The sequence below is a fragment of the Labrys sp. (in: a-proteobacteria) genome, assembly GCF_047605565.1.
GTDB lineage: Bacteria > Pseudomonadota > Alphaproteobacteria > Rhizobiales > Labraceae > Labrys > Labrys neptuniae.
Genome location: NZ_JASGFM010000022.1, coordinates 1 through 111,485, shown reverse-complemented (window position 1 = coordinate 111,485; position 111,485 = coordinate 1). Strand labels below are relative to the sequence as shown.

90 protein-coding genes and 2 pseudogenes are annotated in these 111,485 nt (G+C 63.3%); 33 read left to right on the top strand and 59 right to left on the bottom strand.

All coding sequences use genetic code 11. The features are described 5' to 3' along the window. Nucleotides 1-1,260: 1,260 nt before the first annotated feature. The 4 genes from QM672_RS19610 to QM672_RS19595 form a co-directional block, all read right to left on the bottom strand. Nucleotides 1,261-2,751 (bottom strand): hypothetical protein, encoded by a 1,491-nt coding sequence (locus QM672_RS19610; protein ID WP_415084573.1) that lies wholly within the window; start codon nucleotides 2,749-2,751, stop codon nucleotides 1,261-1,263. A 9-nt stretch (nucleotides 2,752-2,760) separates the two neighbouring features. Then, entirely contained in the window at nucleotides 2,761-4,074 is a 1,314-nt protein-coding gene (locus tag QM672_RS19605; protein ID WP_415084571.1) for an HlyD family type I secretion periplasmic adaptor subunit, read from the bottom strand. Nucleotides 4,075-4,084: 10 nt separating this feature from the next. Beyond that, entirely contained in the window at nucleotides 4,085-5,797 is a 1,713-nt protein-coding gene (locus tag QM672_RS19600; protein WP_311944898.1) for a type I secretion system permease/ATPase, read from the bottom strand. Nucleotides 5,798-6,057: 260 nt separating this feature from the next. After that, nucleotides 6,058-6,315: a hypothetical protein gene (locus tag QM672_RS19595; protein ID WP_311944900.1), complete on the bottom strand. Its 258-nt coding sequence runs from the start codon at nucleotides 6,313-6,315 to the stop codon at nucleotides 6,058-6,060. A 764-nt stretch (nucleotides 6,316-7,079) separates the two neighbouring features. Between QM672_RS19595 and QM672_RS19590 the strand changes: the two genes are divergently transcribed. Further along, nucleotides 7,080-8,090 carry a helix-turn-helix transcriptional regulator gene (locus tag QM672_RS19590; protein WP_311944901.1) on the top strand — a complete coding sequence of 337 codons (1,011 nt, stop codon included), beginning with the start codon at nucleotides 7,080-7,082 and terminating at the stop codon, nucleotides 8,088-8,090. 246 nt (nucleotides 8,091-8,336) lie between these two features. Here QM672_RS19590 and QM672_RS19585 read toward each other — a convergent pair whose 3' ends face one another. Continuing rightward, a complete protein-coding gene (locus QM672_RS19585; protein WP_311944902.1) occupies nucleotides 8,337-8,528 on the bottom strand; it encodes a hypothetical protein in 192 nt (63 codons plus the stop codon). A gap of 433 nt (nucleotides 8,529-8,961) precedes the next feature. Between QM672_RS19585 and QM672_RS19580 the strand changes: the two genes are divergently transcribed. Then, a complete protein-coding gene (locus tag QM672_RS19580; protein ID WP_311944904.1) occupies nucleotides 8,962-9,243 on the top strand; it encodes a hypothetical protein in 282 nt (93 codons plus the stop codon). 332 nt (nucleotides 9,244-9,575) lie between these two features. On the opposite strand, the gene QM672_RS19575 is transcribed toward QM672_RS19580, so the two are convergent. Next, nucleotides 9,576-9,998 (bottom strand): hypothetical protein, encoded by a 423-nt coding sequence (locus tag QM672_RS19575; protein ID WP_311944905.1) that lies wholly within the window; start codon nucleotides 9,996-9,998, stop codon nucleotides 9,576-9,578. A 630-nt stretch (nucleotides 9,999-10,628) separates the two neighbouring features. Here QM672_RS19575 and QM672_RS19570 point away from each other — a divergent pair. Together QM672_RS19570 and QM672_RS19565 are read left to right on the top strand one after the other, a co-directional pair. Beyond that, nucleotides 10,629-12,293, top strand: coding sequence for an OFA family MFS transporter (locus tag QM672_RS19570; RefSeq protein WP_415084568.1), 1,665 nt, complete (start codon nucleotides 10,629-10,631; stop codon nucleotides 12,291-12,293). 108 nt (nucleotides 12,294-12,401) lie between these two features. Next, nucleotides 12,402-12,650 carry a hypothetical protein gene (locus tag QM672_RS19565; protein WP_415084567.1) on the top strand — a complete coding sequence of 83 codons (249 nt, stop codon included), beginning with the start codon at nucleotides 12,402-12,404 and terminating at the stop codon, nucleotides 12,648-12,650. Between the two features lie 30 nt (nucleotides 12,651-12,680). On the opposite strand, the gene QM672_RS19560 is transcribed toward QM672_RS19565, so the two are convergent. The 5 genes from QM672_RS19560 to QM672_RS19540 all read right to left on the bottom strand — a co-directional run bounded on the left by QM672_RS19560 (nucleotide 12,681) and on the right by QM672_RS19540 (nucleotide 17,633). Continuing rightward, nucleotides 12,681-13,487 (bottom strand): family 1 encapsulin nanocompartment shell protein, encoded by an 807-nt coding sequence (locus QM672_RS19560; RefSeq protein WP_415084565.1) that lies wholly within the window; start codon nucleotides 13,485-13,487, stop codon nucleotides 12,681-12,683. Next, a complete protein-coding gene (locus tag QM672_RS19555) occupies nucleotides 13,480-14,553 on the bottom strand; it encodes a Dyp-type peroxidase (protein WP_415084563.1) in 1,074 nt (357 codons plus the stop codon). The genes QM672_RS19560 and QM672_RS19555 overlap by 8 nt, the downstream gene beginning before the upstream one ends. Nucleotides 14,554-14,970: 417 nt before the next feature. Next, entirely contained in the window at nucleotides 14,971-15,387 is a 417-nt protein-coding gene (locus QM672_RS19550) for an organic hydroperoxide resistance protein (RefSeq protein ID WP_311943425.1), read from the bottom strand. A 189-nt stretch (nucleotides 15,388-15,576) separates the two neighbouring features. Then, nucleotides 15,577-16,896: a sensor histidine kinase gene (locus tag QM672_RS19545; protein ID WP_415084561.1), complete on the bottom strand. Its 1,320-nt coding sequence runs from the start codon at nucleotides 16,894-16,896 to the stop codon at nucleotides 15,577-15,579. Further along, entirely contained in the window at nucleotides 16,893-17,633 is a 741-nt protein-coding gene (locus tag QM672_RS19540; RefSeq protein WP_068287811.1) for a response regulator, read from the bottom strand. Before QM672_RS19540 ends, QM672_RS19545 begins: the two co-directional genes overlap by 4 nt. A 418-nt stretch (nucleotides 17,634-18,051) precedes the next feature. Here QM672_RS19540 and QM672_RS19535 point away from each other — a divergent pair, with 418 nt between their 5' ends. The 4 genes from QM672_RS19535 (at nucleotide 18,052) to QM672_RS19520 (ending at nucleotide 23,084) form a co-directional block, all read left to right on the top strand. After that, nucleotides 18,052-19,824 (top strand): cytochrome c biogenesis protein DipZ, encoded by a 1,773-nt coding sequence (locus QM672_RS19535; RefSeq protein WP_415084558.1) that lies wholly within the window; start codon nucleotides 18,052-18,054, stop codon nucleotides 19,822-19,824. 122 nt (nucleotides 19,825-19,946) lie between these two features. Then, nucleotides 19,947-20,513, top strand: a complete 567-nt coding sequence (locus QM672_RS19530; RefSeq protein WP_415084556.1) for a TetR/AcrR family transcriptional regulator — start codon at nucleotides 19,947-19,949, stop codon at nucleotides 20,511-20,513. Between the two features lie 51 nt (nucleotides 20,514-20,564). Continuing rightward, nucleotides 20,565-21,533: a quinone oxidoreductase family protein gene (locus tag QM672_RS19525; RefSeq protein ID WP_415084554.1), complete on the top strand. Its 969-nt coding sequence runs from the start codon at nucleotides 20,565-20,567 to the stop codon at nucleotides 21,531-21,533. 138 nt (nucleotides 21,534-21,671) lie between these two features. After that, nucleotides 21,672-23,084 carry an amidase gene (locus QM672_RS19520; RefSeq protein WP_415084552.1) on the top strand — a complete coding sequence of 471 codons (1,413 nt, stop codon included), beginning with the start codon at nucleotides 21,672-21,674 and terminating at the stop codon, nucleotides 23,082-23,084. 428 nt (nucleotides 23,085-23,512) lie between these two features. Here the strand turns inward: QM672_RS19520 and QM672_RS19515 are convergent, their stop codons facing one another. The 6 genes from QM672_RS19515 to QM672_RS19490 all read right to left on the bottom strand — a co-directional run bounded on the left by QM672_RS19515 (nucleotide 23,513) and on the right by QM672_RS19490 (nucleotide 29,833). Continuing rightward, on the bottom strand, nucleotides 23,513-24,289 hold the full coding sequence (locus QM672_RS19515) for an ABC transporter ATP-binding protein (protein WP_415084551.1): 777 nt from the start codon (nucleotides 24,287-24,289) through the stop codon (nucleotides 23,513-23,515). A gap of 1 nt (nucleotide 24,290) precedes the next feature. Beyond that, nucleotides 24,291-25,034: an ABC transporter ATP-binding protein gene (locus QM672_RS19510; RefSeq protein WP_415084549.1), complete on the bottom strand. Its 744-nt coding sequence runs from the start codon at nucleotides 25,032-25,034 to the stop codon at nucleotides 24,291-24,293. Further along, a complete protein-coding gene (locus QM672_RS19505) occupies nucleotides 25,024-25,989 on the bottom strand; it encodes a branched-chain amino acid ABC transporter permease (protein WP_415084547.1) in 966 nt (321 codons plus the stop codon). Before QM672_RS19505 ends, QM672_RS19510 begins: the two co-directional genes overlap by 11 nt. A gap of 12 nt (nucleotides 25,990-26,001) precedes the next feature. Further along, nucleotides 26,002-26,901: a branched-chain amino acid ABC transporter permease gene (locus QM672_RS19500; protein ID WP_149249899.1), complete on the bottom strand. Its 900-nt coding sequence runs from the start codon at nucleotides 26,899-26,901 to the stop codon at nucleotides 26,002-26,004. 69 nt (nucleotides 26,902-26,970) lie between these two features. Continuing rightward, nucleotides 26,971-28,185 carry an ABC transporter substrate-binding protein gene (locus QM672_RS19495; RefSeq protein ID WP_415084545.1) on the bottom strand — a complete coding sequence of 405 codons (1,215 nt, stop codon included), beginning with the start codon at nucleotides 28,183-28,185 and terminating at the stop codon, nucleotides 26,971-26,973. Nucleotides 28,186-28,528: 343 nt separating this feature from the next. Continuing rightward, complete coding sequence (locus QM672_RS19490; protein WP_415084579.1) at nucleotides 28,529-29,833, bottom strand: epoxide hydrolase family protein; 1,305 nt, start codon at nucleotides 29,831-29,833, stop codon at nucleotides 28,529-28,531. Between the two features lie 327 nt (nucleotides 29,834-30,160). Between QM672_RS19490 and QM672_RS19485 the strand changes: the two genes are divergently transcribed. The 4 genes from QM672_RS19485 to QM672_RS19470 are packed head-to-tail and all read left to right on the top strand — an operon-like array spanning nucleotide 30,161 to nucleotide 33,156. Beyond that, nucleotides 30,161-31,201 carry an alpha/beta fold hydrolase gene (locus tag QM672_RS19485; RefSeq protein ID WP_367624537.1) on the top strand — a complete coding sequence of 347 codons (1,041 nt, stop codon included), beginning with the start codon at nucleotides 30,161-30,163 and terminating at the stop codon, nucleotides 31,199-31,201. A gap of 21 nt (nucleotides 31,202-31,222) precedes the next feature. Next, on the top strand, nucleotides 31,223-31,750 hold the full coding sequence (locus QM672_RS19480; RefSeq protein WP_367624538.1) for a cytochrome P460 family protein: 528 nt from the start codon (nucleotides 31,223-31,225) through the stop codon (nucleotides 31,748-31,750). A 32-nt stretch (nucleotides 31,751-31,782) separates the two neighbouring features. Next, nucleotides 31,783-32,310 (top strand): isoprenylcysteine carboxyl methyltransferase family protein, encoded by a 528-nt coding sequence (locus QM672_RS19475; RefSeq protein WP_415084542.1) that lies wholly within the window; start codon nucleotides 31,783-31,785, stop codon nucleotides 32,308-32,310. 60 nt (nucleotides 32,311-32,370) lie between these two features. Next, nucleotides 32,371-33,156 carry an alpha/beta fold hydrolase gene (locus QM672_RS19470; protein ID WP_415084540.1) on the top strand — a complete coding sequence of 262 codons (786 nt, stop codon included), beginning with the start codon at nucleotides 32,371-32,373 and terminating at the stop codon, nucleotides 33,154-33,156. A 225-nt stretch (nucleotides 33,157-33,381) separates the two neighbouring features. Here QM672_RS19470 and QM672_RS19465 read toward each other — a convergent pair whose 3' ends face one another. Further along, nucleotides 33,382-34,143: an FkbM family methyltransferase gene (locus tag QM672_RS19465; protein ID WP_367624541.1), complete on the bottom strand. Its 762-nt coding sequence runs from the start codon at nucleotides 34,141-34,143 to the stop codon at nucleotides 33,382-33,384. A 370-nt stretch (nucleotides 34,144-34,513) separates the two neighbouring features. Between QM672_RS19465 and tsaA the strand changes: the two genes are divergently transcribed. After that, nucleotides 34,514-35,008 carry a tRNA (N6-threonylcarbamoyladenosine(37)-N6)-methyltransferase TrmO gene (tsaA, locus tag QM672_RS19460; RefSeq protein ID WP_311943453.1) on the top strand — a complete coding sequence of 165 codons (495 nt, stop codon included), beginning with the start codon at nucleotides 34,514-34,516 and terminating at the stop codon, nucleotides 35,006-35,008. 52 nt (nucleotides 35,009-35,060) lie between these two features. On the opposite strand, the gene QM672_RS19455 is transcribed toward tsaA, so the two are convergent. Both QM672_RS19455 and QM672_RS19450 read right to left on the bottom strand, forming a co-directional pair. After that, nucleotides 35,061-35,708: a pyridoxal 5'-phosphate synthase gene (locus QM672_RS19455; protein WP_415084537.1), complete on the bottom strand. Its 648-nt coding sequence runs from the start codon at nucleotides 35,706-35,708 to the stop codon at nucleotides 35,061-35,063. 6 nt (nucleotides 35,709-35,714) lie between these two features. Beyond that, nucleotides 35,715-36,491, bottom strand: coding sequence for a class I SAM-dependent methyltransferase (locus QM672_RS19450; RefSeq protein WP_311943457.1), 777 nt, complete (start codon nucleotides 36,489-36,491; stop codon nucleotides 35,715-35,717). Nucleotides 36,492-36,653: 162 nt separating this feature from the next. On the opposite strand from QM672_RS19450, the gene QM672_RS19445 reads away from it, so the two are divergent. After that, entirely contained in the window at nucleotides 36,654-37,556 is a 903-nt protein-coding gene (locus QM672_RS19445) for a LysR family transcriptional regulator (RefSeq protein ID WP_311943459.1), read from the top strand. Between the two features lie 67 nt (nucleotides 37,557-37,623). Here QM672_RS19445 and QM672_RS19440 read toward each other — a convergent pair whose 3' ends face one another. Together QM672_RS19440 and QM672_RS19435 are read right to left on the bottom strand one after the other, a co-directional pair. Continuing rightward, on the bottom strand, nucleotides 37,624-39,123 hold the full coding sequence (locus tag QM672_RS19440) for an aldehyde dehydrogenase family protein (protein WP_311943460.1): 1,500 nt from the start codon (nucleotides 39,121-39,123) through the stop codon (nucleotides 37,624-37,626). 363 nt (nucleotides 39,124-39,486) lie between these two features. Then, nucleotides 39,487-39,693 carry a TOBE domain-containing protein gene (locus QM672_RS19435; RefSeq protein WP_068284405.1) on the bottom strand — a complete coding sequence of 69 codons (207 nt, stop codon included), beginning with the start codon at nucleotides 39,691-39,693 and terminating at the stop codon, nucleotides 39,487-39,489. Between the two features lie 144 nt (nucleotides 39,694-39,837). On the opposite strand from QM672_RS19435, the gene QM672_RS19430 reads away from it, so the two are divergent. The 4 genes from QM672_RS19430 (at nucleotide 39,838) to QM672_RS19415 (ending at nucleotide 43,316) form a co-directional block, all read left to right on the top strand. Then, nucleotides 39,838-40,215 carry a winged helix-turn-helix domain-containing protein gene (locus tag QM672_RS19430; protein WP_311943621.1) on the top strand — a complete coding sequence of 126 codons (378 nt, stop codon included), beginning with the start codon at nucleotides 39,838-39,840 and terminating at the stop codon, nucleotides 40,213-40,215. A gap of 135 nt (nucleotides 40,216-40,350) precedes the next feature. Further along, the gene (locus QM672_RS19425; protein ID WP_415084534.1) at nucleotides 40,351-40,638 is read left to right on the top strand and encodes a hypothetical protein; all 288 of its coding nucleotides are present in this window, start codon (nucleotides 40,351-40,353) and stop codon (nucleotides 40,636-40,638) included. Between the two features lie 288 nt (nucleotides 40,639-40,926). Beyond that, complete coding sequence (locus QM672_RS19420; RefSeq protein ID WP_415084532.1) at nucleotides 40,927-42,033, top strand: ABC transporter substrate-binding protein; 1,107 nt, start codon at nucleotides 40,927-40,929, stop codon at nucleotides 42,031-42,033. A gap of 173 nt (nucleotides 42,034-42,206) precedes the next feature. Beyond that, nucleotides 42,207-43,316, top strand: coding sequence for a calcium:proton antiporter (locus QM672_RS19415; protein WP_311943467.1), 1,110 nt, complete (start codon nucleotides 42,207-42,209; stop codon nucleotides 43,314-43,316). Between the two features lie 25 nt (nucleotides 43,317-43,341). On the opposite strand, the gene QM672_RS19410 is transcribed toward QM672_RS19415, so the two are convergent. The 3 genes from QM672_RS19410 to QM672_RS19400 form a co-directional block, all read right to left on the bottom strand. Beyond that, nucleotides 43,342-43,782 (bottom strand): DUF6691 family protein, encoded by a 441-nt coding sequence (locus QM672_RS19410; RefSeq protein WP_415084530.1) that lies wholly within the window; start codon nucleotides 43,780-43,782, stop codon nucleotides 43,342-43,344. Beyond that, a complete protein-coding gene (locus QM672_RS19405) occupies nucleotides 43,779-44,219 on the bottom strand; it encodes a YeeE/YedE family protein (RefSeq protein ID WP_415084577.1) in 441 nt (146 codons plus the stop codon). The genes QM672_RS19410 and QM672_RS19405 overlap by 4 nt, the downstream gene beginning before the upstream one ends. Nucleotides 44,220-44,333: 114 nt before the next feature. Beyond that, on the bottom strand, nucleotides 44,334-45,191 hold the full coding sequence (locus QM672_RS19400) for a universal stress protein (RefSeq protein WP_415084528.1): 858 nt from the start codon (nucleotides 45,189-45,191) through the stop codon (nucleotides 44,334-44,336). Between the two features lie 317 nt (nucleotides 45,192-45,508). Between QM672_RS19400 and QM672_RS19395 the strand changes: the two genes are divergently transcribed. Then, entirely contained in the window at nucleotides 45,509-46,696 is a 1,188-nt protein-coding gene (locus QM672_RS19395) for an acetate/propionate family kinase (protein ID WP_415084526.1), read from the top strand. Between the two features lie 9 nt (nucleotides 46,697-46,705). Here the strand turns inward: QM672_RS19395 and QM672_RS19390 are convergent, their stop codons facing one another. Together QM672_RS19390 and QM672_RS19385 are read right to left on the bottom strand one after the other, a co-directional pair. Then, nucleotides 46,706-47,965, bottom strand: coding sequence for an MgtC/SapB family protein (locus tag QM672_RS19390; RefSeq protein ID WP_415084524.1), 1,260 nt, complete (start codon nucleotides 47,963-47,965; stop codon nucleotides 46,706-46,708). 36 nt (nucleotides 47,966-48,001) lie between these two features. Beyond that, nucleotides 48,002-49,609 carry an AAA family ATPase gene (locus QM672_RS19385; protein ID WP_415084522.1) on the bottom strand — a complete coding sequence of 536 codons (1,608 nt, stop codon included), beginning with the start codon at nucleotides 49,607-49,609 and terminating at the stop codon, nucleotides 48,002-48,004. A gap of 270 nt (nucleotides 49,610-49,879) precedes the next feature. On the opposite strand from QM672_RS19385, the gene fixL reads away from it, so the two are divergent. From fixL to QM672_RS19355, 6 genes are all read left to right on the top strand, one after another. Beyond that, entirely contained in the window at nucleotides 49,880-51,433 is a 1,554-nt protein-coding gene (gene fixL, locus QM672_RS19380; protein ID WP_415084520.1) for a sensor protein FixL, read from the top strand. Next, nucleotides 51,426-52,043 carry a response regulator FixJ gene (gene fixJ, locus QM672_RS19375; RefSeq protein ID WP_367624549.1) on the top strand — a complete coding sequence of 206 codons (618 nt, stop codon included), beginning with the start codon at nucleotides 51,426-51,428 and terminating at the stop codon, nucleotides 52,041-52,043. Before fixL ends, fixJ begins: the two co-directional genes overlap by 8 nt. A gap of 116 nt (nucleotides 52,044-52,159) precedes the next feature. Beyond that, entirely contained in the window at nucleotides 52,160-52,561 is a 402-nt protein-coding gene (locus QM672_RS19370) for a response regulator (protein ID WP_415084518.1), read from the top strand. 99 nt (nucleotides 52,562-52,660) lie between these two features. Next, the gene (locus QM672_RS19365; RefSeq protein WP_415084516.1) at nucleotides 52,661-53,356 is read left to right on the top strand and encodes a helix-turn-helix domain-containing protein; all 696 of its coding nucleotides are present in this window, start codon (nucleotides 52,661-52,663) and stop codon (nucleotides 53,354-53,356) included. A gap of 60 nt (nucleotides 53,357-53,416) precedes the next feature. Beyond that, nucleotides 53,417-55,783, top strand: a complete 2,367-nt coding sequence (locus QM672_RS19360) for a phosphoketolase (protein WP_415084514.1) — start codon at nucleotides 53,417-53,419, stop codon at nucleotides 55,781-55,783. A 131-nt stretch (nucleotides 55,784-55,914) separates the two neighbouring features. Continuing rightward, nucleotides 55,915-56,643, top strand: coding sequence for a CBS domain-containing protein (locus QM672_RS19355; protein WP_415084512.1), 729 nt, complete (start codon nucleotides 55,915-55,917; stop codon nucleotides 56,641-56,643). Between the two features lie 49 nt (nucleotides 56,644-56,692). Here the strand turns inward: QM672_RS19355 and QM672_RS19350 are convergent, their stop codons facing one another. After that, complete coding sequence (locus QM672_RS19350) at nucleotides 56,693-58,024, bottom strand: four-carbon acid sugar kinase family protein (RefSeq protein WP_415084510.1); 1,332 nt, start codon at nucleotides 58,022-58,024, stop codon at nucleotides 56,693-56,695. Nucleotides 58,025-58,043: 19 nt separating this feature from the next. After that, nucleotides 58,044-59,321, bottom strand: coding sequence for a 3-oxo-isoapionate-4-phosphate decarboxylase OiaX (oiaX, locus tag QM672_RS19345; protein ID WP_415084508.1), 1,278 nt, complete (start codon nucleotides 59,319-59,321; stop codon nucleotides 58,044-58,046). A gap of 196 nt (nucleotides 59,322-59,517) precedes the next feature. On the opposite strand from oiaX, the gene QM672_RS19340 reads away from it, so the two are divergent. Further along, a complete protein-coding gene (locus QM672_RS19340) occupies nucleotides 59,518-60,240 on the top strand; it encodes a transcriptional regulator NanR (RefSeq protein WP_311943496.1) in 723 nt (240 codons plus the stop codon). Nucleotides 60,241-60,476: 236 nt separating this feature from the next. Here QM672_RS19340 and QM672_RS19335 read toward each other — a convergent pair whose 3' ends face one another. The 14 genes and pseudogenes from QM672_RS19335 to QM672_RS19270 form a co-directional block, all read right to left on the bottom strand. After that, complete coding sequence (locus QM672_RS19335) at nucleotides 60,477-61,505, bottom strand: Gfo/Idh/MocA family protein (protein ID WP_415084506.1); 1,029 nt, start codon at nucleotides 61,503-61,505, stop codon at nucleotides 60,477-60,479. After that, nucleotides 61,505-62,569, bottom strand: coding sequence for an ABC transporter permease (locus tag QM672_RS19330; RefSeq protein ID WP_311943500.1), 1,065 nt, complete (start codon nucleotides 62,567-62,569; stop codon nucleotides 61,505-61,507). Before QM672_RS19330 ends, QM672_RS19335 begins: the two co-directional genes overlap by 1 nt. Continuing rightward, nucleotides 62,566-64,122 carry a sugar ABC transporter ATP-binding protein gene (locus QM672_RS19325; RefSeq protein ID WP_367624556.1) on the bottom strand — a complete coding sequence of 519 codons (1,557 nt, stop codon included), beginning with the start codon at nucleotides 64,120-64,122 and terminating at the stop codon, nucleotides 62,566-62,568. The genes QM672_RS19330 and QM672_RS19325 overlap by 4 nt, the downstream gene beginning before the upstream one ends. Before the next feature lie 20 nt (nucleotides 64,123-64,142). Next, nucleotides 64,143-64,802 (bottom strand): DUF2291 family protein, encoded by a 660-nt coding sequence (locus tag QM672_RS19320; protein WP_415084503.1) that lies wholly within the window; start codon nucleotides 64,800-64,802, stop codon nucleotides 64,143-64,145. Nucleotides 64,803-64,890: 88 nt separating this feature from the next. Further along, complete coding sequence (locus tag QM672_RS19315) at nucleotides 64,891-65,832, bottom strand: D-ribose ABC transporter substrate-binding protein (RefSeq protein WP_367624558.1); 942 nt, start codon at nucleotides 65,830-65,832, stop codon at nucleotides 64,891-64,893. 93 nt (nucleotides 65,833-65,925) lie between these two features. Next, nucleotides 65,926-67,275 carry an MFS transporter gene (locus QM672_RS19310; protein WP_415084501.1) on the bottom strand — a complete coding sequence of 450 codons (1,350 nt, stop codon included), beginning with the start codon at nucleotides 67,273-67,275 and terminating at the stop codon, nucleotides 65,926-65,928. Between the two features lie 144 nt (nucleotides 67,276-67,419). Continuing rightward, nucleotides 67,420-68,247, bottom strand: a complete 828-nt coding sequence (locus QM672_RS19305) for a phosphogluconate dehydrogenase C-terminal domain-containing protein (protein WP_415084499.1) — start codon at nucleotides 68,245-68,247, stop codon at nucleotides 67,420-67,422. Between the two features lie 451 nt (nucleotides 68,248-68,698). After that, nucleotides 68,699-69,601 (bottom strand): NAD-dependent epimerase/dehydratase family protein, encoded by a 903-nt coding sequence (locus QM672_RS19300; protein ID WP_415084497.1) that lies wholly within the window; start codon nucleotides 69,599-69,601, stop codon nucleotides 68,699-68,701. Nucleotides 69,602-69,623: 22 nt separating this feature from the next. Continuing rightward, entirely contained in the window at nucleotides 69,624-70,505 is an 882-nt protein-coding gene (locus QM672_RS19295; RefSeq protein WP_415084495.1) for a glycosyltransferase family 2 protein, read from the bottom strand. Between the two features lie 279 nt (nucleotides 70,506-70,784). After that, nucleotides 70,785-71,864, bottom strand: a complete 1,080-nt coding sequence (locus QM672_RS19290) for a YkvA family protein (RefSeq protein WP_415084493.1) — start codon at nucleotides 71,862-71,864, stop codon at nucleotides 70,785-70,787. 187 nt (nucleotides 71,865-72,051) lie between these two features. Beyond that, a pseudogene (locus tag QM672_RS19285) lies at nucleotides 72,052-72,354 on the bottom strand (transposase); the annotation flags it as partial. A 354-nt stretch (nucleotides 72,355-72,708) separates the two neighbouring features. Continuing rightward, on the bottom strand, nucleotides 72,709-73,581 hold the full coding sequence (locus QM672_RS19280) for a hypothetical protein (RefSeq protein WP_415084491.1): 873 nt from the start codon (nucleotides 73,579-73,581) through the stop codon (nucleotides 72,709-72,711). 101 nt (nucleotides 73,582-73,682) lie between these two features. Then, a complete protein-coding gene (locus QM672_RS19275; protein WP_415084489.1) occupies nucleotides 73,683-75,035 on the bottom strand; it encodes an ATP-binding protein in 1,353 nt (450 codons plus the stop codon). Next, complete coding sequence (locus QM672_RS19270) at nucleotides 75,035-75,796, bottom strand: response regulator (protein WP_415084487.1); 762 nt, start codon at nucleotides 75,794-75,796, stop codon at nucleotides 75,035-75,037. Before QM672_RS19270 ends, QM672_RS19275 begins: the two co-directional genes overlap by 1 nt. Nucleotides 75,797-76,101: 305 nt before the next feature. Between QM672_RS19270 and QM672_RS19265 the strand changes: the two genes are divergently transcribed. The 5 genes from QM672_RS19265 to QM672_RS19245 all read left to right on the top strand — a co-directional run bounded on the left by QM672_RS19265 (nucleotide 76,102) and on the right by QM672_RS19245 (nucleotide 85,687). Then, nucleotides 76,102-77,448 (top strand): efflux RND transporter periplasmic adaptor subunit, encoded by a 1,347-nt coding sequence (locus tag QM672_RS19265; protein WP_415084485.1) that lies wholly within the window; start codon nucleotides 76,102-76,104, stop codon nucleotides 77,446-77,448. A 2-nt stretch (nucleotides 77,449-77,450) separates the two neighbouring features. After that, entirely contained in the window at nucleotides 77,451-79,421 is a 1,971-nt protein-coding gene (locus QM672_RS19260) for a MacB family efflux pump subunit (RefSeq protein ID WP_415084483.1), read from the top strand. Nucleotides 79,422-79,753: 332 nt separating this feature from the next. After that, nucleotides 79,754-80,968 (top strand): efflux RND transporter periplasmic adaptor subunit, encoded by a 1,215-nt coding sequence (locus QM672_RS19255; RefSeq protein ID WP_415084481.1) that lies wholly within the window; start codon nucleotides 79,754-79,756, stop codon nucleotides 80,966-80,968. A gap of 12 nt (nucleotides 80,969-80,980) precedes the next feature. Continuing rightward, entirely contained in the window at nucleotides 80,981-84,127 is a 3,147-nt protein-coding gene (locus QM672_RS19250; RefSeq protein ID WP_415084479.1) for an efflux RND transporter permease subunit, read from the top strand. Between the two features lie 54 nt (nucleotides 84,128-84,181). Continuing rightward, a complete protein-coding gene (locus QM672_RS19245; protein WP_415084477.1) occupies nucleotides 84,182-85,687 on the top strand; it encodes an efflux transporter outer membrane subunit in 1,506 nt (501 codons plus the stop codon). 46 nt (nucleotides 85,688-85,733) lie between these two features. Here the strand turns inward: QM672_RS19245 and QM672_RS19240 are convergent, their stop codons facing one another. The 3 genes and pseudogenes from QM672_RS19240 to QM672_RS19230 all read right to left on the bottom strand — a co-directional run. After that, nucleotides 85,734-86,408 carry a redoxin domain-containing protein gene (locus tag QM672_RS19240; RefSeq protein ID WP_367624571.1) on the bottom strand — a complete coding sequence of 225 codons (675 nt, stop codon included), beginning with the start codon at nucleotides 86,406-86,408 and terminating at the stop codon, nucleotides 85,734-85,736. Between the two features lie 188 nt (nucleotides 86,409-86,596). Further along, on the bottom strand, nucleotides 86,597-89,680 hold the full coding sequence (locus QM672_RS19235) for an ATP-binding protein (protein WP_415084575.1): 3,084 nt from the start codon (nucleotides 89,678-89,680) through the stop codon (nucleotides 86,597-86,599). Between the two features lie 30 nt (nucleotides 89,681-89,710). After that, nucleotides 89,711-89,836: pseudogene (locus tag QM672_RS19230) on the bottom strand (double zinc ribbon domain-containing protein); the annotation flags it as partial. A 485-nt stretch (nucleotides 89,837-90,321) separates the two neighbouring features. Between QM672_RS19230 and QM672_RS19225 the strand changes: the two are divergent. Beyond that, the gene (locus QM672_RS19225; RefSeq protein ID WP_415084474.1) at nucleotides 90,322-93,558 is read left to right on the top strand and encodes a cyclic nucleotide-binding domain-containing protein; all 3,237 of its coding nucleotides are present in this window, start codon (nucleotides 90,322-90,324) and stop codon (nucleotides 93,556-93,558) included. 55 nt (nucleotides 93,559-93,613) lie between these two features. On the opposite strand, the gene QM672_RS19220 is transcribed toward QM672_RS19225, so the two are convergent. The 11 genes from QM672_RS19220 to QM672_RS19170 form a co-directional block, all read right to left on the bottom strand. Further along, a complete protein-coding gene (locus QM672_RS19220; RefSeq protein WP_311943537.1) occupies nucleotides 93,614-94,450 on the bottom strand; it encodes a peptidoglycan-binding protein in 837 nt (278 codons plus the stop codon). A 79-nt stretch (nucleotides 94,451-94,529) separates the two neighbouring features. After that, complete coding sequence (locus QM672_RS19215) at nucleotides 94,530-95,369, bottom strand: hypothetical protein (RefSeq protein ID WP_068284329.1); 840 nt, start codon at nucleotides 95,367-95,369, stop codon at nucleotides 94,530-94,532. Between the two features lie 216 nt (nucleotides 95,370-95,585). After that, a complete protein-coding gene (locus tag QM672_RS19210; RefSeq protein WP_311943541.1) occupies nucleotides 95,586-96,665 on the bottom strand; it encodes a hypothetical protein in 1,080 nt (359 codons plus the stop codon). Between the two features lie 96 nt (nucleotides 96,666-96,761). Then, nucleotides 96,762-99,395, bottom strand: coding sequence for a type VI secretion system ATPase TssH (gene tssH / locus QM672_RS19205; protein ID WP_415084471.1), 2,634 nt, complete (start codon nucleotides 99,393-99,395; stop codon nucleotides 96,762-96,764). Between the two features lie 2 nt (nucleotides 99,396-99,397). Beyond that, nucleotides 99,398-100,531 (bottom strand): type VI secretion system baseplate subunit TssG, encoded by a 1,134-nt coding sequence (gene tssG / locus QM672_RS19200; protein WP_415084469.1) that lies wholly within the window; start codon nucleotides 100,529-100,531, stop codon nucleotides 99,398-99,400. Then, the gene (gene tssF, locus QM672_RS19195) at nucleotides 100,528-102,492 is read right to left on the bottom strand and encodes a type VI secretion system baseplate subunit TssF (RefSeq protein ID WP_415084467.1); all 1,965 of its coding nucleotides are present in this window, start codon (nucleotides 102,490-102,492) and stop codon (nucleotides 100,528-100,530) included. The genes tssG and tssF overlap by 4 nt, the downstream gene beginning before the upstream one ends. A gap of 4 nt (nucleotides 102,493-102,496) precedes the next feature. Beyond that, entirely contained in the window at nucleotides 102,497-103,051 is a 555-nt protein-coding gene (locus tag QM672_RS19190; RefSeq protein ID WP_322432232.1) for a type VI secretion system baseplate subunit TssE, read from the bottom strand. A gap of 233 nt (nucleotides 103,052-103,284) precedes the next feature. Then, entirely contained in the window at nucleotides 103,285-103,773 is a 489-nt protein-coding gene (locus QM672_RS19185; RefSeq protein WP_311943552.1) for a type VI secretion system tube protein Hcp, read from the bottom strand. Nucleotides 103,774-103,893: 120 nt separating this feature from the next. Beyond that, a complete protein-coding gene (tssC, locus tag QM672_RS19180) occupies nucleotides 103,894-105,387 on the bottom strand; it encodes a type VI secretion system contractile sheath large subunit (protein ID WP_311943554.1) in 1,494 nt (497 codons plus the stop codon). 54 nt (nucleotides 105,388-105,441) lie between these two features. After that, nucleotides 105,442-105,960, bottom strand: a complete 519-nt coding sequence (tssB, locus tag QM672_RS19175; RefSeq protein WP_311943556.1) for a type VI secretion system contractile sheath small subunit — start codon at nucleotides 105,958-105,960, stop codon at nucleotides 105,442-105,444. Between the two features lie 745 nt (nucleotides 105,961-106,705). Then, complete coding sequence (locus QM672_RS19170; RefSeq protein WP_311943558.1) at nucleotides 106,706-107,392, bottom strand: response regulator transcription factor; 687 nt, start codon at nucleotides 107,390-107,392, stop codon at nucleotides 106,706-106,708. A 397-nt stretch (nucleotides 107,393-107,789) separates the two neighbouring features. On the opposite strand from QM672_RS19170, the gene QM672_RS19165 reads away from it, so the two are divergent. Further along, nucleotides 107,790-108,080 (top strand): PAAR domain-containing protein, encoded by a 291-nt coding sequence (locus QM672_RS19165; protein WP_311943561.1) that lies wholly within the window; start codon nucleotides 107,790-107,792, stop codon nucleotides 108,078-108,080. Nucleotides 108,081-108,368: 288 nt separating this feature from the next. Here the strand turns inward: QM672_RS19165 and QM672_RS19160 are convergent, their stop codons facing one another. Next, nucleotides 108,369-109,844, bottom strand: coding sequence for a PIN domain-containing protein (locus QM672_RS19160; RefSeq protein ID WP_415084463.1), 1,476 nt, complete (start codon nucleotides 109,842-109,844; stop codon nucleotides 108,369-108,371). Between the two features lie 461 nt (nucleotides 109,845-110,305). Further along, a complete protein-coding gene (locus QM672_RS19155; RefSeq protein ID WP_415084461.1) occupies nucleotides 110,306-111,391 on the bottom strand; it encodes a hypothetical protein in 1,086 nt (361 codons plus the stop codon). Between the last annotated feature and the right edge of the window lie 94 nt (nucleotides 111,392-111,485).

Sequence of the window (111,485 nt, the reverse complement as noted above, 5' to 3'; positions counted from 1 at the left end):
CACTGACCTTGCCGCCCACGGACGGCCCGCGACCGGTCGTTTTGCCACCGACTGATGCTTTGCCGCCAGCCGAGGCACCGGCACTGACCTTGCCGCCCACGGACGGCCCGCGACCGGTCGTTTTGCCACCGACTGAAGCTTTGCCGCCAGCCGAAGCACCGGCACTGACCTTGCCGCCCACGGACGGTCCGCGACCGGCCGCTTTGCCGCCGACCGACGCTTTGCCACCGACTGAAGCACCGGCACTGGCCTTGCCGCCGACGGATGGTCCGCTGCCGGTCGCTTTGCCACCGACTGATGCTTTGCCGCTAACCGAAGCGCCACCACTGGCCTTGCCGCCGACTGAAGCACCGGCGCTGGCCCTGCCGCCGACGGATGGTCCGGCGCCAGTCGCTTTGCCACCGACTGAAGCGCCACCGCCAACAGATAGCCCACCACCCGTTGAGCGGCCGCCCACCGAGGCTCCACCAAGCCCCCCACCCGAACCGCCCAGACCGCCGGATGAGCCACCGCCCACTCCGAGTCCGGCGGCACTGGCCTCGTCTCCATGAGAGACGAATGCCGACAGCAGTGCAATCGTTGCGGTGGACAGGAAGAAGTGAGAACGCCTGCTGATCCTAGACATGGTACGTACTCCTGCTAGTGCCTCTTGTTATCTTCCGCAGTACCAACGGTTGACGCTGTCCGCCGGCGGGGGTCTCGTAAAAGAAAGTCGACTAAATTCTGACCGGCTCGAGCAGATGAAGCCGGCATAGTTGAGCTTTGCCGCGTTCGTCGCTTCCTCAACGAAATTGCGCACACGATAACGCTCACGGCTCGCCACCTTGGCAAACCGAATGAACAGTTCACTTCAAAAAGCCTCTGTAGTTTATGTCGGAGCCGGATCGCTCTATTGCGATCTACGCAAGAACGCCGAGATTCTTAAGTCTTGGCGATTCCTATTCCATATAATCAATCATATGGATCTCCGATTTTGACGGATTTCCCTGCAACGTTACTCAACCTTGTCACATATGCAGGGCGACGTCATTGTCTATTCCCTAGAAGTATTGACTGAAACGGTTCTCTCATCTGCACCCATATCCAGGGCATGAAACATCGTTCGCACGAACCGAATTCGGCCCCGAAGCGCAGTTCATTGGCAATCGACGACGTCCGTCTGCAGTGCTCTGGCCGATGCACACATCGGCCATCAAGCCATCAGCAGACGTGCAACCGGGATGACCGTGTATCCGAAAGCATCATCCCACACCGCCGCAATCAAGCAGCGTGGTGGGTCGAAGCGTGGTGTGAATGATCCGTATCGGTATGCCCATCATCATCGATGAATGGCTGGCCGACAAAAGTGAGTATCGGAGTGAGAGCATGGGCGACCCCTTCCGTGATCTGTAGTGCCGCATGTGTCGCAGCGAACATATCAGTCGGCGTCTCCGCCGCCGCATGTGTCGTCGCTGCAGCAGTTTCCGTTGCCGAGACCGATTCCGTTGCGGGGGCCGGGGTGCTTTCATGCGCGGCCGTTGCTACGGGACTCGTGCTGTTATGGCTGCCATTGTTGGGCTGACTTGACGGATCGTCATGGCCGCCAGTCAGGCCGGAAAGGACCCCGCCACTACCAAGGAGGCCGCCGACGATGCCATCCTTACCAACCACGCCATCCAGGCCTTCTTTGCCGGCATCGGCCAGGCCATCAAGGTTATTGCTATCATGATGGCCGCCATTGTCGGTCGACTGGCTTGGCGTTTCGTCCTGGCTGCCGGTCAAGCCGGCAAGAACCCCGCCACTGCCGAGGATGCTGCCGACGAGGCCATCTTTGCCAACCACGCCATCCAGGCCATCTTTGCCGGTATCGGCCAAGGCATGGAGAATATTGCCGTCATCGCCGCCCACCAAACTGGTAACCTTGGTCACGACGGTATCCAGGCTATTGCCGGGATCGACCAGACCCTTGATGATGTTGCCGTCATCGCCGATCAAACTGCCGATGATGCCATCCGGGCCCAAAACCTCTTTCACCGTCTCGCCGATATCCAGCGAGACGGGTAGCACGCCGTTATCTCCAAGCAGGTCATGTACGACGTCAGTGACCGGCTCCAATACTTGTCCGACGGGAGCCAGAGCCTCCGCGAGTGGACCGGTGACGGCCAGGCTGACCGGCTCCAATATGTGTTCGACGGGAGTCAAAGCCTCAGCGAGCAGGCCAGTAACGGCCGATATCGGGTGCGTCACTGCAGCTAATCCGCCTTCTCCCGAACTGGAGTGGGATAGCGTTGCCGACAGGGCGTCATCCGCCAGTGCAGTCCCGATCAATGCGCCGGCTGCGTAACTTCCTGCACTTCCATGCGCAGCTGCAGCCGATGCGTGCGCGGATTCCGCCCCCCGCGGCAAACCATCGGGGGAGTTCTCTGAAGGGGGAGAGCTTGCCGCCTGCACATTGACCTCGCCGCCATTTGTGGCGGCCGGTCCATTATTCGCCTCGTTGTGAATTGGGTGATCAGCCGTTGCCGAGTGATCGACGCCGGCCTTGGCCTGTTCCGCAGCAGCGGTGGTATCCGACACACGACGATCGTCATGTGACAAACCGGATTTGGGGTCTGAATTGGCCGCGGCCTGCTCGGACTCGAGCAGCGCAATCCCCAATCCCACGGCGCCCGCCGCAAGCGCAAAATTCAGCGGATTGTCCGCGTTGCCGGTTTTCGCCTTGGTATCCGAACGGCGGCCTTTGAGATCGTTCAACTTCTCCAGGTATACCATGGCAGATCCTCACTTTTCTCGAAACGCGTGTCCCACTTCATCAAGAAGCGGTCCAAGCAGATACCCAATCAGGGTTCGCGACCCGTTCGTGACAACGACTTCGGCCGGCATTCCTGCTTGCAAGGAAACTGCCGACTTGCTGAGATCATCGGGATTGATCTTGGCGCGGATGGCAAAATAGCTACGCCCAGTCCGCGAATCCGTGATTTTGTCCGCAGAAACGCTGATTATTTCGCCCTGTAGCGGCGGGCGCTCATTTCTGGGCACACCCGTCAGCCAGATGCTGGCTGTCGCGCCTGTCTTGACGCCGTTGATGTCGGAAAGCGGCAACTGGGCCTCGACAATGAACGGATTGTCAGCGGGAACGACGTCCATCAGCTTTTGCCCAGCCTGAACCACCCCACCTTCCGTGAACACCGACAAATCGACGATCGAACCGCTGACGGGCGATTTGATCACCGTTCGGTTCACCACATCCTGCGCCGCCTTGAGTTTCGGCAATGCCTCCGCCAGCGAAGACTGGGTTGTCCGGATCTGATCGACGATCTCGTTGATGCGCTGGCGGTCCAATTTGGCAATGGCGAGTTCAGCCTCGCCGGTTTCCTGCATTGCCGTGGCAATATCGGCCGTGCGCGAGCCTATGTCGGCGAGCATACGGGCCGCCGACCGATCCAGTTCGAGAAGACGCGTCTTGGGCGCAAAGCCTGAGGCCGCCAACTTCTGGACACCTGCCGTCTCTTCCACGAGCGAGGCATTCTGCCTGGAAAGTCCTTCCTTCTGTGCGTTCAGTCCGGCGATCTTCTCGCGAAGCTGGGCCAGCCGGGATACGAGTATGCCCTTCTCGGCCTCATATTGATGTGCCCGCGAAAGCAAGACTGCGGACTCGTTTGCAATTGTCTCTTCCATCGCCCCCGACGAGCGGGCTTCTTTCCGAAACTTCTCCAGGCAACTGGTGTCTTCATTGTCACGTTCACAGAACAGGCGTGCCTGGCGGGCAACCAGGTTCACGACCTCGGCCTGAGCGATGTCGAGCTTTGCCTGGGACTCCGTTCCGTCGAGTTCGATCAGTGGTTGACCTCGTTCGACGCGCTGGCCTTCCGAGACCAGAAGCTTGGAGATGACGCCGCCATAGGGGTGTGCCACCGATTGCCTCTGCGCCTGCACCTGCAGGCTGCCCTCGGCGATCGCCGCGCTCGATAGCGGTGCCACATACCCCCACACGATGACCAGCAGCACGAAGGCCAGCAACGACACCGCACCCCAGACGGCCGGGCGCCACGGATTGCGATAGGTGATGCTGCCAGGAACGGAGATGGCGGTCATGGTCTGTCCCTCACCTCTGCAGAACGGGAGCCGCGAAACTCTGCGGCGGCCCGAGTTTTTCGATTTTGCCGGCATTCAGCACGAGTATGGTATCGACCACGCTGAGAATGGCGGGCTGGTGGGTGACCACGACGACCGCCGTGCCCTGCGCCTTTATGAGGAACAGCGCCTTGCTGAGCGCATGGACGCCTTCCACATCCAGATGCGCATTTGGCTCATCCAGAACCAGCAGCCGCGGCCCCCCCAGCAAGGCCCTGGCCAGGCCGATGCGCTGGCGCTGCCCGCCCGACAGCCCCAGCCCGCCCGGACCGAGCATCGTGTCGTATTGTTTGGGCAAGGCCAGCACCATCTCATGGATGCCCGCAAGCTTCGCCGCCTCCATGATCTGGTCGGTGGAAGTATCTTTAAACCGCGAAATGTTCTCCCGGACACTGCCGGCAAACAACCCGACATCCTGGGGCAGATATCCCGTAATGCGGCCAAATTCCGCCGGATCCCAGTGTGCGTAGTTCAGCCCTCCGAAAGAGATATCGCCTCCAGCCGGCTGAAGGGCTCCGATCAGCAGTTTGGCCAGCGTACTCTTTCCGGAAGCGCTTGCTCCGACAACCGCCAGCGCCTCGCCCTCGCCGATCTTGAAGGACACATCGTCGAGAACGGCCTTCGGCCGCCCCGAAACGCGATATGAGAGGTTCTTCACATCGAGAATCGTTTCGTTGGTCGGCACGATCGTCTTGAGCTCGCTTACCGGGATCTCGTTCAGAAGGTCCCTGATGCGCTGATAGCCGGTCCGGGCTGTCGCTGCCTGTTTCCAAGCGGAAACGGCCTGTTCGACCGGGATGATTGCGCGCCCCATGATGATGCTGGCCGCAAAAATCGTCGCGGGATTGATGGCATGATCGATCGCGAGCCAGGCGCCGGTGCCGAGTATCAGCGATTGAAGCAGCAATCTGGTGAACCGGATGCCGGCCGAGATCAGTGCGTTTCGATCGCTCGCAAAGGCTTGGCTGAAAAGCATTCCAGCCCGGCTGCCCTGCCAGTGGCGCTCGACCGCGGACTCCATCCCCATGGCGCGAATGACATCCGCATGCTGCATGATATTCTCGGTGAAGACGAATGATCGTCTGGCCGCGGCTTGAGCATCATCCATGGGCTTTCGAGTGACGGCCTCGTTCAGAAAGGCGAGTCCCAGCAACAACAATGCGCCAACCGTCGCGACGACGCCCAAAATGGGATGGATGAGATAGAGAAGGATGAGATAAATCGGGATCCAGGGGACATCGAAGGCAAAATGGATACCCGGACCGGTGACGAAGGTGCGGAACTCGTCCAATTCCCGCATCGGCAAGGCGCCAAGGGAATAGCCGTTCCTCGAAGACTTTTGCACGAGCGCGGAAAACACGCGGCTCGCCAGTTTTTCGTCCAGCAGGATCCCGCATCGTGTCAGCATCTGAGCGCGCATGGCGTCCAGGATAGCCATGACAAGCAGCGCGACGATCAAGATGATGGTGAGCATGACGAGCGTCGGGACGCTCTCGCTCCGCAAGACGCGGTTGTATACCTGCATCAAATAAAGAGGCGAGCTGAGATAGAGCAGATTGATCGTGCTCGAAAAGATGCCGACAGCAATGAAATACGGACGAAGTGACCTTACCGCTGCACCGATCTCAGTTTCAGCGCTTTTTTTTGTTGATCGAAACAACGAAGTCGCATCAGCCAAAGACATCACCAAGTCCCTTCATATCTTCCAACAACAACGCGATTGGGACGAAAAGAATTCAGATTTTCCTTGGTAGCGTATTGGTACAATAGAATGATATCTTGCCCGCAACGTTCGTCTTCCGAGTTTGAGGAAAGATCCCAATCAGCCGCTGCGAGGCATGAGGCTCCCCGCAGCGGCTGGTGCTTCTTTGAAGACGCTCAAGCACTTGAAGTCAGCAACGGCCCAACAGCGGCAGCGCCTCTTCAAGCGCACAAGGTGGCCAATCAGGCGACGTGCACGCCGTCGTGAGCCTGCAGCGAGTCCAGCACCAGTGCAGGCGTCAGCGCGATGCCGGTCCAGGCACTGCCGACGAGCATGGCTGCTCCCATGCCAAGATGACCGCCACCTTCCATAAAGTTAAGGTAGGCGTCATCAAAGGTGACCTCACCCGTGTGATTATAGTGATAGTCGTTTGTCTGGACGTTAGTATGGCCTGTAGTTGTCGTAGCGGTTTGGGTGCCGCCGAACAAGAAATCAAGCATCGGAAGTCTCCTCTGAGTTTACTTCAGGCGATATGAGCGTCGCATATACCCAAAAGGAGTCAACGCTCGATGCCTGATTTCGGACTTTGCGCAAACGATTCCAGACAATAGTCAAAGATGGGCGGTGGGCGCTGGCGACGAGGATGTCCGCGATGAAACCCGCTCGCGGCACTGTCGGCGGCGGCCGCTGCCTCCGTCACATGCCGCGGCCAGCGCGAATGCCTGAGGCGATGTCTGCCGGTTCCGCCCCCGTCCAGCGAGGCCATCGCTCCATGGCCGGCCTTGCTTGGGTCATGCCTGGCCTCGGGCGTTGTGCTGCACATCGCAAGCGCCCCGACGGGAAAGCCCCGGTCAATATGGCAACCACAGCGCCCACGATGGCAGCCGTGGATACGGATGGCACTGCCGATCGACAATAAAAACGGTACTAAAATACCATAATCCGGCCTGCAACATGGCCTTGGGCTACGAAAAGCGAACGTTCCGGCAGAAATCGCTGGCAGCCCAGCGCTGAAGCAGCTAACCTACCCCAACGGTAAAGTCGCGCTTACGCCGAGAACCCTTAGTGAAAATCTTACGACAATAAGTCTCACAAATGGGAAACCTTGGCCAATTTCATATCCATCTTAACCATGCGACCAAACGTCAGATAGAAACTTAATAAAAATCTTCTATGTGAGAGAGCGGAGTGGGAATTGGTTTGATCTGTCTGGAATGATCCTCCGGCAAGATTGGCCGGTTGGATTCAATGCAGTGAGGTTGCAATGACGACCCCTCAGGTTCACCCGCTCGCCCAAGAAATCTCTCGGCAGCAAAGCTTTTGTGCGATGTCATCGGCACAGAACCTTCTGATCGAGCACGAGGCTGATACCTCCTCGAACGAGTTCCCACTGGAGGAAACTCACAGTTTCGGCGACCTCGAATCCTGCCGCACTCTCCGGACGAGCGCCGGTCGAAATTGGGGCAACATATATATTTCCAAACAGATTGAAGATCCCAACGAGGGCACCTTCCGAGCGAGCCCGCACCTTCTGGTCAGCCTGACGAGATCCGGCTCCACGCGGCTGATTTGCAATGTCCAATCGCAGGAATACAAGGCCTATCTTCATCCTGGCCAGTTGAACATTCTGGCACCGAACCAACCGGTCCGGCTGAAGTGGGACAGACGTGTTCACACCACCCATCTTTATCTGAGAAACTCGCTGTTGAGCGAGATCGCGGGTGAGATGACGCAAAACCGCATGACGTCCATCGACGTCATCGGCAGGCTGGCTTTCATGGATCCCCTGCTCGAGGGATTGGTCACAGCCATCGATGACGCAATGGAGCTGGAACTGGAAGGAATCCAGCCTTACGTCGAACATCTCGCACGCGCGGCGGCCTGCCACGTGCTGCGCAAATATTCGAATCTGCGATCGCCACAACCTTCGGAAGACACCTCCGGAGAGCTTACCAAGAGTCAGATCGCACGCTTTCGCGAGATGGTCGAAAGCCGCATGAGCCAGAAGCTGACACTGACCGACCTGGCCGAGGGCAGCGGATTGTCGACCGGCCATTTCGCTCATCTGTTCAAGCAAGCCACCGGCACGACGCCTTACCAATATCTTCTGCATAGCCGAATCCAGCGTGCGCGCTATCTGCTGGCAAAGACAGCGATGCCCGTGGTGCGGGTCGCCGCAGAATGCGGATTTTCCGATCACGTGCACTTCACAAGGGTGTTCTCGAAGACAGTTGGTCAACCGCCGGCGACTTTCCGCAAACTTGCCATCGACTGAACAGAGGCGTGCGGCGAAATACGGTCGGCAGATCGATCGGCCGGCATGTAAAGATATCGGCCGGATCGTCCATACCCGCCCTCTAGCATCGTATCTGCCCCTATCCCGGTCGAAAGAGACCCGCGAGGGCAGATATCCGGAGCAGCCAGCCGCCGGTCGTGATAGATCATCGCGGCAACAGGTCACGCCGAGTTTTCTTCCAAGATTCAGTCGTCACAATGCAGCCCGGCCTCCAAGGCGCCGCAGCTAGCCCTCGCCGTTGACGTGGCTTCCTGTTGGCTTGGCTTTCAACGGCTCCGCCGTCTCGCTGAGCCTGATCTGCTCGCCCGCCTCGACCGGGCCGACGATGGAAGCGCCTTGCTCATCGGGATTGAGAAGGCCGTTGCTCCCCCACGCAACAGAAATGCCAATACTCGAACTCCGGATCGCACGATCCAACCGGTCGCCCTGTCGCTGGTCCTGCCGATACGTGCCCTCAGGCCTCGCAATGATGCGGCATCAAGCGCTCCCGCAACGTCGCAAACAATCTGTCGCCGACAACGATATTACCGCTTTTGAGTAGCGAAATCCCGTCCGGCACCGACTTATGGATAGGCGATAATCCACAATTTCAGGTGGCACTTGCCGGCTTTCCGCCGCAATCTAGGGCTTAGTAGAGGAGCGATTTGAAGTGATGTGTCGCCGCGCCCCAGCCGATCCGAAACTCGCGGCGCCGAAGAACGGTTCTCCAGGAAATGCTGCACGGCCCGACTTCGCCGTCAGGCCCAATTTCCCGGCGGGAGGTTCGAAATTTGCAGGCACTTTCTATTCCGTTTCCTTCTGTCTCGATTGAAGCAGACACCGAACTATTAGGAAGGAGGAAGGAACCAAGATGACGATTCGAGTTATTGCTGCGGCCGCCGGATATTATGTGATTTGGCCACAGCCAGGGAACATGCGGGGCTTTGGCCGTTCGCCTGTTGTTGCTTGGCAGATCACCCTCGACGACGAGGGTCTGGCCAGTTGGTCCGAGCCGGTGGCGGAAGGCGTTATTTGTTCGGAGCCTTATGCGATCTTGTGCCCCGACGGGACAGTGCAGGAATCGGACAGCGGCGTTTTTCACGACAAGATCGAGGATTGGGTGCGCACCCTGCCGCGAAAGATCACGGCATGACCGGAATGTCGATATCTCCGGTCGATTGGGATCGACCAATCTAACACGCCTGCCGTCGAACGGGACAAATCGACGTCCCGAATTTGTCGCAGTTTGGAAGCAAAGACCGGCTGCCCGTCTTGGTGTTGCGTGGGGGATCCTCCGATCCTGCTCCCGCAGAGCCAGGCAGTTGGACTGGAATTTTCCACCCATTGACATGCCTTTCCGACCTCGAGCCAGCGGATGCTGGAGTTTTCCGGGAGCAGGTCGCAGTGTCTCCGCCTCTGGCTTGCAATCGAGCCTTCGTCGGCGACGTCGGCACGGCACCAATTGGAGCTCGTATCGGCCCTGTTTCAAAATAAGCGATCAATTCCGACCACCCCGCCATCGCAGGCGCCATCCGGCTCGATCCCGAGGAATTCCGTTCCCGTCGCATTGCCGATGCCGTCACGGCCGGTCGCCAGCCGAAGGTCGAAAGGCGCAGCCGCCCTCGGCAGGTTCAAGATGGCCTTCCATCCTCCCGTCCGCAGACACTCTTCATAGTCTGTTTGGCAGGTCTTGCCGGTCACCGGGATCCTGAACCACTTGCCGTAGGAGCCGCCACGCTCGGCAAGTGCCGCATACTCATAGGCGACATCGGTGATGTTTATGACGCACAGCATCCAGGCCGAGCCCCCGGGTGGGGATTTCAACGGGTCATAGGAATGATCGATATCCGCATCCTGAATGACGAAATTGTCGAGGTTCGCTTTGCTTTGTAGCCGCTGCAATTTCATCGTCTTTCCTCCCGTTCGTTAGTATGCGAATTGCGCGCTCCGGCATTCTGTCACGATTGCCGAGCCCGGCCGCGCCGCGAGTCCGGGCGGAGCGGCTGACAAAGGCCGGCATTGTTGCCTTGCCAGTCGCAAAGCAACACGCATGCCAAAACAAAAACGGTGGGAGATCCGAGCTTTTGCCACGCGGGGTCTTCCAATTTCAGACAAATTGTCAGCCCTGGCGTGGACAAAACGTCCAAACACATCGCGATGACAGTGCTCGCTGCCGGCACACGACTCGCCCGCATCGAGCGCCCCACTGCGGCACTGGTCCGCGGCTTTCGGCGCTTTTAAGGCCTGGCGACTATAAGGCTTGGCGACACCCGTATTTGCACTAGGACCGCCATGGTTGGCGATCGCACGCGAACGCGGCCCGGCCGGACATTTTGTTCGCCGTCTCGGACAGATTGCCCGCAATCGCCGGCCTCCGGCCCCGTAATCCATTGATATTGCTCACCATGTTGGATGGCACGCGTCTTGCTGACGCCATGCCAACGGCTTTGAGCCGAGCACCAGCCCCGCCAAACGATGGGCCGGATCACATCGACAAACACAGCCGACGGGATGCTGAGAAGACAGGGCGGAATTATCATGACAACGGATGTGGACACACCGGATGACGTATTGTCTGCGCCACGGAAAGCCGGATTTCTCGATCGGCAAAGGATCGTCGCCAGGCCGGGCTTCAATCGCTGGATGGTGCCACCTGCGGCGTTGGCCATTCATCTGTGTATCGGTATGGCCTACGGCTTCAGCGTGTTCTGGCTGCCACTCTCGCAGGCCCTTGGTCCCGCCCCGTCGGCTCGATGTCCTGATCTGAGCCTCGTGGCCGCCTTGTTTACCACGAACTGCAACTGGCGCGTGTCGGATCTGGGCTGGATCTACACGCTGTTCTTCGTGCTGCTCGGCTGCTCGGCGGCCATTTGGGGCGGCTGGCTGGAAAGAGCCGGCCCGCGCAAGGCCGGGGTGGTATCCGCCCTGTGCTGGTGCGGCGGCATGCTGCTGGCCGCAGTCGGCGTCATCTTCCACCAATTGTGGCTGATGTGGCTCGGTGCGGGCGTCATTGGCGGCATCGGGCTGGGCCTTGGCTATATCTCGCCGGTCTCGACCCTCATCAAATGGTTCCCGGACCGGCGCGGCATGGCAACCGGCATGGCGATCATGGGTTTTGGCGGCGGCGCCATGATCGGCGCTCCGCTCGCCAATCTCCTGATGGGCGCCTTCAAGACAACGGACAGCATCGGCGTCTGGCAGACCTTCGTCGTCATGGCCACGATCTATTTTGCCTTCATGATGGCCGGCGCGCTAGGCTACCGGATTCCGCCGCCGGGATGGCGCCCCGAGGGTTGGTCCCCGGTATCTTCGGCCGGGCGCTCCATGATCACCACCCGCCACGTCCACCTGAGGAACGCCCACAAGACCAGGCAGTTCTGGCTGATCTGGCTGGTGCTGTGTCTCAACGTGTCGGCGGGCATCGGGGTGATCGGCATGGCCTCGCCCATGCTGCAGGAGATCTTCGGCGGCCGGCTGCTCGGTCTGCCGGACCTGAGCTTCGACAAGCTCTCCCCCGATCAGAAGGTCGCGATCGCGGCGATCGCGGCCGGATTTGCTGGACTGCTTTCTCTGTTCAACATCGGCGGTCGATTCTTCTGGGCATCGCTTTCGGACAAGATTGGCCGGAAGAACACCTATTACGTCTTTTTCCTGCTTGGCATCGCGCTTTATGCGGCGGCACCATCCGCGGCGCATTCCGGCAGCCAGCTCCTGTTCGTGGCGATCTTCTGCGTCATCGTCTCCATGTATGGCGGGGGATTTGCGGCCGTACCGGCCTATCTCGCCGACATTTTCGGGACGCAATTCGTCGGTGCCATCCATGGCCGGCTGCTGACGGCCTGGGCGACGGCCGGCATATTCGGGCCGGTGATCGTCAACTACATACGCGAATTCCAGCTGGCGGCCGGCGTGTCACGCGCGCAAGTCTATGATTTCACCATGTACATTCTCGCCGGGATGCTGGCGCTCGGCCTGATTGCCAATACATTGGTGCGACCATTGGCAGACAAGTGGTTCATGTCAGAAGCCGAGGTTGCAGCCCTTCAGGATGCGCCCGCCTCTGGCCAGAACGGCACGACCGGGTCCTTCGGGATCGGCAAGGGCGGCTTGGACGGCAAAGCCCTGCTCGCCTGGGCCGCTGTCGCCATCCCGATTTTCTGGGGTCTTTGGGTCACGCTCAAGAGCGTCATTGCGTTGTTCTGACGCCTGGCGGCATTCTCGGCCGCCGGGATGGCGGTGGAAGGGGGGCCCCGACCAGATCATCCGCGGCGGTCGAGCCGACGCGGGGCAACACCATAGGGGGAGCTTGGCATGGCGGAAGTCAAATGGCTGAAGGACAACGAATACCCCACGCAGCGGGGGGACTGGGTCCTGATCACCAGACAAGGCCCGGTCTGGTCGATCAACAGCGCCACATCCACCGGCGACAGCGTGCCCTCCGTCCCGATCGGGGCCTTCCATTTATTGAACGATCTGCTCGCCTGCACGATCAGATGGGCCGACCGAACAGGCATTGACTGGATCTATATCCGCCCGGGCGACGATTTTGCGCATTTTTGAGAGCCGCATGGCCCTCGGATGGAACCCGCCCTATTTCTTGGCGTGCAGGAGGGCGACGGCGGCTTCGGCCGTGAGCAGGCGGAAGGTCAGGCTTTCCTGGAAATAGAGCTGCACCGCCGTTGCCGAATGGCTGGCATAGCCGATGGAGATGTCCTGGCCCACGCAGAGTTCGAAATCCCCGCCCCGTGTCGTCAGCACCAGCCCGCCCTCGATCGCCGGGGCCCAGATCACCGGCCCGTCCACCAGGCGCTCGACATGGTGGAACACCGGATAGCCGTCATCGCTGCCCCCGGCCGCCGCCGTATAGGCATCGCCCCCCAGCACCAGCGCATAGGGGCCTTCCACACCCGCCAGCCGCAACTGGCTCACCGCCTGCGCCACCAAATCCGGATAGGCCTTCACCTGGGCCGGAAGCGTCAGCGCCGGGTTGCTGAGACCCGGGCGGAGGCCCCCGATCCCGGCCGCGGCAAAGCCGTCGAACACCGCCCGATCCTCGGCAAAGGCCAGCTTGCGCGCCGCCTCCTTCAGCGGCGACCAGTCCGAGTCGAGCGCCCCCCGCTCCACATCGTCGATCGCCGAGCGGGCGAGCTCGAAGCCCACGCGCAGCTCGACCAGCGCCTGCACCTCCCGCTGCACCGCCTCGATGCCCTCGCCAGGCCCGGCAAGCGGGCGCACATGCCCGGTTCCCACCGCCGAGGCCGCCAGGCCCTGCGGGCCCTCCAGGTCGACCACACGCCGCGCCGCCAGATGACGCTTGAGGGTGCGCGCCGCCTCTTCCTCGATCTGCCCCCACGCAGCCTCGGAGATCGGTGCCAGCTCCCGATGGAGATTATTCATGGTCTGCCTTCCTCTTGAGCGATCCAATGCCGAGCGAACCATCGCCGCCGGACGGGCGTAAGCCGGGACTTGCCGCCGCCTCGGGCTCCGGCGGGGCCGCCTCGCCCGCTGCCGGTGCGCCGGCAGCGGCCGTGACATCGTCCAGGAACGTCGCCGAGGGCACGAAGAACAGCGAACCCGTCACCGCCCGGCTGAAATCCAGCAGCCGGTCGTAATTGCCCGGCGGGCGCCCGACGAACATGTTCTCCAGCATCTGCTCGATCCGGCGGGGCGAACGCGCATAGCCGATGAAATAGGTGCCGAACTCGCCCTTGCCCGCATCCCCGAACGGCATGTTGTCGCGCAGGATCTCCACCGCCTCGCCATTCTCCTCGATCGAGGTCAGGACATTGTGGGCATAGGGCGCCTTGAGCGCATCCTCCTGCTCGATGTCCGACAGCTTGGCACGCCCGATGATCTTCTCCTGCATCTCCACCGGCAGCCGGTTCCAGCCCGCCAGGTCATGCAGGTATTTCTGCACGATCACATAGCTGCCGCCGGCAAAGGCCGCATCCTCCTCGCCGATCAGGGCGGCATCCACCGCCGCCTGCTCGACCGGGTTCTCGGTGCCGTCGACAAAGCCGATCAGGTCGCGGTCGTCGAAATATTTGAAGCCGTGCACCTCGTCCACATTGGCCGCCGCCTCCCCGATCCGCGCCATGATCTGCGCCGCCAGTTCGAAGCAAAGATCCATGCGCCGGGCGCGGATGTGAAACAGGATGTCCCCCGGCGTCGACACCGCATGATGCACACCATGGATCTCGCGGAAAGGGTGCAGCTCCTTCGGCCGGGGCGCCCCGAATAGACGGTCCCACATCTGAGAGCCCAGGCCCATCACGCAGGACAGCCGCCCCTCCAGGTCCCGGAACCCCACCGCCCGCAACAGACCCGACAGATCCGCGCACAACGCCCGGATCGTCCCCTCCGCCTCCGCGCCAGGCTGGACCGTCACCACCAGAAATATCGCACTGCCCGTCAGGGAGGCTACGACAGGCTGCGAAACGATAGAGGGCAAACTCGACTCCATACGGCGGCCATCGCGCGAGCAGGCGATCAAAGACTCAACGGTGACAACTCACCATATCCCGAGCCTTGTGCACAAGCATCCGGAGCGTTTTATGATTTGACGGATTGTGCGAAAGACGAGCACTCCGATCCTTGCCAAACTCGGTCTTGCAAGGACGCCAATGCGTGACCGAGCGGCCCCTCGCGTCACCTGCCGGTCATCGCGGCAGGCCGGGGGCCGGCACTCCTGAAAAGGCCAGCAACCCTGCAAGGGGCGATGGTTCGCTGGAGGCAGGCTCATAGACGCAGGAAGCTGCCAGGATCGCCAGGCCCAGAATGCAAATCGTGATCCGTTTCATTGGAAACCTCGTCGGGCGCGGCAACGCCGCGCCCTGTCGGTTGGAGATGGAAAAGGCGGGCGGGACGAAGAACTTTGCCCTCAGACGAGGGAAAGCTCGACATTGATGTTGCCGCGCGTCGCCTTCGAATAGGGGCAAGTCTGGTGGGCTTCCTCGACAATGGCCTGTGCAAGCTCATGATCGAGGCCCGGCAGGCTGACCTTCAGGCGCGCCTGCAGGAAATAAGCACCGTCGGTGGTGCCGAGATCGACTTCCGCATTCACGGCCGCATCCGTCGGGAGCTTCAGCTTGCGCTTGCCCGCGGCAAGACCCATGGCACCGATGAAGCAGGCCGACCAGCCCGCTGCAAACAACTGCTCGGGATTGGTGCCGGGCTGGCTGCTGCCGGGGGGCGACAGCTTGATGTCGAGCCGGGCATCGTCACTGCGCGCGGCCCCGTCACGACCGCCAGTGGTGTGGGTCCGGCCGGTATAGAGAACCTTGTCGATCTTGGTCATGATACACTCCTGTCCAGTGGGGTTGTCGATACCGCCCTCTGCGGCATCGGAAAGACCGGCGTGTTTTGGAAAGAGCGTTTGTCCGGCATGTTTCCGAAAAAGCCGGAAATGTAACAGATCGTAGCTTCGGACGAGATCGACATGCTGGCATACCGCAATGCCTGAAAGCCTTGGAAGACACCCAGGCCTTCACCGGATGACGACTTCCGCCGCCAGCCCTCCGCCATCGCGATTGTAGAGTCGGACGCCGCCGCCGAGGGTCCCTGCCAGCTGCTGGGCGATGGCAAGGCCAAGGCCGGTGCCGCCGGTCTCGCGATTGCGCGACTGTTCCAGCCGGAAGAAGGGCTGCATGGCCGCCTTCAGCATGTCTTCGGGGATGCCGGGGCCGCGATCCAGCACCGTGATGATGGTCTTGCCGTCGGCGCTACGCTCGACACCGACCTCGGCGGCACCGGCAAATTTCAACGCATTGTCGATGAAATTCGAGAGAATGCGCCGCAGCGCATGCGGCTTGGTGGAAGCGACGCCATCGACATAGCCGACGACGGTCACCGCCTTGCCGGTGTCCTGATAATCATAGGCGATGCTGTCGATGAAGGAGGCGAGATCGATACGGGCCGCCTTCTCGCCGCTGCTATGCGAGCTGCGCGCATAGGCAATGCCGTCCTGGACCAGACGCTCGATTTCGCGTAGGTCCCGCACCAGCTTGTCCTTCTCCGGTGAATCGTCGGCCATGTCGGCCCTGAGCCGCATGCGGGTGATCGGCGTTTGCAGGTCATGCGAGATCGCGGCGAGAATCTGGACGCGTTCCTCCAGATAATGGGCGATGCGTTCGCGCATCGCATTGAAGGCCCGGGCCGCATGGGCAACCTCGCTTGGTCCGGCCTCGCTGAGCGGAACGCTCTTCCTGGTGGGATCGAGGGCATCGGCGGCGGCCGCCAGGTCGCCGAGCGGGCGGATAGCCTGCCTGACGGCAAACCAGGTGCACAGCAGCAAAAGCGCCATCTGCAGGACCAGGACATAGGGCAGCCAGTCCGCGATCGGCATGACACCGCGCGGCGTGATCTCGATGGTCAGCGGGCTGCCATCGCTCAAGGCCAGATGGGCCTGCAGGCGGTTGCCCTCGCCCGGTATGGCTTCGATGCGCAGCGGGAAACGGGACCCGGCTGCGCTCTCCAGTTTCGCGGCAATCTCCTGGCCATGGCTGGAAGTATTGGGCACACCGGCCAGGCCAGGCCCCAGGGTGAGGTTGTAGTTGCCGCGGCTCAGCCAATCCAGCAACTCCGGCCTTTCGCTCGCCGGCGTCCGGTCGAGCACGGCGATCGAGGTCGCGACATCGTTTTCCAGCGTGCGCAGCATCAACGCCTTCGCCGACATATAGCGTTCGGCATAGAGGATGCCGAAGGACAGGCCATAGGCGATCGCCAGACCCGCCAGCAGGATCAGGAACAGTCGGGCGCGAAGGCTCTTGGGCCACCACAGCGGGCGGAACGCGCCATCGACCATCATGACCTGGGCTCCGAGATCTCGACGGGAACGGAGAGAACATAGCCCTCGCTGCGAACCGTCTTGATGTAGGTCGGCTCGCGCGCGTCATCGCCCAGCCGCTGGCGCAGGCGACTGACCAGAAGGTCGATGGAGCGGTCGAACAGGTCGGCATCGCGGCCCTGGGTGAGGTTCAGGAGTTGGTCACGGTTGAGGACACGCTGGGGGTGGTCGATGAAAACGCGCAGCAGCCGGTATTCGGCCCCGCTCAGCGCCACCTCGGTCCCCTGGCTGTCAAGGAGGTGGCGGCCGACGGTGTCGAGCCGCCATTCGCCGAAGGTCAGGAGCTGGCCGGCCTCGCTGATCTGCAGGTTGGGCGGCAGCATCCGGGTTCGCCGCAGGACGGCATTGATGCGCGCCAGGAGTTCGCGGGCGGCGAAGGGCTTGGGCAGATAGTCGTCGGCGCCCATTTCCAGACCGATGATGCGGTCCATCTCGTCGCTGCGGGCCGTCAGCATCAGGATCGGTGTCGCCTTGTGCTTTCCGGCCCGCAATTCGCGGCAGAGCACGAGGCCATCCTGACCCGGCATCATCACGTCGAGCACGATCAGGTCGACCGTATTGGCATCGAGGAAGCTGCGCATCTGGCGCCCGTCGGCTGCGACCGACGCACGCAGGCCGTTCTTCTTGAGATAGCTCGACACCAGATCGCGGATTTCGCTGTCGTCATCGACGATCAAGATGTGGTCGACATGTTCCATGCCCGAACTTTCCGTTTTTCGTGCGGTAAGATTACATCGCTGCACCATTACTTCTTCGTTGGCGAGAAAGCTCGCACGAAACGCAGAAATACCCTGCCCTGTCCTCTCCCTTTCGCAGCAGACAGAAGAGACATCGCGATGTATCCCCGATATGTCCCCTGCCCGGGGTGATTGCATACGCATGTAGGATCAGCAGCTGCGGATACGTTGCGATACAATCGGGACATCGAGGCGACCGTGACCGCGGCCTCCAAGGCCTTTGTGTCGTTGTGTGGCAAGGCAGGCCTCCTTCTACAATCGGGTACAAGAAGCTGCCGCCATCGACACATCCGAGATACCTCGTCCCTGCCAGATCGGGGCCTTCCTGCCGGCGCCCTACACGACTGGGCACGGCAATCCGATTGCACAGGAGACGATGATGGCCCTGCTTGTTATTGCCTATCTCGGGGGCGTTCTGACCATTCTCAGCCCCTGCATCCTCCCCATCCTTCCTTTCGTGTTTGCCCGGACCGGGCAACCCTTCCTGCGCGGGACGCTGCCCATGCTCACCGGCATGGCCTGCACCTTCGCGCTGGTGGCGACTTTGGCGACCGTCGGCGGGAGCTGGGCCATCCAGGCCAACGAGTTCGGGCGCCTCGCCGCCATCGTGCTTCTGATCATATTCGGCCTGAGCCTGCTCTCGCCACGCCTCGCCAGTGCGATCACCTTGCCGATCGTCGACTTCGGCAATCGCCTGCACAGCGCGTCCACGACCTCAGGCAGGTCAACGGCCGCCCGTTCGCTCGTTCTCGGCGTGGCAACGGGCCTGCTCTGGGCGCCCTGTGCCGGCCCGATCCTCGGCCTGGTGCTGACGGGCGCAGCGATTCAGGGGGCCAATGCCGAGACGACGCTGCTGCTGCTTGCCTATGCCGGCGGCGCCGCCACCTCGCTGGCCGGTGCCCTCCTGGTCGGCGGCAGGCTGCTTGCCGGCATGAAGCGTTCGCTCGGCATCAGCGCGCGCATTCGGCAGGGCCTGGGCATCGCGGTCCTGGCCGGCGTCGGCGTGATCGCCCTCGGCCTCGACACCGGCCTGCTGGCGCGCCTCTCCTATGCCGGGACCGTGAGCATCGAGCAGGCCATCCTCGACGGGCTGCATGTGGATCCGCGGACCGCCATGGCATCCGGTCTCGCCGGCAGCGGCATGCTGATCGCGAGCGCCAACGCGCAGACGCCCTTCCGCAGCACGCTTCCCATCGAGAGCAAGGCCCCGTCGCTCGACGGCGCCGTCGCCTGGCTGAACTCGCCGGCCCTCGACACGGAGCAATTGCGCGGCAAGGTGGTGCTCGTCGATTTCTGGACCTATTCCTGCATCAACTGCATCCGTACCACGCCCTATGTCCGCGCCTGGGCTGAGAGATACAAGGACCAGGGACTGGTGGTCGTTGGCGTGCATGCGCCCGAATTCGCCTTCGAGAAGAAGCTCGACAATGTCAGGCAGGCGGTCAAGGATTTCGGCATCGCCTATCCGGTGGCCGTCGACAACGACTATCGCATCTGGCGCGCCTTCGGGAACAGCTATTGGCCGGCCTTCTATCTGATCGATGCGCGTGGCCAGATCCGCTACCACCATTTCGGCGAGGGCAATTACCGCCAGACCGAGCAGGCGATCCAGGATCTGCTGCGCGAAGCCGGCAGCGACAAGCTGGCGAAAGAAGCGGTCGCACCCACGGCGAAGGGCGCCGAGGCCAGTCCCGATCTGAGCAATCTCGGTTCGCAGGAAACCTACCTCGGCTATGGCCGCGCCGACAATTTCGCCTCGGCGGAACGGGTGTCGCCCGACGCGGCCCGCGACTATTCCGTCGCTGATCCCGGGCTCAACCAATGGGGCTTGTCGGGCACTTGGACCGTCGGCGCCGAACGGGCGGTTCTCGACAAGGCAGGCGGCGGCATCACTTATCGCTTCAGCGCCCGTGACCTGCATCTCGTGCTCGGTCGCGGCGCTGCCGGCAAGCCCGTGCGCTTCCAGGTCAGCGTCGACGGCAAGGCTCCCGGTCCCGACCATGGGGCCGATATCGATGCGCAAGGAAACGGCCTGGTCGCCGAAACGCGGCTCTACCAGCTCGTGCGCCAGTCCGGCGGGGTGACGGCCCGGACTTTCGAGGTCCGCTTTCTCGACCCCGGCGTCGAAGCCTATGCCTTTACCTTCGGATGACGGCTTCTGGAGCACACAGTTCCATGTCTCGATATGGAATGGCTTCGATGCAACGGGCGAAAGCAGCGTGCCCTTTCAAAATTTTTCTTGAACATTCGTTCCCGAATATCTAGATGATCGACATGGCAAGATTACGGGAATTCGACACCGACGCCGCGCTCGATGCCGCGATCGGCGTGTTCAGGGAACATGGCTTCGAAGGCAGTTCGGCTCAGATGCTCGTCGATGCCATGGGGATCGGCCGGCAAAGCCTCTATGCCGCCTTCGGCGACAAATGGCAGCTCTATTGCGCCGCAGTGCGCCGCTATGGGCTGGGCGAATGCTCCGCCCATTTCGAGGCCCTGCGAAGCGGTGCGCGCGGCATGGACGGCATCAAGGCGATGCTGCGCCGGGTGGTCGACACGGCCAATCAGCCTTGCCTCAGCACCGGTTCGGTCTACGAATTCGGTGCGTCTCGTGCCGATCTCGCCGAGATCAATGCGTCATTGGCCAGAAGCCTGGGCGGTGTCCTCGCCGGCCGGGTCCGGGATGCGCAGCGCGAAGGCGACGTCGCCGCCAATCTCGATCCGGAAAGGACAGCCGAGTTTCTGGTCGCCAGCATCGCCGGCATCCGCATTGCCGGGCGCAGCGGCTCCGACCGCCGAATGCTAGCCAGCCTGGCCGACATGGCCTTGAGGGCCCTGCGCTAGGTCTTTTTTTTCATAATTCAGGAACGAACGTTTAATATTGGAGCCAAATCAATGAAAGCCATCGTAATGAATGGAATCGGCGGAAGCGACAGGTTGAGCTATGCCGAGCGCGCCGAACCGGCACCTGGCCCCGGCGAAGTCCTGGTCGAGATCGCCTTTGCCGGCGTCAACTTCATGGATATCGGCGTCAGGCAGGGCATGGCCTGGACCGAAATGCCCAATCCCAAGATATTGGGCGTGGAAGGTGCCGGCCGCGTCCTGGCACGAGGCGATGGCGTCGCGGACTTCGAGCCGGGCCAGCGCGTCGCCTGGGTCTATGCGCCGGGCAGCTATGCGGAACGGATCGCAATGCCGGCCACCACGCTGGTGCCCGTGCCCGACGCGATCGACGACCGGACTGCCGCTTCGATCATGATGCAGGGGCTCACGGCCAGTCACTTCGCCACCGATTTCTATCCGGTTCAGCCCGGCGACATCGCCTTCGTCCATGCGGCAGCCGGTGGCGTAGGGCTACTGCTGACGCAGATCATCAAGCTGCGGGGCGGCCAGGTCATCGGGCGGGTTTCGACGCCGGACAAGGTGGCCATGGCCAAGGCAGCCGGCGCCGACCATGTGATTGTCGACACCGAGGGGCGATTTGCCGAGGATGTCCTGCGCCTGACCGACGGGGAAGGCGTCCACGTCGTCTATGATGGTTCGGGCCCCACCACGTTCCAGGGCTCGCTCGACATCTTGCGCCGGTCCGGCACGTTCTGCTGGTATGGCCCGGTCCTTGGCGGCCCCGGCCCGCTCGATATCATGAGTCTGCCGCGGAGCATCAAGATCGGCTACGCAACCTTTTTCGATCACATCCACACGCCCGAACTGCTGCGCGGGCGCTCGGCCCAATTGTTCGACTGGCTGGCGGAGGGCATGCTCGAGGTTCGGATCGGCGGCGAATATCGATTGGCCGACGCGGCCAAGGCCCATGCAGACATGGAAAGCCGCAAGACCACCGGCAAGCTGCTGCTCGTTCCGTGACGGTCGGGGCCTCCCTTTCGCCGAAGCCCGGATCGGACCGGTCCTGACAGTGCTGGCCCGATGGGCATTCCCATCTTGGTCTTCCCTTGTCGGGGCCCGCCATGCTTTGCTTGGCCGAATCCGATGAGGGAGACCGGCGTGGGCGCAGACGATATTTCCGCATTCGCAACAGCCGCTGAGCTCGGCCGCCTGCTGGCGGAGGGGCGCGTGACCTCCGAAGCCATCACGGGCCGTGCCCTGGAGCGCATCGCCGCCCATGACGGCGCCCTTCATGCCTTTGTCGGCGTCTTTGCGGAGGAAGCGCTCCAGGCGGCCATCGCCTCCGACCGGCGCCGATGCCGCGGCGAGAGCCGGGGCTTTCTCGACGGCGTGCCCTATGCCGCCAAGGACCTGTTCCACGTCAAGGGCTGGCCGACAAGGGCCGGTTCCAGGGCGCTCGGTTCCGAGCCCCAGGCCGTGACGGCCAATGCCGTAACGCGCCTGACCGAAGCCGGCATGGTGCTCGTCGGCAAGGTCCAGACCGTCGAATTCGCTTTCGGCGGTTGGGGCACCAACCATATCACCGGCACGCCGCTCAATCCGCGGGACCCGGATGTGCCCCGGGCACCCGGCGGCTCCTCCAGCGGATCGGGCGTGGCGATTGCCGCCGGCCTGGTCCCGGCAGCGCTCGGCACCGACACAGGCGGCTCCATCCGCAATCCGGCCGCGATGTGCGGCATCGTCGGCCTGAAGACCACCGTCGGCCGGATCGGACGCGGGGGCCTGCTGACCCTCGCCACCTCCTTCGACAGCGTCGGCCCCCTCACGCGTTCGGTCGAGGATGCCGCCCTTCTCTTCGCCGCCATGGCCGGGCGGGATCCGCTCGATCCGGCGACATTCGGCGTGCCGCCGGTCGCGCTGTCGAGCGCGCCGGAGCATGACCTTGCCGGCCTCCGCCTCACCATCCCTGCCCCACGCGACCTTGCCGGGGTCGATCCCCACGTGCTCGAGCGGTTCCGCGCAGCGCTCGCCGACCTCGAGGCGCTCGGCGCAGACATCCGGGAAAAGGCGATGCCGCGCGCGCCGGAAGCCTATATGGCGCTGACCGGCGAATTGATGTCGGCCGAATCCTGGCACCATCTCGGCCGCTATGCCGGACCTGACGATAGCCCGGTGCATCCGGACGTACGGTCGCGCATCCTCAAGGGCCGGGAGATCGACGGTGCCCGCTACCAGGATCTCCTGGAGCAGCGGCGTGCCGCACAGATCGAGTTCGCCGCTTATCTGGAGGGCGCGGATGCGCTGCTGACGCCCACGGCTCCGATCCTGCCGCCGCCGCTCGCCGAGATCGACGAGACGAAGACGCCGCTCGGCACCTTCACGCGCTTCGTCAACCTGATGGACATGGCCGCGCTCAGCGTCCCCACCGGCCTCGTCGGGACCCGCCTGCCGACCGCTCTGCAGATCGCGGTACCACGCTTCGAGGAAGCCCTGGCCCTGCGCATCGGCCGCGCCCTGGAAATCCGCCGCGGCGGGCTGTTCGAGCCGCCGCCCGCCTATCAGGCGCCCTGAGCCATGCCGTCTGAGCGGAATGATTGACCGATCACCACGCGAGGCGGGGTGTTCGGACCTACCCCTTTCAAGGTGTTCCACACCATTGAGCTTTTGTGCCTGCCGTTGAAGTTGCGCTGCCCCTCACCTTACCTCTCCCCGCAAGAACGGGGCGAGGAGATCCCGGCGTCGCGTTTCATGCAGAAAACCTTCCGTCTCGCCCAACGGCAGGGCGAGATGAAAGCTCTGAGGACAGATCGCAACGCTTGCGCCCCCTCGCCCCGTTCTTGCGGGGAGAGGTAAGGTGAGGGGCAGCGCCAACCTTCGTAATCCCAATAGGTTTCGGACTGTGAGCAAACACCTTGAAAGAGGTGGTCTTCAGACCTGCTCCCCAAAACTGTCGCTCAGAGTAATGGCTTTCCTTGAGGCAGGCCTTTCATGACCCGGTCTTATTCCCCGCTCGCATAAAGCCAGCGCGCCACCAGTGCATCGGTGTCCGTGCCGAAATCGTCGCGTTCGCCTTCCGAGAAGACGGTGCCGTTCTTCACCACATAGACGTAGTCGGTGATGGCCAGTGCGGCGCGGATGTCCTGGTCGACCAGCAGCACCGCCTTCGACAGATCGCGCGCCAGGCCCTGCACGATGTCGTAGATGGTCTCGCTGGTCTGCGGGTCCACCCCCGCGGTCGGCTCGTCGATCAGGTAGACGGAGGGGTCGGCCATCAGGCTGCGGGCGATCTCGACCTGCCTCTGCTGGCCGCCGGAAAGCTGGCCTGCCGGCTGGCTGCGTTTCTCCCGGATGACGGGGAAGCGCTGATAGGCGCTATCGAGACGCTCGGCCAGCACCGGCTTCTTCGGCCTCGCATGCCACAGGCCGAGCTTGAGATTGGCCTCCACCGACAGATGGGCAAACAGGCTCGGCCGCTGCGGCAGATAGGCGACACCGAGGCCGAGCATCCGGAACGGCGGGCTGCCGGTAATGTCATCCGTGCCCAGCAGCACGCGGCCGGCACTGGGGCGCAGGAATCCGAACAGGGATTTCAGGAGGGTCGACTTGCCGGTACCGTTCGGCCCGACCACGCAGGAGATGCGGCCGGGCCAGGCCTTCACGGACAAGCCGCGCAGAATGTCGATGTCGCCGGTATAGCCGGCGACGAGATCTTCGCAGGCCAGCAAGCCGGGCCGGTCGCTCCAGCGGGGCTCGGCGGGGGCCGGAGCCGGACTCATCTCAAGGCCCTCCCATGCGCGTGCCGGTATAGGCGCGCACCACGTCGGCATTGCGGAGCACGTCCGACACGGCGCCATCGGCGATCTTGCGGCCCCGCGCCATCACCAGCACGCGGGTGACGACCGAGCGCACCGCATCGAGATTGTGGTCGACCAGCACGATGGTGTGGCCATCCCGGTTCAGGCTGCGGATATGCCCGACGATCTCGTCGAGCAGGCGCGGATGCACGCCGGCAAAGGGTTCGTCGAGCAGGAGCAGGCGCGGCCGCAGCATCAGCGCACGGCCGAGTTCCAGCAGCTTCTGCTGGCCGCCGGAGAGCGCGCGCGCATAATGATCGGCAAGGTGCTCGAGCCTGAGGAAGGCGAGCACGCCGCGGGCCCGCTCCTCGGCCGTTGGGCGGCGTTCCGAGGCGTCCGACAGCGCGGGAACGATCAGGTTCTCCATCACCGTCATGCGCCGGAACAACCGCGGCACCTGGAAGGTGCGCGCGATGCCGCGGCGGGCATAAAGATGGGCCGGCTGGCCCGCCATGTCGGCGCCCTCGACCTCAATGCTGCCGCCATCGGGCTTCGACGCCCCCGTGACCATGTTGATGGTGGTGGTCTTGCCCGAACCATTGGGGCCGATCAGGCCGAGGATCTCGCCGCGCTGCAGGGTGAAGGACAGGTCCTCGACGGCATGAATGCCGCCGAAATGCTTGGCGAGACCGTTGACGGAAAAGAAGGCTGCGCTCTCACTCGGCATGGCGTTTCCCGGCTGGTTGGCCTGCTTGCCTGGTCCGGCGCGCACGGCTCCAGCGTTCGATCAGCGGAAAAAGGCCGTTCTGGGCAAAGCGCTGAACCAGGATCAGCACCAAGCCCATCAGGACGAAGCGCCATTCGCCATAAGCCCTGAGGAATTCCGACAGCACGAAGACCACGACGGCACCGATGACCGCGCCGGGCAGGCTCTCGATGCCGCCGATCACCGCCATGGCGATCACCAGTCCCATCTCGGGCAGGATGGCGATGTTCGGCGTCAGAATGCCGATGAAATGCCCGTAATAGATGCCGGCCACGGCGGCGATCATGCTGGTGACGACGAAGACCAGGATCTTGTAGCGCGTCGTGTCGATGCCGCTGGCCCGCGCCGCGCCCTCATCCTCACGAATGGCGCGCAGGAACAACCCGACACGCGTCGCCAACAAGCCGTTCATCGCCAGCATGGCCGCAACGACGAGGCCAAGGCCGAGATAGTAATAGGGCAGGTCCGACCGGCCCGCGAACAGGGTCGGCACCGGCAGGCCGAGCATGCCGCGGGTGATGCCCTCCTCGGCCACCAGCACCATGCGGAAGATCTCCGCGAGGGCGAGCGTGAACAATGCGAGATAGGGACCGGATAACCGCAGCACCAGGGCACCGATCAGCGCGCCGGCGATCGCGGCGAGGATGATTGCCAGCAGCATGGAAAGGGCGAGCGGCAAGCCGAGCAGGCTGGTGCCGAGCGCCGAGCCATAACCGCCAAGGGCGGCGAAGGCGACATGGGCGAAGGAGAACTGCCCGGCGAAACCGGCAAGCATGGCCCAGCTCGCCGCCAGCAAGGCGTAGTACCAAGCGATGGCGCCGACATGGATCCAGTAGGTTCCGGCGCCCAGTGGCGCGAGCAGCGCCGCGATCAGCAGGATGGCCTGGACGACCTGGGACAGGGAGAATCGCGCCATGGTCTGCCTGGCCTATTCGAGGCGCAGATGCGAGCGGCCGAAAAGGCCGGTCGGCCGCACGAGCAGGGTGATGACGAGCAGCAAGGCACCGAAGGCCTGGGTATAGGCCAGCGCCCGGTTGGGATCGGGCAAATAGCCGACGCCGAGGCTCTGGACGAGGCCGAGCAGGATACCGCCGACGATCGAACCGCCGACCGAGCCCATGCCGCCGAGCACGATGATGATGAAGGCCTGCACGCCCGGCAGGTCGCCCATCGAGGGCGACAGCGCAAAGACCGGTGCGATCAACGCGCCGGCCCCGCCGGCCAGGGCCGAGCCAAGGCCGAAGGCAACCGTATACATGCGATGCGGATCGATGCCGATGACGGCCGCGGATTCACGGCTCTGGCTGACGGCGTCGAGCGCCTGGCCGAGCGTCGTGCGCTTGAGAAAGAAGGCGAGCCCCGCCAGCAGGATCACCGCGACGACGGCCGCAATCAGCCGGTCATAGGGCAGGATCAGCGGGCCGGCGATCAAGACCCCCGCCATGAAGGAGGGCGGCGATTTGGCGAACGGCCCGAAGACGACGAGGCCGAGATTGGTGAGCAGGATGGTAAGGCCGAAGGTGACGATGATGGCATATTCGTCCTTGCGCTCGACCTTGTCGGTATACATCGGTGCGATCACCAGCCGCTCGAAGGCGACGCCGAAGACGAACAGGCCGATCATCGCGCCGGCGACGCCGAGCAGCGGATGCAGGCCGAGGCCGGTGATCAAATAGTAGGAGGCATAGCCGCCCAGCATATAGAGCGAGCCATGGCCGAAATTGACCACCTTCAGCACGGAGAAGACCAGCGTCAGGCCGGAGGCGATGAGCGCGTAGATCAGGCCGATCACCAGCCCGTTGACGGCGAGAAGAAGAAAATAGCTCATGATCCCCTCACCATCGGCTGCGACGGGCGAGGACCGGCGGAAAAAGCCGGCATCCGTCGGTACGCGCCATCAAGGCAGGATCTTGTCCGTGGTCGCCCAGTTCTTGGGATAGACGATGGCCGCCTCCTCCGGGCTCTGGTTCTCCGCCGTGTACTGGATGATGGTGAAGGGCACATCCATGAACTGGTGGAAGGCCCAGGCCGGGGTTTTGGTCGCCGGGAAATTGTAGGTGGCGTTGGCGCCTTCATACTTGACCGCCTCCAGGGCCTTGACGATCGCGGCGCGGTCGGCGGACCCGGCCTTGCGGATGCCTTCGACCACCACGCCCAGCGTATCATAGGCTTCCAGGGCAACGCCGGTGGGCGCCCGCTTGTAGCGCTCGGTGAAAGCGGCCACGAACGCCTTGGCCTTGTCGTTCCATTGCGACTTCGGCTGGGCGACATTGACGATCAGGAGGTTCTTGGCACAGGCACCCGTGACCTCCCAGACCTCCTTCTGCAGCAGGCCGGACGAGCCGATCAGCTTGGTCTCGGCGGTCGGGGCAAGGCCGAGCTGGCAGGCCTGCTTCACCAGCTGGTACTGGGCCTGGCCGGCGATCACCATCTGGATGGCGTCGGGGCGCGGGCTCTGGCTCATCAGGCGCAGCAGGGCCGGGGTGAAATCCTGCTGGTTCAGGTCGATGGTGACCAGGGTGTTGGCAACGTTCTTGGCCTGGAGTTCGCTGGCGATGATCTTGGCGCCGCCCTGACCGAAATCGGTATTCTCGGCGATGATGGCGACGTTCTTGAAGCCCTGCTCCACCGTCCAGTCGGCGGCCTTGACGTAGACCAGCGAGTTGGCGGGAGAGACCCGGAAGACCTCCGGATATTGCTTGGCGGTGACGTCGTCGGCCCAGACATCGGTGCCGACCCAGGGCACGCCATATTTGTGCGCCTCTTCGATCTCGGCCAGGGCCACGGAAGAATGGAACTCGCCGAAGATCGCCGAAACATTGTTCTTGGTGATCAGCCGGACCGCCGCCGCGCTGCCTTCCGCGGGCTGGCCCTTGGTGTCTTCGTAGATGACCTGGAGCTGGCGGCCGAGCACGCCGCCGGCCTTGTTGATCTCGTCGACGCCGAGCTGCACGGCCCACTGCATCTCCTGCCCGCCGGAGTAATTGCCGGGCGGGGAAAGGGGCCCCACCCAGCCGAGCGCGATGGGCTCCTCCGCCAGGGCCGGCGTCACGGCCAGCGACATAGCGAGCATGGCGAGCGCCCCGAGACGGCTGCGGGTCGAGTTGTTCATGCCGATGTCCCCCTTCTCGTTCTAGTGCTTTTTTTCAGACAATTACACCCGTTGGTGAATTGCAAATAAAAAGTCACCCGCCGAAGCGACGGGTGCTGTTGAGATCAATAATATCATTACAATTTCTTCGTCACCTCCGGCTCATCGCGCGTGACGAAAGCCGCGAACACAGCAAAGTTCTCACCGGGAAGCTCGCCGCTGCCTCCAGTATTTCTCAGCGAAGAACCGCATGACCGACGCAACCCTTGCAGGTCCCTCCACGAAAGCTGCCCAGGCGGGCAAACAACAACGTCAAGGTTTCAATGGCGCCCGCCTGGATGGGCGGACGCCGGTGGTGACCGCCTCAGCGCAGCGACCTGAAGGCGGCGCGGACTTCCTGCACGAACAGCTCCGGCTGCTCCCACGCCGCAAAGTGGCCGCCATTCTTCGCCTCGCTGAAATAGACGAGGTTGTGATAGCAGCGCTCTGCCCAGCTCCGGGGGGCGCGATAGATCTCACCGGGGAAGACCGTGACGGCGACCGGCAGTTCGGGAATGTCGACGGCGTTGAAATTGTTGGAATGGTCTTCCCAATAGATGCGGGCCGCCGAAGCGCCCGTCTGGGTCAGCCAATAGAGGGAGATGTCGTCGAGCATCTCGTCCTTGGTCAGCACCTTCTCCGGATCGCCGCCACTATAGGTCCAGGTCGCAAATTTCTCGTACATCCAGGCGGCCATGCCCACGGGAGTATCCACCAGGGAATAGCCGATGGTCTGCGGGCGCGTGACCATCATGGTCGCGTAGCCTGAACTGTCCTTGTAGAAGACATCGAGAGCGTCGAAGGCCCGCCGTTCGTCCGGCGTGAGATTTGCCGGCGCCGGGCCACCGGCCGTCAGGATCGCGGCGATTTCCTTGGGCACCGTTCCCGGCATGTTGACGTGGATGCCGATCAGGCCGGGCACCTTCTGCAGGGCCATGCGGTGGGAGATCACCGAACCACAGTCGCCGCCCTGCGACACATAGCGCTCATAGCCGAGGCGCCGCATCAGCACGGACCAAGCCCGGCCGATATGGTCGGAGCCCCAGCCCCTGGCCGTCGGCTTGCCCGAGAAGCCGAAGCCGGGGATCGAGGGCACCACCAGATGGAAGGCATCCTCGGCCTTGCCGCCATATCTGGTGGGGTCGACCAGCGGATCCATCACCTTCATGAATTCGAGGATCGAGCCCGGCCAGCCATGGGTCATGATCATCGGCATGGCCTTGGCGTGCGGCGAGCGGATATGGATGAAATGGATGTCGAGGCCGTCGATTTCGGTCACGAACATCGGCAGGACATTGAGCCGGGCCTCGACCTTGCGCCAGTTATAAGATTGCGCCCAATAGGCCACCAACGGCTTCAGCCTTGCCAGCGTCACCCCTTGCGAAAAGTCGGACACCGTCTCTTCAGGCCAGCGCGTGGCACTTAAGCGCCGGCGCAGATCGACGATATCCTCCTCGGCAATGGCAATCTTGAAGGGCCTGATATCGCTCCCGGCTTCCGCCGCGTAGAGCGCGGTGGGGATCAGGCCGACGAGCGCTGCGGCGGCGGCCGATTTGAGCAAACTGCGTCGGGACGTACCGAAATCATGCGAAGGCAAATTGCTCGGGGAAGACGAATTGGTCGAAGACATCTTGTTTGAAGACATGGGGCAACTCCATTCATTTCACGGCAGCCCGGCCGCCGGTGCCCTGTCTTTGGCGATGCCATGTTTGCCCGATATGTCCCCGCGGCCCCCGATCCGCATCCTGCTGTATCCGGCTGGCGTGCCGATACATTGCCATACAGGCGCCGTTCCCAAAGGCCACCCATGCCGGCGGCTGCGATGGTCGATTGTATCACTGTGTATCGAGGCGGAACGGGCTTACACAGCCTTTCAAATCCAGGCGATGGCGACATAAGGCCGATACAGTGTTGCGGCTTTTTACGGTCACAACTTCAGCAATCGGGAATCATGTCGATGTCGGAACAGATCGATCAATCGCGCCGCGGCCTGCTCGGCACCCTGGCGTTCGGTGCCGTTCTCGCGCAGCTCGGCGCAATCGGTACCGCCAGTGCGCAAGCCAATTCCTCCGCGCCCGCCTCCGGCCGTGGCACCCACACGTCCTTCGCCGCGCTCAAGCAGGTCAGGGCCGGTGTGCTCGATGTCGGCTATGCCGAGGCCGGGCCGGCCGATGGCGCGCCCATGCTGCTGCTGCATGGTTGGCCCTATGACATCCACAGCTATGTCGATGTCGCGCCGATCCTGGCGGCCGCCGGCTACCGCGTGATCGTGCCCTATCTGCGCGGCTATGGCAGCACGCGCTTCCTCTCCGCGGACACGCCTCGCAATGGCCAGCAGGCGGCGCTGGGCAGCGACATCATCGCGTTCATGGATGCGCTGAAGATCGAGAAGGCCGTCATCGGCGGCTATGACTGGGGCGCCCGCACCGCCAATATCGTCGCTGCCCTCTGGCCCGAGCGCTGCAAGGCGCTGGTCTCGGTCAGCGGCTATCTCATCGGCAGCCAGGAACTGAACAAGGCGCCCCTGCCTCCGAAGGCTGAACTGCAGTGGTGGTACCAATATTATTTCGCCACCGATCGGGGCGCGGCCGGCTATGCGAAATATACCCATGATTTCGCCCGGCTGATCTGGGAGCTCGCCTCGCCGCAATGGAAGTTCGATGATGCGATCTTCGCCCGTTCGGCGCAGGCCTTCGACAATCCCGACCATGTCGCCGTCTCGATCCATAATTACCGCTGGCGGCTCGGCCTGGCACAGGGCGAAGCCAAATATGACGCGCTGGAAAAGAAGCTCGCCGCCTTGCCGACGATCACCGTGCCGACGATCACCATGGAGGGCGATGCCAATGGTGCGCCTCATCCGGAACCGGCGGCCTATGCCAAGCGGTTCTCCGGCCGCTACGAGCATCGCCTGATCACGGGCGGCATCGGCCACAATTTGCCGCAGGAAGCCCCTGAAGCCTTCGCCAAGGCGATGCTCGACGTTGCCCGTTTCTGAACCAGGCGAAGGAGCTTCCTGATGAAGACCTCAGTGATCATGCCCTTGGCCGGGGCCTGCCTCGTGGCTGTGGTCGTCGCCGCGGCCGGGGCACTCGCCCAGGACACAGACATCACCAAGAGCAAACCCAAGCCGGCCTCGCCGATCTATGGCGTCACCATTCCGGACGGCTACCGGCAATGGGAACTGGTCGCCCCGGCGCTGGAACACGAGCCCCTCAACGAACTGCGCACCGTGCTCGGCAACAAGACCGCGCTCGACGCCTATCGCGCCGGGACCCTGCCCTTCCCCGACGGGACAGTGCTGGTCAAGCTTGCCTGGAAGCATGTCCAGTCGCCTGAATTCGAATCCGCCTTGGTGCCGGGGCCGGCGACCACGGTGCAGGTGATGGTCAAGGATTCGAAGAAATATGCCGCGACGGGCGGCTGGGGGTTCGGGCGCTTCATCGACGGCAAGCCGGTGGACCAGGCCCAGCATGAGACCTGCTTTGCCTGCCATGAGGCGCGCGTGAAGGCGCGTGACTATGTCTTTACCAAGCTGGCGCCCTAAAGCGCCCTGCTCCTGACGATCCGGGAATTCACATGCCGCTTCATCTCATCCTGTTCGCCGTCGCCGCCTTTGCCTGGCGCCTCATCACGCTCGTGATTTCGGCACGGCACGAGAAGGCCTTGAAGAGGGACGGCGCGACCGAATATGGCGCGAAGAACAGCATCTTCCTCGCTGCCTCTCACGTGCTCTACTACATCTGCGCGGTCGCCGAGGCGGCGGCCGGCCTACATGAGCCGAACACGCTGGTGTCTGCCGCGGGCATCGTGATCTATCTCGCCTCCGCCCTCGTCCTCGTCTCGGTCATCCGCTCGCTCGGCCGCCTGTGGACGATCAAGATCATCATCAGCCCGCAGCATCGGCGGGTGCAGAGCGGCTTGTTCTCGTTCGTGCGGCACCCCAACTATTTTCTGAATATCCTGCCGGAACTCATTGGTTTTGCTCTGGTTCTCAATGCCTATTGGACGCTGGTGATCGGCATCCCTCTCTATCTCATTCCCCTGGTGACCCGCATCCGGCAGGAAGAGGCCGCCATGCGCGCCACCTTCGCCCCCGAGATGTAGCCGGGCGTTTTCATCCTCCACCCGACACAGGCTGCGGGTGACAACCCGAAGGAAAATCCGATGAAGAACTTCGCGAAGGGGCTGGCCGTCGCCGGCGCCCTGCTGCTGAGCGCGCCCGCACTGGCGGAGAGCGGCAAGCCGACGGTGGTGCTCGTGCATGGCGCCTTTGCCGATGCCTCGAGCTGGAACGGCGTGATCCAGCGCCTCGAAAAAGACGGCTACCCCGTCGTCGCCGCCGCCAATCCGCTGCGCAGCGTGCGCGGGGATGCGGATTCCGTGGCCAGCGTGATCGACAGCATCAAGACGCCTGTGGTCCTGGTCGGCCATTCCTATGGCGGTTCCGTCATCAGCGAGGCAGCTGCCGGCAGGGCCAATGTCCAGGCCCTCGTCTATGTCGCGGCCTTTGCGCCCGATACCGGCGAGACCGCTATCGGACTCACGGGGAAGTTCCCCGGTTCGACGCTCGGGCCAACACTGGCCCCGCCGGTACCGATCTCGGGCGGCGGCAAGGATCTCTATATCCAGCAGGCCAAATTCCCCGATCAGTTTGCCGCCGATGTGCCCAAGGGCGAGGCAAAGCTAATGGCCGCCACGCAGCGCCCGATCGCCGAGGCCGCGCTCGGCGAAGCCTCGACCGAGCCGGCCTGGAAGACCATCCCCTCCTGGTTCGTCTATGGCGACAAGGACCGCAACATCCCACCGCAGGCTCTCGCCTTCATGGCGGAGCGGGCCCATTCCAAGCAGACCGTGGTGGTCAAGGGCGCTTCGCATGTGGTGATGGTGTCGAACCCGGCTGCGGTCGCCAAGCTGATCGAGACGGCGGCGCAGGCTGCACCGGCCAAATAGACCGGCACTGCCGTAAGGGCATGGAGCTTCGGCGACCGCTGCTCTCCCGTAGCCCACACGATGCCCGGGACTTTCAACGAAAGGGAGCCGTCCGGATTTCGAAACCGGACGGCTTCATCCAGGGCAGGTGTCAGGAAACCCGGCGCCACCCCCTTGGAGGGGGTGGCATCCGCCGAATATCGGCACAGGGATGTGCGAGGGTCCGTTCGCCGTGCCGCCTGCTCCTCAATTGTCCCGCGCGGCCGTGACGACCCGCTCGAGGAACTCGACCAGCTGCGGTTCGAACCGTTCGCCGAGAAGGCACAGGCAGTCATGGCGGTCGTAGATGATCGCATAGCCGCGCTCTTCGAGAAACGCGCCGATCGCCTGCGAGGCGTCGGCCGAGAGCGCCACGTGCTCGAACAGGATCGCGGAAGGGCGGTGACGGTCGAAATCGAAGGTGCGCAAGACGATGTCGTCGCAGCCTTCGACATCGACCACCAGCAAATCCGCCGTCTCGAATCCAGTTTCCCGGCAAAGCGAATCGAGCCGGCGCGTGGCGACCGGCACGGTCTCGATCATGCCGGGCAGATCATCATATTTGAGCTCGTGCATCATGATCGTCGGCAATGAGAAGCTGCTCAGCACGTCCTCACCGCGAACGATGTGGAAGTCTCGCCTGCCCTCCTCGGACCAGATTGCCTCGCCGCGAAAGACCAGCCCGGGGCATGCGTCGTAATGGGCACGCAGCCTTTCCATCGCAGCCGGTACGGGCTCGACCAGCAATCCGCGCCAGCCTCCCTGGATGACATGCCGGCTGATGGGATCGCCGCGCACGCCGTCATTGGCGCCGACCTGCACGAAGGTGACCGGCGCCGCATCGGGCTTGATCCTGGAGAGCACGTAGTCGACGATCTCGGCGAAGATGTACTTCGTGTTGCGCGGCTCCTTCTTGCAGAACACCGAGCTCGAAAGGCCGGCAACGCCGGGATAGACAGGTCGGTTCATCGCAATTCGTCACTTTCTTTCATCGTGGTGAGGCGGCATGCCACTTCGCAAGGACATGGCCCTTCGGGTGCGACGGCTTGTCGGATGCCGGCGGCCGGTGCGAGGCTGGACGAAGACCATGCCTCCGCCACCCCACGATCGCCCGGTGGTGGGGCACCATAGGAAATCGAGGCAGAGATTGCCAGGGTAGCGCCGATCCTTGCCTTAGCCGATCCTTGGCTTGACGGCGAAGGTCGTGCCCCCTGCAACGGCGGCTCTTTGCTATCGTGAAACCGAGGCTGGCCCAGGAATTTCACATTGCAACAGGATTGCCGCGCTTGAGAGGCTCGGGACATGCACGCTACAGCAAGCCACACAAAAGGAGCTGAGCATGGTTCGTGAAAGCGAAATCAGGCAGAATGAGGTAGCGGTTACCCCTCCCGAGCCGACGGATGCGGGGCTGGTCTTCATTGGCCTGATACGGACGCCATGGACGTCCAGACTGATGGCGCCGCGGCAGGGGCGATCCGACGGACCGGTCTGCCGTATCGAGATCTTCGAGCCCTGGCAGGCAGCACTGGATGGCATCGAGCGCTTCGAGCGCCTGGAGGTGTTGTACTGGCTGCATCTGTCGCGGCGCGACCTCGTCCGTCAGAGCCCGGCCGACAACGGCACCACCTATGGCACCTTCGCACTCCGCTCGCCTGTCCGCCCGAACCCGATCGGCACCTCGATCGCGACGCTGGTGGCTCTCGAAGGATCGACCCTGCTGGTCCGCGGGCTCGATTGTCTCGACGGCACCCCGTTGCTGGACCTCAAGCCCGACCGCACCCTGTTCAAACCGATCGCACCGGAGCAGCCCGGCGATCGGGAGACGCAGGCCTGACATGGTCCCCTCACCTTCCTGTCCCGCAGCACTGCAAGCGGGAAGCAAGCCATCAGGGCCATAGCTTTTCGCGTACCCATTCCGTCGCTCCGTGCCGGTAGTGCAGGCGTCGATGCCGACGTTCCGTGTCGCCTTGCCAGAATTCCACTTCGCGCGGGGCTACGATGAACAGGCCCCAATGCGGCGCAACCAGATCCGGCCCTTGTCGCAAGCGCTCCCGCTGCAGTTCGAGCGCCTCCTCCAGCTCCCGTGGGGATGCCAGCCTCTCGCTTTGCCTGGCCGTGAGCGCAATCGCCCGCGCGCCCGGCGGACGGGCGAGAAAGTCGGCGTCGCGCTCATGCATGTCCGCTCGCCGGACCATGCCGCGAATGCGTACCTGGCGTCCGAGCTTCGTCCAATAGAAGGTCAGGGCCACCTGGGGGTTGAGCGCCATCTGGCGCCCCTTCGGGCCCTGGTCGGTGGATGCGAAATACCAACCGCGATGATCGAGATGCTTGAGGATGAGGATGCGCGCATCCGGCGCCCCCTGCTCGTCGACGGTCGAGAGCACCATGGCATGCGGTTCTTCCACCCCGGCCTGCACCGCATCGCGGAACCAGGAGGAAAACAAAAGCCGCGGATCGTCCGGCACCTCCTCCATGTCGAAGGTCGGTAGAGGACCGGCCAGCGACTTCAGGGCGCGTAATTCGTCCTTCATCATCGCACCTCACGGTCTCGATACGATCAATCGCAAGGATCCCTCGAAGAAGGGTTGGTGGCGCAGTCCACCGTAGCGATCGTCCCAGGTGCCATCCTCGAGATCGCGGCTGAGATCGGCCACGAAGCGCGCCCCGACGGCAGGATCGACGAAACTCCAGGCCGAGTTGGCAAGCCGCGCACCGGACTCGAGCAGACGCTCCGGCCTGCCGTAATAGGCTTCGCCGAACCCGTCGATGCAGTTGAGCGGGATGGGTACGGGCCGGATCTCGACATGCCCTGCGAGCGCATCGGCAATGGCCGCCATGGCCGGATAGCGGCGTGCCTCGACGGCGATCATCTCCGGGGCATAGGCATGCAGCCAGCAGCGTTCCAGCGCATCGGGATCGCAACTGAGAACCACCACCGGCCCACGCGTAACCCGGCGCATCTCCCTTAGCCCCTGTCCGAGATTCGCCCATTGATGCACCGTGAATGTCGCCATACCGGCATCGAAGCTGCGGTCGGGGAACGGCAGGCGTTCGGCCGTCGCGTCGATTGCAGGCGACAGATGAACCGGCCGCTGTGCCCGCATCGAGACGGAGGGCTCGACCGCCGTCACCTTGCGATCGACCGGTTCATAGGACCCGGCGCCAGCGCCGACATTGAGCACGGTTGCCGCATCGCCCAAGGCCTCCAGGATGAATTGCGCGATGTAAGGATCCGGCTGGCGGTAGGTCCTGTAGCCGCTGCCGATCACGCCGTAATCCGCGTCACCGGCGCTGCCGTCCCCGTGTCTGCCGTGCATGTCCTGTCTCCTGCGCTGGCTTGGAACAAGGCGGGGCATCTGTTTGCCGACCGTCCTTCTTTGTTCCAAAATGGGAAACTATATCGACCGGGAGATAGAAAACCCTATGATTTACAGAATGAAAATCGATATGATCGAACATTCGTTGTTCGGAAATTGCACATGGCAAGGCATATCCCCTCGCTGAACGCGTTGCGAGCCTTCGAGGCGGCAGGCCGACACGGCCTGATGACGCGCGCGGCCGAGGAACTCAACGTCACGCACAGCGCCGTCAGCCGCCAGATCCAGCATCTGGAGCAGGTTCTCGGCGTAGCGCTTTTCGAGGGCCCGAAGAACAGGCTGCGCCTGACCGATGCGGGTTCGACCCTGCTGGCCGGGCTGGTGAAGGCCTTCGACCAGATCGACATCTCGGTTCGCTCGGTGGCCGATATCGAGCAAGGGGCGCTGGACGTATCCTGCCCCGGCACCTTCACCATGCGCTGGCTCATTCCGCGGCTCTACCGCTTCCAGGCCGAGTTTCCCGAGATCGAAGTGCGCCTGACGGCCTCGTCCCGTCCCGTCAATTTCAGCAGGGACGGCTTCGACGTCGCCATACGTGTGGGCGCACCGCCATGGCCTGAGGGAGCTGACGTCATCGGCCTGTTTCCCGAGCAGACCGGCCCGGTGCTTGCTCCTTCGCTGGCCGCGGCATCGCCCAGGGGCCTTGACGGCGTACCCCAGCTTCACACACGGACGCGCCTGCGGGCCTGGGACGACTGGCATGCGCGTTCCGGACAGTCGATCGAGCCCGGGCCGCGCCTCGAGTACGAGCATTTCTACTTCATGCTGGAGGCCGCCCGGGCCGGCCTCGGCGTCTGTGTCGCGCCATGGCCCTATGTCAGCGAGGACACCCATTCCGGCCGGTTGCAGGCACCGATGGGGTTCCTCGACAGTGGCCACGACTATGTCGCCTTGCGCCGGGCGAGGCGCAATCGCAAGTCCAGCCTGTTTTGCGACTGGCTTCATGCCGAAGCCGCCGCCTTCCAGAAATCCGACCCGCCAACCACACGTGGCGCCGCGCCATAAATCTCAAAGGCGGAGCGCTGGAGCGCCCCGCCTTTGCATCGTCGCTACGGCCGCTCGGGCGGATCCGTCAGAGCCTGGCCGCGACGGCTTTTGTCTCGGTGTAATGTTCCATGACTTCCTTGCCCATCTCGCGGCCCCAGCCGGATTGCTTGTAGCCGCCGAACGGCCAGGCCGGGTCGCCGTAATTGTGGGTATTGATGCAGATTGTGCCTGCCCTGATCTTGCGGGCCATCATATGGGCGACCTTGAGATTGCGGGTCCAGACACTGGCCTGCAGGCCGTATTCGGTGTCGTTGGCAAAGCGCGCGACCGCATCGAGATCGTCGTCGTCATAAGATTGGACGCAGACCACCGGCCCGAAGATCTCCTCGCGCACGACACGCATGTCCCGGTTGGTCTGGGCCAATACCGTCGGCTCGACGAAATAGCCCTGATTGCCGATGATGCTGCCACCGGTCACGACCTCCGCGCCTTCCTCCCGGCCCGATTGCAGGAAGCCGGTAACCCTCTGGTGCTGTTCCTTGGAAACCAGCGGGCCGAGATTGACGCTCGGATCCAGGCCATGGCCGACCTTCAGCTTGCCCGCCGCTTCCGAGACCCCTGCGACCACCCGATCATAGATCGACTTGTGGGCGAACAGGCGAGAGCCGGCGGTGCAGCACTGCCCCTGATTGTAGAAAATCGCATCGGCCGTGCCGGCGATGGCGAGGTCGAGATCGGCGTCGGGAAACACGATGGCCGGCGACTTGCCGCCGAGTTCGAGCGATACGCGCTTGAGATTGCCGGCCGCTGCCCTGACGATGATCTTGCCGACCTCGGTCGAGCCCGTGAAGGCGACCTTGTCGACATCGGGATGCTCGGCGAGCGCGGCACCGGCGGTCTCGCCGAACCCGGTCACGATGTTGACGACGCCGGCCGGAAAGCCGGCCTCCTGAATGAGTTGGCCGAAGCGCAGGGCGGACAAGGGCGTCTGCTCTGCCGGCTTGAGCACGATGGTGCAGCCCGAGGCAAGAGCGGGCGCCAGCTTCCAGGCGGCCATCATCAGGGGAAAGTTCCAGGGAATGATCTGGCCGACCACGCCTACCGGCTCGCGCAGCGTATAGGCGTGCCAATTGCCCGCGCTCGACACCGGTATGGTCTCGCCGTTGAGGCGCGTCGCCCAGCCGGCCATGTAGCGGAACATGTCGATCGAGCCCTGGACATCGCCCTGGCGCGCATTGGTCACCGGTTTGCCATTGTCGAGCGCCTCGAGCTCGGCGAATTCGTCTGCATGCTGCTCCAGAAGGTCGCCGAGCCGCCAGACGAGACGGGAGCGTTCCGCGGGAGAAATCCGGGACCACGGCCCCGTCTCGAAAGCCCGGCGTGCGGCGGCAACCGCAAGATCGATATCGGCCTTGTCTCCCGCGGGGACCTCGGCGATCTTCTCCTCGGTCGCGGGATCCTCGACGGCAAAGGTCTTGCCGCTGCGAGCATCGACCCATTCCCCATCGATCAGGAGCTTGTGCCGCTTGGCGAGGAACGCCGCGGCAGCGGAACCGAGTGATGGTTTGCGGATTGCAATATTCATAAAATCCTCCCGTGTTCGAACGTTTGCCGGTATTTCATTATATTCGTTGGGATATAACGTTGGTGCCAAACCTGCGTGACGGCGGAGCGATTCCGCCGTCGTGGCGTGAGTGAGCGATCGGAAATCAGCGACGATCTACGATCATCGCAATATTCAGACATATATAGCGATAGGCAAAATACTACCTGATGGCAACAGCCTATCTTCGACGGATCCTGCGGATGTCGACAAGGGAACCTCGGTTTGGCGCCCCGGCGGAAACTGTGCTCGATGCAACCTGCCGATACCCCCTTACGACGGGCCTGTGCATCCGAAGCGGGCCCCGATCATATCCCCGGCGAGGAAGCTTATTCCGATCCTGTTTCAGTCGATGGCGATCATCACGTCGGAGGCCTTGATGGCCGCATAGGCTTCCTGGCCCTTCTGAAGTTTCAACGCGTCCACTGCCTCATTGGTGATCGAAGCGGTCACGATGGTGCCGCCGACATCGAGCCGCACATGCGCCGTCGTCGCCCCCTTCACGATGTCCACGATCTTGCCCTTGAGCGTGTTCCGTGCGCTGATCTTCATCGAACATCTCCCGTGAAAAGAAAGGGGCGGAAACTTGCCGGCATCGACAATCGCACCGACAGCGTTCTACGATGCCACTATATCTCGTAACGAACCAGATAGGCGCAACCCGAACGCTGGCGGAACACCGCTCCGTCCCTGAGCCTGCGCATCGATCTTGGCCCCGAAGGCCGCATCGGCCTCGGAAAAATCGAGCTTCTCGAGAACATCGCGTTGCTCGGCTCGATCTCCGCGGCCGGACGGGCCATGGGCATGTCCTACCGCCGGGCCTGGGATCTGGTCGAGGAAATCAACCAGATTTTCGGCAAACCCGTCGCCACGCGCCGGATTGGCGGCAAGAATGGCGGCGGAGCTGTCCTCACGCCCCTGGGCCTTGCTCTCATCGCACGCTTTCGCGCCATCGAGCGGGCCGTCAGCGATGTCGCACATGATCATATCGCAGCCCTGCAGAACGAGATCGTACGCCGGCCAGCTCATGAGGAGCAGGCAACACCGCAAGCGCCGCCGCAGGCGAAGAACTGAGCTGCAGATCGGGATTCAGCCCGCCTCTCCGAGCAATGTCTGCCTCAAGAATGAAGAGGCGTCGACAAGAAGGCGCCAACAGCCCGCAACTATGGCTTAATTCGCTTCTCCCCTGTCCGACTTTGGAGAAGTTGAATGGCTGCCATCGATCCCGTGACCGCCGGCGCCGTCCTGCTGGCAACCGCCGCCACGGATGCGGTCTATGTCATGTTCACCGCTGCGGTGGTGGCACGCAAGCGCGTTCCCGCCGCGACCTGGAGCAGCGTCTGGTATCTGCTGTCGTCCTATGCCGTCATCAGCTACACCGAGAACTGGGTCTATGTCGCCTTTGCAGCGCTGGGGTCGTGGCTCGGCGCCTACGCCTCGATCACCTTCCTGCACCGCCCGCCCGGCGGATCGCCGATCGGCGCGGCGCCAGACTAGGCCACCGCAACCTTGCAGATCCGGCAACAGGCCATGCGAGAACCATCCGCCTTGCCGATACATGCCGCATGCGTCTCTGGTCGGGTCCAGAAACTGTATGGCCCGCCTCGGCCATACAGATTGGCGCAATTTGCATGGGACCGTTCCTGTGCACCTCGATGGTGCGTCTGTATGAGGCTGTCTTCGAGCGACACGAACGGGTTGCTCCCACGGGCGCCAGGCCTCGCGCCCCTGACGCCCGCCCACGATCCCGACCCATGGCGGTCCAATCCCGGGAGACGCCACCTCATGAAGACGTCGTCCCCTCGCCAAGAGCCGACCAACGAGCCGACCATTCGGATCGGTGCTCTGGCTCCGCTCACCCGGCCTGGCTGGGTCGAGGCAGGCCGACATCTGCTCGCCGGGCTCGAATTGGCCGTTGGCGAGGTCAATGACGCCGGCGGCATCGGCGGAAGAGTGCTCGAACTGCTGGTCCGGGACACGGCCGCCGACCCACAAAGAGCCGTGGCAGCGGTCGATGAATTGAATCACTTGGGCGTGGCCGCCCTGGTGGGGGAATATCACAGCGTCGTCGCCCGCGCCGCGGCTGGCAGAGCCGATGCCCTTGGCCTGCCGTTCCTCTGCTCTTCGGCAGTTCTCGACGCGCTTGCCGAGCAGCCGACAAACCGGGTCGCGCGCCTCGCCCCGGCTCAGTCCCACAGCTGGCAAGCCTACGCCGACTTCCTCCTTGATGCGGGCCATGGCCATATTGCCGCAGCGACCCAGCCGAGTGTCTACTGGGCATCCGGCGTCCGCCTGCTGCGGGATTACCTTGCCTCACACGGCGGCACCGTCATCGAACTCGACATGACCTCCCTCACCCCCGTGGCGATGTGCGACGAACTCGCTGGCCTTGGCGTAACTGCCCTGCTTCTGCTGGTCGGGTACCCCGAGCCGGCCCTGGCGATCGTCGAGGCCGTCCGCCGCGATCACCGGCTCGCCGGGATGATGATCGGTGCCCCGGCCGGGCAGCCGGAGTTCGCTGAATGGGCGAGGTTGCTCGGCGCCGATGGCATGGCCATCCCGTTCCTGCGCTATCTGCCCGGGCGTCTCGGGCCTCTCGGCACCCGCATCGAGATGCTCCTGCGCGAACGTCTGGCCGAACCTCCCTCCTTCGTCGCCTTCGAAGGCTACGACACCATCGCCGTCCTCGCTGCCGCCCTGCACGCTCACGGCACGGATCGGGCGCGCATTGCCGAATCCTGGCCCCAACTGGCCGTTACAGGCACCCGTGGCGAGATCCGGTTCTCCCGCATGCCGGGCATCGGTGTCTGGCAATGGGCCTGGCCACCCGTCCAGGTCGTCGATCGAGATCCGGCGGAGCCGGATCGGTTTCGGGTCCTCCATCTTCGGTGAGAAAGCCGAAAAGGCCCGATCGAGGCCTTTTCTTTCCAATCTCCTTTGTTTCGAAGTGCCTTTGCGATTCGACGCCGCCTCGCAGATGGCGGCCCCTTCGGCCCGGATTTGCCGTGAAGCGGCTGTCAAGCCATTCTGCGGCATTCTGTTCGACATCCGAGGTCATCCCCTTCATGCCGATCCTGATCCTCCGTCTCGCCACCGCATGGGCCAGCGTCGCCGCCTTCCAGTTCCTGGCAGATCCCCTGCTGGGACAGCTCGACATGCCACTGGTCGCGGTGGCGGTCTTCGCGTGGCTCCTGGCCGTGATCATGTGGACGGCGTTCGGCGTCGTACATGAGGCGGAGGTGCTGGCGCACCGCCTCGGCGAGCCCTACGGCACGCTGATCCTCACGCTCGCGATCGTCATCATCGAGGTGGCACTGATCTCAGCCGTGATGCTGGGCGCCAAGGGAGCACCGACGCTCGGGCGCGACACCATGTTCGCCGTGCTGATGATAGTCCTCAACGGGGTGGTCGGATTGGGCCTTCTGCTCGGCGGCATGAAGCACTTCGCCCAGCGCTACAATCTGAAGGGTGCCTCGTCCTATCTCGCCATCATCATACCGCTGGCCGTCATCCCGCTGATCCTGCCGAACTTCACCACCTCCGTCAGCGACGGCTCGCTGACGCGTTTCCAGGCGATCAGCTTCTCGATCTTCACGCTCATGCTCTACGGCGCCTTCCTGGTGCTCCAGACCGGCCGCCATGCCGAGTTCTATCGTGAGCCGTCGACCGAGGCGCCTCCGGCGCAAGAGGAGGAGGCGGAAATCGAGGAGGCAGCGGCAGGTGGCCCGATCGCAGCGCCTCTCCTCCTGCTTCTGCTGAACATCCTGCCCATCGTCCTCCTGGCGAAAAGCCTGGCCAAGGTGCTCGACTTCGGCATCGCCCGGCTCGGCGCGCCGACGGCGCTCGGCGGCATTCTGATCGCCATGATCGTGTTCACGCCGGAATGCATCACGGCTTTGCGGGCCATCACCGCCAATCAGTTGCAGCGGGCCATCAATCTGTGTCTCGGTGCAGCCGCCTCGACACTGGGTCTCACCGTGCCGGCCATTCTCGTGATCGGCCTCCTGACCGGGCAGAATGTGGTACTCGGGCTCTCAGCGACCAACATGATCTTGCTGGCGATGACGCTCGTATTGTCGACGCTCACCTTCACGGGCACCAGGACGACGATGCTGGAAGGCGCCGTGCATCTGGGCGTGTTCTTCGTCTTCCTGGTCCTGGTCTTCAGCCCGTGAGAAACATGCCGCTCGATGTCGCAGGTCAATCTCCCGCTCTCGCGACAAGGCGGGACCAGGCCAGCATTCCCAGGATCATTGCGGCGACGAACAGCAACACGACCGGCCTCGCCGTCGACAGCGCCGCGATCGCTGGTCCCGGGCAAAATCCGGTAAGGCCCCAGCCTACGCCGAAGAGCAAGGCGCCGAGGAGAAGCGGCCGATCGATCCTGGTCTTGGCAGGAAGATGGAAGCGCTCGTCGAGCCAGGGACGAGGCAGGCGGCGCTGCAGGAAAACGCCGGGAATGGCGACCAGGACCGCGCCCGCAAGGACGAAGACCAGGCTCGGATCCCAATGGCCACTGGCAACATTCAGGAAGCCGAGCACGCGGGCGGGATCGATCATGCCCGATATCGCAAGCCCCAGTCCGAAAATCATGCCGGCCAGCAGCGATACGGCCGGCCGGAACAGGTTGCCGTCCGTCATCGCACCAGCTCCAGCAAGGATGCCGTGAGCAAGCCGCCGCCCAGGAACATGGCGGTTGCCGCAATCGAGCGCCGTGAAAAACGGGCGAGGCCGATAATGCCGTGCCCGGACGTGCAGCCCGATCCCATCCGCGTGCCAAAGCCGACCAACAGGCCTGCCAGCACGACCAGCGGCCAGGGCGTGGATACGGTCATGGCAGGCAGAGATCCACTGGAGACGGCAAGGACGATCGGGCCGAGCACCAGCCCGACGACAAAGGCGCCATTGTCGACAACGCGCTGGCCTGCCAGAAGGCGACCGGCAATGCCGCTGATGCCTGCCACCCTGCCATTGGCAAGCAGAAGGAGCACGGCGGCGGCTCCGATCAGCATTCCGCCGAACAATGCATTCCAATAAGCCGCCATGACATCCTTTCGGCCTGATCGGGCATGGCGCAGCCTTCCGGTCCAGGCTGCCTCGCCCCGCTCCTCGTCAATTCGGCGAGCATAGGTTCGCAGATCCTAACATTCGCCTTCGCGGGCCGGAAACGCCGCCACGGCCAGCCGGCCCGATCAATGCGCCATCAGAACGGGGAGTTCTGCTCTGTCGAGCACATGCTGGGTCAAACCGCCGAGGAAGGTCTGGCGCAGGCGGCTATGGGTGTAGGCCCCCATGACCAGCAGCGTCGCGCCAGCCCGGTCGCAGGCTGCCAGGATCTTTTCGCCATCGCTTCCGGCGAGATCCGGCACCAACCCCGCCTTCTCCACGATCACGCCGTGCCAGTGCAGATAGTCGGCCAGATCCGCGATGCCGTTCTGCCGGTCTGCTTCGGAGGGAATGGTGACGATCGAGATGCGTTCCGCCTCATGCAGCAATGAGACGGACTGGCCGACGGCACGCGCCCCTTCCAGGCTGCCGTTCCAGGCGATCACGACATGCCGGAGCAGATTGTCCGGCAGGCGCTCCCCCAGCATCAGGGTCGGTCGCCCCGAAGAAAACACCGCCGCGTCGAACGCCGCTGCATCGAAGGGCCCGCCTTTGGTCGGGTTGTCGACGATGATGAGGTCATTGACGCGGCCATTGAGCGCCACGAGCGTCTCGACGTCGCCGCCCCTTTCGGTCCAGGAGGCGAAGGTGGCATCGAGCCGGCGATTGGGCTGCAGCTCGACCCGACTGCTGGAACACCAGCGTTCGAATGCCTGCCTGCCAGCCGCGGCCAGAGCCTTGGCCTCGCAGGAAGCATTGCATTGGGGCGGGACACCGCCTGCGCCGACCAGAAGAACGGGCGGAGCCACGATCTCCAGGTCCGGCCTGACATAGAGTGTGTTGATATGGGCATGCGTGCGCCTGGCGAGCCCCAATGCGGCCGCCAGACGACGCTCGGGCCGGATGCCCGGGCCGGTGGGAACCAGAATGCAGCGAAGTGGCACGGCGGATCTCCTTGGATGACACTCTTGTTCTAGGCTCGGCGTTTCCCCCGACATTGAGCTGCATCAAGGCCAGCCAAAAGCGCTCTCGAATAGGTTGGCCTGCCGCCCACGCAGGACCGATGGACACTCTGGTCGTGCCGGGGCTCCAAGCCGGGAACATCCCGGGCCGGCAATTGATTTACCAAAAGAGTCAGATGCGGCGGGTCCCGCCTTCTGCGCTCTGACACCAGGCGTCCTCACCGGCAGATCATACTCGGCCGACGTTGCTTCCATCTCGATCGCACTCGCCAGAGTGGCGGCCAAAGGAAAATCTTTCGATGAACGGCATCCTTCTCACCTGCAATCCCGGCTCCTCCACCATCAAGCTCGGGCTGTTCAAGCGTGAGGACAGGAAGCTCGAACGCCTGGGCATGGGCATCATCGACCTTCGCCGCAAGCCGCTCGGTCTCCACATCGTGGAGGGTCCCGAGGTCGTCGATATTCCCCTGAAGGCCTCAGCCACCGAGGACTTCCACGACGTCATCGACGAGACCCTCGACCTGTTGAGCAGACATTTTTCTCTCGACGAATTGGTGGCCGTCGGCCACCGCGTCGTCCATGGCGGCGACGTCTTCTCGCGGGCCGCCCTGATCGACGATGCGACCTTGAGCGCCATCGAGGACCTGGTTCCCCTGGCTCCGCTGCACCAGCCCCAAAGTGTGCGGCTGATCCGGGCCGTCCGGCACCTCCGCCCCCACCTGGTGCAGACCGCCTCCTTCGATACCGCCTTCCATCATGCCCAGGCCGATATCGTCCGTCGCTTCGCGCTGCCTCGCGATCTCTTCGACCAGGGCATCAAGCGCTACGGCTTCCACGGCCTGTCCTATCAATTCATCGCCGGCAGGCTGAGAGAAATCGCACCACGCCTGGCCACCGGACGGGTGGTGGTCGCCCATCTGGGCAGCGGCGCAAGCCTGTGCGCACTCGCCGACGGGGTCAGCCGCGATACCTCGATGGGGTTCTCGACCCTGGACGGCATTCCCATGGCCACGCGCTGCGGCGCCCTGGATCCCGGCGTCCCGCTCCATCTCATGAAGCAGCGCGGCTATTCGCCCGAGGCTCTCGAAGATCTGCTCTATCACCGCTCCGGCCTGCTCGGGATCTCGGGGTTGAGCGCCGATACCCGCGACCTCCTGGCCAGCGATGCAGCCGAGGCGGCCGAAGCCATCGACCTGTTCTGCCTGCGGATCGCCCGGGAAATCGCGGCGCTGGCGACAACCGTCGGCGGGCTGGATGCACTGGTCTTCACGGCCGGCATCGGCGAGAACCAGCCCCTCATCCGAGAGAAGGTCTGCGGCCACCTCGCCTGGCTCGGCCTCGATCTCGACTTCGAGGCCAATAGCGAGAATGCACGCCGGATCAGCGCCGATACCAGCGAGATATGCGCCCTGGTGATGGCGACCAACGAGGAACAGGTCATAGCCGAGGAGGCGCTCGGGCTTCTCGCCAAACTCGACGGTGAATAGGCGTTCGCGCTAACGCATGCTCGCCAGATAACCGGCGGCTCCTCCCGCCGCCACGGCAAGCAGGCTGATCGCGCCGAAAGGCAGGGCGCAACGCCATCCCCCGGCATAGGCGGCCATGCCCACCTTTGCCAAGGCATTCACGGCGACAGCCAGGCCGATGGCCAAGGCGGCGGAACCAAGGCCAAGATCGGCAAGGCTCATGCGGGCGATCGAAACGGTGGCCGCATCGACATCCGCCAAACCTGACACCGCCGCGAGCATCATGACGCCCGCTCCTCCATAGGCCTGCTGCAGCAATTTGCCTGCCACCAGGACGACAGCCATGAAGGCTGCCAGCTTGAGTGCCGAACCGAGTTCGAGCGGATTGGAAAGCTCCAGCTTCGGGGCCTCGTGGTCCACACGCCTGATGGCCAGAACGCAGGCGCCGATCGCCTGCGTCACCGCCGCAGCCAGGGCCGGAAAGGCCAGGCTGGCGAGCAGGCCCGGATTGAGAAGGGCAGCGATGAGGCCGACACGCAGCACCATGATGGCGCCCGCCGACAGCATGCCCGCAACCAGGATCGACCAGGATTGCGGATGGGTTCCGGCCATACGGGCCAGAGCCATCGTGGTCGCGGTGGAGGACGACAGGCCCCCGGCGAGGGAGGCCAGAATGACGCCGAGCCTGTCGCCGAACAGGCGGATGGCGACATATCCGCCGAAGGAAATCCCGGCGATCAGGATCGCAAACAACCAGAGCTGCCACGGATTGAGGGTCTGCCACGGGTCGACGGTTCGATCCGGCAGGATGGGCAACAGCACGCAGGACATGGCGAGCAGCACCAGCACGGCCTTGATCTCCGGCCAGGTCAGTCCGCGCACCCACCCGTGCAACTGTTCCCGCAAGGCGAGCAGGATCGTCATTGCCACCCCGGCGGCGGCAGCAATCTGGACCTCACCGGTCAGCGCATAGGCGCCTAGGAGGAAGGTGAGCAATCCCGCCACCAGCGAGGTCGCCGAAAAATTGCCCTCGGCCTTCGCCTCCAGCCAATGAAACGTCGTCAGGGCACCCGCGAACCCCAGGAACACGAAGCCGAGGATCACCGGACCGACCGCATGGGACAGGGCGCCGGCGACGCCTCCGGTGAGTCCGGCAAGCGCGAATGTACGAAGCCCGGCGACCCGTTGGTGATCCTCCTCCTCGCGGGTCCGCCAGCCCCTTTCCAGGCCCACGAGCAGGCCAATGCCGAGGGCGACCGCAAGGCGGGCAAGGATCTCGGTCTGGCTCATGCCGATCTTGCCCTGCCGGGCAGCTTTCCGCCCGGATCAGTCTGTGCGGGACTTGCCATTCGCGCATCTGAGCGCCAGGCACGACAGGGCTTCATCTTCGACATCCTTGCGCGGCAACGTGGCATCGAGACGATGCCACGAAATACGCCCCAGATCATAGTCCGCCTGTTTGCGCACCACGTTGACATCGGCATCGGAGGCGTCGTTCGCCCGGCTGGCTACGCGCTGCTCCATGACGGGCAGCGGCGCGTGCAGCCAGAAACCGGTGAAGCCGACGCCGGCACGCAGCGCTATGCCCTCCGCGACGTGCCTTTGGGGCAAATTCGCATAGACGGCATCCAGGATGACGCTGCAATCCGCAGCCAGGACAACATCCGCCTTGCGGCTGAGCGTGTCATAGACGGCGGTGCTGGAAGACGGCGTATAGGTCGAGGATGGCAGCTTCTGTGTCTGCTCGATGCCGGCAAGGCGCTTGCGCTCGATGTCGCTGCGCAGGACGACGGCACCGGGCGCCCTGCCCAGGAACGGGGCCAATGCCAGCGCCAATGTGGTCTTGCCCGTGCCCGACAGGCCGCCGATCGCCACCAGCCGTGGCGGCAGCTTGCCCAGGAAACGACGCGCGAGCTCGAAGTAGCGCCGGGCTTCCAGCCGGCTTGCCTCGGCCTCCGACGGTGCCTGGACCATCGCCGCTGCAGCTGCGATCTTGGCCCGCAAGGCTGCCCTGATGGACAGGAAGAGAGGCAAGGCTGCAAGGCCGGCCAGATGAGCTTCGGACGCTTCCCACAAATAACGGTTGAGCACCACATTGGCATGGCGATGCAGCCCGCGATCCCAGAGGTCCATCAGCAGGAAAGCCAGGTCGTACAGCACGTCGCAGGTCGCGATCGCCTCGTCGAATTCGATGGCGTCGAACAAGGTGGCCCGCCCGTCGATGACGGCGATGTTGCGCAGATGCAGATCCCCATGGCAGCGCCTGACGAAACCAGCCTTGCCGCGTTCGATCAGGAGATCGAAGCAATCGCGATGAGCCCGGCTGGCCGCCTCGGTCAGGACCTCGATTTCCTGCAGCGGAAACAAGGTCGGGCTTTCGCGAAATGCCTCGTCATTTTGCCGGATGTAGCGTTCCAGGCTCCGGGCAGCCTCCAGGCCATCTCGGATCGGGGCCTGTTCATGGGAAGCAAGCACGGCCGCGACGATCTCGGCCAGGAGGCTCTCGCTGATTGCGTTTCGGTCGGCGAGCCGGTCGAGCGTGCCGGTTTCGTCGAAGCGTCTCATCCGCACGACCCAGTCGACGGCCTCCCCTTCGCCGTGCAACTGCAGCCCGTCGCCGGACCTGGTGATCGGGGCGGCGTCGAGATAGATCTGCGGCGCATAGGCGCTGTTGACCTCGACCTCCCGCTGGCAAGCCCATTCCCGGCGTTCCACCGTCGACAAATCCATGAACGGGAAGCGAACGGCTCGCTTGAGCTTGTAGACACGGTCTCCCGCCAGGAAGACGATCGCACCGTGGGTGTCGATGCGTTCTACCGGCTCGGTCCTGCCATGCGTGCCGGGTGAAAGCAGAAAATCGATCACCTCACCTTGGTCGGCAACGACATGAGAGGTCGCGGAAGAAGATTTTCTCAAGGTTGTGGACGTTGCCATGGTTATCCCCCTTCAACGATGCCGGGTCGATACATGGCTCCATTGAAGGGCTTCACGGTGCGAGCGAATTGATCCAGCGCAAGATTGTCCAATTTGGCGTCTGGGAAGGCAGCCGATTCACCCAAAATGAAATCGCCGGCCGGGCCTTTGTCGAAAACCAACCGATCGCCACCCGAAATGGGCCCGTAACTGCTCCCCGTTTTGAACAATTCTTCTTGAAAGATCGCCTCCGCCTCCCTCTATAGAGGAAATCTCTCGCGGAGGCCGGATGTGGTCGCACCATTGCAGGATGGGTCTGTTCCAGGCCAGGAGGATCGCGCGATCCGGACCGGCCTCGACTGCACGGGCATCGGCACCTGGATCTTCGATGTCGCCTCCCGGACGTTGAACATATCGGACACGACGCGGGCCCTTTTCGGATATCGCACCGGGCAGACCCTCGACTATCGCACTTTCCTCGCCTTGCTGGACCCGGCCGACATCGTTGCGGCGACGGCGGCTCTGGATGCGTCGATTGCTTCGGGCACGGCCTTCGACATTTCCTGCCGCGTCCGCGCCCAGGACAGTCCCGGTCGCTGGCTGCGCCTTCGGGGCGGTGTCCAGCAGGGCGAAGACGGCAGGGCAATTTGCCTGGGCGGCATCGTCATCGACATCGACGAGGAAAAGCGTCTCGAAGAGGCCTTGCGTACGCGCGAGGAGCATCTGCGCTCCATCCTGGAGACGGTTCCCGATGCGATGGTGGTCATCGACGAGGCCGGGATCATGCAGTATTTCAGCCGCGCGGCGGAGAGGCTGTTCGGATATGCCGGATCGACGGCGATTGGCCAGAATGTCAGTATCCTGATGCCGGAGCCGGACCGGTCGCGCCACGACGACTACCTGCATCGTTATCAGCATACCGGGAACCGCCACATCATCGGCATCGGCCGCATCGTCACCGGCAAGCGCGAGGACGGCTCCACCTTCCCGATGCACTTGTCGGTGGGCGAAATGCAGTCGGGCGGGCGCCGCTACTTCACCGGGTTCGTACGGGACCTGACGGAATATCAGCAGACGCAGGCCCGCCTGTCCGAATTGCAATCGGAACTCGTGCATATGTCACGGCTGAGCGCCATGGGAGAGATGGCCTCCGCCCTGGCGCATGAACTCAACCAGCCCCTGGCGGCGATCAGCAACTACCTGAAGGGTTCGCGGCGCCTGCTGAGCGCCTCCAACCTCGAAGGTCTCGACAGGGTCGAAACCGCGCTCGATCAGGCAGCGGAACAGGCCTTGCGGGCTGGGCAGATCATCCGGCGCCTGCGCAGCTTCGTGACGAGAAGCGAGAGCGAGAAACGCATCGAGAGTATCGCCAAGCTCGTCGAGGAGGCAGGCGCGCTCGGCCTGGTCGGCGCCCGCGAACAGGGAATTGTCCTGCGTTTCGACCTGGATCCCGCCTGCGACCTCGTCCTGGCGGACCGCGTCCAGATCCAGCAGGTCCTGGTGAACCTCTTCCGCAATGCGCTCGAAGCCATGCAGGGCTCCCCGCGGCGTGAACTGACCGTTGCCAATGCCCCGCTCGGCGACGACATGATACGTATTCGCGTCGCAGATACCGGCCATGGTTTTGCCGAGGACGTCCGCTCGAGCCTGTTCCAGCCCTTCTTCACCACCAAGCAGACCGGAATGGGCGTCGGCCTTTCCATCAGCCGCTCCATCATCGAAGCCCATGGCGGAAAGATGTGGGCCGAGACCAATCAGGCCGGCGGCGCCACCTTCCAGTTCACCTTGCCGCTCGGCACCCTTGCCGACTCCCAGAACTTGTCCGAGACTTCTTCCGATGCCTAACAATGCCAGGGTCTTTATCATCGACGATGACGCGGCTGTACGGGATTCGCTGGCGTTCCTCCTGTCGACCTCCGGCTTTGCCGTCACCGCTTTCGAGACAGCCGAGCACTTTCTCGAGGCCCTGCCCCGGCTCGGCTTCGGCTGCGTCGTCACCGATATTCGCATGCCCGAGATCGACGGCATCGAGCTGCTCAAGCGTTTGAAGGCGACAGCTGCCGATCTGCCGGTGATCGTCATGACCGGCCATGGCGATGTTCCCCTCGCGGTCGAGGCCATGAAACTCGGCGCACTGGATTTCATGGAAAAGCCCTTCGAGGACGAACGTCTCATCAATGTCCTGCAGGCGGCGTTCGAACAAAGCAGCAAGGCGACCAAGGTCGCTGCGGATGCAAGCGAACTGGCAGCCCGCCTCGCCTCTCTCAGTCCGCGCGAGCGACAGGTCATGAACGGCCTGGTTGCGGGCCTCTCCAACAAGGCGATCGCCAAAGAGTATGATATCAGCCCACGCACGGTGGAGGTCTACCGCGCCAATGTCATGATGAAGATGCATGCCGGCAGCATCTCGGAACTGGTCAGGCAGGCGATACGCAGCGGTGCCCTGATCGATTGAATTGCTGCCAGGATCGAGGCCGGACCTTGAGCTGCATCAATTCCGCCGTGAGAACACCGGAATATGCTCCCTCTTTGCACCGTCCTGTCTGGGCCCCTGCGGTGCCGGGAACCGCCATGACGTCCTCTCAGTCTCTCTTCGTAATTGCCGTCATCGATGACGACCGCGACGTGCTCGGCTCGCTCCGCTTCCTTCTGGAAGCCGAGGACTTCACGGTACGCACCTATTCGAGCGGCGTCGACTGCCTGTCGCAGATGGCCTCCTTCGCGCCCGACTGTTTCGTCATCGACTACAAGATGGCGGAGATGGATGGTCTCGAACTCGCCCTCCATCTGCGCGCGAGAGGACAAGGCGGGCCCGTGGTGCTGATCACCGGCTATCCCGACGAGACGATCGAGCACAAGGCGCACCGTGCCGGCATCCAGCACGTCGTGCTCAAGCCTCATATCGCCGAAAGCCTGGTTGCCAATGTCCGCGCGGCCATCGCCGACAGGAGCTTCCCCCGCGACATCCGGTAAGGCCCTTAGGGGTCCTTCCCTAGGGATTCGACCGAAATTTTCGCAGGCCTCGTTCGGGCCTACGACTTGGCCATCCGCCGCATCCAGGAGATGGCCACGATGTTCTCTCGCCACGAAATGTCCGCCCGGCCGAACGCCGACGCGCCACCACCTGTCGCCATCGGCGCCGCCAGTTTCGGCTCCTCCGGCTTTACGCTGCTGCCTACGCTGCTCGGGACGGTGCATGGCTATGACAAGGGCGAGGAGATCTATGGCGACGATGAGCCGGCGGACTATGTCTACGAAGTCATCAGCGGCGCGGTTCGTACCTGCAAGCTCCTGGACGATGGCCGCCGGCAGATCGGCGCCTTCCACCTGCCCGGCGACATCTTCGGCCTGGAGATGGGGTCGGTGCATCGCATGACCGCCGACGCGGTCGTCGATACCACGGTGCGGCTGGTGCGGCGCAAGAGCCTGGAAGAGGCGGCCCTCAAGGATATCGGCGTCGCCAACGCCTTGCGCGCGCTGGCCTTGCGGGACCTCAGGCATGCCGAAGACCATATGATCCTGCTCGGCCGCAAGACGGCCCTCGAGCGTGTCGTCACCTTCCTGCTCGAAATGGATCGGCGGCTTGCCGTGGCCGGCATGTTCGAGCTGCCGATGTGTCGCCGCGACATCGGCGACTATCTCGGCCTGACGCTCGAAACCGTCTCGCGCGTGATCTCCCAGCTTCACGGCAAGGGCGTGCTCGGCCTGTCCAATGCCCGCCGGATCGTTTTGCGCAATCGGCAACTTCTCGGCGCCATGGCCGTTTAACTGGAAGCACCTTCGACCAGCACCCCATCCCGCCCTCCTGGAAATCTCGAAGACCTTGCCATGACCACAGCCTTGAAGCCCGCAGAACTCGCCCTCATCGACCGCTATTGGCGTGCTGCCAACTATCTGTCGGTCGGGCAGATCTACCTCCTCGACAATCCGCTCCTGCGCGATCCCCTCACGCTCGACCATGTCAAGCCGCGGCTGCTCGGCCATTGGGGCACCACGCCGGGCCTGAACTTCCTCTATGCGCATCTCAATCGCGTCATCAAGCGCGACGACCTCGATGTCGTCTTCATCTGCGGGCCGGGCCATGGCGGACCGGCCATGGTGGCCAACACCTATCTGGAAGGCAGCTATAGCGAGATCTATCCGGAGATCGCCGAGGACGAGGATGGGCTGCGCCGCCTGTTCCGGCAATTCTCCTTTCCGGGCGGCATCCCCAGCCACGCTTCCGCGGACACGCCCGGCTCGATCCACGAAGGCGGTGAGCTGGGCTATGCCCTGGTTCACGCCTATGGCGCGGCTTTCGACAATCCGGACCTGATCGTCGCCTGCGTCGTCGGCGACGGCGAGGCCGAGACCGGCCCCCTCGCCGCATCCTGGCATTCCAACAAGTTCGTCAATCCCGTCCATGACGGCGCGGTGCTGCCGATCCTGCATCTCAACGGCTACAAGATCGCTGGCCCCACCATTTTGGGCCGGCTCGGGGACGAGGAAATCCGCAAGCTCTTCGAGGGCCTCGGTCACGAAGTCCTCTTCGTCGAGGGGTCGGAGCCCGCCTTGATGCACCAGGCCATGGCTGCGGCCTTCGATCAGGCCTTTGGCCGCATCCGCGCCATCCAGAATGCGGCCCGTACCAAAGGCGAGACGGGGCGTCCGCGCTGGCCGATGATCGTGCTGCGCAGCCCCAAAGGCTGGACGGGCCCCAAGGAGGTCGACGGCCTCAAGACCGAGGGCTTCTGGCGCTCCCATCAGGTGCCGCTCAGCGGCCTTGCGGAAAAGCCCGGTCATCTGGCTTTGCTCGAATCCTGGATGCGAAGCTACCAGCCCGACCAGCTCTTCGATGCCGAAGGCCACCTCCTGCCGGACCTGAAGGCGCTCGCTCCGAAGGGAGACCGGCGCATGGGCGCCAACCCCCACACCAATGGCGGCCGGAAATATCACCTGCACTGCCCCGACCCGCGCGCTTTCGCGGTCGCGGTGACATCGCCCGGCAAGAGCAATGCAGAGGCGACCCGGGTCCTCGGCCGCTATCTGGGCGAGGTGATGCGCCTCAACGCCGAGGCCCGCAATTTCCGCATCATGGGACCGGACGAGACCACGTCCAACCGGCTCGATGCCGTGCTGGAGGTAACGGATCGCACCTGGATGGAGCCTCGCCTGCCGGAAGACGTCCATCTGTCGCCGGACGGGCGCGTGATGGAGGTCTTGAGCGAGCATCTATGCCAGGGATGGCTGGAAGGCTATCTGCTGACCGGCCGCCACGGGCTGTTCAATTGCTACGAAGCCTTCATCCACATCGTCGATTCCATGTTCAACCAGCATGCCAAATGGTTGAAGGTGTCGCGCGAGCTCGCCTGGCGCCAGCCGATCGCCTCGTTCAACTATCTGCTCAGCTCCCATGTCTGGCGCCAGGACCATAATGGCTTCAGCCACCAGGATCCGGGCTTCATCGATCTTGTCGCCAACAAGAAGGCGGACATCGTCCGGGTCTACCTGCCGCCGGACGCCAACACGCTGCTCTATGTCGCCGACCACTGCCTGCACACCTACGACCGCATCAACGTCATCGTCGCGGGCAAGCAGCCTTCTCCCCAATGGCTGGACATGGAAGCGGCGGTACGCCATTGCCGTGCCGGCATCGGCCTGTGGGATTTTGCATGCAACGAACAGGGCAGCGAACCCGACGTGGTGATGGCCTGCGCCGGCGACGTGCCGACACTGGAAACGCTGGCTGCCGTCGACCTGCTGCGCCAGCATTGCCCTTCGCTGAAGATCCGTGTCGTCAATGTGGTCGACCTCATGGCCCTGCAGGATCCCAGCCAGCATCCGCATGGGCTCGAGCAGCGCGAATTCGACGGGCTGTTCACCACCGACAAGCCGGTGATCTTCGCCTATCATGGCTATCCCTATCTCATCCATCGCCTGACCTACAGGCGGACCAATCACGACAATTTCCACGTGCATGGCTTCAAGGAAGAGGGCACGACCACGACGCCTTTCGACATGACGGTGATGAACGGTCTCGATCGGTTCCATCTCGCCATAGCCGCCATCGATCGCATCCCTGGCCTGCTGCCGGCGGCCGCCCATGTAAAGCAGGCGCTGCGCAACAAGCTGATCGAGCATGAGGACTATGTGCGCCGCCACGGCGACGACATGCCCGAGATCAAGAACTGGGTCTGGCCGCATGGCACGAATTGAGGTTCGCCCAGTCCGGCGCCAACCACGCGGCCTTGCGTGAGATCAATGCAGCCTGCGCTTCAGCCGCTATCCAACAGCAACCAGGGGTCGCGCCATATCCCGGCCGCCCACCCATCAGTAAGGAGGCCACCATGCGGGTCGTAGACGTGATGACACGCAACATCGTCAGCGTGACGCCCCAAGCCACTTTATCCCAGGCGATCGACCTCATGGTCCGCTCGCACATAAGCGGCCTGCCCGTTGTCACCGAGGACGGGCGGCTGGCCGGAATCCTCAGCGAAGGGGACCTGCTGCGCCGCCCCGAACTCGGCACGGAAAAGATCGGGGCAAGCTGGTTCAGTTCCCTGTTCAAGGCAGGGCACCTGGCACAGGCCTATGCACAGACCCATGGGCGGCGGGTCGATGAAGTGATGACCAGGGACGTCGTCGTCGTCGCTCCGAACCAGCGGCTCGAGGAAGCCGTGCTCCTCATGGAACAGCACGGCATCAAGCGCTTGCCCGTCGTCGAAAACGAGCGGGTCGTCGGCCTGCTGTCCCGCGCGGATCTGGTGCGGACCCTGGCCGAGTTCCTGCGCCAGCCCTATGAGGAACAGCCGGTCAGCGACGAAGGCATCAAGGCCGCGATCGAGGCCGAGTTCCAGGCCCAGCCATGGGCGCCGGCCGGCGCCATCCGGGTCGAGGTCCAGAACGGCCGGGTGGAATTGAGCGGTGTGATCACGGATGAAAACCAGCGCAGCGCCATCCGAATCATCGCCGAGAACACGCCCGGCGTGCAATCGGTACGCGACAATATCAGCTGGGTCGAACCGATGACCGGTATTGTCCTGTCTTCCCCCGAAACCCGGGACAAGACGGACTGATCCCTCTTCCCTTTGCAGCAGCTGAGAGAAATGCGATCGGCCGTTGTGATCAAACCGAGCTGCGGCCGTCGCGTATCATCGAAAAATAGTCGTCGCCGCCGACCTGACCGCCTTTGAGCGCGATCTCCAGGCCATCGAAGGCCGGCGCGGCCGCATAGGCCGTGCACAGGGGGGAGCCGGGGCATGACGGCAAGGGCAGCCTCGTCGTCAGCGCGAAGATCCCGAGCTCGCGCAAGGCGTGGCTCGACGTATCACCGCCGGCAATGACCGCCCGGCGTAGGCCCGCCCGTTCGACGAGGGCCTTCTGGATCCGGCCCAGCGCCACGCCGATGCGGTTGCGGTCCCCGTCATCCTCGAACCCGTCACCGATGTCGGTGCCTGGTCCGAGCGCGGTGTAGAGGACGACGCTGCGTCCCTGCTCCAGCCTTTCAAGGCCGGTGGTGACGGCTTCGGCAATGGCCGCCTCGCCATGGCTGATGAGCGCACGCGGGTCCAGCGCAACGCCGTCGAACCCGTTGGCGGTGGCATGGCGGATCTGCCGCTCCGTGGTGGGGGAGCAGCTCCCCGACACCACGGCGATGCGATCGGCAATGCCGGGCGCAGCAAAGGAGGTTTTCCCGCCGACTACCCCGCTTTCCTGCCAGGCGCGCAGCAGCGCATATTCGACACCCGAAGACCCGGCCATGAAGGGCCCAAGCCTTGATTGCAGGCGCAGAAGCTGGCGCCCCGCCTGCAGTTGCGTGGCATCGTCGTTGACATCGAGGAGGACGATGTCCTCGCCTCTCGCCAGCACGGCATCGACGATGTCGTCGGCATCGGCCGCTGCCAGCGCCGCGATGTCGACGAGGCCGATACTGCCCCGCGTCTGCCGGGCAAGGTGCAGGCGAAGGTCCGCCTCGTCCATCGGCGTCACCGGATGGCGGCTCATCACCGGATGGCGGTCGATGCGATAGACCTGGCCCTGATAGCCGGCGAACAGGGTACCGAAGCTGGTGTAGCGCCGGAGCTGCGGGGCCCCAACCACCAGTGGAACCTGCCGCTGTCCGAAGACCTTGCTGCCGATCTCGATGGCGCGGCCGATATTGCCGATCGCCGGGCTGGAGTCGAAGGTGGAGCAGACCTTGTAGTGGCAGACGCCTGCTCCGAGCTGCTTCAGCCATTCGAAGGCCGGGGTAAGCTCGGCATCCATCCAGGCCGGACTTTGGCTGCGGCTGGTGCCGGCGAGGCCGATGGCGTCGCACTCACCCAGGCGTTCGCGCTGCGCCGCGGTGGGCGGCTGCAGGAACAGGGCGGTACGCACGCCATGGGAGGCTAGTGCCTCCATCACATCGGTGGAGCCGGTGAAGTCGTCGCCATAATAGGAGAGCAGCAAGCCCGGCATCGTTCTTTCCTTGTGGGGCTCAGGATGCAGCGGCGTCCGCGCCGAATTTCTGCAGGGATTGAGCGAGTTCGCGATGCTCGCGCGCATAGGCTTCGAGCGGCACGCCCTCGACCGCGGCCTCCCAGGCTTGCCTGACAGCGCGCACGCCCGCCGCCGGGCCGCCGGGATGGCTGACCACCCCGCCACCGCACAGATAGAGCAGGTCCACGGTCTTGCCGGTACGGGCATAGGTATCCGGCGCCTGGCCGCCCCATTGGCCCGAACAGACGACCGGCACGGGACAGACATCGCCCTCGAACAGGGGCGTCGTCACCGCCTGGAAGGAGCGCACGAAAGATTCGTCCGACTCCCAGTATTTGGCGCGGATACCGTTGATCTGGAACTGATCGATGCCGAGCAGCCGCCAGAACTGCTGGTAGACCTCGAAATCCATGCCGAGGCCGGGATGCCGCGTGAGGATATCCCAGCCATTGCGATGGGCGTGCAACGCCAGATGCGAGCGCTTGCGCAGGAAAGACAGACCGCCAAGGCCCACCGAATTGATGTTGATCACCGCAGCATTGCCGCCGGCCCGCACGACGATGTCGTGGTTGCGCATCATCTCGTCGGGATCGCTGTGCGAGATGCCGAAGGCATACATCACCTTCTTGCCGGTCTTCTGCTCATGATCGAGAATGACGGGCATGATCGCCTTCACGCGATCCTCGAGGCTGGAATAGGCCGGGCTCGCCAACTTCTCGTCGTCCTTGATGAAGTCGACCTCGGCTTCGACGAGTTCGCGCACCTGTTCGGCCGATTCGGGCGGGCGCAGGCCCAAGGCAGGCTTGACGATGGAGCCGATCACCGGCCGATCGACGACGCCGGTCAGCCGCCGGGTACCCGCCATGCCGAATTGCGGGCCGGGATAGGCAGCCGTGAAGGCCTCTGGCAATTGCATGCCAGCGACGCGAATACCGCTGAACCCCTTGATCGAATAGACGCCGCCTATAGTGATCGTCATCAGCGCCGCCAGGTCGGTGCCGATCGCCTCGATCGGAAAATCGATGTCGACATCGGCACGCCGATAGATTGCGCCGACCGGTGCCGACGGGTCGGGAATCGAGGGAACATCCAAGGCCTCCAGGGGGCGGATTGCCGCGACCCGTGCGGCGACACGCGCCTTGAGCTCCGGCGTCTCGCCCGGCAGGCTGACGAAGGTACCGGTCGACTGATCACTGGCAATCTTGGCGGCCAGCTTCTCGACATCGCCGGCCGTCTCGATGCGATAGGTCATGCGGATGACGGACATGGTACCCATTCAGTCTGGGCACTCGCAGCGCCCGGTCTGGAATTGCTTAACAGGTATGATGAGTATATCATGACTTAAGTTGAAGCAACGGAAATTCGCCTTGTCTGTTTCCAGACAGCGGTGGCACTGTTGCAGGAGCGGACTTGCCTCGCGGAAGAACAGGCGGCAAAGACCGCCGAACCCACTGCCTCAATCGGAATGCCCCATGCCCCTCACCGATCAACGCATTGTCCGTCGCAAGCTCTCCGACGAGGTTTTCGACCGCCTCAAGGCGCTGATCACTGGCGGGGAACTGCAGCCGGGAGACCCCTTCCCTTCCGAACGCGAATTGATGGACCGCCTTGGTGTCGGCCGTCCCGCCATCCGCGAAGCCATGCAGCAGCTGAGCATTTTCGGCCTGCTCACCATTTCCCATGGCGAGCGCGCGCGCGTTCGCCAGCCGACCGCCAAATCGATCTTCCAGCAGGTCGACGATGCCGCCAGCGTGCTCCTGTCGAGCTCCCCGGCCTCGCTGGAGCATCTGAAGGAGGCGCGCCGTTTCTTCGAGCTGGGCATGGTGCGCCAGGCGGCGCAGAAGGCCGACGCACAGGCGGTCACCGGGTTGCAGGAAGCCCTGGCGCGCCAGCGCGCAAGCCTTGGCGACGCCGATGCCTTCATCAATGCGGACATGCTGTTCCACACGCGCATCGCCGCCATCTCCGGCAACCCGCTGTTCGAGGCGATGAGCGAGGCCATGCTCGGTTGGCTGAAGCAGTACCACACCGACCTGCTGATCTGGACCGGCAAGGAGAACTACACCTTGTCCGAGCATGAGGACATCCTCAACCGCATCATCGCGCATGATCCGGACGGGGCCGAACAGGCGATGGTCCGACACCTCGATCGTTCCGCCTCGCTCTACGTTCACCAGACCGTAGCGTCGGCCTGAGAAAGCGTCGAAGAATAAACGAATTGAATTGGTTTGACCTTTGTCATTGCCGGGCTTGACCCCGCAATCCAGCTCCCCATCCAGTCTTTTGAAGACGGGGCCGCTGGATGCCCGGGTCAGGCCCGGGCATGACAAAGGCGGCGTTTCAGTTATTTCCAGACAATTCCTAAACGCCCCAGCGGGAGGAACGAAGCGCCAGGGATGCCGACGCCTCGTGGCTCATGGGGCGGGCGGCATCAGATCGAGGCCATCTCGATCGTCTGGCCACTGGCGGCGCTGGCATAGGCCGCCTCGACCAGGGCCATCGTGGCGATGTTGTCCCGCCCGCTGGTAGAGGGTTCCTTGCCGTTGCGCAGGCAATGCAGCCAATGGCGCTGGATGGCGAGCACGCTCTCCTGGATATTGTGCCAGGGACGCGAGGCCCAGGGCAGCAGAGGCGGCGACAGGTCGACCTCCTCGCGCCCGCCGGGCCCGTTCACGACGAGCCGATAGCCCGTGCCGAGCCGCAGCGTGCCCGCCGAACCGTCGATCTCTACGAGCGTCTCGGGGAAAGGATCGACCGGCAGCCTTGTGGCATAGCTGCAGTCGACCACCGAGGACAGGCCGCCCTCGTGATCGAGCAGCATCGTGGCGACGTCCTCACCCTTGATGGCAGGGTTGACCCGCTGGGTGCGCGCGCTCAGCTGAGTCACCTCGCCAAACAGGAAGCGGGCGATGTCGAGGATATGGATGCCTAGGTCCTCGATGATAAAACGCTTGCCTTCGGCGAGATAGGGTTGGCCGCTGAAGACGTCGAAGCCGGAACGGAAGGACACGCGTGCCCAGAAGGGCCGGCCGATGGCATTGGCGTCGAGACGCGTCTTCACAGCCTGGATCGCACTCTGCCAGCGGAAGTTCTCATGCACCATCAGCGGCACGCCGGCGTGGCGGCAAGCCTCGACCATGGCGCGCGCATCCGCCATCGAAAGCGCGAAGGGCTTCTGGCAGATGACTGGAATTCCCATCTTCGCCGCGAGCTCGACGAGCGGTCGGTGGCTCGCCACGGTGGTGGCGATATCGACGAAGTCCGGCTTCTCCGCCCGGAGCATCTGCTCGGCATCGCCATAGCGCCTGTCGATGCCGAAAAGCTCACCGGCATGGGAGAGACGTTCCGGGTCGCGGTCACAGAGGGCGACGATGTCGACGCCCTCGGCGTCTCGCCAGGCATGGAGCTGGTTGATGGCGAAGAAGCCGCAACCGATCAAGGCACCGCGATAGGACGCCATCAGGCCAGCCTCGCCATCTGGCGCAAGGCAACGCGCTGCTGCAGCCGGCGCTGGGCCTGGTCCACCACCACGGCAATGACGATCACCAGGCCCTTGATCACCATCTGCCAGAACTCGCTGACCCCCATCATCACCAGCCCGTCGGAGAGAATGCCGATGACGAAGGCACCGATGATGGTGCCGCCGATGGTGCCGCGCCCACCCGACATCGAGGTGCCGCCGAGCACCGCCGCAGCGATGGCATTGAGTTCAAAGCTCTCGCCGGTGGCCGGATGCGACGCCATCAATTCGGAGGAAACCACCAGGCCGACGACGGCGGCGCAAAAGCCCGAGAACATGTAGACGAAGAGCTTCACCCGGTTGACCCGGATACCCGATAGCCCCGCGGCGCGCTCATTGCCGCCCACGGCGAAGATGTGGCGGCCGAGTGGCGTGCAGCGCGCCATATAGGCGGCAGCCAGCGCCAGCACGGCAAGGATCCAGACCGAGGCCGGCAGGCCGAGGAGGCGTCCGGCTCCCAGGACGGCATAGCCCTGCGTACCGAAATCGGCGCGGCCGACCAGATTGGGGAAGGTCGCGCCATCGGATGAGAGAAGCGCCAGGCCGCGGGCGATATAAAGCGTGCCAAGCGTCGCGATGAAGGGCGCGACATTGAGCTTGGTGATCAGCAATCCGTTGACGGCGCCGATCAGGATGCCCACCAGCAGGGTGATCGCCATCACCTCGTAGATGTTGAAGAAGATGGTGTAGCCGATGCGAAGGTCCAGGCCGTTGAGGATCAGTCCGCCGGCGACCATGCCGCACAGGCCCACGATCGATCCGACCGACAGGTCGATGCCGCCGGTGACGATGACGAAGGTCATGCCCATCGCCAGGAACGCATTCAGCGCCACGTGCTTCGACATCAGGATGAGATTGGCCGTGCTGAGGAAGTTCGGCGCCGCCAGCGAGAAGAAGATCAGCACGGCGAACAGGGCGATGAAGGTGCGCAGCTTCATCAGGTTCAGCGCAAGCGAGCCGCTTCCGGCGGACGGATGGTTCAAGGTGTCCTGCGCGACTGTCATGCCGGCGCTCCGTGATTTGCAGAAGATGGGGAAGGAACGGGGCCATGGCCGAGCGCGGAGGCAGCCACCACCTTGGCGGCCGTCGCCTCGGCCCGCTCGAACAGGGCGGTGAGCTTGCCGTTGCTCATCACGGCGATGCGATCCGACAGTGCCATCACCTCGTCGAGATCGGAGGTGACGAACAGGATGCCGAGGCCGTCGGCGGCGAGCCGCCGCATGGTGCGGAAGACATCGGCCTTGGCGCCGACATCGATGCCGCGGCTGGGCTCGTCCATCAGCAGCACTTTCGGGCCGGTCATCAGCGCCTTGCCGATCACCACCTTCTGCTGGTTGCCGCCGGACAGGGAACTCACCTCCAGCTCGGGATCGGCCACCTTGATCGACAAATCCTTGACGGCGGCGCGAATGGCGGCCTGCTCGCGGGCCCGCCGGATATGGAAGCCGGCGAGGAAACGACCGAGGGAGGCCATCGACAGATTGGCGGCGATCGAGAGGATGCTGACCAGCCCTTCCCTCTGCCGGTCTTCCGGAATCAGGGCCAGGCCCCGGCGGATGCGCCCCGTCACATCCTTTTCCGCCACCGGCTTGCCGTCGACGAAAAGGCGGCCGGTGGCGTGGCGGTGGCGTCCCATCACGCATTCGAAGAATTCGCTGCGTCCGGCTCCCATCAATCCGTAGATGCCGACGATTTCGCCCTGCCTGACCGACAGGGAGACATGGTCGACGGCGAGCCCTCCGCTCACCCGCGGCAGGCAGACGTCCTCAGCGCGGAAGACTTCCGGACCGAGCGGATGATCCTGCGTCTTGGCGAAGTCCTTGGCGTCGGAGCCGATCATCTGGTGCACGATCCAGGGCACGTCGACATTGGCGATGCGCTCCTGCCCGGTGACACGGCCATCGCGCAGCACGGTGATGTAGTCACCGATGCGGATGAGCTCTTCGAGCCGATGGGAGATATAGACGATGGCGACGCCCCGCGCCTTGAGATCGGCGATGACGCGGAAGAGGATCTCGACCTCGGCGGCACTGAGGGCGGAGGTCGGCTCGTCCATGATCAGGATGCGGGCATCCTGCGCCACCGCCTTGGCGATCTCGACCAGTTGCTGCTGGCCGATGCGCAGATCCTCCACCGGCGTGCGGGCATCGATGCCGGCCTCCAGCCGTTCCAGGAATTCGGCGGCACGGCGCTCCTGCTCGCGATGGTCGATGCCAAGGGGCAGCCGCACGATTTCGCGGGCCGCGAAGATGTTCTCGGCAACCGAGAGATTGCCGAATAGGTTGAGCTCCTGGAACACCATGCCGATGCCATGCGCCACCGCCTCCCCGGCATCGCGGAAGGTGACAGGCTTGCCGTCGAGCAGGATGCGTCCGTCCGTGGGCTGCACGACCCCGGCAATGATCTTCATCAGCGTGGACTTGCCGGCGCCGTTCTCCCCGACCAGAACGTTCACGGCACCGCGCCGCACGTCGAAATCGGCATGCCTGACGGCGACCGTGCCGGAATAGACCTTCGACACGCCTTCCAGGCGCAGGACGACGTCGTCATCGGACATGGCAGGGCGGCCTTCCTGGGTCATGACCCTGCCCCGAGGCTCAGTTCGGCCGGCGTCACCAGCGGCGGCTTGCCGCCCGGCTCCAACACATAGGCGCCGAGCACCGTCACGGAGCGGCCGACCAGCTTTTCACGCGGCAAAGCCTGCAGCACATCGGCATTGACCCGGGCGTTGAAGGCCTTGCCGAACTGGGCGTATTCGATCTGGTTGGTGAAGGCGTTGAAGGACACGAAATCCAGGCTGTCGCGCAGCGCAGTGCCGCGCAGGGCCGGACCGATCTGCACCACCATGTCGGCCTTGCCATCCCCGTCGACATCGACGTCGATGGTGGCGGCGCGCGAGCCGGTATTCGCCGCCACGACGCGGCCCTCGGCCTTGACCACATAGGTCCAGGGCACGGTGCCTTCCTTGGCGCGATACCCATATTTCTGCCCGGCCTCGTCTGCATTCTTCGCGGCGAGGTCGCGGACGACGACGAAATCGCCCGCCTTCGCCTTGAGATAGGGCAGGACCTTGGCTGCCCAGATCGCGTCGACGGCTTTGTCCGGGTCGAAGACGGGGCCAACGCCCGAAGCGCCGACCTGTCGGGCAGCCTGTACTTCGGCAGTCGGCGCGATCTTGCACGCTGCAAGGGTGAGCGCCATGGCGGCGATCATCAGCCTGTTGGCAAGCCTGGGCATGGATTGGCTCCGGCCTCGATTGTCGGGATCAGGAACAGGCCCGGGACGCCCCGTGGGAGGCAGATCCCGGGCAATCTTCATCGCAGCGTCAATTCGCCAGCGCGAAGGTTTCGAGCTTGCCGGCATTGTCGGGCGTGATGAGCACGCAATCCATCAGCTGCTTTTCCTGCGCGGGGCCCTTCTTGGTCTTGATGTAGGTGTCGGCCTGCTCGACGGCGGTCTGGGCCTGGAGATAGGCGGGCTGCAGGACCGTTGCCTTGATGCCGCCCTGCTTGATGGAATCGCGCACATCGTTGGAACCGTCGAAGCCGACCACGATCACGTCCTTGCGACCGGCGGCCTGCAGCGCGGCGATCGCCCCCATCGCCATGGTGTCGTTGCCGGAGATCACGCCCTTGATGTCGGGATTGGCCTGCAGGATGGTCTCCATCTTGCTGTAGGCCTCGGTCTGGCTCCAATTGGCCGACTGGCGCGCAACCATCTTGAGGTCGGGATAGTCGTCGATGACGTCGTGATAGCCCTTGGAGCGGATGCCGGCATTGGTGTCGGCCTCCCGGCCGACCAGTTCGACATAATTGCCCTTCTCACCCATCAGCTTGACGAACTCCTGCGCGCCGGCCTGGGCACCCTGGTAGTTGTTGGAGACGATCTGGGCGACGGCAATGCCGGCGACGTTGATCTCGCGATCGATCAGGAAAGACGGCACGCCGGCATCCTTGGCTTTCTGCACGGCGGCCACCGTGGCGGCGGCACCGGCATTGTCGAGGATGATGGCCTTGGCGCCGCGGGCAATGGCGGTGTCGATCAGCTGCGACTGCTTGTTGGCATCATCGTCATGCACCAGCACCAGCGTGTCATAGCCAAGCGCCTTGGCCTTGACCTCGGCCCCCTGCGCTTCCGCCTTGAAGAAGGGGTTGTCGTGCGACGGCGTGATGATGGCGATGAGATCGGCGGCCAGGGCCGTGCCCATTGCCGCTGATGCCATCACGCCGGCAAGCGCAGCGCCCAGCAAAAGTCGTTTCAAGCTCATGTCGTCCTCCCATTTGTCTGTTGGCGGTTCAGTCTGTGATGGCCGCCGGTTGCATCCGGCGGGTCTTTCTTGGCTATTGGCGCGAATACGCCCTCATGGCTTGAGGGCTGCGTAGGCCTGCGAGGCCTCCCCGCTTTTCCTGATCTCCCGTCCGACCAGGAAGGCGAGGACGGCCGAGAGCAGCATGAAGGCTCCCACGATGATCATCGGGGCCTGGTAGAGGCCGGTGTAGTCCTTGACGGCGCCGGTGACGTAGGGTGCGGCGAAGCCGGCGACATTGCCGATCGTGTTGATGAGGGCGATGCCGGCAGCGGCCGCTGCACCCGACAGGAAACGCCCTGGCAGGGACCAGAAATTCGGCAGGGCCGCGAAGATGGCGCAGGCCGTGACGGTGATGCAGGCGACCGTGGTCTCGGGCGACGGCATATAGAGAGCCAACGGGATGCTGACCGCGCCGACCAGGGCCGGAATACCGATATGCCAAGCCCGGACCCCGCGCTTCGTCGCGTCCCGGCTCCACAGATAGAGCGCGATTGCCGCGGGAAGATAGGGAATGGCGATGACCAGCCCGGCCTGGAACACGGTGAACTTGGTGGCGAACTTCGCCTCGAAGCCGGAAACGATGGTGGGCAGGAAGAAGGCCAGTGCGTAGAGGCCATAGATCATGCCGAAATAGATCAGCGCCAGCATCCAGACCCGGCCGCTCGACAGGGCCGCGCCGATCGAACCATTGTGCGGCTCGCGCTTGGTGCTGTCCTCGCGGGCAAGTTCGCCGATGAGCCAGGCCTTCTCCTCGGCGCTCAGCCATTTCGCGTCCTTGGGTGAATCCGGCAGGTAGAACCAGGTGACGATGCCGACCAGGACGGCCGGGATCGAGACGCCGAAGAACATGATCCGCCAGCCTTCGAGGCCGAAAAAGCCATGGGCCTGGATCAGGGAAGAAGCCAGCGGCGCGCCGATCACCGTCGTCATCGGCTGGGCGATGTAGAAGAGGGCGAGAATGTTGGCCCGGTGGCGGGCCGGCACCCAGGTGCTGAGATAGAGGATCGCGCCGGGGAAGAAGCCCGCCTCGGCGATGCCCAACAGGAAACGCAGGACATAAAGCTCGGTAACGCCGCTGACCCAGGTGAACAGCAGCGAAACGATGCCCCAGGTCACCATGATGCGGGCAAGCCAGCGGCGGCCGCCGAATTTATGCAGGGCCAGATTGCTGGGAATTTCCAGCAGGATGTAGCCGATGAAGAAGATGCCGGCGGCAAAGCCGAATTGCGTGGCGGTAAGCCCGAGATCCTTGGTCAAGCCGTGCGGGCCGGCGAAGGAAATTGCGGTCCGGTCCAGGAAGTTGATGAAGAACATCAGGCCCAGGAACGGCGCGAGGCGCCAGGTCGCCTTACGAATGGCCGACCGTTCGACGGGGGCGATCGCGAGGGTATTCGAGCTCATTTTTCCTCCCAATGAGCAAAGCGTCGCCTCCTGTGTGTTCTTTTATGGAGGGCGCCGGCGGTAGGCTGCTCGACGGATCGTCGGCAAGCCCGGTCAAATGCGGGCAGCCGCCACCAAGGGGTGACGGCTGTCGCAAGGTCCCGTTCAGGTGATGCGGCGGATGCTGTCGGCGATCTCGTTCGGCTCGAAGACCCGCTTCCAATCGTTCCGCATGAGGGCTGGCTTGCCGAAGGCAATGGCCTTGTTGCAGGCGTCGGAGAACACGCCCTTGACCTCGTCGAAGATCACGGCGCCGAGCACGTTCATGTGGCCGAGCAGGAAGTCGCGAGCCGCCTCGTGGGGAACGCCCCGGGCCACGACCTCGTCCATGGCCTCGCGCATCACCACCAGAAGGGTCGCGCAGACGGTCTCTGACAGACCCGGCTCCAGCAGCGCCATCTGCTCGACGGTGACGCGATGGGAGCGCATGACTGGTGCCCAGATCACCTTGGCGATCTCCTCGCCAAGCGCATAGGCACTCTCGGGGCCCTGCATCAGCGCGCTGACGATGTGCTGCTTGGCAGCGATGCCGCCGAAATGGTCCTGCTTGGCGGCCATCTCCGTCTCGTCGTTGAAGATCGGCGGGTGGCAGGGATGGGTTACGAAATAGGTCAGGTCCGGGCGATCGGGCAGATGGCCGGCGAAAGGCGCGGCGGCGTCGAGCACGACCACCATGGTGCCAGGCTCGAGCTTGTCGGTGATGCCGGCGGCAACCTTGCCGATCAGCGTATCCGGCACGGCGAGGATGACCACGTCGACCCCTTCCAGAGCGGCATCCGGCGCGACGCTGTCGAGGCCAAGGCCGGTCTTGAGACGTTCCTGACCAGCTGCGCTCACCTCGACATGCCGCACCTCGAAGCTCGACGCCTTGAGGTTGCTGGCCAGCCGGTAGCCCATCTTTCCGCCGGCGCCAAAGAGCGCGATCGTCGTCATGCAGATCTCCTCTCGAATTCGAGAGGCTTATAGATCTACTGGTATGATGAGTCAATCATCACTTATGATAATGATGTGCTTTCGACCTTTTTCTCCGCTCAATGGTGCCGATGCCGCCATACCGGCGAACGGCCACCATCCCGCGCGGGAGAACGCGCGCAGGATTTAGCCTTATTGTAAATATATATCAATATGTTATGCGTATTCTTGAAACTATTGCATAAAGACATGCAGGCAACGCTTATACCTGGTCCAAACGGTAACGCGCCCCAGCATTACAGTTGCCATCTCCACGCGAAAGAGATTTGGAGTGTCGGCCTCCCGGCTGACACTCCGCGTATTCCGTTCCCTTTAGACAAACGCAATTGCCGTGCTAGGCGGATCGCCATGCCACTCGTGGAAGGTGACTTACATCCCTGGCGCGGGCACCATCATCGACCACGGCGTCGGGCTACGCCTCCAGGCGCGCCTGCCACCATTGTATCGTCTCCGACAGCCGGTCGCGCATGGTCCCCATCGGTCGATATCCGACCTCGTTGCGCAGCCTCGTCACATCGGCAACGATGACCGGCGGTTCGTTGGGGCGATCCGGCAGGGCGCCGAAGCAAAGCTCTCCGACACCGCCCGCAACCGCGCGGATCTCTTCGGCCAATTCCTTGATCCGCAAGGCTTCTCCCGAAGCGATGTTGACCGCGCCATTGACCTTCGACACGGCAAGCCGCGCCAGGGCTTCGCCGGCATCGCGCACATTGGTGAAATCCCTGACCTGCACGCCCGACGACATCAGCACGGGGCGCCGGGCCAGGAGATTCATGACGATCGAGGAGACCAGCCTGTTAGGATGTTCATTCGGCCCGAACAGAAAGAACAGCCTGCCCCAGGCGAACTCGATGCCGCGCGTTGCGGCCAATTCCTCGATGATCCGGCGGGCGGCATCCTTGGAAACGGCATAGAGCGTGCTTGGTCGAATGTTGGTTTCCACCTCGCTGCAGGCATGGCCTGACGACAGGTCATATTCCATGCAGGTGCCAGCACACACGATGCGCCGCACCCCCGCCTGGTGGGCGGCCGAAACGAGCTGGATCGTCGCCACCGTCCATCGCAGATTTGCCTCCGCATCCCAGAACTTTCCATGCTCCACATCCCAGGCCAGGTGAAGCACGACTTCCGGCTTGGATACGGCAAGGGCGACCTCCGCCATCGAAGGATCAAGCAGGTCGGCGACGATGATCTTGCATCCCTGCATGGTCGCGAGTTTACGCGAGACGACGAAGACTTCGTGTCCCGCCGCCGCGAGCGACGCGGCGGCCCATCTGCCAATAAACCCCGTCCCGCCTGTAACGAGTACACGCATTATTGCCTGCCCATGATATTACTCAGAAATCTGTATTGTAGCTGGCACCGCCAAGATCCATGAGCAGCTTTCTCTTGATAACCTTGCGAATCTTGTAGACACGCCGATCAACATAGATCGGCAGTATTGACTGAAGGATTAGCTTTTCAACCTTTGAATACTGAGATCGTTCGATATATAGGCGGCACTGTGCGGAAAATTTCTTGCGAAGCCCGGTCATCAATGCAAGCGGAGGAGAGGCCCCCTTCTGAGGCGAATACCCCTTGACGACGAGGCGCTGAACGAAGAGCGCCTCGGGCACGACGACGACCGCCTTTTCGAGCAGCGACGGGAACAGGATCAAATGATCGAGGGCCCAGGGATGGGCGAATGCGCGCCAGCATTCCTCGAAGTCCGCGAGCAACCGGTCCCGGCGCCACAGGCCGTAGAACCATCCGGCATGCGAATTGAACATCAGCTGGATGATCGAGATCAGGTTTGATTGACCGACGAAGGGCTTTGGGCGGCTGATGCGCACCGTCTTGCTGAGGGTTTGCGTGCGGGTGGTCGGTACGGCCACGTTTGCGCTCGGCTCAGCCACAAGAGAAACGTAGAGCCTTTCGATATAGTCCGGCGCACACAGATCATCATGGGCACGCCACATGACGAACTCGGCTTCACAATCTCTCAGGACACTGAGGAAATTGGGCATCGCCCGAATATTTGTCGGATGCCTGATATATTTGACGCGGCTATCCCTGGCTGCGAACTCCTGCGCAATCTCAGGCGTGGAGTCCTGAGAGGCGTTATCGTATATGCGTATCTCGATATCTCGAAATGTCTGAGATATCAGGCACTCAAGACAGTCTCGCAGCTGCTCCGCGCCATTATAGACTGGAACACCCACTATTACTTTCGCAGTCATTGCATTTATCTACCTGCACCCGATGGACAGAAAGGCGACCCAGCACCCCGGGCGCCGCGCAGCGCCCCGTGTGAACGTTGCGGGATTCAACGGAAGGCACCGGCCGGACCCCGAAAGTCTTGCGGACTTTCCATGCTCCGTATTCCTGGCCTTGGGTGACCGGAACATCAGCACTAAGGACATGGACGGTGACTGAAACTTGGCGCTTCGATTAAGATTTGTTACGAGTTGTTATGCCGCAGGAATATCTCTCGTCGACGCGAAGTTTTTACTGCTGATCTACTGATATTCGATCCGTCGCAGCATTCGCTGTACGGAGGCGCTATCGGGCCTTCGGCGCGCAAGCGAGCTGCCGCCGCGTTTATATTTGGTCAGCCGGCCTGCCAGGAAAGCGAGCAATGCGATGATGATCGCATCGTCGACATATCCGTAGAAGGCGGAATCGGGGATCAGGTCATTGGGCATCAGGCTGTATGAAACGGCCGCGATACCGAGCAGCACCGGTGCCACAAAGCGGACAAGATGGTCGTTCTTCCACCATTGCTTGCGCTTCCTGGCGATCCGCACCCGGGATGACCGGTCCCCAGCCAGGTTCTTCGGCCGTGCCGGCGCATCGCCGGACAGGATGTCGCGCCCCTGCTCCCTGAGCATATGGAAATAGGGATCGTCGGCGGACTCGGGGTAGAAATCCAGCAGTTCGAGAATGCCCCTCACCGTTTCGTGGTCGAGACCATTGCCGCGGCCGCGAACCCCGACATTGAGGCGGCTGGCCGCCTTGCCCTGTACGGCTTGAACTGCCTGCCTGATCTGGTCATCGGAGACGGCGGCCTGCGCGAAGTTCAGCACCTCCTTGGTGATCTCGACAGGCCCCTCGATCAGTTCTTCATAGGTAATCAGCAATCTGTTCGGGGCATTGCGCCAGCTGACATAGAAGTTCAGGTACCAGGGAATGGCGAGGCGAGCGATCATGCGATCCAGGGTCGCGTCGTCCAGATGCGCATGTTCCGGTCTCAGCCAGATCATCGGCCACAGATTTCCCTCGCGCCGGATGTGATCGCGCAGGCTGACGACGCAATCGAAGAGGCTCCGAACCAAAACGATGGGGGTGATGCCATAGTCCTGGCACATCTCCTCGGTCCAGCGATGGTTTCGGATGTGCAGCTGGGCGACATAGTCCTGATCATCGATCTGTTGCAGATAGAATTCGTCGAGCTCCTGCTCCCTGCGTCCGGCGGCCGGAAGCGGAACGGCTCGCTTGAAATCTCCGATTTCGCTGATGATGTCCGAAAGGAAGGTCGATCCGGACTTCGGCATGCAAGCCAGAAGGATGTGAGTGCGCCGCTTTCCGTTTTCGGTCATCGTCTCTCGCAGTTGGCATATTTGGTCGTTTGAAGGGGACTGAGGTGCGAATGCCGGATCCCGGCCGGACTCAGCCGACATCCGGCTTGTTCACGACCACCTTTGACCCGACCGGAAATTCCAAGCGCTCTCCGGCAAAGGGGGACGCCGATTGCCGGCGCCATCTGGAGACAGGCGCAAACAGGCGCGCCCTGATATGCTCGCCGTCGACCGAAAGGTCCTTCGGCACGGGCCCCGCCGCGGCCAGCCCGGCGAAAATCCGGTGCCAGACATGCCGTTGCGACCAACGATGGAAACGATTGTAGATCGTGCTCGGCCGGCCATAGACAGACGGCACGTCGCACCATCGACAGCCCGTCCTCAGGACATGGAGTATACCCGAGATCACCCTACGGTCGTCGACACGGGGTTTTCCGGCCTCCCCGTGCGGAAGATGCGGCTCAAGAGCCCCCCATGCTTCATCTGACAGCCAATAGAGGCTCTCCGCCATATCACGTCCTCTCGAGATTCACTCCGGCTCAGGCATATGAGTACGCGCACCAGGCAGAGCCGCCTTCGCAAAATTCGCGGATTAACTTTCCAAGAATCGCCCCTATAAAATTAATTACTTTTAGAATCGTATATTTATTAAAGATAATTGATAAATAATATTGAATTACGATTACTATATATTGATATATATTTGTTATAATAAATATTCAAAATTATTTACTTACAATTCAAGATATTAAGAAATATTACGGAATAGCGAGGTCGATCCGAGTCATGCCTGGAGCGGCCTTCCATGGTTGCGGAAGGCGGCCATTTCTGCCCGGTAATCGATGCTCGGTTTTCCGGCAGGCGTTCAGTTGGGGAACACTCTGCGCCCAGGGTTGGCTGGCCGCCCGGTCATTCTGCGCAACAACTGGTCGAGAGCGGCAAGGCCGTCCCCGATTATGTCAAGCGGACCTCTTGGATAATGCCACCACAGCCAGGCTGCGGTCCGCCTGGCGAACGAGCCTTTGCTGGCCACCCCATCGTTCCCCCAGGCCCGCATGATCAGACGAGCCCGCTTGCGTGGGCTTCCGCAGGCATACTGGCTCGTTCGATTGTCTGCAACGAGGAGCCCTCCCTGCTCCCCAGCGCGAAATGTCTGGCTCTGCATCCAGCGCCCCGGCGGCCAGGCGGCGCCGAAGCGATCGACGACGAAAGGCGTGAGGCCCCGCGCCATGACCTGCCTGGTCATCCCATTTGGACCAGCCTCGAACAGGTGATCGTCCAGGACCGTCCTGGGATCGCCGAGTTCGAATGCGTTGAACAGTGCGGTCCGGACCATGAAGGCATTGCTGCGGATCGCCATGTTGGGAAAGGGCTGGTCCCAGGCCGCTTCATGGGAGCCGGTGGCACCGACCAAACCGCAATCGGCATTGCGATCGAACGCTCCGACATAATGCGCGAGCCAATTGGCGGCGAGGACCCGGCTCCACGAATTGAAAACCAGGATGAACTCGGTGCCGCAGCTTTCCGAAACCTCCCGATAGATCGAGACCGGCGTGCGCTCGTCGGCAAAGTGCATCACCTTGGCGGAGGCGCAGGGCAAAGCCGCGAGGTCGGGCTGGTGCGGAAGCCGGTCGCCGATGGCATACCCCTTGGCGGCAAAGACGAAATCATACTCTGCGCCAGCCGGAAAGCGCCTGATGCTGCGAAAGAAGGCGCGGGCGTAACGAAGATCGTTCACGTGTCGCCAAAGATACAGGACGGTAATGCGGGGCACGAAGTCCTCATTGTGAGACACGCGATGCGAAGCTCCCGAAGCCCGCTGCGCGAGCGCAGGACGGTTCAGCGCGGATGATCGAGTGCGCCGGCGGACAGGGAGAGCTTGACCTTGAGGCCATGCGGAACACGGTCTGCGAGGACGATGTCGCCGCCGTGCCGCCGCACGATATCCCTGGCTATCGACAATCCCAGCCCGAAGCCCCCGCCGTCCTGCGTGCGGGCAGCATCAGCCTTAAAAAAAGGCTCGAACACCCGCTCGCGCAGATCGGCGGGAATGCCTGGCCCGTCGTCGTCGATCTCGATCTGGGCCTGAGGCTGGGGCTGACGGTCGATGAGCGTGACGGTCACCGCACCGCCATGCTTGACGCCATTCTCGACGATGTTGGTGATAGCGCGGGTCAGTTCCCTGGGCCTCGCGCTCCAGGTCAGCTTTGCGGGGCCCTGATAGGTGACGGCATGACCCACGTCGACGAACTGGGAACATATCGTCTGCAGCAGGCTCGGCAGGTCGATCCGCGACATCGCCTCGAACCGGCCATCCTCGCGCAGATAGTCCAGCGTCTCGTTGAGCATGTGCTCGACATTGGCAAGGTCGGTCAGCATCCCCTCGCGGAGCCTGTCTTCCGGCACTCGCTCGGCGCGGAGCCGGAGCCGGGTGAGCGGTGTCCTCAAATCATGGCTGATGGCGGCCAGCATGCGCGTGCGATCGTCCAGCAGGGCCTTGATACGGGTACGCATATCGTTGAGGGCTTCGGTGACCTGCACAATCTCGCGGGGGCCTCCGCCGAGAATGGGTTGCACATCCTGCGGGGAACGACCGAAGGACTGGGCCGCCGCTGCGACGGCCGCCAACGGCGCGGTGATCGAGCGCACCGCATAGACGGACAGCAGCATCACAAAGATCAGTACGATCGAGAGAACCAGAGCCGTCGGTGTCAGGAACAGGGGCCACGGCGCAGCACCGATCGCAGCGTCGAAGACCAGGGCATGGGCCGCGTCGAGCCGCACGACGATCTGCTGCAACGGTCCGGGCGCGTAGTGCCGCCCTTCGAGGACCTCGACGCCATTTCCCGACCGGACGTGCCGCGGAACCGGGCTGCTCCACAGGGACCAGTGGGCCTCCTCCGGGGCGGACGCCAGATCCGACAGGGCGACCCGTTCCACCTTCACGCCGGCGTTGCGGATGGCAGCAAGGACGATGTCTGCCTCCGCGGGCGTCCTCGCTGCCTTGATGAACTGGGTGACCCGCACGATGCGCGAGGCCACCGCCGGCGGAGAATCGTCCGGCGGAGGCGCGCTGAACAGCAGGAGCGCGAGGATGATGTTGATGATCGTGCCCAGCAGCACCGAGACCACGACGAGACCGGTGACCTGCGTCGTGATGCTGCGCGGGACCAGACGTTCCCAGGCTCGCATCAGTCCGGCCCGACGGCAGGCGTGAAGACATAGCCGCCCAGCCGGACGGTCTTGATCATCAGGGGATCACGTGGATCCGCCTCGATCTTCTGGCGGATGCGGCTGATATGCACGTCGATGCTGCGCTCGATCGGCCCGACCGAGCCGCCATGGACGAGTTCGAGAAGATGCTCGCGCGACAGGACCTGGCCGGGATGGCGGCAGAAGGCGAGAAGCAGGTCGAACTCGACGCTGGTCAACGAGATGCGCACGCCCGCCGGATCATAGAGTTCCCGGGCCGTTGGATCGATACGCCAGCCGGCAAAGCACAGGCCGCGTTCGCGCGAAGGCCCTGTTTGCGCAGTGGCCGCCGCCCGGCGCAGGAGAGCCCGGATGCGGGCGACCAACTCACGCGAATTGAAGGGCTTGGAGACATAGTCGTCGGCACCGATCTCCAGGCCGACGATACGGTCGATCTGGTCGCTGCGCGCCGTGACCATGATGATCGGGATGGCGGATACGGCCCGCAGCCGCCGGCAGACGCTGAGGCCATCCTCGCCCGGCAACATCAAATCGAGCACCACGAGTTCGACGCCGCCGCGCTCGAGCACCCTGTCCATCTCCGCCGCGGAACCGACGCAGGAGGCGGCAAAACCGTTCTCCTCCAGCACGTCTGCGAGCAGGCGCGCAATCTCGACGTCGTCCTCGACGCAGAGAATATGCGGCCTCGCCATCGGCGTGGTGTGAGAAGCGGAAGGAAAGAGGGTCTGTTCGGCTGCCATGGCAACATCTTAGCGGCGCGATGCCCGAGAGGCACCGCCCCGATTATAATTTTTTGTTGCACAAATCACGCTCCACTTCCGGACGAGGCAACAATTCGTAACATGACTTAATCCCAGCCCGGCGAGGCAGGGACTATCCTGTCATTCGATCAGAAGGCGGCATGACGTCGGCGTCGCCTCGGCAGGAGCCACTTTTTTCCAGATGACTTCATCTGCACGAGCAGCCCAGCGTCCCAGACCGTATGGCAATTGTCACGCGAAGCGTCTGGCGGCCAGGGCCATGTCTTCACGTGAAAGCCATGGTCATGCCCAGGACTAAGAGCACCGCAACCCTGCGCGAGGCCCTTCCGGGCGAGCATGAGCATGGTTCCGACGCCACCCGGCCTGGCACCGCGACGCCACATGCCCGATCGCCAAGTCCTTCTGCGCCGCGCCGCGGGCACTGGCAGCGCCGGATCTTGCGGTTGGTGCTGATATCAGCCGCAACCGTGCTGCTCGGCTGGCTCGCCAAGACGCAATTGTCGCCCGTCCCTGCCGCCAACCTGATCACCGCACCCGCCATGCTCGGCAACATCGAAGAAAGCGTCGTGGCAACCGGCACGCTCAAACCGGTCAAGCTCATCGCCGTCGGTGCCCAGGTCTCCGGCCGGATCACCGCCCTCAAGGTCGCCGTCGGCCAGAAGGTCCGGGCCGGCGATCTCATTGCCGAGATCGACGCCTTGACCAAGGAGAACGACCTGCGTTCCGCCCAGGCCACGCTCGACAATGTCCGCGCTCAGCGCGACGAGAAGGTGGCGAACCTGGCCAGGAACCAAGCCACGCTTGCCAGGCAGAAGCTGACCTTCGCCCAGAATGCCTCTTCGCGCGCCGACTATGACTCCGCCGAGGCGGACGTGAAGGCGACACAGGCCCAGATTGCCCAGCTCGACGCCCAGATCGTCGAAGCCGAGGTCTCGGTGTCCACCGCCAAGGTCAATCTCGGCTATACGAGGATCACGGCACCCATCGATGCCACCGTGCTCGCGGTCAGCGTGCAGGAAGGCCAGACAGTCAATGCCACCCAGTCGGCCCCGACGCTCGTGGTGCTCGGCGATCTCGACACCATGACGATCCGGGCGCAAATCTCCGAGGCCGATGTCGTCAAGGTCAGGCCGGGCCAGCAGGTCTACTTCACCATTCTGGGTGAGCCGGAACGGCGCCTGCATGCCAGCCTGCGCTCCATCGAGCCCGCGCCGGAATCGGTCAAGACCGACAGCAGCTTTTCGACCGACAGCGCTTCGACGAGCAGTTCGTCCTCCTCCTCCACCTCATCGGAGGCGATCTACTACAATGGCGTCTTCGACGTACCCAATGCTGACGGGCATCTTCGAACCTATATGACGGCCGAAGTGCACATCCTCCTTCGAGAGGCCCGAAACGTCCTTACCGTCCCGGCAGCGGCCCTCAGCGGGCCCGAGGCGGACGGTGCCTTCAAGGTACGGGTCATCCGGTCGGATGGCGCCGTTGCAAGCCGGCCAGTGAAGGTCGGGCTCGACAACAAGATCAATGCCGAGATCCGGGACGGTCTGCAGCCCGGCGAGCGCGTGGTGATCGGCGAGACGGAAGCCGCGCCGACCAAGACGATGGCGGGGCCTCCGCCGGGAGGCATGTGACCATGGCCTTGCCCCTGATCCTCCTTGAAGGCGTGCGCCGCGACTATCCCTCCGGTGAGGGATCGGTCGTCGCACTGGACGATATCGACCTGTCGATCGAGGCCGGCGAGATGGTTGCCATTGTCGGTACTTCCGGCTCCGGCAAGTCGACGCTCCTCAACATACTCGGCTGCCTCGACCGGCCGACTGGTGGCAGCTACTGCGTCGCCGGGCGCGATACGGGCTCGCTCTCGGCGGACGAGCTTGCAGCGCTCAGGCGCGAACATTTCGGCTTTATCTTCCAGCGCTACCACCTGCTGGCCGAAATGACGGCCATCGGCAATGTCGAGATGCCGGCGATCTATACCGGCCTGCCGCCGTCGAGACGACAAATCCGCGCGCAAGCGCTGCTGGACCGCCTCGGCATGGCCGATCGCCTCGACCACCGCCCCACCCAGCTCTCCGGCGGTCAGCAACAGCGTGTCTCGATCGCTCGGGCCCTGATGAACGGTGCCGGTGTAATCTTCGCCGACGAGCCGACCGGTGCCCTCGATAGCGCCAGCGGCACGGAAGTGCTGCGCATCCTGGACGAGCTCCACGCCAGCGGCCAGACCATCGTTATCGTCACGCATGACATGGCAGTCGCCCGGCGCGCGGAACGCATCATCGAACTTCGCGACGGTGCCGTGATCTCCGACAGGCCCAATCGGCGGGCGCAGCAAGCCGAACCGACGGGGGCCGATATCGGCTTCGGCGAAAGGGCGCAGGCGCCCGCATCGCCGTGGCGGGTACGGATCGACCAGTTTCGGGAGGCCTTCCGGATGGCCTTGCGGTCGATGAATGCCCATCGCCTGCGGACGATCCTGACCATGCTCGGCATCGTCATCGGTGTGGCTTCCGTCATCGGCGTCGTCGCGCTCGGGGCGGGCACGCAACAAAAGGTCCTGGCCGACATCAACAGCCTCGGCACCAACACATTGGAAGTGTTTCCCGGCAAGGACTTCGGCGACGTCCGCTCAGGCAAGATCACCACCCTCGTGCTCACCGATGCCCAGGCGCTCGCCGGCCAACCCTATATTGCCGCCGCCTCCCCCACGGTCTCGACCAGCAAGACCCTGCGCCTGGGATCGATCGAGGCCACCGCGCAGGTCAACGGCGTCGGCGAGGACTATTTCGCCGTGAAGGGGACCCAGCTCGCCGCCGGCGCCTTTTTCGATGCCGATAGCGTCCGCCGGATCGCCCAGGACGTGGTGATCGACGACAACACCCGCAAGGCACTGTTCGCCGGAGCCTCGGCCAGCCCGATCGGGCGCATCATCCTGGTCGGACAGGTGCCCTGCCGCATCGTCGGCCTGACCCGCCCGCAGCAAGGCGGGTTCGGCTCGAGCGCCAACCCATCGGTCTACCTGCCCTACACCACGGTTCAGGCCCGCTTCCTGGGCACGACGTCCCTGCGCAGCATCACCGTGCGCGTCGTCGACGACGCGCCGACCGATCGCGCCGAGCAGGCGGTCACCGCCCTCCTCGCCACCAGGCACAATGCGAAGGATTTCTTCATTCTCAACACGGACGACATCCGCCGCACCATCACCAGCACCACAGAGGTCCTGACGCTGCTGGTGGCAGCCATTGCCGGCATCTCGCTGGTGGTCGGCGGCGTCGGCGTCACCAACATCATGCTGGTATCGGTGTCCGAGCGCATCGCTGAAATCGGCGTGCGCATGGCCGTCGGAGCCCGCCGTAGCGATATCCTGCAACAGTTCCTGATCGAGGCGGTGCTGGTTTGCCTGATCGGCGGCATGATCGGCATCGGCCTGGCACTCGGCCTCGGCGCCATCTTCAATATCGTCAGCACGGCCTTCAGCCTGCGCTACTCCACCACCTCGATCATCATTGCCTTCCTGTCCTCGATGCTGATCGGCATCGTCTTCGGCTACATGCCGGCACGCAACGCCTCCCGCCTCGATCCCGCAACAGCCCTGGCCCGGGAATAGTCTGGTGCCGATCCTTCAAAAGCACACCACCTTGGCGCTTAAAATCGTCTCTTCACGCACCATTCCATATAGTTTTAGAAAATTATCGCATATCTATTCAACAATTTATACCAATACATGGAGTACATTTCATATATACTTTAATTTATATTCAAACACATTTACTAAAATTGCGCTTATCCGTTTCGAGCCTATTGGCAAGACTGTCGATCGGGCAAGCGCTTAACTGCAATGCCTTGTAGCACAACAGATTGGGTCCGATCCTGATGTCGGCAACTTCATCCCTCATCCGATACCCTCGCCATGCCTCGGGCGCCTTGAGCGCCATGCGCATGCTCCGTCGAGCCAGCCTCCTGTCCATTTGCATCCTGGCCGCTGGCTGCAACCAGGAGCAGCAGGGGAACCAGCCGCCCGCCGGCGCCGTCCGGCCGCAGGTCAGCGTGGTCACGCTCCATCCACGCGCCGTCGCCATCACGGCGGAACTGCCGGGGCGTGTCGGCGCGTCGTTGACGGCAGACGTCGTCCCGCAGGTGACCGGCATCATCAAGACGCGCCTGTTCAAGGAGGGTACCGAGGTCAAGGCCGGCGACCCGCTCTACCAGATCGACCCCGCGAGCTACCAGGCAAGCTATGACAGCGCCGAGGCAACCTTGCAGAAGGACCAGGCCGCCATTCCCAGCGCCCAGGCCAAGGTCGACCGCTACCAGAACCTCATCAAGCAGAACGCCGTCAGCAGCCAGGACCTCGACGATGCCCGCGCCACGCTGGCCCAGGCCAAGGCCGATGTCGCTGCCGCCAAGGCCGCCTTGGAGACGGCCCGCATCAATCTCGACTACACCACGATGAAGGCGCCGATCAGTGGCCGAGTCGATGCCTCCACCATCACCGAGGGTGCGCTGGTCAGTTCAGGCCAATCGACCGCGCTGACGACGATCCGCCAACTCGACCCGATCAATGTCGACGTGACGGAATCCAGCACCAACCTGCTGAACTTCCTGGGCGCGGTAAAATCGGGCCGGATCAAGACCGCAGGCCCGGACATCTCCGTCAAGCTCAAGCTGGAAAACGGCACGACCTACGCGCATTCCGGCACGCTTCGTTTCGTGGAGGCCAATGTCAGTACCACCACCGGCACCTTCACTGTCAGGGCCGAATTCCCCAATCCCGATCGCCTGCTCCTGCCGGGCATGTATGCCCGCGCCATCCTCGAGGTCGGTCTGGCCCAGGACAGTTTCCTGGTGCCGCAGCGGGCTGTCAGCCACAACACTAGGGGCGAGGCGACAGCAAGCTTCGTCGGCAGCGACGGCAAGGTCGTCCAGCGCGTACTCTCGATTCAGCGCAGTGTCAGCAACAACTGGCTTGTCGATGCCGGCGTATCGGACGGCGACAGGGTGATCGTCGAAGGCACCCAGCTGGTACGGGCCGGCCAGGACGTGACGGCCACCGAGGTGAGCGTGGACGATGCCACCGGCGATATCCGCCCGCTCTCTCAGAGCTCGGCCCTCGACAAGCCACCGGTCGCTTCGGCACCGGTCCGGGCCGAATAGGGCTGCATCGACATGTCGCGCTTTTTCATCAACCGTCCGATCTTTGCCTGGGTCATCGTCATTTCGGTGATGCTCGCGGGCATCCTGGCCATTACCACCCTGCCGATCGAGCAATATCCGCAGATCGCGCCCCCCTCGGTCTCCATCAGCGCCACCTATTCGGGCGCCGATGCCCAGACCGTCGAGAACTCGGTGACCAAGGTCATCGAGCAGGGTCTCACGGGTATCGACAATCTCGATTACATCACCTCGACCTCGACCTCCTCGGGCAGCGCCTCGATCACTGTGACCTTTACCAGCGCGGCCGATCCCGATGTGGCGCAGATGCAGGTGCAGAACAAGCTGCAACTGGTAGAGGCCCAGCTGCCGCAGACCGTGCAGAACACCGGCATCACCGTCGCCAAGGCCTCCACCGGCTTCCTGATGGTCGTCGCCTTCGTCTCCACCGACGGCAAGATGACGGCCACGGACGTCGCCGATTACGTCAAGAGCAACCTCAACGACACGCTGTCGCGCGTGGAGGGGGTCGGCACCACCACGCTGTTCGGAGCCGGCTATGCCATGCGGATCTGGCTCGATCCGGACAAGCTCGCCAAATATGCGCTGATGCCGAGCGACGTCTCCTCGGCAATCGAAGCGCAGAACACCCAGGTCGCCGCCGGCCAACTCGGCGACAATCCCCAGCGCAAGGGCCAGCAGCTCAACGTCACCGTAACGGCCCTGAGCCGGCTGCAGACCCCCAGGCAGTTCGAGAACATCATCCTCAAGAGCGCAAGTTCGGGCTCGATCGTCCGCCTGAACGACGTTGCGACAGTAGAGCTGGGGGCCGAGAGCTATACCAGCAACTCCAAATATAGCGGCAAGCCCTCGGCCGGCCTGGCAATCAGCCTGGCGACGGGCGCGAATGCCATCAGCACCTCGAATGCGGTCAAGACGACGATCAACAGCCTGGCCCAGACCTTCCCGGAGGGCCTCAAGGTCTACTATCCCTACGACACGACGCCCTTCGTGCTGCTGTCGATCGAGGACGTGGTCAAGACGCTGGCGGAAGCCATCGTCCTGGTCTTTCTGGTGATGCTGCTGTTCCTGCAGAACATCCGGGCCACCATCATCCCGACGCTTGCGGTCCCGATCGTGCTGCTCGGTACCTTCGGCATCCTCGCCTTGTTCGGCTATTCCATCAACACGCTGACGATGTTCGCCATGGTGCTCGCCATCGGCCTTCTCGTCGACGACGCCATCGTCGTGGTCGAGAATGTCGAGCGCGTCATGCAGGAGGAAGGCCTGGGGCCACGCGAGGCGACGTTGCGCTCGATGGACGAGATCACGGGCGCCCTGATCGGCGTCGCCACGGTGCTCTCGGCCGTCTTCGTGCCGATGGCCTTCTATTCGGGTTCGGTGGGTGTGATCTATCGCCAGTTCTCGGTGACCATCGTCTCGGCCATGGTGCTCTCGGTACTGGTGGCTCTCGTTTTCACCCCGGCGCTCTGCGCCACCATCCTCAGGCCTCCCAAGAACCACGCTACCCAGAAGGGCTTCTTCGGTCTTTTCAACCGAGGCTTCGACCGCAGCGCGCAGGCCTATCGCAAAGGCGTTGGCGGCGTTCTCGCCCGGCCCTGGCGCTTCCTCGTGGTCTTTGTCGCCATCGCCGGCGGCATGCTCTTCCTGCTCGATCGCCTGCCCAGCTCCTTCCTGCCGGAGGAGGACACCGGCGTGGTGATCACCAGCGTGACGCTGCCGCCGGGCGCTACGCAGGACCGCACTGAAAAGGTGCTGGCTGAGGTTACCAACCACTATCTGAAGGACGAGAAGGCCTATGTCGAAGGCGTCTTTTCCGTGGTCGGTTTCGGCTTCGGTGGTTCGGGTCAGAATGTCGGCCTCGCCTTCATTCCGCTGAAGGATTTCAGCGAGCGGACAGATCCCAATGGCAAGGCGCAGGCGATCGTCGGTCGCGCCATGAAGGCCTTCTCGCAGATCCGCGACGGCAATGTCTTCGCCCTTACGCCACCGGCCGTCACCGGCTTCGGCAATACCAGCGGCTTCGACTTCTACCTCCAGGATCTCAACGGCGCCGGGCACGACAAGCTCATGCAGACACGCGACCAATTGCTCGGCATGGCGGCCAAGAGCCCCCTCATGGTCGGCACCCGCCCCAACGGGCAGGAGGACACGCCGCAATATTCGGTTGCCATCGACCAGGAGAAGGCCAGCGCTCTCGACCTCAGCCTGTCCGACATCACCGCCACGCTGTCCACCGCCTGGGGCGGCACCTATGTCAACGACTTCATCGATCGCGGCCGGGTCAAGAAGGTCTACATGCAGTCAGCCGCGGATTTTCGCATGCAGCCGGAGGATCTCGGCCGCTGGTTCGTCCGCAACACCGACAGCGCGATGGTGCCCTTCTCGGCCTTTGCCAGCGGCAAATGGAGCTACGGTTCACCGCGCCTGGAACGCTATAACGGCGCTTCGGCCGTCGAGATCCAGGGAGCGGCCGCCCCCGGCGTCAGCTCGGGTGACGCCATGAACGCGATCGATGCCATGGTGGCGCAATTGCCGCCGGGCTATCGTCACCAATGGACCGGCCTGTCCGCGCAGGAACGCCTGTCGGGCAGCCAGGCGACGCAGCTCTACCTCATCTCCGCGCTGGTGGTGTTTCTTGCCCTCGCCGCTCTCTATGAGAGCTGGTCGATCCCCTTTGCCGTGCTGCTCTCCGTGCCGCTCGGCATCTTCGGCGCCGTCCTGGCGGCCACGGTGTTCGGCCAGTCCAACGACGTCTATTTCAAGGTCGGTCTGCTGACCACGATCGGCCTCGCGGCCAAGAACGCCATCCTGATCGTCGAATTCGCGATGGAGCAGCAACAGGCCGGCAAGAGCCTGATCGAAGCGACACTCGACGCATCTCGCCAGCGACTGCGCCCCATCCTGATGACGTCCCTCGCCTTCATCCTGGGCGTGACACCTCTGGCGGTGGCCTCGGGTGCCGGCTCCGGCAGCCAGAATTCGATCGGCATCGGCGTGATGGGCGGCATGCTTGCCGCCACGGTGCTCGGCATCTTTTTCATACCGCTCCTGTTCGTCGCGGTTCGGCGCCTCTTCTCGCGCCGCCCCTCGCAGACACAGGAAAGTCTCGACTCCAATTCAGCCGCAGGAGCGATGTGAATGCAGTCCCTTGATCGATCGGCGTCGGATATGTCGCCTGCGGGTCAGTCCTCCATGGCATCGCGGAGCGAGCCCAAACGGCCTCTCCGGTCGCTCCTGCAGGTCGCGGCACTTCTTACTGCCACTGTCATGCTCTCCGGCTGTGCTGTGGTCGGCCCCGACTACAAGACCCCCAGCCTGGCCACGCCGTCACGCTGGAGCGGCGCCGACGCGAGCCAGCAGCGGCGCAAACCCGAGCTCTCGCAATGGTGGCGACGCCTCAATGACCCTGTCCTCGACGGACTGATCCAGGAGGCGATCGCCGACAATCTCGACGTGGCTACCGCCAAGGCCAAGATCCGCGAAGCTCGGGCCAGCCGGCGCGAAGCGATCGGCGGTCTCTATCCCTCGCTCAGCGGCTCGGGCGATGCGTCACGCAGCCGGGTTGGCGGGACTTCCACAAGCGGCGCGGGCAGGACGAGTACCTCCAACGCCTTCAGTGCGGGTCTCGACGCCAGCTGGGAACTCGATTTGTTCGGTGCCAACCATCGCAATGTCGAGGCAGCGAGCTACGGCGTCGACGCGGCGGAAGCCGATCTGCGGGCCACGCTGGTCACGCTCGTCGGCGATGTCGCGACCGCCTATGTCGATGCGCGCGGCTACCAGGCCCGTATCGCGCTGGCGCGGCGCACCGTCGCCTCCCGGCGCGAGACCGTCGCGCTGACCCGCACCAAGCTCCAGGCCGGCTCCGCCTCGGCAGTCGATGCGGCCAATGCCGAGGCGGAGGCGGCTTCGACCGCCGCCGACATCCCCCTCTACGAACAATCCTTCGCGCAGGATGTGCATCAGCTCAGCATCCTGCTCGGCCGTGAGCCGTCGGCGCTGGCGGAACGCCTCAAGCGGGCCAGGCCCATCCCCATGCCGGGACGCCCCCTGCCAACCGGCATACCGGCCGACATCCTCTCGGCTCGGCCCGACATCCGCGCCGCCGAGCGCCAGCTCGCCCAATATACGGCCAAGGTCGGCCAGGCCGAGGCCGCTCTCTATCCCAGTGTCAGTTTGACGGGCTCGCTCTCGACCTCCGGCACCAAGATCGGCGACCTTGCCAAGAATTCCTCGATCAGCTGGTCGTTCGGCCCCACCCTGACCGTGCCGATCTTCCAGGGCGGCCAGTTGCGCGCGGCGGTCGAGGTCGCGCAGGCCCAGCGCGACCAGTATTTCATCGCCCTGCGTTCCACCGTGCTCACCGCTCTGCAGGACGTCGAGGATGCGCTCGTCAACCTCGCGACCCAGCGCCGAAACGCCCGGCAACTCGGCCAGGCGGTGAAAGGCTACCAGCAGGCGGCAAAGCTCTCCCACACGCTCTACCAGGTCGGCTCGCAGAGCTTCCTCGACGTGCTCACGGCCGACCGCTCGCTCTACTCGGCGCAGGATTCGCAAATCCAGAGCCAGGTGGCGATCACCAAATATTATGTCGCCCTGGCCAAGGCGCTGGGCGGCGGCTGGGACGGAGCGATCGACAGCTCGAAACCGGCGGTGGTGGACGCCAACACCGGCCCCCACCTGGCGGGCCGGGAATGAATGCCGGCGCCGGAGGCGCGCCAAAGCGAGGCTTCTCCCCGGCACGTCAGTGCAGCCGGCCGGCCCCCTGCCCGAGCAAGGTCTCGGCCGCCGCGACGATCTCCTGGGTGGACGGGAATTTCCCCAGCCCCGCCAGTCCCTCGCTGCATTCGATATGGGTCCAGCGCACCAGCCCGTCGCTGTCGATGAGAAACTGGGCCTTCAGCTGAGGCCATTGCCGCTCCATGTCGGCATGGTCGGTCGGGTTCTCGACATAGCCGTCGAGCTTGGCCAGTGCATCGGCAGCCTGCCGCACAGGCAAAGGTTCGGGCAGATCGCCGGTAGGATTGACTCGGAGCTCCGCCAGGGCCGCCATCAGGTCGGGTGTCGGCACCGGCTTGGGGACGCCATAGGCCCGATGCGTCGAGAGCCCCGGATCGGTGGCGATGCGCAGACGGCTCGGGCGAAACTTGAAATAGAGACGTGCATTTTCAAGCTCGGTTGCAACGATGCCAAGCGTCTCGACCCCCAATGCCTGCAATTGAGGGCCCGCAGCCGCCATCTGCGCGATCGACCTGCGGCAGAATGGACACCAGAGTCCGACGAACAAGGCAAGGAACAGCGAGCTCTTGCCGCGATAGTCGGCCAGCGACACGGTGCCCGATCCGTCGAGGGCGGGCAGCGAGAAATCCGGCGCAGGTTCGCCCGGGGCAACCGGCACCTGTATCGGCTGCATGTTCATGCAAAACCCCTTTCATCTCGAGGCGGAACGCGTTGTCTTGAAACGGTTTTCGGCTTTTCGCTCTTCGCTTCGAGGCACTTCGGATTCAGGGCGTCTCGATCAAGTCACTGAACGCTCAAGCCAAAATATCGCGTTGAAAAATGAGATGCCGGCTTTCGGCAGAAACGCGGCGACGACACGCAATCGAGCTAGCACAGAAACGGCAGAACCATCAGGGCATCCGGTTCGAGGCCGGCACGCTGACAGACCTCTTCCGACTTGGCCAAGTATAGCGCGGCTTGGTCCTGGTTCCCAGCATCCAGATGGAGCGTGCCCAGACCGTCATAGCAGGGAAACAGGAATTGCGGCTCACCCATCTGCTCGGCCAGGCGCAAGGCCTCCTCATAGGATGCGAAGGCAAGCGCGTGCTCGCCCCGGCACTGATAGATCTGGCCGAGAATGATCAGCGGCGCCGCCAGATGGTCGAGCAGACCCAGCCGACGGTCGAGATCGACCGCCATTTGCGCCGCCTTGACGCCTTCCGCCTCGCACCGATCCGTCAGGGCACAATAGGCGACGGCGAGATTGGCATAGATGCGGGATTGGAAACCGAGATCTCCCACCTTCTTGGCGGTTTCCAATCCGCGCAGGCAGGTCGCGATGCTGCGCTCGGGATCGAAGGTGCTGTAGAGCACGCCGAGATTGGTGTAGCCGCGGCAAGCCGACTGCAGCAGATGGTGATCCTCGGCCAGCCGGACGCTGCGCTCGATCTGCTCCACGGCGACCGCCGGCCGGCCGGTCCGTGCCAGTGCCACGCCCATCGTATTGTAGGCCTGGACGCGTATCGCCGCCAGTTCACGCATGCGGTCCGGTTCGGGATCGACGCCGGCATTCCGATCCGCCTCGGCCAGCGCCCGTTCCGCCCAGCCAATCGCTCCCTCATTGTCGCCCGCACGGAAGGCGAGCCGGCCGACCTCCTGGAACAGTTGCGCGCGCTCTGGCAAATAGCCTTCGTCGCCGAGCAAAGCGAGGCCCTGCATGAAACAGGCCCTGGCACCTTCTCGGTCACCCGCCTCCCAATGCAGGCCGCCGATCTTGCGCTGGAGCCGGGCTGCTCCCACCCGATCGCCTGCGGCCTCGAGCGCCTGGCGCACTGCCTCGTAGTGATCCGCCGCCTCGGTTCGCCGCTCCGCCAATGCCAGGAGATCCGCCAGCCGTTCCCGCGTGGCCAGGATGTCATTCTCGCAGTCCCGGCAATCGGCCAGCGTACGCAGGGCCCGCTCATAGTGCCGGATGGCGTCTTCATTGGCGTAGACCGCACGGGCCCGATCGCCGGCCGCCATGAGATAGCGCGCCCCCTTGACCCTGTCGAAACTCAGGCTCCAGTGATGCCCCAGCGCTTCGAGATCGCCCAATCGCTCGGGCTGGCTGCCCACGGCACGTTCGAGCGCGAGGCCCGCCCGTTCATGCAGTTCCGTCCGGCGGGAGAGGAGCAGATTGTGATAGGCGGCTTCGTGGATAAGCGCATGGGTAAAGCGATGGCTCCCGCCATCGCCCTCGACCCGGCAGACAAGACCAGCTTCGGCGAGGCGCCGGAGCACAGCGCCGACGGCAGCCGGTTCCGCGGCGACATCGCCGAGAAGGGTCTGCTCGAACACCATGCCGAGCACGGCGGCGGCGTACAGCACGCGCCGCTCCTCGACGGCCAGGCCGTCGACGCGTGAGAGCAGCAGCCCCTGCAGGGTTGGCGGCACCTCCTCGGCGTCGAACGGAGCCGCGCGGATCCAGCGATCGCCTTCCCTTTTGAGGACACCCCTGGCCACGAGGCTTCGAACGATCTCCTCCACGAAGAGAGGGTTGCCACCCGCCCGCCGGGCGACGAAGGTCCGGATATCCTCGAGCGCACCGCCATCAGCCTCACCGAAAAGCGAGCCGACGAAGGCCCGCGTCTCATCCGCCGAGAGCGGGTCGAGGTGAAGGCTCGACTGCAGGGCCCGGGAGAGGTGCAAGGGCGGCCTGCCGGGGCGATGCGACAGCACGATCATCAGGCGCCGATCGGCAAGATGGTCGGCCACGTCGCACAGGAGATCCACCGAGGCCGTGTCAGCCCAATGGAGGTCTTCGACGACGATGAGCAAATGCCCCTGATCGAGGCGCCGGTCGATCAGCATCCGTGCGGCTAGCGCAATCTGGCGTTTCAGCTGTTCCGGCGCAAGGTCGCCCGGCGGCTCGCCCTCCACGCCCAGCATGTAGTTCAGGACCGGTGCGAAGGCCTCCGTCATGTCGGCCTGGGCACCGAGCGCGACGAGGCCCGCGGCCAGTTTCCGGCTCGCCACTTCGAGCGTGTCGTCACGATGCACCTGATAGGCTTCGCGGAACAGGGCAGCGAAGACGCCATAGGCGGGCTCGCCCAGGGACGAGCAGGCGGCACGGCGGACAGCGCCGCCGGCAAGCTTTCCCTGCGCTTCGAGCGTGGCAAGGAATTCGGCGATCAGCCGCGATTTGCCCGAGCCGGCCTCCCCAACCAGAGTGACGACCTGGGCCGATCCGGCCTGCACCCGCTCGAAGAGCGCGACGAGCCGTGCCAGTTCCGCCTCGCGGCCGACCATCCGGCTTTCCAGCCCGTGCACGGCCAGCCCTCGTCCGGACGCCGGCATGGCCAGGCGCCCTGTCAATCGATAGGCTGCCACGGGGGCCGCCTTGCCGCGCAAGGTCAGGTCGGGCACGGGCTCGAAGCCGAAACGATGCCGGGTCAGCGCTTGGGTCGCTTCGGAGACCAGGATGGCCCCCGAGGCCGCCGCCAGCAGGCGGGCCGTCGTATTGACGGTGTCGCCGGTCACCGCATAGGTCGCGCCGGCGGCCTGGCCGAGATGCCCGGCCACGACCAGACCGGTGTGGACGCCGATATGGAGGCTCACCGGCTGGCCGAGGCGCCCCGCCCAGCACGCATCGAGGCGGGCTGCCTCGACGGTCATGTCCAGTGCTGCGTCGAGAGCCCGCTCCGGGTCGTCCTCATGGGCCAGGGGCGCTCCGAACACTGCCAGCACGGCGTCGCCGACGAACTTCTCCACGAAACCCTGATAATGCGCCACCACATTCGCCAGCGTTTCGAACAGGGCGTTCTGGAAGGCCCGGACGTCCTCCGGGTCGAGCCGCTCCGCAAGGGCGGTAAAACTGGAGACATCGGCGAAAAGCACCGTCACCTGCCGCCGATTGGCCTCGGGACGATCGAGTGTTCCGGTTGAGGCGACCGCATCGACAGGGGGCACGGGCGCAATGTCGGCGGCAGGCATGCCTGGGGTACGTGCCGTTCCGCAGCGCGGGCAGAAGGCGAAACCCGGCTCGCAGATAAAACCGCAATTCGCACAGGGTGTTGACTGCGATCGCCCGCAATGCGGACAGAACGCGAAATCCGATGCCAGTTCCAGACCGCAACCCCTACACGCCATGGAACGATCCGCCGCGGGTGAAACGAGCGTCCTACCCTGCCTTCGGCCACAAGCCCGGCCTCGGATCCGATGGATCGGACGTCGTCAGCGGAAGACAACCTATCTTCCTGCTCCAAAGGCAGGATTTTACTCACTTTTCCCGATCTTGGGCAGCCCATACCTGCACAGCAGGCTTCGTCTTTGTCAGGGCCTGCGGTCGCCGGGCGCCAGCCCGTCCGGCGGATATCCGGACATGCCATGGGGAGTTCGAACTGGGGAGCGGACGGGACGGCGCGGCAAGTTCAGGGCATGGGATCCTCCTTTGTTCGGAAGAGGTAGATACAATTGTCGACGGGCTCGCTATAAATTTGAAATGCCTCAATCCATAAGATAAATTCAATATAATCATTCGTTTACTTGGGCTTTCGACTTCGGACGACGGTTGAAAAGGCGTCGATCGAGTTGCGTGGACTGTCGGTACGAGGTTCCCGGTGAAGCGAGCATTCATGGCGACCACATCGCCCGGCGGGCCGACCCGGAAACCTGCCGAGCCGGCAGCGGCCGGCAAAGGGTTGCCACCCCTGTTTTCCTACATCTGGCAGAACAGCCGCCGGCAACAGGTCGTCATTCTCCTTGTCGTACTCGCGTCCCTGCCTTTCTATTTTCTATCGCTCGACCTGCCACGCAGCATCGTCAACGACGCCATCCAGGGACGCGCTTTCCAGCATGGCATCACCGAGGCTCCGCTTTTCGCCTTCAACCTGGCCTTGCCGGCCTTCCTGGGAGGCGGCAGCCTGCACTATCCCGGCATGACGTTCTCCCGCATCGCCTATCTGATGGTGCTGAGCTCGGTGTTCATGCTGCTGGTGCTGATCAACGGCGCCTTTCGCTATGTCATCAATATGCAGAAGGGCAAGCTCGGCGAGGACCTGCTGCGCCGCCTGCGCCTGGATCTCTTCAACCTGCTGCTGCGTTTCCGGCCGGAGGCGGTCCGCAATGTCCGCTCGGCCGAAGTCGCCACCATCATCCGCGACGAGGTCGAGCCCATCGGCGGCTTCGTCGGCGATGCCTATATCCAGCCCGCCTTCCTCGGCAGCCAGGCGCTTACCGCGCTTGGCTTCATCCTGCTGCAAAGCCCTCTTCTCGGCCTGCTGGCCGCGGCGATGGTACTGGTGCAGGGTGCGGTCATCCCGCGTCTGCGGCGCGAGCAGCTCAGGCTCGGGCGCCAGCGCCAGGCGCGCTCGCGCTCGCTTGCCGGCCATATCGGCGAGATCGTCGACGGCATAGGCGAGGTCAGCAATCACGGCACGGCCGCCTATGAACGGCAGAAGGTTACCGGCCTGCTCGATGAACTGTTCTGGATCCGCTATCGGCTCTACGGCCGGAAGTTCATGGTGAAATTCATCAACTCCGTGCTGGCGCAGGTAACGCCTTTCCTGTTCTACGCGCTGGGAGGGTATTTCGCCCTGCGCGGTTCGCTCGACATCGGCCAGCTCGTGGCGGTGATCGCCGCCTATCGCGACCTGCCGCCGCCCATCAAGGAGCTGATCGACTGGGACCAGCAGCGCCAGGATGTCGAGGTCAAATATGAGCAGATCCTGGAACAGTTCTCCCTGGCCGAACTGCCCGAACTCGCTGGTGAGACACCGGACCTGGCCGCCGGCGGCGCCATCGCGATCGAGGCGCTGAGAGTGCGGGCGCCGAGCGGCGACGTCCTGCTCGACAATGCCAACCTGGTCCTGCCCCTAGGTGCGCATGTCCTGCTGACCGGGTCCCGAGGCGAAGGCTTCGTCACCCTGGCCCAGCTTCTCGCACGCCGCCTGACGGAATTCGACGGCAATGTGCGCCTTGCCGGACAAGATCTCGCTGCCTTTTCCCCGGGCTGGATCGGGCAAAATCTCGGCTATCTCGGCCCTGATTTCGTGATTTTCGGGCGCTCCATCCGCGAGAACATCGTCTACGGCCTGCGCGGGGCGCCCATCGGGCAAGACCTGCCGCTTCCAGCCGATCAAGGCGACCGTCAACCCGGCCATGGGCCTGGCCCCCACGGAGAGGGGGAAGCTGCAGCCCCTTCCATCGATCTGCGCAGAGCTGGCGCAGCCGATGCCGGCGAGCTCGACGACATGATCATCGCCCTGCTGCGCGAAATCGGCCTGGCGGATGCCATCTATGGCTTCGGGCTCTCGCGGAAATTCGACGCCGAACCCGATCGCGATCTCGCCCAACGCCTCATCGACTGCCGCCGACGCCTCGTCAGGGAACTCGAGGAAACCCATCTGGCAGACCTGATCGAGCCTTTCGATCCGGGCCGCTTCAATCGCTATGCCACCATCGGCGAGAATCTGTTCTTCGGCGTTCCAGTTGCCGAAGGTGCCATCGAGATACTGATCGAGGACCCGGAAATTGCCGCGCTGCTCGCAGAAGGAGGGCTCGACGACAGCCTCGTTGCCCTGGGGCTGAAAGTCGCCGCGACCATGGTGGAAATCTTCTCGCAGATCTCCAGCGATCACGCCGTGTTCGAGCGCTTCTCCTTCATCTCGTCGAGTGAGCTGCCGCGCTTTGCCGAGATTGCTTCTCGCGCCGGCACACGCGGCGCGGGCGCACTCGCTTATCCGGAATGCCGCTCCCTGCTCCTTCTGGCGCTCCACTATATCGAGACCCGCCATCGGCTTGGGCTGCTCACTGCCCCCCTCGCCGAAGAGATCGTGCGAACCCGCGGACGGATCATGGCCCTCGATCCGGCCCGGTTCGCCGGGATGCTCGAATTCCATGCTCCCGATCGGCTCTGCCCCGCCGCGCCGCTGCGCGACAATCTCCTGTTCGGGCGTATCGATCATGCCATGGCGCATGCCGAGGAACGGATCATGGTGACATTGCACAAGGTCGTGCATGATTGCGGCCTTGATCGGATCATCTACCAGCTCGGTCTCAACCAGGAGGCCGGCCCCGGCGGGCGCCTGCTACTTGCGGCCCATCGATGTGCCCTTGCCCTGGCTCGCTGCCTCGTCAAGCGCCCCAGAATTCTCATCCTCGATCAGCTCGACCTGATGTTCCCGGAGGGTCAGCGCGCCACCATCCTGGAGATGGTGCGTCGGCGCATGGAGGGCCGCACGCTTATCGTCGCCATGCGCGATGCCCCCCCGCGCGACCCGTTCGATGTCGTGGTCACGACCCGCGGCAGCCGCATTGAATCCGTGTCGAAACCTTCTGCGCCCTTGGCCGTCCAGGAGACAGCGCCGGAAGCGCCGATCGAGGAGCTCGCCGAGATCCAGGCCCTGCGCGACGTACCGATGTTCGCAGCTCTCGACACGCCGCGGCTGAAATTGATCGCCTTTACCTGCGAGCGCATCTCCTTCGAACAGGACCAGATCCTGTTCCGCCAGGGAGACCTCGCCGATGCAGCCTATATCATTCTCTCCGGCACCGTCGACGCCTTCATCGAACTTGCAGGCGAGAGACTCCTTCTTTCGACCACGGGACGACATTCCATCGTCGGCGAAATGGGCCTGATCAGCGGCGCGCCCCGCTCGGCTACCGTGGTGGCAACCACCGAGGTCGCGGCCTTGAAGATTGCAAAGGACATCTTTCTCAATCTCCTCGCCGAGTTGCCCTCGGTCGCGCTCGTGGTGATGCGCGACCAGGTAAGACGGCTGGTGATTGCGGAGGAACGCCTGACCCGCCTGCTGCAACACCCGTCGACGTCTTCCCGAAATCCGGCAAGCTCCGGAAACCATCGCCCCTGACGATGATGGCGGGTTCGATCCTGCATAGCCTCGTCGTAAACCCGCTCCAGATCCATCAAACCGCGCGGCAGACCGGCGAGCTGCGGATTTGCTTCAGCTGTTTTTCCGTCAGCGCCAACGGCGTCGGCCCGTTGCTCGAAGTTGCGAACATCAGGTTGCGCGTACTGCCCGAATGCACCGGTGCGAAGGAACTCGTCAGCATCACGTGCCCGATCTCATGCGCCGGATCCCAGCGCGAGCAATCATGCGTGACGGCGCAGGCCGGCTTGCCCGTAGCATGGCCGCCGCAGCCCAGTACGTTGTTCTCCTGGAACCTGTTGACGAAGAACAGCTTCACATCATTGTTGGGGACGGGCGTTCCGAGCGCGTGGAGCGCTGCGAACTCGCCCGAATCCATCTGCCAGGTGCAGTTCTGGCCCACCACGTTGAAGCGGTTCTCTTCGTCCTGCGTCAGGCCGAGCGACTCGCCGGAGGCGAAGAAGATCTCGATGCCATATTGGGCATAGACGGCCTGGGCGCTCGACAGGATGCGCTCGAACGGCACGTCGCTCAGGGCCAGCGACCGGAAATGCACCCGCACGCGATGCTTGAATCCGCCGATCTGCTTGTCGATCTCGCGTATCGTCGCCTGCCCGAGCTTGCCATCGTCGGCAAGAGGCGGGTTGCGCCGCTGGAACGCCTTCACCACCGATTCCGTTTCGATGCCGTAGACGCCGTCGGGGCTGTAATCCTGGCTCTGGGTCGAGACTGGCATGGCGAAGCCGAGATCGATCAAGGCCATCTGCAGGAGATGGACATGACGGCCGGACATGCCGCGCAGCAGAACGTCGTTGCCGGCCTCGATGCGCTGCAAAGAGGGTTCATTCTTGAAACGAACGGATGTCAAAGCCATGATGGCCTTCCTTCTCGCTGTCTGCTTGACGATGTTTCCGAACAATTCCAAGCACTATCCAGGTCTTCGACATGGCAGATCAGGACCATCCGTGCGGCTCTTCATCATTCGGGCGCTTGAAGATGTATCTGAAGGAATCAACCGGCTTGACGTTGCTTCTGGCTGCCCAGCCGATGCCATAGGCCTTTTCCGGCCCCTGGACGATGGAATAGGCCTTCGCCTCCTTCGAATAGTGGACTTCCTCGCCGCCATACCAGCCCCATTCGACCAGCTGGATGTTCGCTGTCGAACCACTGACGGTGCAGGAGTCGATCAGGGCGATATGCTCATAGGGTGAGGCAGCACAATGGGTGACGACCACATCGCCCTGCTGGATATCCTCGATCCTGGTCCGGCGCCGGGCGGTCGAGGCATAGGCATCGATGGAGGCCGAGGGGCTGCCGCCATAATAGTTGCCGACCAGCCCATTGCAGTCGAGCGTGATGAAATCCGTCGCATAGGCCTGGGCCGTCGCCCGGGCGCAGGGCTGTCCCGCAACATCCTTGCCAGTGCCGATACGGCCGATCGCATAAGCGAGGCGGAGCGTGTCGATGATCTCGTCGGGGCTGCCCTTACCGACAAAGGCCTGGATGAAGGTGGTGGCGTAGAAGTCCTCGGTCGGCTGGATCAGGCCGAGCGGCTGCTGGTCGAAGAAGAACTTGGTCCCGCACGGCTTGTTGACATTGCCATGGTGGGCCATCCGGAGCGCCGCCGTGAAGGCGGCATGCTCGCGCTGCATCACCTGGCCGGTGCCGGCCTTGCCGTTTCGGAAGTCCCAGCCCGAACCGTACATGCTGATACCAGCCGAGATCAGCTCATTGTTGAGCGGGCTGTAGAACTTCAGATAGGTGTATCGATCCAGATATTCTTTTGGTGTCACATCGCCCCCTCTGCCTTCGATGGACTGAAAAAATACTTCCAGTGCAACTATGCGTACCTGAATAGATCTATCTACTTCTGATCTTACTCTCCACGGCACCAACAGCACATCCTGCGAATAAGGGATGGCGGCGGCGTGGTCGGCGTCGCGCAGGACGCCTTACGAATTCCAGGCCATATCGCCATCATGTCGAACTGTGGCGGTACCAGGCGGCCATCAGGTGCCACAGCCGTTGTTTCGATTCTGCCTGGGCAGATAAGCGGGTTGCATCGCGACGATGAACCATTCGTAGCAATAGGGGTTCATCAGGGCTTCCTCCGAGGAGGTCACGTTTGGATCGCCCAGATGGGGCGTCACGCAGAAGGGATTGTCCCCCGTACCTGGATGCCCGTTTGCGCGAAAGATCGTATGGCAGCGCTCGTGAGCCACGGTCACGGCCCTATCATCCTGCGTTGGCATGATCTGCTCATCGAAATAGTGGCGTGTGAAGCGGACGGTCTCGTCCTTTGGATTGCGCGCATCGACAAAGGCGGCAAAGAAGCTCAGGGGCGAACCGCGAAAGGTTCCCATCGTGTAGAATTCGCGTCTGAACGGGCGGTCCAGGCTTGCCTGCAGGTTGGCGTAATTCTCCAACAGAACGGAGAAACTGAGCTGATCGGAGATATCGCCGGCCTGCTCCGGCAGCCCCTTGAAGCCCGAGAATTCCCGTGTCAGTCGTTGCACGACATCCGCTGGCGCGGGCAAATCGTCTTCCCGGAAAGAGTTGATATGGAAGACGTTGAGTATCTTTAATTTCGTCTCATAGTAAAGGTAGTTGCGCGGCATGATAACCAAGCCACCGTCCTTGCCTATCCCGCCAACCAGACGAAGCCTCGCGACCACGTTGGCTACCATGACCTTGGCTCGGGCAATATCGTCCTTGACCAACGCCTTCTGGTCGTCCTTGAAGAAGAAATAGTCCGGATCGTCCTTTTCCTTTTCAACGAGTTCGCCGTCGATCTTTGCCATCGTCATCTTGCCAACGATGGAATCCGGGCTTTGTTGATAGGTGTGGTTGATGACTTCCTTGCCCTTGCGCGATTTGTAGGCCTTCACCGTCTTCTCGGTGGTCTCGCCATATTTGGCATCGCTCAGTTCGGCACGTTCGATATTTGCCTCATCGAACAACTGCATGAGCGCACGCTGGACCTTGGACACGTGCTCACCGGACGCTCCGCGCAGGATGTGGGCCGGATCGGAAACCGCCGCGGCCTCGAGCCTGCTGTCGCCACCGAAGCTCTTCGACTGTAATGCCATCGCCTTCTCCTGGACTTTTCGAGAGGTGCCTGTACCCGACCGGCCTGATGCATCGCTGGCTTGGCTGAGGATTCCTAGGCGGCAGAGATCCGCCGCTTAACACACTGCATAAGAGAACTCCCCGTTCTCCACCCCCACCCTGGCTTCCTCGATCTGCTGCCCCGCGATGGCCTTACCGAGAATCTGCTGGGACAGCGCCGGCAGCAGCGTGTTGGTGACGATGTTGTCGACCATGCGCGCCCCCGAATCCGGATCGTTGCACTGGGAAACGATCTTCTCGACCACGGCATCGTCATAGCTGAACCTGGCGCCGTGATTGTCGCGGATGCGCTTGCCAATGCGATCAAGCTGCAGGCGCACGATGGCGCCCAGCATGTCACCGGACAGCGGGTAATAGGGAATGGTGACGATGCGCCCCAACAGCGCCGGCGGGAAGACCTGCAGGAGATGCGGCTTGAGCTCGACCGCCAGCGCCTCCGGATCGGGCTTTTGCGCGCCGTTCGCCGCGGCATCCATGATCATGTCGGTGCCGGCATTGGTGGTGAGGATGATCAGCGTATTCCTGAAATCGATGCGCCGGCCCGAACCATCCTCCATCACCCCCTTGTCGAAGACCTGGAAGAAGATTTCGTGCACGTCGGGGTGGGCCTTCTCCACCTCGTCGAGCAGCACCACGCTATAGGGCCGGCGGCGCACGGCCTCGGTGAGCCGGCCGCCTTCGCCATAGCCGACATAGCCGGGCGGTGCCCCCTTCAGGGTCGAGACCGTATGCGCCTCCTGGAACTCCGACATGTTGATGGTGATCATGTTCTGCTCACCGCCATAGAGCGCCTCGGCCAGCGCCAGCGCCGTCTCGGTCTTGCCGACTCCGGACGGGCCGGCAAGCATGAAGACGCCGATGGGCTTGTCGGGATTGTCGAGCTTGGCGCGGTTGGTCTGGATGCGCCGGGCGATCATCTTCAGGCCATGATCCTGGCCGACCACGCGCCTGGCCAGAATGTCGCCGAGATTGAGGATGGTCTCGACCTCGTCCTTGACCATGCGGCCGACGGGAATGCCGGTCCAGTCCGAGACCACCGAGGCCACGGGCTGCTCGTCGACATAGGGATAGACCATACGTTTTTCGGGATCGATGGCGGCAAGGTCGGCCATGATGCCGGTGAGCTTGCCGCGAGCCGCATCGGCGCCCTCCCCGCCTTCGGCGATAGCACGGCGGGCCGCCATCAGCTCGGCGACAACAGCCTTCTCCTCGCCCCAGGCCTTCTCCAGCGACGCCAGCTTCTCCCTGGCGGCAGTGATGGTCTCCGTCACCTCGCCGATGCGTTTCTCGTCGGCATTGCCGACATCGCGTTCACGCTCCAGGGCCTTCAACTCGCGCTCGCCTGCCTCGATGGCGACGCGCACATCCTCGACCGCCGCCGGCGTCGCATTCTGTGAGACCGCCACGCGCGCGGCCGCCGTGTCGAGCAGGCTGACAGCCTTGTCCGGCAGCTGGCGCGAAGGGATGTAACGGCTCGACAGCTTGACGGCGGCGACCACCGCGGCTTCCGAGATATGGACGTTGTGATGCTTTTCCATCGGCGCCAGCAGGCCGCGCATCATGTTGCAGCACTGCTCGATGCCGGGCTCGCCGACATTGATCGGCTGGAAGCGGCGGGTCAGCGCCGGATCCTTCTCGATGTGCTGGCGGTATTCCGACCAGGTCGTCGCGGCGATCGTCCTCAGCGTGCCCCGGGCCAAAGCGGGCTTGAGCAGGTTGGCGGCGTCCCCCGTGCCAGCCGCACCGCCAGCGCCGATCAAGGTATGCGCCTCATCGATGAACAGGATGATCGGTATCGCCGAAGCCTGGACCTGGTCGATCACCGAGCGCAGGCGCTGCTCGAACTCGCCCTTCATCGAGGCGCCGGCCTGCATCAGGCCGATGTCGAGCGCGTAGAGCTTGTTGCCCTTGAGCGGCGGCGGCACGTCGCCGGCCGCGATGCGCTGGGCAAAGCCTTCGACCACCGCGGTCTTGCCGACGCCGGCCTCGCCGGTGAGGATGGGATTGTTCTGCCGCCGGCGCATCAGGACGTCGATGACCTGGCGGATCTCCTCGTCGCGGCCGACGATGGGATCCATCGTACCGCTGGCGGCGCGCTCGGTCAGGTCGACGGCGTAGCGGTCGAGAGCGCTGGTACCCTTGGCGGCAGGCCCTGCCTCCCCGCCCGCTCCCTTGGCGACCGGTCCCGAGCCGTCCATCGGACGCATGTTTTCTTCGGCAGATTGCTGCCAGATCTTGCGATGTTCGTTGGTGAGTTGCTCCACGTCGATCAGACGGAACTGCTTGGACAGGCCGTTGAGCGTGCGCGCCAGGCGTGGCTCCTTCAGGATGGCGGTGAGCACATGCCCGGTGCGCACCTGGGTTTCGCCGAACATCAGGGTGGCATAGTTCCAGCCCTGGCTGAGCGCGTCGAAAATGTCGTCGGAAAAGCCCGGCAGCTCGGTCTTGTTCATGGCAAAGCCGGCGGTGACGGCATTGAGGTCGGCCGAGAGCCGGCCGGCATCGAGTTTGAAATGAGTAACCGTCAAGGCAAGGTCGCTGCGGTCGGCCTGCAGCACCGCCTGCAGCCAATGTGCCAGTTCCAGATTGCGGTTGCCCGCTCCCTGCGCCAGGCGAAAGGCCTGCATGAAGCTGTCATAGCCGAGCGGATTGAGCTTGCCGGTGAGGACTTCGAGGCTGACATCGGCCATGGCTACGACCCTTTTTTCGGTTTGCGACGCCGCTCAGCGCGGATCTCGGCGGGATGGAAATGGCAGTCCCAGCGCATGCGATCGGATGCAGGATCGGCAGCCCCCTTCCTGCCCATCCAGCAGGTCCATCCCAGGCGGCCGAAGCCGCCAAGCTGGGCGGGTTTGGTCTTGCTTTCCGCCAGGCCGAATTCGACGTCGTAGATGAAGGTTTCACCGAGATAGAAGCGGATGATGTCGGCGAGGGGCTCGAAATGAAGGCCATCGGGCAGGAAGGTCTCCAACTCGTCGAGATTGGCGACTTCCAGCCTGATGCGGAACTTGTCCTTGAGGCTGTAGGCCGAGCGGCCGATGATACTGTCGACGCCGAGCGCACAGCTGCCTGCTGCCAGCACGGCCTGCTCGCGCGCCTCGAGCGGCAACCACACCCCAACGAATTCCTGCACCTCGACCTTGGCATCGAACAGCCAGCCGAGCATGCCCTCGATGCGCGAGGCGCTCTTGATCGCCGGCGCCATCAGGCCGGCCAGTGCCAGCTTTGAGAAATCATGCAGTTGGCCGCGCCCGCGCATGGCCGGCGTGCCGATGCCGATCATGGCGCCGAGATAGGTGAGGAACTGGTTTTCCTCTGGCCGGTCCGCCTGTACGGCCGGCCGGGCATTGGCCCAGGCCCGGAAGAACAATTGCTGGAAGCGGTTGTTGAAGATGTCGAGGAAACGCGCGAAAGCCACGTCGCGCATATTGGCCCAATGGGTCGCTTCATAGCTGGTGTGCAGCGGCAGGGCGCCCTGCGGCCCCAGCATGCCGAGGAAGCGACTCTCGACCGCGGCAGGACCTCCCTCGGATGGGGCAACGTGGCTGACGTTGTCGTCGGAAAAATCGATGTGGGGCTGCTGGCCTAGCTTCGCTACCGCTTCGGCCGAGGACGCACTCTCGCCGATGCGCGGCTTGGCACCTGCCAGGTGCTCGAGGCGGCGCAGAAGGTCGAGGAAGTCTCGACTGCCCGGCTCCTGAGCAAAGGGCGATTTATCCGAACCGCCCTTTTTCTCTAACTCGTTGTTGTGGCGCACTTTCTCAACCGAAAAGTCTATCGGCTCTTCCGGAAAACGCTCCTGCGGAAGGTCGGGAGGCGTGCTCATAGCTGCTGCCGCCGCCCGAGCTGCGCCGGCCAGCGCATGATCTCGCCGCGTTCGGTCGAGCGGATCACGGTCTCGACCACGTTGTTCAGGCCGACGAATTCGGTGAGAAAACGATCGAGGATGGCGCCGAGCAGAAAAATGCCGCTGCCTTCGAAATGCTTTTCGTCGAGTGTCACCGTGACTTCCAGCCCGCGCACCACGCCCGCGCCTGTGCGTTGACGGATGCGCCGGGTGATCGGCCTGCTGTCGACGGCAATGACGCCCTGGATGCGTCGTTCGATGGCCGCGCTGCCGCGCGTAGCGAAGAGCGAGAGGATCTCGCGCAACGACGCGGCCGAATCCCGCGTACCATAGCCGGAGAGCCCGAGATGATTGAGGCTGAGCATGCTGATCAGCCGCCAGGCCGAGGTACCGCCCGCGCCATGCTGGCCGCGTGCCTCCGGATCGGTGGCGATGGAATCGCGCGGCAGGGTCGGTCCGACCACGCAGTCCACCCTCAGCGTGGTCTTGTCTTCGAGAATGAAATCGGCCCCTCCCTGCCCAACCGGCAGATGTTCGGTGAGGTGGCGGTTGGAGCACAGCGCCCGCAGGCTGAGTTCGGCGACGTGGAGGCCATCAGGCCTGTCGCGGTGATTGGTGAGCGTGACGAACATGTCGCTGCCGACATATTGCGTCGGCTGAGCATTGCGCCGTTCCTCCTGCGAGCGGCGGCGGGGCAAGCGCCGCACGGTATAGAACATCGTCTGGGTGGCGGAGACCCCGAGCGGCGGAGCGGCGTAGAGCGGATAGACCTCCATCTTGTCACCGCTGCCGGTGACGTGGGCATGCATCCGGATCAGGCGGTGGGCCTCGAAATCGAGATGACGCGAGCGATCGGTGACGACATGGTACTCATGCTCGTTGTCCTTCACGGGCACGCGCGCCAGCTGCATCTCGAAGAGGTTGGAGCCAGCGGCGGCGTAAAGGGCGAAGCTGTCGGCCCTCACCACGGATTGCAGCCGGCTGTCACCCTGGCTGAAGGCGATGACGATATCGCAGCGATTGGTGCGGATCGCCGAGAGGACAGGCTTGAGATTGGTGAGCTTGAAGCCGAGGAATTTCGCCGGCAGTACGAAATATTCGCGCAGGAGATCGAAGCCCCTGAACACCCGCCGGTCGGACGGAAACAACGGTTCGTCGGGCGCAAAGCCGATCTGGGCCAGGCAGCTCCTGGGCAGCGGCAGGATGACGGGATCGCCGGCCTCGTCGAGATAGCGAACATAGATGCCGGTGGTGGCGCCGAAGAGCTGCTCGTAGAGCCTGACGGCATCGCCCTCCTGGCCGATGATATGGAACGTAAGCTCATCGGTCCGGCAGTTGGCAAACCAGCAATCGGGCCGCTGTGCCACCTGCTTGTCGGCCGGCTCGGTGAGGCGGTCGGCGGCGGAGCGCCGCAACAGGGACAGCCTGAGGCCCGCCTGGCTGGTGGGGCCAGCCTCGATGCCGAGAGCCTGCAGCGTCGCCGGCCCGCTCAGGAATTCGGCCTGGCCGAGTTCGAACGGCCACAAGGTGATCTCGCTGGCGAGGCGATATTTGCAGGCAATCCGGCGTTCACGCTCGACGAAGCGCGCATCGGCATAGGAGCCGGCGGCGATCTTCATGCCATCCTTGAGATTGGGGTCGCCATAGGGCGGCTCCACCCGCAGCAGCGCTGCCGATGGCACCGGCGCCAGATAATCGGGCACGAGCTGGTCGAGCAGATTGTCGGTGAACTCGGCATATTCATGCTTGAGCTTGAGCTGCACGCGGGAGGCCAGATAAGCGGTGCCTTCGAGCAACCCCGCAATCATCGGGTCGGTGTTGTTCTCCAAAAGCCCACCCAGGCGCTCGGCAACACCGGGAAATTCAGCCGCGAACTGCCTGGCTTCCTCCTTGAGAATGCCAAGTTCACGATTGTAGAGCTCGAGAAATTCACGGTTCATGGCATCACAATTTGAAGACTCTGATCTTGCCGCTCTCCACCTCGACGTCCGCCACGAACTCTATCGGGATATCGGTGGGCGTCGACACCATTTCGGCGCTGATGTGGAACCTCAGTTGGCCGGAAGCGCTATCGTCGAGCGGCTCGCCGGATATGGTGACCGTGCCGGGTACCAGCCGGCAGTCATAAAGCTCCAGCCTCTGCTTGAGCAGATGGGCGACCCGTCGCGCCGCCTCGGGACTGGCAACGATCGCGGTCAGATCCGGTACGCCGAAATTGAGGATCGAGGCCGCCACGGCGTCGAAGCCGTTGAGATCCTCGATCGCCGCCAGCTCGACGGTGTTGAGCAAGGAGGCAAGGTCCTCGCCCAATTCCGAACGCAGCACGGTCTCGCCGACGGCCGAACGCGGTGAGGTGCGCCGCCCGGCAATGACCCGCTCGCCGGCATCGTTGCGATTGTCGATAGGCTTGGCGGCATCGCGCAGGCGGAAAGCCTCCCGAAAGGCATGCATGATGGGAGGTACGAAACGATCGCTCTTGACGGCACGGAAACGGCTCAATGGATCTTCCACATGCTGGAGCGTCTCGAGCCGAACCTCGAAGACGCGTCGAAACAAGGAATTGGTCCCTCAGTCGTGTTTTCGGCGTCGGTGATCGCCTAGCCGTCACTGAAAACCGGCATGAGGTTCTGCTTGCACTGTAGTTCCAAGTCCCGCGGGCCGACGGATCAGCCCCTGCCGAGGCCGGGCGGCCGCCACGCTCGTGCGGCCGCCCGGATCCGAAAGGCGAGGATTTACTGATCCTTGCCCGTGGCGACATTGTAGGTGAATTCGATCGAACCGCCATCGGCAGCGCCGGACTTGTCCTGCGGCTGGTACTCGTGGTTGATCTTCTCATAGGTGACCGAGAAGCTCTCCATCGCGCCGCCGTCGGACCCACCGCTCGTCTGATAGCTGGTGATGAAGCAGTTGGTCAGGGTGATGGTGATATAGGTGAGCTTGTCTTCGCCCGCCGCCTTGCGCACGACGAGCTTGACCTCGTCGATGTGATTGCCGAAGGCGCAATATTTGAAGATGTTGGCGGAAGCCTTGTCCGCCGCCTTGGTGCAATGCAGGTCCTGCAGGACCGACTTGCCCTTGCCGCCGCCGGTGCCGCTGCCGAAGGTCGAGGAGTTCGAGCCGCCGATGCTCCAGCTCAACAGCTCCATGTAACCGTCGAGGCTGTCCTGCTGGGTTTCACCCTCGATACCATTGATCTGAAGTAGTGCGTCTGATTGGGCCATTTTACTCTCCTGTGATGTGAGCGGATGTGCCTTTTTCCGAAGGCGTCCGTCGGATTGAATTGGCCAAGCGGGATCGTTCGCTCGCCGGAGCGTTCAGGCGGACCCGCTTGGATTGTCGTGTTACTTCTGGCTATTGGGCAGTCTCGAGACGAGACTGATGCCGATATCCATTCCTTCCAGCTGGTAGTGTGGCCTCAGATAGAACCTGGCGGCGTAGTAGCCGGGGTTTTCCTCGTCGGGGAACACTTCGACCTTGGCCGCGGCCAGCGGTTTCTTGGCCTTGATTGCCTCGGTCGAGTTCTTGGGATCGCCGTCGACATAACGATTGATCCAGGTCTGCAGCCATTTCTGCAGTTGGTCCTGCTCCATCGTGGCGCCGATCTTGTCCCGCACCATGCATTTGAGATAATGCGCGAAGCGCGACACCGCGAACATGTAAGGCAGCCGGGCCGAGAGGTTTTCGGAAGCGGTCGCGTCGTCTGTATCCATTTTCCGGGGCTTGTACAGCGACTGGGCACCGATGAAGGCCGCCTTGTCGGTGTTCTTGCGATGGATCAGCGGCAGCACGCCCGACTTCGACAGTTCCGCCTCGCGCCGATCGCTGATGGCGATTTCGGTGGGGCATTTGAGGTCGATGCCGCCGTCGTCGGTGGGGAAGGTATGGGTGGGCAGGTTGACGACTTCGCCGCCCGACTGGACGCCACGGATGCGCACCGTCCAGCCATATTCCTTGAAGGCTCGGTTGACATTGACTGCCATGGCGTAGGCCGCGTTCATCCAGGCATATTTCCTGCCCTGATGGCCGTCCGTGTCCTCCTCGAAAGCAAACTCTTCCACCGGTTCCGACTTGGCGCCATAAGGCTGGCGCGACAGGACGCGCGGCATGCACAGGCCGACATAGCGTGAATCGGGCTGATCACGCAGCGAGCGGAAAGCGGCGTAATCGGGCGTATCGAAGATCTTGCCGATGTCACGCGGATTGGTGAGCTCGTTCCAGCTGTCCATGCCGAACAAGGCCGGATTGGCCGCCGCAAAGAAGGGCGCATGGGCCGAGGCAGCGACCTTGCTGATGTCGCGCAGCAGCTGCACGTCGGGCGGCGAGTGGTCGAAGTAATAGTCGCCGACCAGGGCGCCATAGGGGTCACCGCCCAGCTGCCCATACTCGGCTTCGTAGAGCTTCTTGAAGATCGGGCTCTGGTCCCAGCGAGCGCCGGGATAGACCTTGAACTCGCGGAAGAGCTCTTCCTTCGACACGTTCATGAAGCGGATCTTCAGCGTGGTGTCGGTTTCGGAATTGAAGACGAGATAATTGAGGCCGCGCCAGGCACTCTCCAATTTCTGGAATTCGGGCGCATGGATGACTTCGTTGAGCTGGATCGACAACTGCTCGTCGAGCTTGGCGATCATCGAATCGATGGTATCGAGGACGTCTTCCTTGACCAGCGAGGTATCTTCGAGCGCCTGGCGGACCAGGGTGTTGACGGCATTCTCGACCTCGGTGGCAGCACTGTCGTTGCGCGGCTTGAAGCTCTTGCGCAACAGGCTGGAAAAGCTCTCCAGGTCACGGGTTTCGGTCGCGGGAACGGTCTGGGGGGTAGCGGCTGTTTCGGCCATGTGGCTGAACTCCTGACTTGATCTTCTGGCTTGATCTACTGGCGGGAGCCGCCGTCAGTTCTCTTCAGGCTTGGCCTGCTCGCTATTGTCCTTGAGCAGCCGCATGAGTTCGGGGTCCTTCAACAGGGCCTTGATCTGATCCTCGGCCGCAACCTTGCCGTCCATGTAGCGCTGCAGATTGGCGAGCTGCTCGCGCGCCTTCAACAGCTTGGCCAGCGCCGGTATGTTGCGGACGACCTGGGCCGGGTTGAAGTCGCTCATCTTTTCGAAGCTGAGCTTGACCGACATCTTCTCGTCGCCCTTGGCGTCACCGAGCCGGTTGGTCACCTTGAAGCTGGTACCGGGCTTGATGGCCTTCATGCGGTCGTCGAAATTGTCCATGTCGATGTCGAGATATTTGCGCTCGGCGATCGGCGCCTTCTCGACCTCGGATGCATTGCCGGACAGGTCCGACATCACCGCCATGACAAAGGGAATCTCGACGAGTTTTTCCGCATTGTAGGGGTCTTCATACTGGATCTGGACGCGCGGCGGGCGGTTGCGCTTGATGAACTTCTGTCCGCTGTCAGCCATGACTTTGCCTCTTTCCTCGACACTGCGCTGGGAGTTCCCGCCCGCCGAAGGAGACCGGCAGAAGAGGTCCAACCATCGCACTTGAATTCATTGAGGTTGGTGAGCGCCGGCCCAGCGGGCGGTGTCATCCCCCTTGCGAAACCAATCTTGCGCCAAACCCCCTTCCCCGTAATCCCCTATTTGGGGGGCCGGCACCGAGCCCCCTCCGTCGAATACTGTGATCGATGGCACATACCGACTCTCTCAAGGTAAAACCGGCCGTGCTGCGGGAATTTCGGGAAACGAGACTGGCCCGATGTCAGTCTAGACAGGCCAAGTGATTCCGGCGTGACACCATGCAGGGAGCGCACCTGCAAGAGGCCTTGATCCACCCGGCACCGGCCCGATGCAATCACGAGCCGGTAATCTTGTGACGAAGACTTCCCCCTGCTCGCCTCCTTGTGAATGTTACGACGATCAGAGAAGCGTGCGGCGGTGACTGAGCCTGTTGGAGGCGTATCTTCTCTTAACTCAGTATAGAACGCAAGATTGATTCCAAGCCCAAGATGAGGCCTAAAAAGGAGTAGGCAATCGAGCCGACATATGGAGAGAAAGTCCGACAAAAGCGGGTCGACCCAGGCAAAGGCTCGAACTGCGCCAGGCGTTCACCCCGCCGCGCGAGGAGGGCTCGGATATTTTCGAGCTTCGGTCCGTTCCGTCGGATTTCCGGTGCGCCTAGGAAGCTGTCGCAGGCTGTGACAGCCTCTTAGCGCGGCATATTGATGACGCCCATGCTCGAGGCTTCAAAGACGGCCTCGGCACGCGAATTCACTTCGAGCTTCTGGTAGATGTTCTTGACATAGGTCGCCACGGTGCTGCGGCCGATCTTGAGTATGTCGCCGATCTCCACGAAGGTGAAACCGCGCGCCAAGAGCTTGAGCACTTCGAGCTCGCGCTTCGATAGCAATTCGAGGCCCTTCTTGTCCGCTTCCTGCTCGCGCGGCTGGAACTCCTTGAGCAATTGGCGGGCAATGACCGGACTGATCGGCGAACCACCGCGCCGTACCTCGCGGATACTCTCGGCAAAGCTGTCGAAACGCTCATCCTTCAAAAGATAGCCGCGCGCGCCGGCCTTGATGCTCTCCAATACCTTGTCCTGGTCGGCGAAAATCGTGATGACCATGATATCGACGTCGGCATATTTCTGGGCCGCATAGCGGATGAGGCCGATGCCGGAACCATCCGGCAGCCCGAGATCGCACAGCAACACGTCGAACCCGCCCTTGTCGATCAGGGTTTTGCCGGTGGCGGTATTCGGCGCGCTGGCCGTGACCGAGATATCCGGCGCCGCTTCCAGCGCCGCGGTGATGCGTTCGAGGGCCGCCGGGTCGTCTTCGACCACGGCAACCCGGACGATGGGTTGGGGTGCTTGCGCGGAGGGTGCATCCGTCATGGTGTGATATCCTCCAGTCCGGCGTTGTCTTCGCGACGGAACGGCGATCAACGCTGCAAGGCGCGCTCGCAACCCATCCGCCCGGTGCTGCCGGAACCGTTTATTTGCCTGCTCCCCGCGAGCTTGCCAATCCCCGCCTTTGGCGTCAATCGCGCTGTCACAGGCCGCTCGATCCGGCGCGCCTTGGATAGACCGGCCGCGCCGGCCAAAGCGGGACCAAGCCCTCTCGCCACAGTTCCCCGCCCCGACTCCCTTGTTTGAAGGATGTGCCATGGGTCGCCTCGGCCTATGATCGGCGTGCACCATTGCCGTGGCGTGACAAAACCACTGCAATCGGACAGATTAGGCGACCAGCTCGTGCGTTCGCTCCTCACTGACGCGGAACAGGAAGTGGCTGATGGGACAACCGGCTTCACGTCTAGGCGACATGCATGTCTGCCCGCTGGTGAATGTGCTGGTGCCCCATGTCGGTGGCCCGATCGTGATGGCGTCGGTGAATGTCTTCACCGGCGGCCAGCCGCAAGCGCGGGTCGGGGATCTCTGCATCTGCGTCGGGCCGCCCGACGTGATCGCGCTGGGCTCGACCACCGTCCTGGTCAATGGCCAGTTGGCGGCGCGCATCGGCGACCTCACCGCCCATGGCGGCACGATCGTGGGCATGTGGCCGACCGTACTCATTGGCGGGTAGTCATCTCGACGCCGGCCGTTCCCCGCATCCACTTCCCGGCTGTTTGCCAAGGCAATTAAGGCCACACTCGAGGTCGGCCCGACGGCGACACCCGGTCTGCCCGGCAATCGCCCGAAATGCCGATATACGCCGGGGCTGACCGGCAACATCGTTAATTGGGACTATGTCTGGGAGCCGCTCAAACCGCGCAGCGCCGCCAAGGGTCCAAATTAGATTGCCTGGAAGGATTGCGGGCCGGATTCGCGCAATGATTGCAACGCCCCGGCCCCGATCACCCGTCATGCATGGTTACAAGAAGCGCAGCAGATGAATATTTTTGGTGCGCACCCAACGGATCATGCTGAAATTCACATAGGTCCCGAGACTGAAATAATTGCCCGTGGGTGAAACTTGCTCAAATATTTTTTCCGTCCATTCGTCCACGGGAAAAACCATGGCCGCTTTCGCATGGAAGGGACTCCATGGATCGAGATCTACCACCTTGATGATGTTCTCGTTCGCCGTTTTATCCTCCAGAAGCGGCACGTGGACGGCTTGCCGGCCATTCATATTGTACCAGTAGACCTGGCTTGGTGGATCAAGGACGACAAAATCGACATTGGTATTGGCCGGTAATTCGACGCTCGTCTCGACCACATCGTCAAAGCCACCAAGAATACTGAAATCCACCTGTTGAAATTTCGCCTTGTTGGAGTCGCCAAGGAAGAATCGCCCTACCGCAACAGGTTTAAAGGGACATTTGGCGGTCGTGATGGCGGATTTCTGAAGCGGCGCGATCCAGACTTCCTGCGAAAAGGCCCGTTCATTTGGCCCGACGCCCTGCGATAGCGTCGGCACGCTCAAGGCATCGCGCAGCGCCTCGTCTCGGGTGGTTCCTTTTCCCCAGGCCAGGTGATCGAACACAGCGCCCGGCTTGATGAGGCTCTCATCGGCAGCCTGATACTGGCTATAGTAAAACAACAGCAGGATACCCATTCGCGGATTGGAGGCGCGTTCGCCGGCTATGGTTTGCCTGACCTGGTCCAGTGCCTGCGTGACCTTTTCCTTCTGGATGTAGTCGTTGACCAGGTTGAGGACGAAATTGACCCCTTCGAAGGCCAGCTGGATCCCGGCTATCGTCGCCATGCCCTTGGGGGACGGTCCCACGAATTCCGGCACGCTGTTGTCCGCTATCCCGATCGAATAGCTGCCGCCGGAGCCGCCCCCCGATCCTCCCGATGGCGGCACCGGCTTGCCGTCGGCGCCGATGGTGCGTGGATTCAGTCCGAGTAATTTCCGGCCTACCGCCACGTCCTCGACGCCGCTGCGGTCGCCAATGCTGCATTCCGGCGCCAGTCTGACACCGAGCGCGGGTGCCGCATTCTGCACCTTCCTGTCGAAGGTCCACAAACGCGCGTTGATGGCCTTGGCCTGTGCCACGACAAACACGTCACCGGGCTTCGTGGTATCGTCCTTGCGCGAGAAATCCTTCAACTGCGGCCGATTGGGAGCAGGAGCATATTGGATGTTGTCGGCATAGACGTCGCCCCGGTCCTTGATGCTGCCTGCCGGGGCGATCGTGATCCGCGCATCCTTGAGCAGCCAATCATACTCGCCGCCTTGTTTTTGCGTTTGCGCCCGCGTCACCAACTCGTCGTAAGCAGCGCGTGAAATATAAACTGGCGTACCGGCGTTTAAGTATTTCTTCAAACTCTCAGCAGCCGGCTGATTATTTCTCGCGATCGATGTAATTACGTTCTTATCCAGCATGATGGGGTCAGCCATAGGGACTCCAATTGATTTTAACCGGAAGTTTTTGCGTTTTTCTATATTATTAATACTTCAGTACCATAACGTAGTTGGCTTAAATATTTACTGAGAAAAACATTATGAACAAATGCTATCGGTAATTCTCTTGTCGATCTTTATCGATTCAAGGAGAATTGGTAAGTGCTCAAAAGCACACTCTAGAAAACAGTGCTGAAAATCGGACGTCGGATTTCTGAAAAAGCGACGCAGCAACAATATTTTACAATGTCACGCTCGATACAGTGAGCAAACACGATGCTGAAAAAAGATCAGTATTCTCTTTAGCAAAGCAAATCATGCCGGTCTTTTACATGAAGAAACAGCACGGCATTCTCAGGAGATGCTGTAGAGATTCTCAGCGCCTGTAACCTCTTGGAGGAAGAAGGGTTGCGTCCCTCCCCCAGGACATGCCCCTCAGTCTGTCTTTCTGTGCGCCGTCACTGGTCGCGCAGCTTGAGATAGCCCGCCGCCGTGGTAACGTCGCGGGCATTGGCGATCTCCTTGAGGAAAGGCGCGATGAAATCATCCGCCTCGAAGGCATCCTGCGCATTGATGCTGATCAGCGGCCGCGACGAGGCCACCGCGAACACCAGCATGGGGAAAAAGGCTGGCCGAGCTTCGCCCTCGATCTTGGCCGGCGCCGACAGGCTGAGTCCGGCCTCGATTTCTCCCGTCTTCATGGTGATGCAGGAGGCACAGAGCCGATTGATGTTCTGGATTCCGCCCTTATGGTCCATCACGAACAGATAGATGTTACGTTCGCCCGCCCCGGTCACGGAAACAGTAAGCGGGTCGCCCGGCGTCCCCTTGTCCGCGTCGCCGCCTCGAATTTCCGCTTTGCTCAACACCATCTTCAACGGCGGCGCGCCAACAACCGACATCCGGCGCAACGCCCCGACGAAGCCGCACTGCTGGTCGGAGACCGCATCGAGTTTCACCGTCGGCGCAAAACCCGCCTTCAGCTTGAAGGCATCGGCGAAGCTCTGGTCCGTCGCCGCCGTGCCGAGCGCGGTGACGCTTGCGGAACTCGCCGTTACATCGTCCGCCGTCGCAGAAAAGCAGCTATCCGCTCCAAAACCGGCGACGAAATCCCTGAGCGCGGCCGGCGTCGGTGATGTAACCGCCGCCAATTTGGTGCCTTCCAGCGCGGCTTTCGCCTTTGCAGCCAGATCATCGGGACAATCGGCACCGCATTGATCAAGGAACCGCCTGAGTGCTGTGGCATTCTTGCCGGCAGCCGTGAGCTGGGCCGCGAGGCGATCATGCTGCACGGTCAGTTCTTTTGCGGCATCGATACGGGTCCGGGCTTGCTGGGCGAGATCGCCGGGGCAGTCCGCGCCGCACTGCTCGAGGAAGCTCTTCAGCGCCGCCACGTCCTGACCAGCGCTCGCAAGCTGGTTTGCCAGGTCCGCACGGCGCTTGGCCTGCGCCTCCTGGGTGCTGATGCTGCCCCTCGCCTGGCGGGCGAGATCATCGGGGCAGTCCGCGCCGCACTGGTCGAGGAAACTCTTCAGCGCCGCCACGTCCTGGCCAGCGCTCGCAAGCCGGTTTGCCAGGTCCGCACGGCGCTTGGCCTGCGCCTCCTGGGTGCTGATGCTGTCTCTCGCCTGGCGGGCG

What these genes read in the sequence shown, in the direction of transcription:
- QM672_RS19610 (WP_415084573.1), bottom strand. Translation starts at nt 2,751, where the DNA reads ATGGTATACCTGGAGAAGTTGAACGATCTCAAAGGCCGCCGTTCGGAT.
- QM672_RS19605 (WP_415084571.1), bottom strand. Translation starts at nt 4,074, where the DNA reads ATGACCGCCATCTCCGTTCCTGGCAGCATCACCTATCGCAATCCGTGG.
- QM672_RS19600 (WP_311944898.1), bottom strand. Translation starts at nt 5,797, where the DNA reads ATGTCTTTGGCTGATGCGACTTCGTTGTTTCGATCAACAAAAAAAAGC.
- QM672_RS19595 (WP_311944900.1), bottom strand. Translation starts at nt 6,315, where the DNA reads ATGCTTGATTTCTTGTTCGGCGGCACCCAAACCGCTACGACAACTACA.
- QM672_RS19590 (WP_311944901.1), top strand. Translation starts at nt 7,080, where the DNA reads ATGACGACCCCTCAGGTTCACCCGCTCGCCCAAGAAATCTCTCGGCAG.
- QM672_RS19580 (WP_311944904.1), top strand. Translation starts at nt 8,962, where the DNA reads ATGACGATTCGAGTTATTGCTGCGGCCGCCGGATATTATGTGATTTGG.
- QM672_RS19575 (WP_311944905.1), bottom strand. Translation starts at nt 9,998, where the DNA reads ATGAAATTGCAGCGGCTACAAAGCAAAGCGAACCTCGACAATTTCGTC.
- QM672_RS19570 (WP_415084568.1), top strand. Translation starts at nt 10,629, where the DNA reads ATGACAACGGATGTGGACACACCGGATGACGTATTGTCTGCGCCACGG.
- QM672_RS19565 (WP_415084567.1), top strand. Translation starts at nt 12,402, where the DNA reads ATGGCGGAAGTCAAATGGCTGAAGGACAACGAATACCCCACGCAGCGG.
- QM672_RS19560 (WP_415084565.1), bottom strand. Translation starts at nt 13,487, where the DNA reads ATGAATAATCTCCATCGGGAGCTGGCACCGATCTCCGAGGCTGCGTGG.
- QM672_RS19555 (WP_415084563.1), bottom strand. Translation starts at nt 14,553, where the DNA reads ATGGAGTCGAGTTTGCCCTCTATCGTTTCGCAGCCTGTCGTAGCCTCC.
- QM672_RS19550 (WP_311943425.1), bottom strand. Translation starts at nt 15,387, where the DNA reads ATGACCAAGATCGACAAGGTTCTCTATACCGGCCGGACCCACACCACT.
- QM672_RS19545 (WP_415084561.1), bottom strand. Translation starts at nt 16,896, where the DNA reads ATGATGGTCGATGGCGCGTTCCGCCCGCTGTGGTGGCCCAAGAGCCTT.
- QM672_RS19540 (WP_068287811.1), bottom strand. Translation starts at nt 17,633, where the DNA reads ATGGAACATGTCGACCACATCTTGATCGTCGATGACGACAGCGAAATC.
- QM672_RS19535 (WP_415084558.1), top strand. Translation starts at nt 18,052, where the DNA reads ATGGCCCTGCTTGTTATTGCCTATCTCGGGGGCGTTCTGACCATTCTC.
- QM672_RS19530 (WP_415084556.1), top strand. Translation starts at nt 19,947, where the DNA reads ATGGCAAGATTACGGGAATTCGACACCGACGCCGCGCTCGATGCCGCG.
- QM672_RS19525 (WP_415084554.1), top strand. Translation starts at nt 20,565, where the DNA reads ATGAAAGCCATCGTAATGAATGGAATCGGCGGAAGCGACAGGTTGAGC.
- QM672_RS19515 (WP_415084551.1), bottom strand. Translation starts at nt 24,289, where the DNA reads ATGAGTCCGGCTCCGGCCCCCGCCGAGCCCCGCTGGAGCGACCGGCCC.
- QM672_RS19510 (WP_415084549.1), bottom strand. Translation starts at nt 25,034, where the DNA reads ATGCCGAGTGAGAGCGCAGCCTTCTTTTCCGTCAACGGTCTCGCCAAG.
- QM672_RS19505 (WP_415084547.1), bottom strand. Translation starts at nt 25,989, where the DNA reads ATGGCGCGATTCTCCCTGTCCCAGGTCGTCCAGGCCATCCTGCTGATC.
- QM672_RS19500 (WP_149249899.1), bottom strand. Translation starts at nt 26,901, where the DNA reads ATGAGCTATTTTCTTCTTCTCGCCGTCAACGGGCTGGTGATCGGCCTG.
- QM672_RS19495 (WP_415084545.1), bottom strand. Translation starts at nt 28,185, where the DNA reads ATGAACAACTCGACCCGCAGCCGTCTCGGGGCGCTCGCCATGCTCGCT.
- QM672_RS19490 (WP_415084579.1), bottom strand. Translation starts at nt 29,833, where the DNA reads ATGTCTTCGACCAATTCGTCTTCCCCGAGCAATTTGCCTTCGCATGAT.
- QM672_RS19485 (WP_367624537.1), top strand. Translation starts at nt 30,161, where the DNA reads ATGTCGGAACAGATCGATCAATCGCGCCGCGGCCTGCTCGGCACCCTG.
- QM672_RS19480 (WP_367624538.1), top strand. Translation starts at nt 31,223, where the DNA reads ATGAAGACCTCAGTGATCATGCCCTTGGCCGGGGCCTGCCTCGTGGCT.
- QM672_RS19475 (WP_415084542.1), top strand. Translation starts at nt 31,783, where the DNA reads ATGCCGCTTCATCTCATCCTGTTCGCCGTCGCCGCCTTTGCCTGGCGC.
- QM672_RS19470 (WP_415084540.1), top strand. Translation starts at nt 32,371, where the DNA reads ATGAAGAACTTCGCGAAGGGGCTGGCCGTCGCCGGCGCCCTGCTGCTG.
- QM672_RS19465 (WP_367624541.1), bottom strand. Translation starts at nt 34,143, where the DNA reads ATGAACCGACCTGTCTATCCCGGCGTTGCCGGCCTTTCGAGCTCGGTG.
- tsaA (WP_311943453.1), top strand. Translation starts at nt 34,514, where the DNA reads ATGGTTCGTGAAAGCGAAATCAGGCAGAATGAGGTAGCGGTTACCCCT.
- QM672_RS19455 (WP_415084537.1), bottom strand. Translation starts at nt 35,708, where the DNA reads ATGATGAAGGACGAATTACGCGCCCTGAAGTCGCTGGCCGGTCCTCTA.
- QM672_RS19450 (WP_311943457.1), bottom strand. Translation starts at nt 36,491, where the DNA reads ATGCACGGCAGACACGGGGACGGCAGCGCCGGTGACGCGGATTACGGC.
- QM672_RS19445 (WP_311943459.1), top strand. Translation starts at nt 36,654, where the DNA reads ATGGCAAGGCATATCCCCTCGCTGAACGCGTTGCGAGCCTTCGAGGCG.
- QM672_RS19440 (WP_311943460.1), bottom strand. Translation starts at nt 39,123, where the DNA reads ATGAATATTGCAATCCGCAAACCATCACTCGGTTCCGCTGCCGCGGCG.
- QM672_RS19435 (WP_068284405.1), bottom strand. Translation starts at nt 39,693, where the DNA reads ATGAAGATCAGCGCACGGAACACGCTCAAGGGCAAGATCGTGGACATC.
- QM672_RS19425 (WP_415084534.1), top strand. Translation starts at nt 40,351, where the DNA reads ATGGCTGCCATCGATCCCGTGACCGCCGGCGCCGTCCTGCTGGCAACC.
- QM672_RS19420 (WP_415084532.1), top strand. Translation starts at nt 40,927, where the DNA reads ATGAAGACGTCGTCCCCTCGCCAAGAGCCGACCAACGAGCCGACCATT.
- QM672_RS19415 (WP_311943467.1), top strand. Translation starts at nt 42,207, where the DNA reads ATGCCGATCCTGATCCTCCGTCTCGCCACCGCATGGGCCAGCGTCGCC.
- QM672_RS19410 (WP_415084530.1), bottom strand. Translation starts at nt 43,782, where the DNA reads ATGACGGACGGCAACCTGTTCCGGCCGGCCGTATCGCTGCTGGCCGGC.
- QM672_RS19395 (WP_415084526.1), top strand. Translation starts at nt 45,509, where the DNA reads ATGAACGGCATCCTTCTCACCTGCAATCCCGGCTCCTCCACCATCAAG.
- QM672_RS19390 (WP_415084524.1), bottom strand. Translation starts at nt 47,965, where the DNA reads ATGAGCCAGACCGAGATCCTTGCCCGCCTTGCGGTCGCCCTCGGCATT.
- QM672_RS19385 (WP_415084522.1), bottom strand. Translation starts at nt 49,609, where the DNA reads ATGGCAACGTCCACAACCTTGAGAAAATCTTCTTCCGCGACCTCTCAT.
- fixJ (WP_367624549.1), top strand. Translation starts at nt 51,426, where the DNA reads ATGCCTAACAATGCCAGGGTCTTTATCATCGACGATGACGCGGCTGTA.
- QM672_RS19370 (WP_415084518.1), top strand. Translation starts at nt 52,160, where the DNA reads ATGACGTCCTCTCAGTCTCTCTTCGTAATTGCCGTCATCGATGACGAC.
- QM672_RS19365 (WP_415084516.1), top strand. Translation starts at nt 52,661, where the DNA reads ATGTTCTCTCGCCACGAAATGTCCGCCCGGCCGAACGCCGACGCGCCA.
- QM672_RS19360 (WP_415084514.1), top strand. Translation starts at nt 53,417, where the DNA reads ATGACCACAGCCTTGAAGCCCGCAGAACTCGCCCTCATCGACCGCTAT.
- QM672_RS19355 (WP_415084512.1), top strand. Translation starts at nt 55,915, where the DNA reads ATGCGGGTCGTAGACGTGATGACACGCAACATCGTCAGCGTGACGCCC.
- QM672_RS19350 (WP_415084510.1), bottom strand. Translation starts at nt 58,024, where the DNA reads ATGCCGGGCTTGCTGCTCTCCTATTATGGCGACGACTTCACCGGCTCC.
- oiaX (WP_415084508.1), bottom strand. Translation starts at nt 59,321, where the DNA reads ATGGGTACCATGTCCGTCATCCGCATGACCTATCGCATCGAGACGGCC.
- QM672_RS19340 (WP_311943496.1), top strand. Translation starts at nt 59,518, where the DNA reads ATGCCCCTCACCGATCAACGCATTGTCCGTCGCAAGCTCTCCGACGAG.
- QM672_RS19335 (WP_415084506.1), bottom strand. Translation starts at nt 61,505, where the DNA reads ATGGCGTCCTATCGCGGTGCCTTGATCGGTTGCGGCTTCTTCGCCATC.
- QM672_RS19330 (WP_311943500.1), bottom strand. Translation starts at nt 62,569, where the DNA reads ATGACAGTCGCGCAGGACACCTTGAACCATCCGTCCGCCGGAAGCGGC.
- QM672_RS19325 (WP_367624556.1), bottom strand. Translation starts at nt 64,122, where the DNA reads ATGTCCGATGACGACGTCGTCCTGCGCCTGGAAGGCGTGTCGAAGGTC.
- QM672_RS19320 (WP_415084503.1), bottom strand. Translation starts at nt 64,802, where the DNA reads ATGCCCAGGCTTGCCAACAGGCTGATGATCGCCGCCATGGCGCTCACC.
- QM672_RS19315 (WP_367624558.1), bottom strand. Translation starts at nt 65,832, where the DNA reads ATGAGCTTGAAACGACTTTTGCTGGGCGCTGCGCTTGCCGGCGTGATG.
- QM672_RS19310 (WP_415084501.1), bottom strand. Translation starts at nt 67,275, where the DNA reads ATGAGCTCGAATACCCTCGCGATCGCCCCCGTCGAACGGTCGGCCATT.
- QM672_RS19305 (WP_415084499.1), bottom strand. Translation starts at nt 68,247, where the DNA reads ATGACGACGATCGCGCTCTTTGGCGCCGGCGGAAAGATGGGCTACCGG.
- QM672_RS19300 (WP_415084497.1), bottom strand. Translation starts at nt 69,601, where the DNA reads ATGCGTGTACTCGTTACAGGCGGGACGGGGTTTATTGGCAGATGGGCC.
- QM672_RS19295 (WP_415084495.1), bottom strand. Translation starts at nt 70,505, where the DNA reads ATGACTGCGAAAGTAATAGTGGGTGTTCCAGTCTATAATGGCGCGGAG.
- QM672_RS19290 (WP_415084493.1), bottom strand. Translation starts at nt 71,864, where the DNA reads ATGACCGAAAACGGAAAGCGGCGCACTCACATCCTTCTGGCTTGCATG.
- QM672_RS19275 (WP_415084489.1), bottom strand. Translation starts at nt 75,035, where the DNA reads ATGCGAGCCTGGGAACGTCTGGTCCCGCGCAGCATCACGACGCAGGTC.
- QM672_RS19270 (WP_415084487.1), bottom strand. Translation starts at nt 75,796, where the DNA reads ATGGCAGCCGAACAGACCCTCTTTCCTTCCGCTTCTCACACCACGCCG.
- QM672_RS19265 (WP_415084485.1), top strand. Translation starts at nt 76,102, where the DNA reads ATGCCCAGGACTAAGAGCACCGCAACCCTGCGCGAGGCCCTTCCGGGC.
- QM672_RS19260 (WP_415084483.1), top strand. Translation starts at nt 77,451, where the DNA reads ATGGCCTTGCCCCTGATCCTCCTTGAAGGCGTGCGCCGCGACTATCCC.
- QM672_RS19255 (WP_415084481.1), top strand. Translation starts at nt 79,754, where the DNA reads ATGCTCCGTCGAGCCAGCCTCCTGTCCATTTGCATCCTGGCCGCTGGC.
- QM672_RS19250 (WP_415084479.1), top strand. Translation starts at nt 80,981, where the DNA reads ATGTCGCGCTTTTTCATCAACCGTCCGATCTTTGCCTGGGTCATCGTC.
- QM672_RS19245 (WP_415084477.1), top strand. Translation starts at nt 84,182, where the DNA reads ATGGCATCGCGGAGCGAGCCCAAACGGCCTCTCCGGTCGCTCCTGCAG.
- QM672_RS19240 (WP_367624571.1), bottom strand. Translation starts at nt 86,408, where the DNA reads ATGAACATGCAGCCGATACAGGTGCCGGTTGCCCCGGGCGAACCTGCG.
- QM672_RS19235 (WP_415084575.1), bottom strand. Translation starts at nt 89,680, where the DNA reads ATGCCTGCCGCCGACATTGCGCCCGTGCCCCCTGTCGATGCGGTCGCC.
- QM672_RS19225 (WP_415084474.1), top strand. Translation starts at nt 90,322, where the DNA reads ATGGCGACCACATCGCCCGGCGGGCCGACCCGGAAACCTGCCGAGCCG.
- QM672_RS19220 (WP_311943537.1), bottom strand. Translation starts at nt 94,450, where the DNA reads ATGGCTTTGACATCCGTTCGTTTCAAGAATGAACCCTCTTTGCAGCGC.
- QM672_RS19210 (WP_311943541.1), bottom strand. Translation starts at nt 96,665, where the DNA reads ATGGCATTACAGTCGAAGAGCTTCGGTGGCGACAGCAGGCTCGAGGCC.
- tssH (WP_415084471.1), bottom strand. Translation starts at nt 99,395, where the DNA reads ATGGCCGATGTCAGCCTCGAAGTCCTCACCGGCAAGCTCAATCCGCTC.
- tssG (WP_415084469.1), bottom strand. Translation starts at nt 100,531, where the DNA reads ATGAGCACGCCTCCCGACCTTCCGCAGGAGCGTTTTCCGGAAGAGCCG.
- tssF (WP_415084467.1), bottom strand. Translation starts at nt 102,492, where the DNA reads ATGAACCGTGAATTTCTCGAGCTCTACAATCGTGAACTTGGCATTCTC.
- QM672_RS19185 (WP_311943552.1), bottom strand. Translation starts at nt 103,773, where the DNA reads ATGGCCCAATCAGACGCACTACTTCAGATCAATGGTATCGAGGGTGAA.
- tssC (WP_311943554.1), bottom strand. Translation starts at nt 105,387, where the DNA reads ATGGCCGAAACAGCCGCTACCCCCCAGACCGTTCCCGCGACCGAAACC.
- tssB (WP_311943556.1), bottom strand. Translation starts at nt 105,960, where the DNA reads ATGGCTGACAGCGGACAGAAGTTCATCAAGCGCAACCGCCCGCCGCGC.
- QM672_RS19170 (WP_311943558.1), bottom strand. Translation starts at nt 107,392, where the DNA reads ATGACGGATGCACCCTCCGCGCAAGCACCCCAACCCATCGTCCGGGTT.
- QM672_RS19165 (WP_311943561.1), top strand. Translation starts at nt 107,790, where the DNA reads ATGGGACAACCGGCTTCACGTCTAGGCGACATGCATGTCTGCCCGCTG.
- QM672_RS19160 (WP_415084463.1), bottom strand. Translation starts at nt 109,844, where the DNA reads ATGGCTGACCCCATCATGCTGGATAAGAACGTAATTACATCGATCGCG.